At 58.1% G+C, this 115,343-nt stretch carries 88 protein-coding genes and 4 tRNA genes (1 of these 92 running past the window's edge); 56 read left to right on the forward strand and 36 right to left on the reverse strand.

Going from position 1 to position 115,343, the window contains the following annotated elements; genetic code table 11:
* Positions 1-163 precede the first annotated feature (163 nt).
* On the reverse strand, positions 164-796 hold the full coding sequence (locus tag IEV54_RS15250) for a TetR/AcrR family transcriptional regulator (RefSeq protein WP_150279008.1): 633 nt from the start codon (positions 794-796) through the stop codon (positions 164-166).
* A gap of 105 nt (positions 797-901) precedes the next feature.
* Here IEV54_RS15250 and IEV54_RS15255 point away from each other — a divergent pair, with 105 nt between their 5' ends.
* From IEV54_RS15255 to IEV54_RS15275, 5 genes are all read left to right on the forward strand, one after another.
* Positions 902-2,002, forward strand: a complete 1,101-nt coding sequence (locus IEV54_RS15255; protein WP_150279009.1) for an efflux RND transporter periplasmic adaptor subunit — start codon at positions 902-904, stop codon at positions 2,000-2,002.
* Positions 1,999-5,028, forward strand: a complete 3,030-nt coding sequence (locus tag IEV54_RS15260; RefSeq protein WP_150279010.1) for an efflux RND transporter permease subunit — start codon at positions 1,999-2,001, stop codon at positions 5,026-5,028. Before IEV54_RS15255 ends, IEV54_RS15260 begins: the two co-directional genes overlap by 4 nt.
* Positions 5,029-5,091: 63 nt before the next feature.
* Positions 5,092-5,168: transfer RNA gene (locus IEV54_RS15265), tRNA-Asp, on the forward strand.
* Between the two features lie 103 nt (positions 5,169-5,271).
* On the forward strand, positions 5,272-6,030 hold the full coding sequence (locus IEV54_RS15270; protein ID WP_150279011.1) for a hypothetical protein: 759 nt from the start codon (positions 5,272-5,274) through the stop codon (positions 6,028-6,030).
* On the forward strand, positions 6,030-7,163 hold the full coding sequence (locus tag IEV54_RS15275) for a hypothetical protein (protein ID WP_150279012.1): 1,134 nt from the start codon (positions 6,030-6,032) through the stop codon (positions 7,161-7,163). The genes IEV54_RS15270 and IEV54_RS15275 overlap by 1 nt, the downstream gene beginning before the upstream one ends.
* Positions 7,164-7,547: 384 nt before the next feature.
* On the opposite strand, the gene IEV54_RS15280 is transcribed toward IEV54_RS15275, so the two are convergent.
* Complete coding sequence (locus tag IEV54_RS15280; protein ID WP_150279013.1) at positions 7,548-8,570, reverse strand: AraC family transcriptional regulator; 1,023 nt, start codon at positions 8,568-8,570, stop codon at positions 7,548-7,550.
* A 181-nt stretch (positions 8,571-8,751) separates the two neighbouring features.
* Here IEV54_RS15280 and IEV54_RS15285 point away from each other — a divergent pair, with 181 nt between their 5' ends.
* From IEV54_RS15285 to IEV54_RS15335, 11 genes are all read left to right on the forward strand, one after another.
* Positions 8,752-10,785, forward strand: a complete 2,034-nt coding sequence (locus IEV54_RS15285) for an NADPH-dependent 2,4-dienoyl-CoA reductase (RefSeq protein WP_150279014.1) — start codon at positions 8,752-8,754, stop codon at positions 10,783-10,785.
* 169 nt (positions 10,786-10,954) lie between these two features.
* Complete coding sequence (locus IEV54_RS15290) at positions 10,955-11,803, forward strand: hypothetical protein (protein WP_150279015.1); 849 nt, start codon at positions 10,955-10,957, stop codon at positions 11,801-11,803.
* 89 nt (positions 11,804-11,892) lie between these two features.
* Positions 11,893-12,777, forward strand: coding sequence for an NAD(+) kinase (locus tag IEV54_RS15295; RefSeq protein WP_150279016.1), 885 nt, complete (start codon positions 11,893-11,895; stop codon positions 12,775-12,777).
* A complete protein-coding gene (locus IEV54_RS15300) occupies positions 12,774-13,748 on the forward strand; it encodes a metallophosphoesterase (protein WP_150279017.1) in 975 nt (324 codons plus the stop codon). Before IEV54_RS15295 ends, IEV54_RS15300 begins: the two co-directional genes overlap by 4 nt.
* 40 nt (positions 13,749-13,788) lie before the next feature.
* Positions 13,789-14,637, forward strand: coding sequence for a rhomboid family intramembrane serine protease (locus tag IEV54_RS15305; protein WP_150279018.1), 849 nt, complete (start codon positions 13,789-13,791; stop codon positions 14,635-14,637).
* 16 nt (positions 14,638-14,653) lie between these two features.
* Positions 14,654-14,920, forward strand: coding sequence for a YeaC family protein (locus IEV54_RS15310; protein ID WP_150279019.1), 267 nt, complete (start codon positions 14,654-14,656; stop codon positions 14,918-14,920).
* A gap of 53 nt (positions 14,921-14,973) precedes the next feature.
* On the forward strand, positions 14,974-15,750 hold the full coding sequence (locus IEV54_RS15315) for a DUF2797 domain-containing protein (RefSeq protein ID WP_373286454.1): 777 nt from the start codon (positions 14,974-14,976) through the stop codon (positions 15,748-15,750).
* 10 nt (positions 15,751-15,760) lie between these two features.
* Positions 15,761-18,409, forward strand: a complete 2,649-nt coding sequence (gene pepN, locus IEV54_RS15320) for an aminopeptidase N (RefSeq protein ID WP_150279020.1) — start codon at positions 15,761-15,763, stop codon at positions 18,407-18,409.
* 434 nt (positions 18,410-18,843) lie between these two features.
* Positions 18,844-21,222, forward strand: coding sequence for an efflux RND transporter permease subunit (locus IEV54_RS15325; protein WP_150279021.1), 2,379 nt, complete (start codon positions 18,844-18,846; stop codon positions 21,220-21,222).
* 218 nt (positions 21,223-21,440) lie between these two features.
* Positions 21,441-22,601 (forward strand): WD40/YVTN/BNR-like repeat-containing protein, encoded by a 1,161-nt coding sequence (locus IEV54_RS15330; protein WP_150279022.1) that lies wholly within the window; start codon positions 21,441-21,443, stop codon positions 22,599-22,601.
* A 44-nt stretch (positions 22,602-22,645) separates the two neighbouring features.
* Positions 22,646-25,000 carry an efflux RND transporter permease subunit gene (locus IEV54_RS15335; protein ID WP_150279023.1) on the forward strand — a complete coding sequence of 785 codons (2,355 nt, stop codon included), beginning with the start codon at positions 22,646-22,648 and terminating at the stop codon, positions 24,998-25,000.
* A gap of 216 nt (positions 25,001-25,216) precedes the next feature.
* Here the strand turns inward: IEV54_RS15335 and IEV54_RS15340 are convergent, their stop codons facing one another.
* From IEV54_RS15340 to IEV54_RS15365, 6 genes are read right to left on the reverse strand one after another with little or no spacing between them, the layout of a single operon-like run.
* The gene (locus IEV54_RS15340; RefSeq protein ID WP_150279024.1) at positions 25,217-26,884 is read right to left on the reverse strand and encodes a BatD family protein; all 1,668 of its coding nucleotides are present in this window, start codon (positions 26,882-26,884) and stop codon (positions 25,217-25,219) included.
* Positions 26,881-28,773, reverse strand: coding sequence for a VWA domain-containing protein (locus IEV54_RS15345; protein ID WP_150279025.1), 1,893 nt, complete (start codon positions 28,771-28,773; stop codon positions 26,881-26,883). Before IEV54_RS15345 ends, IEV54_RS15340 begins: the two co-directional genes overlap by 4 nt.
* On the reverse strand, positions 28,763-29,743 hold the full coding sequence (locus IEV54_RS15350; protein WP_150279026.1) for a vWA domain-containing protein: 981 nt from the start codon (positions 29,741-29,743) through the stop codon (positions 28,763-28,765). Before IEV54_RS15350 ends, IEV54_RS15345 begins: the two co-directional genes overlap by 11 nt.
* Positions 29,736-30,197, reverse strand: coding sequence for a DUF4381 domain-containing protein (locus IEV54_RS15355; protein ID WP_150279027.1), 462 nt, complete (start codon positions 30,195-30,197; stop codon positions 29,736-29,738). Before IEV54_RS15355 ends, IEV54_RS15350 begins: the two co-directional genes overlap by 8 nt.
* Positions 30,194-31,162: a DUF58 domain-containing protein gene (locus tag IEV54_RS15360; protein ID WP_188434478.1), complete on the reverse strand. Its 969-nt coding sequence runs from the start codon at positions 31,160-31,162 to the stop codon at positions 30,194-30,196. The genes IEV54_RS15355 and IEV54_RS15360 overlap by 4 nt, the downstream gene beginning before the upstream one ends.
* 2 nt (positions 31,163-31,164) lie before the next feature.
* Entirely contained in the window at positions 31,165-32,124 is a 960-nt protein-coding gene (locus IEV54_RS15365; protein WP_150279135.1) for an AAA family ATPase, read from the reverse strand.
* 209 nt (positions 32,125-32,333) lie between these two features.
* Between IEV54_RS15365 and IEV54_RS15370 the strand changes: the two genes are divergently transcribed.
* From IEV54_RS15370 to IEV54_RS15380, 3 genes are all read left to right on the forward strand, one after another.
* Positions 32,334-37,187, forward strand: coding sequence for an NAD-glutamate dehydrogenase (locus tag IEV54_RS15370; protein WP_150279029.1), 4,854 nt, complete (start codon positions 32,334-32,336; stop codon positions 37,185-37,187).
* Positions 37,188-37,238: 51 nt separating this feature from the next.
* The gene (locus IEV54_RS15375) at positions 37,239-37,451 is read left to right on the forward strand and encodes a DUF2835 domain-containing protein (RefSeq protein ID WP_150279136.1); all 213 of its coding nucleotides are present in this window, start codon (positions 37,239-37,241) and stop codon (positions 37,449-37,451) included.
* Positions 37,452-37,562: 111 nt separating this feature from the next.
* Positions 37,563-38,585, forward strand: coding sequence for a quinone-dependent dihydroorotate dehydrogenase (locus IEV54_RS15380; RefSeq protein WP_150279030.1), 1,023 nt, complete (start codon positions 37,563-37,565; stop codon positions 38,583-38,585).
* 120 nt (positions 38,586-38,705) lie between these two features.
* Here IEV54_RS15380 and rmf read toward each other — a convergent pair whose 3' ends face one another.
* Positions 38,706-38,921, reverse strand: coding sequence for a ribosome modulation factor (rmf, locus tag IEV54_RS15385; RefSeq protein WP_150279031.1), 216 nt, complete (start codon positions 38,919-38,921; stop codon positions 38,706-38,708).
* Between the two features lie 266 nt (positions 38,922-39,187).
* On the opposite strand from rmf, the gene rlmKL reads away from it, so the two are divergent.
* The gene (gene rlmKL, locus IEV54_RS15390; protein WP_150279032.1) at positions 39,188-41,416 is read left to right on the forward strand and encodes a bifunctional 23S rRNA (guanine(2069)-N(7))-methyltransferase RlmK/23S rRNA (guanine(2445)-N(2))-methyltransferase RlmL; all 2,229 of its coding nucleotides are present in this window, start codon (positions 39,188-39,190) and stop codon (positions 41,414-41,416) included.
* A 6-nt stretch (positions 41,417-41,422) separates the two neighbouring features.
* On the opposite strand, the gene dacB is transcribed toward rlmKL, so the two are convergent.
* The 3 genes from dacB to IEV54_RS15405 form a co-directional block, all read right to left on the reverse strand.
* Positions 41,423-42,883 (reverse strand): D-alanyl-D-alanine carboxypeptidase/D-alanyl-D-alanine endopeptidase, encoded by a 1,461-nt coding sequence (dacB, locus tag IEV54_RS15395; RefSeq protein WP_150279033.1) that lies wholly within the window; start codon positions 42,881-42,883, stop codon positions 41,423-41,425.
* A 146-nt stretch (positions 42,884-43,029) separates the two neighbouring features.
* Positions 43,030-43,848, reverse strand: a complete 819-nt coding sequence (locus IEV54_RS15400; protein WP_150279137.1) for a TatD family hydrolase — start codon at positions 43,846-43,848, stop codon at positions 43,030-43,032.
* An 8-nt stretch (positions 43,849-43,856) separates the two neighbouring features.
* Entirely contained in the window at positions 43,857-45,566 is a 1,710-nt protein-coding gene (locus IEV54_RS15405) for a DEAD/DEAH box helicase (RefSeq protein ID WP_188434479.1), read from the reverse strand.
* Positions 45,567-45,708: 142 nt separating this feature from the next.
* Here IEV54_RS15405 and IEV54_RS15410 point away from each other — a divergent pair, with 142 nt between their 5' ends.
* On the forward strand, positions 45,709-46,641 hold the full coding sequence (locus IEV54_RS15410; RefSeq protein ID WP_150279035.1) for a glutathione S-transferase family protein: 933 nt from the start codon (positions 45,709-45,711) through the stop codon (positions 46,639-46,641).
* 27 nt (positions 46,642-46,668) lie between these two features.
* On the opposite strand, the gene IEV54_RS15415 is transcribed toward IEV54_RS15410, so the two are convergent.
* From IEV54_RS15415 to nirB, 6 genes are all read right to left on the reverse strand, one after another.
* Positions 46,669-47,043: a YajD family HNH nuclease gene (locus IEV54_RS15415; protein ID WP_150279036.1), complete on the reverse strand. Its 375-nt coding sequence runs from the start codon at positions 47,041-47,043 to the stop codon at positions 46,669-46,671.
* A gap of 58 nt (positions 47,044-47,101) precedes the next feature.
* Positions 47,102-48,283, reverse strand: a complete 1,182-nt coding sequence (locus IEV54_RS15420; RefSeq protein WP_150279037.1) for a GGDEF domain-containing protein — start codon at positions 48,281-48,283, stop codon at positions 47,102-47,104.
* 163 nt (positions 48,284-48,446) lie between these two features.
* Positions 48,447-50,180: a bifunctional protein-serine/threonine kinase/phosphatase gene (locus IEV54_RS15425; RefSeq protein ID WP_150279038.1), complete on the reverse strand. Its 1,734-nt coding sequence runs from the start codon at positions 50,178-50,180 to the stop codon at positions 48,447-48,449.
* 60 nt (positions 50,181-50,240) lie between these two features.
* Positions 50,241-51,053 (reverse strand): formate/nitrite transporter family protein, encoded by an 813-nt coding sequence (locus tag IEV54_RS15430; RefSeq protein WP_150279039.1) that lies wholly within the window; start codon positions 51,051-51,053, stop codon positions 50,241-50,243.
* A 38-nt stretch (positions 51,054-51,091) separates the two neighbouring features.
* A complete protein-coding gene (gene nirD, locus IEV54_RS15435) occupies positions 51,092-51,466 on the reverse strand; it encodes a nitrite reductase small subunit NirD (RefSeq protein WP_150279040.1) in 375 nt (124 codons plus the stop codon).
* Positions 51,466-54,024, reverse strand: coding sequence for a nitrite reductase large subunit NirB (gene nirB / locus IEV54_RS15440; RefSeq protein WP_150279041.1), 2,559 nt, complete (start codon positions 54,022-54,024; stop codon positions 51,466-51,468). The genes nirD and nirB overlap by 1 nt, the downstream gene beginning before the upstream one ends.
* Positions 54,025-54,501: 477 nt before the next feature.
* On the opposite strand from nirB, the gene greB reads away from it, so the two are divergent.
* The gene (greB, locus tag IEV54_RS15445; RefSeq protein ID WP_150279042.1) at positions 54,502-54,975 is read left to right on the forward strand and encodes a transcription elongation factor GreB; all 474 of its coding nucleotides are present in this window, start codon (positions 54,502-54,504) and stop codon (positions 54,973-54,975) included.
* Here the strand turns inward: greB and IEV54_RS15450 are convergent.
* Positions 54,972-57,473 (reverse strand): ABC transporter permease, encoded by a 2,502-nt coding sequence (locus IEV54_RS15450; RefSeq protein WP_150279043.1) that lies wholly within the window; start codon positions 57,471-57,473, stop codon positions 54,972-54,974. The genes greB and IEV54_RS15450 overlap by 4 nt on opposite strands.
* Positions 57,470-58,150, reverse strand: a complete 681-nt coding sequence (locus tag IEV54_RS15455) for an ABC transporter ATP-binding protein (RefSeq protein WP_150279044.1) — start codon at positions 58,148-58,150, stop codon at positions 57,470-57,472. The genes IEV54_RS15450 and IEV54_RS15455 overlap by 4 nt, the downstream gene beginning before the upstream one ends.
* A 24-nt stretch (positions 58,151-58,174) precedes the next feature.
* Here IEV54_RS15455 and IEV54_RS15460 point away from each other — a divergent pair, with 24 nt between their 5' ends.
* The 3 genes from IEV54_RS15460 to IEV54_RS15470 are packed head-to-tail and all read left to right on the forward strand — an operon-like array spanning position 58,175 to position 60,184.
* Positions 58,175-58,789, forward strand: coding sequence for an arylesterase (locus tag IEV54_RS15460; RefSeq protein ID WP_150279138.1), 615 nt, complete (start codon positions 58,175-58,177; stop codon positions 58,787-58,789).
* 56 nt (positions 58,790-58,845) lie between these two features.
* Positions 58,846-59,202: a hypothetical protein gene (locus IEV54_RS15465; protein WP_150279045.1), complete on the forward strand. Its 357-nt coding sequence runs from the start codon at positions 58,846-58,848 to the stop codon at positions 59,200-59,202.
* Between the two features lies 1 nt (position 59,203).
* Positions 59,204-60,184, forward strand: a complete 981-nt coding sequence (locus IEV54_RS15470) for a L,D-transpeptidase family protein (RefSeq protein ID WP_150279046.1) — start codon at positions 59,204-59,206, stop codon at positions 60,182-60,184.
* Positions 60,185-60,295: 111 nt separating this feature from the next.
* Here IEV54_RS15470 and IEV54_RS15475 read toward each other — a convergent pair whose 3' ends face one another.
* On the reverse strand, positions 60,296-60,556 hold the full coding sequence (locus IEV54_RS15475; protein WP_150279047.1) for an Lpp/OprI family alanine-zipper lipoprotein: 261 nt from the start codon (positions 60,554-60,556) through the stop codon (positions 60,296-60,298).
* A gap of 216 nt (positions 60,557-60,772) precedes the next feature.
* Here IEV54_RS15475 and IEV54_RS15480 point away from each other — a divergent pair, with 216 nt between their 5' ends.
* From IEV54_RS15480 to mog, 4 genes are all read left to right on the forward strand, one after another.
* Entirely contained in the window at positions 60,773-62,173 is a 1,401-nt protein-coding gene (locus IEV54_RS15480; RefSeq protein ID WP_150279048.1) for a GntP family permease, read from the forward strand.
* Positions 62,174-62,258: 85 nt separating this feature from the next.
* A complete protein-coding gene (locus tag IEV54_RS15485) occupies positions 62,259-62,537 on the forward strand; it encodes a GNAT family N-acetyltransferase (protein WP_150279049.1) in 279 nt (92 codons plus the stop codon).
* A 152-nt stretch (positions 62,538-62,689) separates the two neighbouring features.
* Complete coding sequence (locus IEV54_RS15490) at positions 62,690-63,094, forward strand: ribonucleotide reductase subunit alpha (protein WP_150279050.1); 405 nt, start codon at positions 62,690-62,692, stop codon at positions 63,092-63,094.
* 9 nt (positions 63,095-63,103) lie between these two features.
* Complete coding sequence (gene mog / locus IEV54_RS15495; RefSeq protein WP_150279051.1) at positions 63,104-63,634, forward strand: molybdopterin adenylyltransferase; 531 nt, start codon at positions 63,104-63,106, stop codon at positions 63,632-63,634.
* A 64-nt stretch (positions 63,635-63,698) separates the two neighbouring features.
* Here the strand turns inward: mog and IEV54_RS15500 are convergent, their stop codons facing one another.
* Complete coding sequence (locus IEV54_RS15500) at positions 63,699-64,781, reverse strand: 3-deoxy-7-phosphoheptulonate synthase (RefSeq protein ID WP_150279052.1); 1,083 nt, start codon at positions 64,779-64,781, stop codon at positions 63,699-63,701.
* Between the two features lie 257 nt (positions 64,782-65,038).
* Here IEV54_RS15500 and IEV54_RS15505 point away from each other — a divergent pair, with 257 nt between their 5' ends.
* From IEV54_RS15505 to cysB, 3 genes are all read left to right on the forward strand, one after another.
* A complete protein-coding gene (locus IEV54_RS15505; RefSeq protein ID WP_150279053.1) occupies positions 65,039-65,995 on the forward strand; it encodes a putative 2-dehydropantoate 2-reductase in 957 nt (318 codons plus the stop codon).
* Between the two features lie 9 nt (positions 65,996-66,004).
* Positions 66,005-66,922, forward strand: a complete 918-nt coding sequence (locus tag IEV54_RS15510) for a 5'-nucleotidase (protein ID WP_150279054.1) — start codon at positions 66,005-66,007, stop codon at positions 66,920-66,922.
* 136 nt (positions 66,923-67,058) lie between these two features.
* Entirely contained in the window at positions 67,059-68,033 is a 975-nt protein-coding gene (gene cysB / locus IEV54_RS15515) for an HTH-type transcriptional regulator CysB (protein WP_150279055.1), read from the forward strand.
* Between the two features lie 164 nt (positions 68,034-68,197).
* Here the strand turns inward: cysB and IEV54_RS15520 are convergent, their stop codons facing one another.
* Positions 68,198-68,929, reverse strand: a complete 732-nt coding sequence (locus IEV54_RS15520) for a phosphoadenylyl-sulfate reductase (protein WP_150279056.1) — start codon at positions 68,927-68,929, stop codon at positions 68,198-68,200.
* A gap of 224 nt (positions 68,930-69,153) precedes the next feature.
* Between IEV54_RS15520 and thrH the strand changes: the two genes are divergently transcribed.
* The gene (gene thrH, locus IEV54_RS15525; RefSeq protein ID WP_150279057.1) at positions 69,154-69,771 is read left to right on the forward strand and encodes a bifunctional phosphoserine phosphatase/homoserine phosphotransferase ThrH; all 618 of its coding nucleotides are present in this window, start codon (positions 69,154-69,156) and stop codon (positions 69,769-69,771) included.
* 628 nt (positions 69,772-70,399) lie between these two features.
* Here thrH and pabB read toward each other — a convergent pair.
* From pabB to rloB, 3 genes are read right to left on the reverse strand one after another with little or no spacing between them, the layout of a single operon-like run.
* The gene (pabB, locus tag IEV54_RS15530; RefSeq protein ID WP_150279058.1) at positions 70,400-71,746 is read right to left on the reverse strand and encodes an aminodeoxychorismate synthase component I; all 1,347 of its coding nucleotides are present in this window, start codon (positions 71,744-71,746) and stop codon (positions 70,400-70,402) included.
* On the reverse strand, positions 71,743-72,756 hold the full coding sequence (locus tag IEV54_RS15535; RefSeq protein ID WP_150279059.1) for an alpha-L-glutamate ligase-like protein: 1,014 nt from the start codon (positions 72,754-72,756) through the stop codon (positions 71,743-71,745). The genes pabB and IEV54_RS15535 overlap by 4 nt, the downstream gene beginning before the upstream one ends.
* Positions 72,757-72,765: 9 nt before the next feature.
* The gene (gene rloB / locus IEV54_RS15540; RefSeq protein WP_150279060.1) at positions 72,766-74,295 is read right to left on the reverse strand and encodes an osmotic stress tolerance membrane protein RloB; all 1,530 of its coding nucleotides are present in this window, start codon (positions 74,293-74,295) and stop codon (positions 72,766-72,768) included.
* A gap of 253 nt (positions 74,296-74,548) precedes the next feature.
* Between rloB and IEV54_RS15545 the strand changes: the two genes are divergently transcribed.
* From IEV54_RS15545 to IEV54_RS15570, 6 genes are all read left to right on the forward strand, one after another.
* Positions 74,549-75,256 carry a GntR family transcriptional regulator gene (locus tag IEV54_RS15545; protein ID WP_150279061.1) on the forward strand — a complete coding sequence of 236 codons (708 nt, stop codon included), beginning with the start codon at positions 74,549-74,551 and terminating at the stop codon, positions 75,254-75,256.
* On the forward strand, positions 75,256-76,140 hold the full coding sequence (prpB, locus tag IEV54_RS15550) for a methylisocitrate lyase (protein ID WP_150279062.1): 885 nt from the start codon (positions 75,256-75,258) through the stop codon (positions 76,138-76,140). Before IEV54_RS15545 ends, prpB begins: the two co-directional genes overlap by 1 nt.
* Positions 76,141-76,187: 47 nt before the next feature.
* On the forward strand, positions 76,188-77,315 hold the full coding sequence (gene prpC, locus IEV54_RS15555; RefSeq protein WP_150279063.1) for a bifunctional 2-methylcitrate synthase/citrate synthase: 1,128 nt from the start codon (positions 76,188-76,190) through the stop codon (positions 77,313-77,315).
* Between the two features lie 251 nt (positions 77,316-77,566).
* Positions 77,567-80,158 carry a Fe/S-dependent 2-methylisocitrate dehydratase AcnD gene (gene acnD / locus IEV54_RS15560; RefSeq protein ID WP_150279064.1) on the forward strand — a complete coding sequence of 864 codons (2,592 nt, stop codon included), beginning with the start codon at positions 77,567-77,569 and terminating at the stop codon, positions 80,156-80,158.
* Between the two features lie 295 nt (positions 80,159-80,453).
* Positions 80,454-81,641, forward strand: a complete 1,188-nt coding sequence (gene prpF / locus IEV54_RS15565; RefSeq protein ID WP_150279065.1) for a 2-methylaconitate cis-trans isomerase PrpF — start codon at positions 80,454-80,456, stop codon at positions 81,639-81,641.
* 161 nt (positions 81,642-81,802) lie between these two features.
* The gene (locus IEV54_RS15570) at positions 81,803-82,588 is read left to right on the forward strand and encodes an SDR family oxidoreductase (RefSeq protein WP_150279066.1); all 786 of its coding nucleotides are present in this window, start codon (positions 81,803-81,805) and stop codon (positions 82,586-82,588) included.
* A 57-nt stretch (positions 82,589-82,645) separates the two neighbouring features.
* Here IEV54_RS15570 and folD read toward each other — a convergent pair whose 3' ends face one another.
* Positions 82,646-83,500 (reverse strand): bifunctional methylenetetrahydrofolate dehydrogenase/methenyltetrahydrofolate cyclohydrolase FolD, encoded by an 855-nt coding sequence (gene folD, locus IEV54_RS15575; protein WP_150279067.1) that lies wholly within the window; start codon positions 83,498-83,500, stop codon positions 82,646-82,648.
* A 294-nt stretch (positions 83,501-83,794) separates the two neighbouring features.
* Between folD and IEV54_RS15580 the strand changes: the two genes are divergently transcribed.
* The 12 genes from IEV54_RS15580 (at position 83,795) to IEV54_RS15635 (ending at position 98,588) form a co-directional block, all read left to right on the forward strand.
* Positions 83,795-83,871, forward strand: a tRNA-Arg gene (locus IEV54_RS15580).
* A 44-nt stretch (positions 83,872-83,915) separates the two neighbouring features.
* Positions 83,916-83,991 (forward strand) — tRNA-His (locus IEV54_RS15585).
* Positions 83,992-84,042: 51 nt separating this feature from the next.
* A tRNA-Leu gene (locus IEV54_RS15590) sits at positions 84,043-84,127 on the forward strand.
* Between the two features lie 210 nt (positions 84,128-84,337).
* Positions 84,338-84,811, forward strand: coding sequence for a prepilin-type N-terminal cleavage/methylation domain-containing protein (locus IEV54_RS15595; RefSeq protein ID WP_150279068.1), 474 nt, complete (start codon positions 84,338-84,340; stop codon positions 84,809-84,811).
* Between the two features lie 9 nt (positions 84,812-84,820).
* Positions 84,821-87,649: a putative bifunctional diguanylate cyclase/phosphodiesterase gene (locus IEV54_RS15600; protein WP_150279069.1), complete on the forward strand. Its 2,829-nt coding sequence runs from the start codon at positions 84,821-84,823 to the stop codon at positions 87,647-87,649.
* Positions 87,650-87,778: 129 nt separating this feature from the next.
* Complete coding sequence (tig, locus tag IEV54_RS15605; RefSeq protein WP_150279070.1) at positions 87,779-89,125, forward strand: trigger factor; 1,347 nt, start codon at positions 87,779-87,781, stop codon at positions 89,123-89,125.
* 90 nt (positions 89,126-89,215) lie between these two features.
* Complete coding sequence (gene clpP / locus IEV54_RS15610) at positions 89,216-89,857, forward strand: ATP-dependent Clp endopeptidase proteolytic subunit ClpP (protein ID WP_150279071.1); 642 nt, start codon at positions 89,216-89,218, stop codon at positions 89,855-89,857.
* A gap of 165 nt (positions 89,858-90,022) precedes the next feature.
* On the forward strand, positions 90,023-91,306 hold the full coding sequence (gene clpX, locus IEV54_RS15615; RefSeq protein WP_150279072.1) for an ATP-dependent Clp protease ATP-binding subunit ClpX: 1,284 nt from the start codon (positions 90,023-90,025) through the stop codon (positions 91,304-91,306).
* 197 nt (positions 91,307-91,503) lie between these two features.
* Positions 91,504-93,903 (forward strand): endopeptidase La, encoded by a 2,400-nt coding sequence (gene lon, locus IEV54_RS15620; RefSeq protein WP_150279073.1) that lies wholly within the window; start codon positions 91,504-91,506, stop codon positions 93,901-93,903.
* A 191-nt stretch (positions 93,904-94,094) separates the two neighbouring features.
* On the forward strand, positions 94,095-94,391 hold the full coding sequence (locus tag IEV54_RS15625) for an HU family DNA-binding protein (protein ID WP_263363789.1): 297 nt from the start codon (positions 94,095-94,097) through the stop codon (positions 94,389-94,391).
* Positions 94,392-94,640: 249 nt separating this feature from the next.
* Entirely contained in the window at positions 94,641-96,530 is a 1,890-nt protein-coding gene (locus IEV54_RS15630) for a SurA N-terminal domain-containing protein (protein ID WP_150279075.1), read from the forward strand.
* Between the two features lie 186 nt (positions 96,531-96,716).
* The gene (locus tag IEV54_RS15635) at positions 96,717-98,588 is read left to right on the forward strand and encodes a methyl-accepting chemotaxis protein (RefSeq protein ID WP_150279076.1); all 1,872 of its coding nucleotides are present in this window, start codon (positions 96,717-96,719) and stop codon (positions 98,586-98,588) included.
* Positions 98,589-98,745: 157 nt separating this feature from the next.
* On the opposite strand, the gene fabI is transcribed toward IEV54_RS15635, so the two are convergent.
* The 8 genes from fabI to gloB form a co-directional block, all read right to left on the reverse strand.
* On the reverse strand, positions 98,746-99,540 hold the full coding sequence (gene fabI / locus IEV54_RS15640) for an enoyl-ACP reductase FabI (RefSeq protein ID WP_150279077.1): 795 nt from the start codon (positions 99,538-99,540) through the stop codon (positions 98,746-98,748).
* 17 nt (positions 99,541-99,557) lie between these two features.
* Positions 99,558-101,195 carry an ABC transporter ATP-binding protein gene (locus IEV54_RS15645; protein ID WP_150279078.1) on the reverse strand — a complete coding sequence of 546 codons (1,638 nt, stop codon included), beginning with the start codon at positions 101,193-101,195 and terminating at the stop codon, positions 99,558-99,560.
* 1 nt (position 101,196) lies between these two features.
* Positions 101,197-102,231, reverse strand: coding sequence for an ABC transporter permease (locus IEV54_RS15650; protein ID WP_150279079.1), 1,035 nt, complete (start codon positions 102,229-102,231; stop codon positions 101,197-101,199).
* Positions 102,232-102,233: 2 nt separating this feature from the next.
* Entirely contained in the window at positions 102,234-103,307 is a 1,074-nt protein-coding gene (locus tag IEV54_RS15655; protein WP_150279080.1) for a microcin C ABC transporter permease YejB, read from the reverse strand.
* 2 nt (positions 103,308-103,309) lie between these two features.
* Entirely contained in the window at positions 103,310-105,151 is a 1,842-nt protein-coding gene (locus IEV54_RS15660) for an extracellular solute-binding protein (protein WP_150279081.1), read from the reverse strand.
* Positions 105,152-105,183: 32 nt separating this feature from the next.
* Complete coding sequence (locus tag IEV54_RS15665) at positions 105,184-107,016, reverse strand: extracellular solute-binding protein (RefSeq protein WP_150279082.1); 1,833 nt, start codon at positions 107,014-107,016, stop codon at positions 105,184-105,186.
* Between the two features lie 67 nt (positions 107,017-107,083).
* A complete protein-coding gene (locus IEV54_RS15670; protein WP_150279083.1) occupies positions 107,084-108,670 on the reverse strand; it encodes a lytic transglycosylase in 1,587 nt (528 codons plus the stop codon).
* A 73-nt stretch (positions 108,671-108,743) separates the two neighbouring features.
* The gene (gloB, locus tag IEV54_RS15675; protein ID WP_150279084.1) at positions 108,744-109,523 is read right to left on the reverse strand and encodes a hydroxyacylglutathione hydrolase; all 780 of its coding nucleotides are present in this window, start codon (positions 109,521-109,523) and stop codon (positions 108,744-108,746) included.
* Between the two features lie 104 nt (positions 109,524-109,627).
* Between gloB and IEV54_RS15680 the strand changes: the two genes are divergently transcribed.
* The 3 genes from IEV54_RS15680 to dnaQ are packed head-to-tail and all read left to right on the forward strand — an operon-like array spanning position 109,628 to position 111,577.
* Positions 109,628-110,401 (forward strand): class I SAM-dependent methyltransferase, encoded by a 774-nt coding sequence (locus tag IEV54_RS15680; RefSeq protein ID WP_150279085.1) that lies wholly within the window; start codon positions 109,628-109,630, stop codon positions 110,399-110,401.
* Complete coding sequence (gene rnhA / locus IEV54_RS15685; protein WP_150279086.1) at positions 110,398-110,859, forward strand: ribonuclease HI; 462 nt, start codon at positions 110,398-110,400, stop codon at positions 110,857-110,859. Before IEV54_RS15680 ends, rnhA begins: the two co-directional genes overlap by 4 nt.
* Entirely contained in the window at positions 110,852-111,577 is a 726-nt protein-coding gene (dnaQ, locus tag IEV54_RS15690; protein WP_150279087.1) for a DNA polymerase III subunit epsilon, read from the forward strand. Before rnhA ends, dnaQ begins: the two co-directional genes overlap by 8 nt.
* 15 nt (positions 111,578-111,592) lie before the next feature.
* Here the strand turns inward: dnaQ and nhaB are convergent, their stop codons facing one another.
* Positions 111,593-113,098: a sodium/proton antiporter NhaB gene (gene nhaB, locus IEV54_RS15695; protein ID WP_150279088.1), complete on the reverse strand. Its 1,506-nt coding sequence runs from the start codon at positions 113,096-113,098 to the stop codon at positions 111,593-111,595.
* Between the two features lie 308 nt (positions 113,099-113,406).
* Between nhaB and IEV54_RS15700 the strand changes: the two genes are divergently transcribed.
* Positions 113,407-114,219 (forward strand): crotonase/enoyl-CoA hydratase family protein, encoded by an 813-nt coding sequence (locus IEV54_RS15700; RefSeq protein WP_150279089.1) that lies wholly within the window; start codon positions 113,407-113,409, stop codon positions 114,217-114,219.
* Between the two features lie 42 nt (positions 114,220-114,261).
* Positions 114,262-115,343: the 5' portion of a FimL-related protein gene (locus IEV54_RS15705; RefSeq protein ID WP_150279090.1), read on the forward strand. It continues 589 nt past the right edge of the window; only the first 1,082 of its 1,671 coding nucleotides appear in the window; it begins with the start codon at positions 114,262-114,264; the stop codon falls past the right edge of the window.

Raw genomic sequence — 115,343 nt, forward strand, 5'->3', positions numbered from 1 at the left:
TCTGGCTGGCACTTTGTCGAGGTGGAACTCGAGGTTCCCAGGGGTGCGCATCCGGGAGTTGCCGAGTTCCATCTCGGCTGTGAGTGTTTCTGGCTGGCACTTTGTCGAGGTGGAACTCGACATTCCCGGCTTCGGGCTCCGCGCTTCCTTTTTCCCGTTTTCCTCAGGCTCGCATGGAGTGCGTCAGCATCCGCAGGGCGTAATCAACCAGCGTTTCCAGATCGGGGCGGTTGGGATCGACGTCGGCTGATTTGCTGCATTGCATGATTACGCCGTGCATCGCGCCGCGCAGAAAGTAGGCTGTCATCAACGGATCTGCGACGCGCTCGCGGCTCAGGGTGCCGTCAGCTACGCCCTTGATTAATGCGTTGACCATCATGCTCATCGCTTCTGCACCGCATTCCTGCAGGGCTTTACTTTGTTCGTCTTCGTCGGCCAAATGCTCGAAGGTGCTGGCCTGCGTGAGTACGTCAAAGTAGTTGGGTTCCTCGACACTGAAGCGGTAGTAGGCGCGGCCAATATTGCCAATCTGCTCGGCGCCCTGGTCGGTTTGCTCTATGGCGGCAGCGAACCGGTCGCGTAGCGTTGTGCCGGCACGCAGCATCAATCCACGCATGATTGCCGTCTTGTCCTTGAAGTACACGTACAACAGGGCACGGCTGAGCTGCGCCGTTCGGGCAATCTCATCCATCGAGCTTTTTTCAAAACCCCTGGCGAAGAATATGTGTTCGGCAGCATCCAGAATGCTGTCGCGGCGGTCCTGCTTTTCTCGCTCTCGGCGCTGGTCGAGACTCATGTTTGTCCATTTCTATTGGTTGGTAAACGATTGTGTGGGTGCGTTGACAATCTGTCAATAAATGACATTATGTTCTTAATGTCCCCGTAGACCCTGGAGCCAACCGTGCCCAACCATTATGAACTACCTCGCCTCCTTTCGCTGGCACTGGCTGGCTTGCTGATGACCACGCTGGCTGGATGCGGCGATGATGGCAATGCCAGCGGGGCTGAAAGTCGTGATCGACCTGTCGTGGTTCGGGCCGCACCGGTGCAGGTGGCAACGGAGGCTGAGCCCTTGCGTTTTGCTGGCGTGGTCCGTGCCAGACAACGGGCCCAGTTGACCTTTCAGGTGGGCGGAGTGTTGCGCAGTCGTTCAGTGGAAATTGGTCAGGCAGTGGAGCAGGGGCAAGTTCTGGCCACGCTTTACAACCCTGAACTGGAACCCGCGCGCAATGCGTCGAGGGCGCGGCTTGCTGAGCTTCGAGCACAGGCCGCCCAGGCTGAGCGCGAGGCGCAGAGAAGTGATCAGCTGTTTGAGCGGGGGGTCATTTCAGCCCAGCAGCGCGAGCAGCAACAGGCACGGCTGGATGCTTTGCAGGCCGGTGTCGCCAGTGCCCGTGCGTCCTTGAGCCAGACCGAACAGCTACAGGGTGAAAGCCAGTTACGGGCCCCCTTTGCTGGTCGCATTGAGGCATTACTGGTCGAGCCGGGTGAGTTCATCGCACCAGGTCAGCCGGTCATGGGGCTTGCCGCATCCAATGGACTGGAAGTGGAAGTACTGATTCCAGGTCATATGCTCGAGGGTCTCGCCGTTGGCCAGCAACTGCCGGTCTGGCAGAGCCTGGCAGATGGGCAGTTGCTGGGGAGGGTTGTCGAGATAGGCCAGGGATCGTCCCAGGGCAGTGCGCTGTATCCGTTGGTTGTTGCGTTGGAGCATCAGGCTGCGCGGACCGGTGATGCGGTTGAGGTGGGTATTGGTATGCCCTCCGATGACTCGCTGAAGATCCCGCTGGCTGCAGTGATGCGTTTGTCCAATGGTGGCAACGATGGTCTGGCCGTGTTTCGGGTGACTGATGGGCGGGTGGAGCGGGTGCCGGTACAAGCGGGGGCCTTGCGTGGCGAGCAGGTAACGCTGGTCGGTGATTCCCTGCAGGCCGGTGACCTGGTGGTATACGCCGGCCTGACCCGTTTGTCCGATGGCGATTCCGTGGAGTTGCTGCCATGAATCCGGCGACGTGGGTGCGTCCCCGGCTGATCGGCCTGGTGGTGGTTATGCTCTGCCTGCTCGGAGTGGCCTCCTATCTGAATATGGCGCGCCAGGAAGATCCTAGTTTCCCCTACCGGGCCGGCCTGATTACGATCATCTATCCGGGGGCCATGGCCGAGGCTATCGAGCGCCTGGTGCTCGAACCCTTGTCCGACGAGCTGACCCAGGTTGACGAAATCGACTACTTCACGGCAACCGCGCGCACCGGCGTGGCACTGGTGAATATCAGTTTTGACGATTCGATCTACGACACTGATGCCGGGTGGGACCGCGTGAGGCAGGCGATCAGCCGTGCCGAGCTGGAGTTTCCCGAGGGTATAGCGCGCGTGGAGCTGGATGATCGACTGATCGACATTCCTGCGGTGGTACTTTCGGTACGCGGCAGTGCGTCGCTGGTCGAATTGACTGAAGTCGCCGAAGGGCTCAAGCGCAACCTGACCGATCTGGAAGGGCTTGCGCGTATAGAGCTCGAGGGGGATGTGGACGAGCAGATCACCATTGCCCTGCGTGACGCGCAAATGGCGCGCCTGGGCATTTCCGCCGGTTATCTTGCGACTATTCTGGCGGAGCGTAATCAGGTTATTCCCGGTGGTTTTGTGGTCGCTGACGGTAAGCGTCTGGGGTTACTGCCCAATAGCGAGTTTGCCAGCATCGATGCGCTGCGGGGCACGCAGATACCTTTGCCCCAAGGCGGCAACGTACCCCTGGAAAATCTGGCAGAGATCTGGCGCGGCCCGGTTGAACCGGCGCAGCCTAAGGCCTGGTTCAATGGCGAGCAAACGGTTCTGGTGAATCTGACCGCGGTGCGTGGCCAGGAAGATGCGATTCGTTTTGGTCAGCGTGTGCGGGAACGTCTGACCCTTTTACGGCCTGATCTGGCGCCGTTTCAGGTAGATGAGATGTTCTTCCAGCCAGATCAGGTTGAAGAGCGCCTGGATGGGCTGGAGCTGAGTTTGTTGGGCAGTGTGCTGATCATCATGCTGGTGGTTTTCATCGGCATGGGTTGGCGGATGGGTCTGCTGGTCGCGACCATGCTGCCGATGGTGGCGCTGATCAGTCTGGGTATATACAACCTGGGCGGAGGCATCCTGCACCAGATTGCCGTTATCGGGATGGTCATTTCCCTGGGGATTCTGATTGATAACGCCATTGTCATGGTGGAGAACATCCAGGATAGATTGAATCGCGGCGAAACCCGCGAGCAGGCGGTTTATGGCGGTATTCGGGAGCTGGCCGGCCCCCTGGGCGCCTCTACCGCGACCACGCTGGCAGCCTTCACTCCCTTGCTGCTGGCCAAGGGCGGAGCGGCAGATTTTACCCGAGGTATTCCGGTGATGATCATGCTTACGCTGTCGGTCAGTTATCTGCTGGCGATTGGTGTTGCGCCGCTGCTAGCGGGTCGTTTTCTGAAACCCGCGCCCAAACATAGCAGCCAATGGATGGCCACACTGAGCCGTGGGCTGGGTCGAGCCAGCACGGGAGCGCCCTGGTGGGTAATAGGGCTGGGTGCACTGACAGTGGTGGGCAGCCTTACGCTGGCACCGATGGTGAAGATGCAGTTCTTTCCCAATGCCGACCGGCCCCTGGTGGTGGTCGAGCTTTACATGCCCGAGGGTACTGACCAGCAGCAGACCGAAGCGGTCAGCGCCACGCTCGAACGCGCCCTGCGCGAACATCAGGATGTGCAGCAGATACACCGTTTTGTCGGCTCGGCTGGACCCAGCTTCTACTACAATCTGCGGCGTTCGCCCCAGGCTTCCAACCGCGCGCGCCTGGTCGTCGACGCAACCAGCCTGGCCGCGACCAGCGCTATTATCCACTGGGTCCGCGACCATGTGGAGCAGCATTACCCGCAGCTGGAAATTGTTGCCAGTACCCTGGGACAGGGTCCACCGCGGGTCGCCCCGGTCGAGATGCGGCTTTATCACCATGACGACGCTGTGCGTATTGCCGCGACCGAACAGATATTCGCAGTCACCCGGTCCATTCCGGGCGCGGTGGACGTGCGCCATGATATCGATCTGGGGGTGCCCGCATTGCGCATCGAGATCAACGACGCCCTGGCCCAGCGTTACGGCCTGAACCGGGCCCGGATTGCCCGCGCGCTGAATACCACCACCCTGGGTCTGACAGTGGAACAATACCGCCAGGAGCGTGATCCTATTGCCCTGGTGCTACGCTCACCCGAGGGCACCGCGCAGACTTTGGAGCGCCTCAAGTCGGTCACCATCTTCAATGATGCGGGTCAGGGAATTCCGCTTACTGCGCTGGCGCGAATCGAGCCGCAATGGCAGCCGGGCGGGGTTTATCAACGCAATGGAGTGCGAGTCCAGACCGTGACGGCTGGGCTGGAGGATGGCTACAGCTTCAGTCAGATCCTTGAGCAATTAAACAGCCAATTGGTGCAGACTCCCTTGCCTGAGGGTGTGCGTATGGAGCTGGGCGGTGACAAGGAAGGCTCTGGTGACGCCAACAACGCGATCTTTACCAGCGCGCCGATTGGCATTTTGCTGCTGCTGTTTTTCCTGTTGCTGCAGTTCAACTCATTCCGTCGTGTGGGCATCATCCTGCTGACGGTGCCCCTGGCCAGTGTGGGTGTATTCCCAGGTCTGGTGCTGTCCGGCACTCCCTTTGGCTTCCAGTCCTTGCTGGGCATTATTGCGCTGGTGGGGATTGTGGTGAACAACGCCATCGTGCTGCTCGATGTGGTTGACCAGCGTCTGGCCGATGGAGCGGATATCGTTGAAGCTGTGGCTGAAGCAGTCGAGCGGCGTACCCGGCCGATTCTGCTGACCACGGCCACGACCATTGCCGGTCTGCTGCCATTGGCTTTCTCGCAGTCAACCCTGTGGCCGCCGATGGCCTGGGCGATCATCTCCGGCCTGCTGGCTTCTACTGTCCTGACATTGCTGGTGGTGCCCGCCGTCTGCAGGCTGACACTCGGCCGGCGCAATGAACCGGCGAAAGCCGCTGTAAGTGCTTGACTCGCCTGACCAAATGTTTACAATGCGCGCCTGCTCAGTCGGACATGGTCCCTGTGCAGATGCGCAGTGGTAGTTCAGTTGGTTAGAATACCGGCCTGTCACGCCGGGGGTCGCGGGTTCGAGTCCCGTCCACTGCGCCATATCCCTCGAGAAGCCCCCGTGCAGAAATGCCGGGGGCTTTTTCGTTTGTGCAGCACATAGGCGTAGACTGGTACAAATCCCTGTATCGGAGCCTATCTGCCTGTGATCGCCTTGCTCGTGCCTGCTATTGCCCTGTTGGGCTGGAGCCTGGTTGTCGATCCTGTCCAGGGCTGGCTGTTTCTGCCACTTTGGGCGGCCATCAGCTGGCTGATTCTGACTGGCAGTCTGGAATCGGCGCGTTTACGCAGACGCGTATGGCTTGATCAATATCTGCTGGCTGATTCGGGCTGGCACCGGTTACTGCGTGGTGGTGTGCTGATGACCGCCTGGCATCTGCTGATTGCCTCCCTGCTGGCGTTGTTCATGCTGGCCAGGCTACTGCATGCCACTGGCTGGTTATGGCTGATTCTGCTGGCGCAGGTGCCGGTGCTCTGGTTTCTGGGTAGCTGGCTGGACCTACGCTTGCGCGCCCATCTCAAGCCGCATGTACGGGCGGCGATCATCCGACGCCTGTCGGTGCCGCTGGCGATGCTGCCGCTGCTGGTTTGCTATCTACTGGTTTCCCTGTATACGTCCCAGCCCGATATGACCGGCATGGGCTGGGGCGCGGCGGTGGGCCTGCATCTGCCAGAGGCGCAGAGCAGCATGGCCTTGCTCGCCGTTTTCGAGCGTGTCTATCTCCTGCTGGACCTGACCCTGCAGTGGGCGCTGCAGAACACCCTGGGCAACATTGATGACAGCGGTCTGCTGGCACTGCTTGCCTGGAGTCTGTTGTTGCTGGGAGGCGCTGCATTCGCCTGGGCCTGGGTGCGCATGCTGGTCGGCGTGAGCGCGCTGGTCTCGCAGTGGAGTAACAGCTGATGAAAATGACTTTCGCGCGCCGGATTCGACTACTGCTGGTGGTGATACTGGCCGTGCTGGTGCTGTTTGTCTCGATGAACGCAGGGTTGCGCCTGCTCACCGAGCGACTGGCCGATAATCGTCTGTTTTCCGTCCTGGTCAACGATCAGCGGCTGCTCCTTGATGGCGCAACGTTGCGCCAGTTCAACACCGATCTGCTACGTCTGACCGAGCAGCAGCGGGACCAGACAGAACAGCAGATGCAGCAGTGGGCTGATCAATGGCTGGACCAGAGCTTTGCTCTGGCCTTGGCTGCATTGCCCGATTATATGGACTGGTATTACTCCATGCCCGGATCCTATGCCCGTCTGTACCACGCTGTGGATGGGGATCTGGATGTTTTCATGCAGCAGCGGATGACTGATTTTCTGATCGAGGATAGTGGTCTGCAGCAGCGCCTGGCGGGTTTTGATACAGCCATGCTGGCGCGTTGGCAGACGCTGGCGGACACTCAGCAACGGGTGGTGCAGAGACAGCTGACCGGTCTGTACGCACATCGTCAGCAAAGCCCTGAAGCCGTCAGTGCAGAGCCAGTCACGACGCTGAATATCGATCAGGCGCTGGGACTGGGATGGTCTGCCAGTGCCGAGGACCTGCAGCGTTGGCAGGCGGGATCGCGCGCGTCGCTGGTTGTGGGAGCCGGCACGCTGGGTTTGCTGTTACGTCGTTCCCTGATGCCCAGATTGATGAGCCTGGGTGCGGTGCAGGGCAGCAGAAGGGCGTTGGCAGGATTCGTTGCACGGTTGGCGCCCAGGCTGGCGATCGCGATCAGTACTGGTGGTACGGCTGCTGCGGTTACAGCACCCAGCGGGCCTGGTGCACTGGTGGCCGGTAGCGTCGCCTTCCTGACTGCCGCAGGAACACTGGTGGTAACCGATTTTACGCTGTTGAAGGCCGAGGAAGCGTTACTGCGCGAGCGCAAGGAAATGGAAATGCGTGGCGAGCTGCTCGCCACCCGCGAAGCCTTGCGTGTTCAGCTGCATCAGCAACTGCAAGGTACCTTCAACCAGGCCCAGGAGGCCTTTCAGCAAAGCCTGACCCAGGTTTACGACCGGCCCGATATGGACAGACGCTTTCATATCCTGGGGCCATAGCGGCTCGGCGACTTCTTTTTGCGGTAATCCTGTGCGTGGACGACAGCTGGTGCAGGTGTTATTTCCTGCGTTACCTGAACTTTTCCCTATTGACTTCATCTGACTGTAACGCAAGGCAATTATGGTCAATTCAGGCCTGAGTTGCCTGGTGTGTAACCGTTGTCAAAAGAGGAATCAACAATGAACGATTATGTAGAAGAATTGATGGAAAAACGTGCCCAGGAATGGGATCAGGAAGCGGACGACGCCGAAGAGATGTAAGTGCTTCGGCTGGCCTTCCCCAGGTCAGCTATCCGGGTGCTCTGCCATCCTTGCACCGGTTACCCCCTTACCGGCAGTATTTTATTTCTCGACCTTCGACCTTCGACCTTCGACCTTCGACCCTCAGCCTTCAACCTTCACCTGACGCTGCTCTCGCCGAAAGTGTCCAGGGGCTTGTGCTGTCCAGCGTTTGAATGCCCTCTGAAAAGCCGCCGGGGATGAGAATCCAAGCAGGAAAGCAATTTCCCCCAGGGCCAGCTCCGTATCGCGCACGTAGGTCAGGGCAAGATCGCGTCTCGTGTCGTCGATGATATCCTGAAAACGCGTTTGTTCCTGTTGCTGCAGCTTGCGCCGCAGGGTCCAGGACGCCATGCCCAGTTCGCGAGCTACTTCGCTGAGCCCCGGCAGTTGACGATGCAACCGGGGAGAGACGATTTCCTCGACCCGTTCACGTAGCCGGCGGTGGCGGCCCAGCTCGTATAACTGTGCGTCACAAAGTGATTGCAGATGGTTGAAGGTGGCTGGCGCAGCCTGGTCCAGGGCCAGTTCCAGACTCGCGGGCTGCCATATCAGTTGATTGTGTTCCTGGCCAAACAGCACCGGGCATTTGAATAGCTGCTCGTAGCATTCGGCGTAGGCGGGTGCGGGAAACTCGATATGCACAGCTTCCAGTCGCGCTGCGCCGCCGGTCAGTTGCTGACCCAGCCGCGCGCGGGACGCCAGGGCGGAGTCGACCACAAACAGATTGAAGGCGTTGTAGGGGCTGATGGAGTAAAAGCGCAGGGCGGGTGCGTCAAAACTGGAGTGGCCTCGATAATTCTGGCTCGAGAGGCGTTCGTAGCGGACCAGAGTAGCAAAGGCCTGCTGCAGGTTCATTGCGCATTGGGCGGTCAACCCGGCCAGGCCCAGGTGGCTGGCCTGGCTGTGCTCACCCATGAGCAACCCGATGTCTGCGCGGCCACTCAGGCCGATGGCGGCATTCCCCAGGCGCATGAAGCGGGCAATACTGATACGTGCCTGGGGCGTCGCGAGCATCTCGCGGGTGATACGAAAGCGCTGCAGAAGGGGCTCGACGTCATGCCCCAGACTGCGTAATGCGGCCCTGAGGCTATAGACGTAGCCAACAGATAGATCCCCAAGCTTCAAGGCCGGCTCCTTTCTGGATAAATAAAGGCTGTGCGGCCCATGCGCAAATGTAATCCAAAGTCATACAAATGTCATTCAGGGTGATTGAGCGCCGCCGCCTCGGGGCCTATTGTCTTTGCACTGATAAAGACCGGGCATGTATCCGGTCGCTTCCTGATGATGATATGACCGGAGCAACACCATGACCGAGCACGCACTCTACCCGCATCTGCTGGCGCCCCTTGATCTGGGATTCACCACTCTGCGTAACCGTACCCTGATGGGTTCGATGCACACGGGCCTGGAGGAAAGACCCCATGGCTTCGAGCGCATGGCAGCCTATTTTGCCGAGCGCGCCCGTGGCGGTGTTGGTTTGATCGTGACCGGCGGTATCGGACCGAACGAGGAGGGCAGTGTTGCCCACGGCGCGGCCAAGATGACCACCCCCGAAGAGGCCGAACACCACAAGGTGGTGACCAAGGCGGTACATGAAGCAGGCGGCAAGATCTGCATGCAGATCCTCCACGCTGGTCGTTATGCCTATAGCCCCAAACAGGTGTCGGCGAGCGCGGTCAAGGCGCCGATCAACCCCTTTACCCCCAAGGAGCTGGACGAGGAGGGTATCGAGAAGCAGATTCAGGATTTTGTCACCTGCTCGCAACTGGCTCAGAGCGCCGGTTATGACGGCGTCGAGATCATGGGTTCGGAGGGGTATTTCATCAACCAGTTCCTGGTCAAACATGTGAACCAGCGCACCGACCGTTGGGGTGGCAGCTACGAGAACCGCATGCGTCTGCCGGTGGAAATCGTGCGTCGGGTCCGCGAAGGCGTCGGCGCCAATTTCATCATCATCTACCGGCTGTCGATGCTGGATCTGATCGAGGGTGGCAGCACCTGGGATGAGGTGGTGATGCTGGCCAAGGCGATCGAGCAGGCTGGTGCAACCATCATCAACACCGGGATTGGTTGGCATGAGGCGCGTATTCCAACCATTGCCACCAAGGTGCCCCGCGCAGCGTTCACCAAGGTGACCGCCAAGCTCAAGGGTGAAGTGAATATCCCCCTGGTCACCACCAACCGGATCAATACCCCGGAGGTGGCAGAGCAGGTACTGGCCGAGGGCGACGCGGATATGGTGTCCATGGCCCGTCCGTTCCTGGCTGATCCGGAGTTCGTCAACAAGGCTGCGGCGGGTCTGGCGGAAGAGATCAACACCTGTATCGGTTGCAACCAGGCCTGCCTGGACCACACCTTTGGCGGCAAACTGACCAGTTGTCTGGTCAATCCGCGCGCCTGTCACGAGACAGAGCTGAATTATCTGCCGGTCACCCAGGTGAAGAAGATTGCCGTAGTCGGCGCCGGCCCTGGCGGGCTGTCGGCCGCCACTGTGGCTGCCCAGCGGGGTCATGAGGTCACACTCTTTGATTCCGGTGATGAAATAGGTGGCCAGTTCAACATTGCCAAGCGGATTCCGGGCAAGGAAGAGTTCTACGAGACGCTGCGCTACTACGATCGCATGATTGCCAAGCACGGCGTGCGCCTGGTGCTGGGTAAGCGGGCCAGCGTCGAGGATCTGGCTGATTTCGACGAGGTGATTCTGGCTACGGGTGTGGTGCCACGGACTCCGGATATTCCCGGGATCGGTCATCCCAAGGTGTTGGGTTATCTGGACACCATCCTGCAGCGTCGCGACGTCGGCAAGCGTGTGGCGGTGATCGGTGCGGGTGGTATCGGCTTTGATGTATCCGAGTTCATTACCCAGCAGGGCGAGAGTGCTGCGCTGGATACCGAGCTGTTCTGGGACGAGTGGGGTATCGATCCGGCTATCGAGGCGCGGGGCGGTATCGCCGGCGTCGAGGCGCATCCGCACCCACCCGCCCGTGAGGTGTTCCTGCTGCAACGCAAGACCAGCAAGGTGGGTGATGGCCTGGGCAAGACTACGGGCTGGATTCACCGCGCGGGTCTCAAGAGTCGTCAGGTGAAGATGCTCAACGCTGTGCAGTATCTGAAGATTGATGACGAGGGGCTGCATGTCAGCATTGCCGAGGGCGAGCCCCAGGTGCTGGCGGTGGATAATATTGTTATCTGTGCAGGTCAGGATCCGCTGCGTGAATTGCAGGCAGGCCTGGAAGCGGCGGGCAAGCCGGTGCACCTGGTGGGTGGCGCAGACGTGGCTGCCGAGCTGGATGCCAAGCGTGCCATTGATCAGGGCTCTCGCCTGGCTGCGGCACTCTGACTATCGCCGGGCGCGGCTCCTGCCGCGCCTCTGGCTGTCGCCTACTGCCAAATTCGTCACAATCCTCGGTTACATTTCCCCTCAAGATCTTCGACCAAGTGCAATCGCCGCAAAAAAAGCGCAAAGTCCTGTTAACCAGGTGAGTTGAAGGGGCGGCACGGGGGTATCCATGAACATTACGCACAAACCATTGCTGACTGAGGCGGTCCTGTTTTTTGCGGAGCGGGGTATTGCCAAGCAGATGCTTTATGCCGAATTCGAGGCCTTGCTTGATGGCATGGTGGCGACCCCGGAATTTGCCGATGAAACTGTCGAGGCCGTTTTTGTTCAGATAAATAACCGTCTGCACGTTCGTGCGGCGGTTTTCTTCACTCTCGATTTCGATCTTGATGGTCATATCAGCCCGCTCTGGAATATGCCACTGCGTGCACTGGCAGAGAAAGCCGGCCGTGGGCCGGACATGGGTGGCGGCCCTATCCGTCTTGCCTGCCTGGGGTTTTGCAGCGACAACAGATTCAAGCCGAATCTGTGGAAGCCTGCACAACGGGAGGGCAAGGCCGATCTGCTGATGATCAAGGAAGCTGTCACGCGCAATACCCTCGGTATTCTGGGCGATGACCGCGAGGCACTGGCGGTTATCCAGACGGAGCATCTGCAGATGGCCGCGGAGGATGCCTGGTACGGTGGCGGGAACGTGGTCAGCCCACAGGCAAGGGTTGGCAGCCAGTTGCCAGAGCAGGATAAAAAGAGCAGCGCGCAAGCTGCGGCTGCCGCCACTGAGCAGCAGGCAGCACACAAGGAACAGATCAGTGATCTGAAGCGCCAGCTTGATGAGCTGCGTCAGCTCCGTGAAGTGGAATTGGCTGCCGAGCGCCAGCGTCACAAGGACCATCTGGCCATCGTTCAGGGTGAACTACACGACATCAAGAACGAACTGGCGTTGCAACAGAAAATCAATATTACCCTCAAGCGTGATCTGTCCAGACTGCAGAATCGCTCGGCGAGCGACGCCGACTGACACCTCTCATTACCACAGCGCATTTGCCAGCACCCTGCTGGCTGCGGATAATCACTGATTGACCGGCTATGGCATAACAGTGAGGTGGTATGGATCAGTTCCGCAACATCGGTTTGATCGGGCGGCTGGGTAGCGGCAGGGTGGTGGACACCCTGAAGCGCCTGAAACGCTTCCTGATCGACAGTGGCCACACGGTTATTCTCGAGGATGCCGTAGCCGATCTGTTGCCGGGGCACCATCTGCAGGTTTGCTCACGAAAGATGATGGGCGAAATTTGCGACCTGGTTATTGTTGTCGGTGGCGACGGCAGCCTGTTGGGCGCGGCGCGCGCACTGTGCCGCTACAACGTGCCGGTGCTGGGCGTAAACCGCGGCGGCCTGGGATTTCTCACCGATATTTCTCCCGACGAGCTGGAAGCGCAGGTCGGTGAAGTGCTGGCTGGCCGCTACATGGTCGAGAGTCGGTTTCTGCTGGATGCCTTCGTGCGCCGCGATGACGAGCAACTGGGCACCAGTGAAGCCCTCAATGACGTGGTTCTGCATCCGGGCAAGTCGGCACGCATGATCGAGTTCGAGCTGTACGTCGATGGCCAGTTCGTTTACAGCCAGAAGTCTGATGGACTGATAGTGGCCACGCCCACCGGCTCCACCGCCTACGCACTGTCAGCGGGTGGCCCGATCATGCATCCCAAACTTGATGCGGTCGTTCTGGTGCCCATGTTCCCCCACACCCTGTCCAGTCGCCCGATAGTTGTTGATGCCGGTAGCGAATTGAAAATTGTCATCTCCAAGCAAAGCGGTATTTACCCGCAGATCAGCTGTGATGGCCAGGTACATATCGCCTGTGCACCGGGGGATTCGATCACCATTCGCAAAAAGCCGCAAAAGCTGCGGTTGATTCATCCCCTGGATCACAATTTTTATGCCATCTGCCGGAGCAAGCTCGGCTGGAGTAGCAGGTTGACTGATCAATGACACATCCGACTGCGCATACTGGCCGCGGATTCGATGTTATTGGCGACATCCACGGCTGCGCGCATACCCTGGAGACGCTGCTGGAGAATATGGGCTATGCCCCGCATCAGGGCGTCTGGCAACATCCGCACCGTCAGGCGCTGTTTCTGGGTGACATCATCGATCGCGGGCCGCGTATCCGTGAGGCGCTGCGCCTGGTGCACGACATGGTCGAGGCCGGTAGCGCCCAGTGCATCATGGGGAATCATGAGATCAATGCGCTGGCCTGGGAGACACCCGCACCTGCGGGCAGCGGCAGGCAGTTCATTCGGGAACATACCGAGCGCAACCGCAGGCAATTGGCGGCAACCCTGGAGCAGATGGCCCCGTGGCCTGATGAATGGGCGTATTACCTGGAGTGGTTCTACCGGTTGCCGTTGTTTCTTGACCTGGGTGAAATCAGGCTGGTGCATGCCTGCTGGGACGAGAGCCTGATCAGACCCTTTGCCGCGCAATACCCTGATGGACGAATCGACCGGGAGTTTCTGGAGTCGGCAGCTGAGCATGGCGGATTCGCTTCCCAGGTGCTCGAGCGGCTGCTGCGCGGTAGTGAGATGCGTCTGCCCCATGGGGGTAAAATGGTCAGCAAGGATGGGCTGGTCAGGCACAGCTTTCGTACCAAGTTCTGGGAAGAGGAGCCGCAGACCTATGGCGATCTGGTATTTCAGCCAGATGCACTACCCGAGGACGTAGCGACCCGGCCGCTGACCGATAGTCAGAAAGCCGAGCTGCTGATCTATGGCAGTGAGCAACCAATTCTCTTTGTGGGACATTACTGGCAGCAGGGCGATCCGCACCCGCTGAGACCCAATCTGGCATGCCTGGACTACAGCGCGGTGAAGTATGGCAAGCTGGTCGCCTATCGCTGGGATGGTGAGCACCGTCTGCAGCGGGACCATTTCGTGTGGGTAGACGTGCCCAGGCTGGCATGACCAGAACCTGGCGGCAGCCGTAAAAATTGAAGAGGTAAATATGTTCCGCGCCCTGCAGTGTCCGTTGGAGGAAGACCTCTCCAGCTTTACCCGTTATTTGCGCAGCCAGGGAGTGGTCCATCGCGTTACCGAGGAGGGCAATCAGCAGGTTGTCTGGACCCGGGACGAAGCCGGTGCACATTTTGCCCGAGAGTGCTATGCCGAAGGCGTTCCGCAGACGCCTGATATCCGACCTGCAGTGCGAAACCGGGGCCCCTCCGGGAGTGCAGGCTGGATGCAAACGGCCAGGGGAATACCTCTGACGCTTGGCGTGCTGCTGGTTACTGGCGTGGTGGCTCTGCTCACCGGCCTGGGCAGCCAGGTTGACGGTGTGGTGATGTTTACCTTTGTGCCACCAGAGAACAGTGAGTATATGGCCAGTCAGATTGACCTGGGCCAATGGTGGCGGCTGATCACGCCGATATTTCTGCATTTTGGCCTGATGCATCTGGCTTTCAATGCGCTCTGGTACTGGGAGCTGGGTCGTCGGATAGAGCTGCGCTCCGGCTCGCTCTGGCTATTGGGGCTGACGTTGCTGTTCGGTCTGGTGTCCAACAGCGTGCAATGGCTGTTCAGCGGGCAGCCGTTCTTTGGCGGGCTGTCTGGTGTGTTATACGGGCTACTGGGTTATTGCTGGATTTACCAGTTAATGGCGCCGAACGTGCATTTTGCGCTGCCCAAGGGTGTGGTGGTGCTGATGCTGGTGTGGTTGGTGCTGTGCCTCTCGGGCCTGGTGACACTGCTTGGTTTTGGTGCCATAGCCAATGCGGCTCACGTGAGTGGTTTGCTGGTTGGCTGTGCTGCAGGCCTGGTTGCAGGCGGGTCCCAGCGGTTCGGTTTGTCGAGATAATTTTCTGGAGAATGAAATGACTACCTTTGTCGAGATGTTGCGCAATATCACCCCCGAGGTATATGCCAGCCTGAAGCAGGCGGTGGAGATCGGCAAATGGCCGGACGGTCGCCGCCTGACCCAGGAGCAGAAAGAGCTCTGCATGCAGGCAATGATTGGCTGGGAGCTGGAAAATCTGCCTGAAGAAGAGCGCACCGGGTTCATGGGTGAGCAGAGCTGTAAATCCGAGAAAAAAACCGTGCCCAATATTTTGTTCTCGACCAAATCGGATACCTTGCATTGATACAGCCAGTCAGCGGTGAGGGCAGCGTCAGCAAGCTGCAGGCAGATCTTGATGTGCCCGTGCGCTACAGCCTGTCGATTGGCGAGCAGCTATTGCCGCTCAATGACTGGTTGGGGAGTACCCTGCGTATAGAGGCACTGGGGACTATCCATTGCAGCCATTGTGGGCGGCGCACCAAAAAAAGCTACAGTCAGGGTTTCTGTTATCCCTGCATGACCAAGCTGGCTCGCTGTGATACCTGCATCATGAGTCCGGAAAAGTGCCACTATGATCAGGGTACTTGCCGCGAGCCGGCCTGGGGCGAGCAATTCTGCATGACCGACCATATTGTCTATCTGGCCAATTCGTCAGGACTGAAGGTGGGTATTACCCGTGCCACCCAGATCCCGACCCGCTGGATTGACCAGGGTGCGAGCCAGGCACTGCCGATTCTGCGCGTGGCTACTCGTCAGCAGTCAGGTCTGGTCGAGGACCTGCTGCGTCAGCAGGTCGCCGACAAGACAAACTGGCGTGCGCTGCTGCGCGGTGAACCGGAGCCGGTTGACATGCAGGCAGCCCGCGAACGAATCATGGAGGGCGCGCAGGAGGGCCTTCTTGCGTTGCAGGCCCGCTTTGGCCTGCAGGCCATCCAGTCCCTTGACGCCGAGGTGGTGAATATTCGCTACCCGGTGCTCGAATACAGCCCGAAACCCCAGTCAGCCAATCTGGACAAGGAGCCGGTGCTCGAGGGCACCTTGCTGGGAATCAAGGGTCAGTATCTGATTCTGGATACCGGCGTAATCAATATTCGTAAATATACGTCCTACACACTGTCTGTCAGTGTGTACTGAGGAGTGCAGCATGCGTACCGAACAGCCCAAGACCATTTATCTCAAGGACTACCAGGCGCCTGAATACTGGATAGACGAAACGCATCTGACGTTCGAGCTGTTCGAGGACCATGCGCTGGTTCACAGCCGCCTGAATATGCGCCGCAATGAACAGGGCGCAGGTCAGTCGCTGCCCCCGCTGGTGCTGGATGGCCAACTGCTGGAGCTGGTCAGCGTGGCGCTGGATGAGCAGCTGTTGCAGGCCGGCGACTACCAGCTGGATGAAGATACCCTGACATTGCAACCCGCGGCGGCGGCGTTTGTGGTGGCCGTTACCACCCGAATCGAGCCCCAGCACAATACCGCGCTGGAAGGGCTTTACCAGTCCGGCAAGATGTTCTGCACCCAGTGCGAGGCCGAGGGCTTTCGCAAGATCACCTATTACCTGGATCGTCCCGATGTGATGAGCCGGTTTACCACCACGGTGATTGCCTCAAGGGATTATCCGATTCTGCTGTCCAACGGTAATCCGGTTGCCAATGGTGAAGAGAAGGGCGGCCGTCACTGGGTGACCTGGGAGGACCCTTTCCCCAAGCCGGCTTACCTGTTTGCCCTGGTGGCGGGCGATCTGTGTCTGATCCAGGACAGCTTCACCACCATGAGTGGTCGCGAGATTGACTTGCGTATCTACGTGGAGCCGGAGAACAGGGAGCAGTGCGGCCACGCGATGGATAGTCTCAAGCGCTCCATGCGCTGGGATGAGGAAGTCTACGGCCGTGAGTACGATCTGGATATCTTCATGATTGTGGCGGTCAACGACTTCAATATGGGTGCAATGGAAAACAAGGGGCTGAACATTTTCAACTCCAGCTGCGTACTGGCGCATCCCGATACGGCAACCGATCTGGCCTTCCAGCGGGTCGAGGCGGTGGTGGCGCACGAGTATTTCCACAATTGGTCGGGCAATCGGGTTACTTGTCGAGACTGGTTCCAACTGTCGCTCAAGGAAGGCTTTACGGTATTCCGTGATTCGCAGTTTTCCGCCGATATGAATTCACCCACTGTCAGCCGTATCGAGCATGTCGGCTTTCTACGCGCCAACCAGTTTGCCGAAGATGCCGGCCCCATGGCTCACCCGGTTCGACCTGATTCGTTCATCGAGATTTCCAACTTCTATACCCTGACAGTGTACGAAAAGGGTGCTGAGGTCGTACGCATGTTGCATACCCTGCTCGGGGAGCAGGGCTTTCGCCAGGGCTCGGATCTGTATTTTGAGCGCCACGATGGTCAGGCCGTGACCTGTGATGACTTCATCAAGGCCATGGAAGACGCCAATGGCGCAGACCTGGGGCAGTTCAAGCGCTGGTACAGCCAGGCCGGGACGCCTCGGCTGGCCGTGGAGAGTCGTTACGACGCGGCTAAAGGTACCTTCAGTCTGTTATTCCGCCAGAGCTGCCCGCCAACGCCGGGGCAAAGCGAGAAACTGCCGCAGGTGATTCCGGTGCGCATGGCTTTACTCGACCGTGAGGGTAAGGAATTGCCCCTGCAGTTTGAGGGGGAGGCTGCGCCCGTGGGCACTGAGCGTGTGCTGGCCGTGGCAGGCGCCGAGCAGGTATTCACCTTCACCGGGTTGACGGAAGAGCCATTGCCATCCCTGCTGCGCGGGTTCTCTGCGCCAGTGAAGATGAGCTATCCCTACAGCCGTGATGATCGGGTCTTTCTGGCCAAGAATGACCCCGATGGTTTCAATCGCTGGGAAGCAGGGCAGGCACTGGCGCTGGAAATGCTCCAGGGTATGATCGGTATTCATCAGGCGGGTCGTCCGCTGCTGCTCGATCAGCGTTTGCGTGATGTGTTTTACGCACTGCTGACGGACAGGGAGCTGGATCCGGCCATGGTCGCCGAGATGCTCAGGTTGCCGTCTGAGGCTTATATGGTCGAAGTGTCCGAGGTGGCTGATGTGGACGCAATCCACCAGGTGCGCGAATGGGTGCGCGGTGAGCTGGCCAATACCCTGGCCGACGTCATGTGGCCCCTGTACCGCGACCTTGACGATGGCGCAGCCTACAGCCCGGATGCGGGGTCAATGGCGCGCCGCAGCCTGAAGAATACGCTCTTGTCCTACCTGATGCTCACTGGTTCCCAGGACGCGGTTGATGCCTGTGTACGTCAGTATGTGGAGGCCAATAACATGACCGACCGCCAGGCGGCGCTGGTCTGTCTGGTCAATTCCGACTTCGAGAAGCAGAAGCAGGCGGCGCTGGCCGACTTTGCCGAACGCTGGAAGGATTATCCGCTGGTCATGGATCAGTGGTTCAGTGTGCAGGCTGCCTGTGCCTTGCCCGGTGGTCTGGTTCGCGTTGAAAAGCTCCTCGAGCACCCTGCGTTCAGCATGCGTAATCCCAACAAGATCCGTGCTGTGATCGGTGCCTTCGCCAATCAGAACCTGGTCAACTTCCACGCTGCCGATGGCGCCGGCTATCGTTTCCTGGCCGAGCGGATATTGCAGCTCGACCCGCTAAACCCCCAGGTGGCAGCGCGACTGCTAACACCGCTGACGCGCTGGCGCAAGTATGATGCCGCCCGCCAGGAGCTGATGAAGGCAGAATTGGCACGCATCATGGCCGCCAGTAGTCTCTCGCCGGATGTATATGAAGTGGTCAGCAAGTCGCTTGCCTGACATTCCCGGGTAGGCAATCCCCCGTACCAGAGCACCCGGGAGGGTGTTCTGATGCGTTTGGGCCGCTCTATAACGGGCTTTCTGGCCGGTTTTTCCGTGGTTCACAAAAGATAACTTGCAAGGATTAGTGAAGTCAGTGAAAGCGCTGTAATATCATGTCGTCCGTCGTGTGACCGTGACATCAAATAAAAATAAAGGGGTAGATGTATGGGGGCGTCCGTCGTGAACCTTCGCGCGTTTGATCCAGTTTCAATCCAGTCAGAAGCAGATCGCCTGTCGATTCTGTTCACTTCGTTGTATGCCTCCGGAAAATGCAATCCGTCCGGATTTGTCCATGTTTGATCTTGTGATGCTGCCCCTTACAGGCGGGCAGGGAAAACTGCTGCCTGAACTAACAATAAATGCCAGATGGCTTGTCTGCCGGGAGAATCGGGATGTCGAATAACGTTCACGAAGCCGAAACCTTTATGGAACGGCTGGTGTTCAACAACCGCCTTATGGTTGTTGCGATCTTTACCATAATCACCATTATCCTTGGCTATCAGGCCTTGCAGATCCGTCCTGATACCAGCTTCGCCAAGATGATTCCTCTTCAGCATCCCTACATTGTCAACATGGTCGAGCACCAGGACGACCTGTCGAACCTGGGCAACTCCATCCGTATCGCGGTCGCAATCGAAGATGGCGATATCTTCAGCACCGAGTACATGGAAACCCTCAAGCGCATCAACGACGAGGTGTTCTTCCTGCCCGGCGTCGATCGTTCCGGTTTGCGCTCGCTTTGGACGCCCAACGTGCGCTGGACCGAGGTCACCGAATACGGCTTTGACGGTGGCCCGGTTGCGAGCCATCCGGCCTACCTGGATGAGCAATCACTGGATGATCTGCGAGTCAATGTACTCAAGTCCGGTGAAATTGGTCGCTTGGTAGCCAACAACTTCAAGTCCACCATTATCGAGGTGCCGCTCCAGGAGTTCTATCCGAACCCGGATAACCAGTCCGAGCTGCTGCGTATGGATTACGGTCTGTTCTCCCAGCAACTGGAGGAAAAAATCCGCACCCAGTTCGAGGAAGAAAACCCGAATATCAGCATCCACATGGTCGGTTTTGCCAAGAAGGTCGGTGACCTGATCGAGGGTCTTGGCGCGGTGGTGATGTTCTTCGGTATCGCACTGCTGATTACCTTCGTACTGCTGTACTGGTTTACCTGGTGCATCCGCAGCACCATCTCGGTTCTGGCCACCACGCTGATCGCCGTAATCTGGCAGTTGGGTCTGATCTACTCGCTGGGCTTTGGACTGGATCCGTACTCGATGCTGGTGCCGTTCCTGATCTTCGCTATCGGTATTTCCCACGGCGTACAGAAAATCAACGGTATTGCGTTGCAGTCAGGCGAGGCAGATAACGCCCTGATCGCGGCCCGTCGTACTTTCCGTCAGCTGTTTCTGCCCGGCATGATCGCAATTCTTGCCGACGCGGTTGGCTTTATTACTCTGCTGGTTATCGATATCGGCGTAATCCACGAGCTGGCTATCGGTGCCTCCGTGGGTGTAGGTGTGATTGTGTTTACCAACCTGATCATGCTGCCGGTCACCATTTCCTATCTGGGCATCAGCAAGAAGGCCATCGAACGCAGTAAGCGTGACGCGGTTCGTGAACATCCCTTCTGGCGCGCCATGTCCTATACCGCGCACCCGAAAGTGGCGCCGTTTCTGGTCATCATCGCCCTGGTGGGTGGTACTGGCGCCTTCTTCTACCAGAAAGCCAACCTTCAGGTAGGTGACCTGGACCCGGGTGCACCAGAACTGCGTCCTGATTCGCGCTACAACCTGGATAACGATTTCATCATCTCCAACTACTCGACAAGTTCCGACGTACTGGTAGTGATGGTCGAAACCCCGCCGGAAATGTGCTCTGCCTACGAGACTATGGAAGCGATCGATCAGCTCGAATGGCACATGGCAAACTTGCCAGGCGTGCAGTCGGCAGTGTCCCTGGTGACTGTGGCCAAGCAGGTACTGATGGGTAACAACGAGGGCAACCTCAAGTGGCAGACGCTGTCGCGCAATCAGGACAACCTGAACAACGCAATCAGCCGCGCACCCGAAGGCATGTTCAACAATACCTGTTCGTTGGCGCCGGTCATGGTGTTCCTTAACGACCACAAGGCTGAAACTCTGAAGACGGCCACCCGGGGAGTTGAAGAGTTTGCTGCCGAGTACAACACCGAGAACATGAAGTTCCTGCTGGCTGCCGGTAATGCGGGCATCGAGGCGGCTACCAACGACGAGATTGCCAGCTCTGAATTGCTGATCCTGTTGCTGGTTTACGTGTGGGTAGGGGTGATGTGCTATTTCACTTTCCGCTCGTTGGCAGCCACGATCTGTGTGGTATTGCCGCTGGTACTGACCTCAGTGCTGGGTAACGCGCTGATGGCCTACCTGGGTATAGGCATGAAGGTGGCAACCCTGCCGGTAATTGCCCTGGGTGTGGGCGTAGGTGTGGATTACGGGATCTATGTTTACAGCCGTCTGGAGACCTTCCTGCGTGCCGGGATGCCGTTGCAGGAGGCTTACTACGAGACCCTGCGCTCAACCGGTAAGGCGGTTCTGTTCACCGGTCTGTGTCTGGCGATCGGCGTGGCCACCTGGGTATTCTCGGCCATCAAGTTCCAGGCTGACATGGGTCTGATGCTGACCTTCATGTTCCTGGTTAACATGATCGGTGCGTTGTTGCTGCTGCCAGCACTGGCCCGTTTCCTGATCAATCCGGCCAAGATTGCTGCTTCAACTCCGCCCAAGATTCAGCACTAAGATGTTGTGGCTCTCGGTCATTGGCCGGGAGCCACATAGGTTGATCAACTCTGATGGTGTGCGCCAGTGGTCACCGATCAGGGTCATGATTGACACGCGATAACCCGAGGCCGGTTGGCAGGTGCTGTCCCAGGCCGTTACTATCAATAGACCGCTCAAGGGCGGTTGCCCTGCCTGTCTAGAACGACAGGTACCTATAAGAACAAGGGGAATGGTGTATGCGTGAGCCCATCCAACGGCACAGTCTGGAAGCAGGCGAGGCCTGCAATGTGTCCGGCAAGAGCCGCAAGCTCTCTTTATCCACTCAGGCTTTTTCTGCTCTGGGTCTTTCCGTGGCATTGGCCTTCGCGCCCGTCGCGATCGCCCAGGCCCAGGACAGTATCGCCGGTGAAGCCAAGCCCGCCGTCATGTCCGACATGGCCAGCGAAGTACTGCTGCTCGATGTTGAGCAGGTAGGTGATCGCCTGGTCGCCGTCGGCAGCCGTGGTCATATCGTCTATTCCGATGACAACGGCGAGAACTGGACCCAGGCCGAATCGCCCACGCGTCAGATGCTGACTGCGGTCGATTTTGTCGATGGTCAGAAAGGTTGGGCTGTAGGCCATGACTCGCTGATTCTGCACACCAGCAACGCCGGTGAAAGCTGGGAGATCCAGTACCGTGATCCGACCCTGGATGAAGCCCGTGACGAACAGGCAGGCGGCCTGCTTGAACGCCCGCTGATGGACGTCTGGTTCCGCGATGCCAACACGGGTTTTGCTGCGGGCGCTTACGGCCTGTTTCTGCGCACCGATGATGGCGGCGAGAACTGGGAAGAACTGCCCGATCTGATCGATAACGAGTTCGGTTTCCACTACAACGCCATGACTGCGGTAAAAGATACCGGCCTGTTCCTGGTAGGGGAAATGGGCACCATGTATCGCTCCACTGATTTTGGCGACACCTGGGAAACCATCCAGGATCTGCCCTATGACGGATCGCTGTTTGGTACCGCCGGCACCGGTCGCGCCAATGAGGTGCTGATCTGGGGCTTGCGCGGCAACATGTATCGCTCAAGTGACTTTGGCGACACCTGGCAGCAGATCCGCCTGGAAACGCCCGACGGCGACGAGCTACAGGCAACCCTGTCCAGCGGCCAACTATCTGACGATGGCAAGTTGGTTGTAGTAGGCGTGGGTGGTGTTGTTGTTATCAGTGAAGACAACGGACGCACCTTCGACGTCGATGTGCGCGCTGATCGCGTGGCACTGGCATCTGCGGCGATTCTGCCTAACGGTGATTTGTTGTTGCTGGGCCAGCGTGGTGCGGTGAAAACAGGCCCTGGTGGTATGAGCGGTGTCGATAAAGATGCCCCCGCAGCGCAGATAGGTACTCCCTGATCGGCTCCAACCGATCCAATCAATAAGAGCCAGGAGAAAACTGGATGTCCAGCAATCACCAGGAAACCGCTCCCTTCGTGGAGCGGTTGATCTTCAAAAACCGGCTGGTAGTACTATTGATCTTTGCCATCGTCACTGTGCTGCTGGGGTATCAGGCAGCGCAGGTCAGGCCGGAGACCAGCTTCGAGAAGATGATCCCTCTCGAACACCCCTACATCGTCAATATGATCGAGCACCAGAACGATCTGGCGAACCTCGGTAACTCCATCCGTATTGCCGTTGCCATCGAAGATGGCGATATCTTTACCACCGAGTACATGGAAACCCTCAAGCGTATCAACGATGAGGTGTTCTTCCTGCCCGGCGTGGACCGGTCCAATCTGCGTTCGCTTTGGACGCCCAACGTGCGCTGGACCGAGGTGACCGAATACGGTTTCGACGGCGGCCCGGTAGCCAATCGGCCAGCTTATCTGACTGAACAGGATCTCGACGAGTTGCGCGAGAACGTGCTCAAGTCGGGCGAAATCGGGCGTCTGGTGGCGAACAACTTCAAATCGACCATCATCGAGGTGCCGCTCCAGGAGTTTTATCCGAACCCGGATAACCAGAGTGAGCTGGTACGACTGGATTACGGTCAGTTTTCACGCCAGCTGGAAGAAAAGGTTCGCTCGGAGTTTCAGGCAGAAAACCCCAATATCAGTATCCACATTGTTGGTTTTGCCAAGAAAGTGGGTGATCTGATCGAGGGCATCATCAAGGTGGTGATGTTCTTCGCCGCTGCGTTGCTGATCACCTTTGTTCTGCTGCTGATCTTTACCCGCTGCCTGAAGAGCTCGATTACCACGCTGGTATGTTCGGTCATTGCGGTGATCTGGCAGCTCGGCCTGCTCCGGTCGCTGGGCTTCGGACTGGATCCCTATTCGATTCTGGTTCCGTTTCTGGTCTTTGCCATTGGTATTTCCCACGGCGTGCAGATCATCAATGGCATGGCTATCGAGTACAGCAACGCAGATGACGCCCCAACGGCTGCACGGCGTGCGTTCCGCGCACTCTATGTGCCGGGTATCGTGGCGCTGATTTCCGATGCGGTAGGCTTTGTTACGCTGCTGTTGATCGAGATCGAGGTTATTCGCGAGCTGGGTATTGCCGCCTCGGTGGGTGTTGGCGTGATCATTCTGACCAACCTGATCCTGTTGCCTGTATTGATGTCGTATATCGGTATCAGCAAGCGGGCAGTGGAGCGTAACCGCGATATGGCATCGCGCCCGCAGAAGCTCTGGTTGGCGGTCGCCAAGTTCTCGCACCCCAAGGTCGCACCGATATCTATCGGCCTGGCCGTTCTGGCGTTTGCTTTCGGTATCTATCACGGTCAGAACGTGAAGATCGGTGACCTGGATCCGGGTGCCCCCGAGCTGCGTCCGGATTCACGTTATAACCTGGATAACGCCTTCATCATCGATAATTATTCGACCAGTTCGGATGTGCTGGTGGTGATGGTGAGCACGCCAGATGAAATGTGCTCAGCCTACGAAACCATGGAGGCGATCAACCAGCTGGAATGGCGTATGTCCAATCTGGATGGTGTGCAGTCTGCAGTATCCATGGTCACCGTAGCCAAGCAGGTGATCATGGGTAATAACGAGGGCAACCTCAAGTGGCAGACGCTTTCGCGTAACCAGGACAACCTGAACAACGCGATCAGTCGCGCGCCCAGTGGGCTGTTCAACTCGTCCTGTTCCCTGGCACCGGTCATGTTGTATCTCGAGGATCACAAGGCTGAGACGCTGTCCCGCGCGACCTCTGCCGTCGAGGAGTTTGCGGCCGAGTACAATACCGACACGCTGGAGTTCAAGCTGGCGGCAGGTAATGCCGGGATCGAGGCTGCGACCAACGTCGTTATCGAGAAGTCCCAGCTGAAGATGCTGCTGACAGTCTATGCAGTGGTGATCTTCATGTGCCTGATTACCTTCAGGTCCATTCGTGCGGTGCTCTGCATCATCATTCCGTTGGCTCTGACATCAGTGCTGGCCAATGCGTTGATGGCGTTTCTGGGTATTGGCGTGAAGGTGGCTACCTTGCCGGTAATCGCGCTCGGTGTGGGTATTGGTGTGGATTACGGTATCTATATCTACAGCCGTTTGGAGACCTACCTGCGCCAGGGCCTGCCGCTGGAGGAGGCCTATTACGAGACGCTGAAGACCACGGGTAAGGCGGTGACCTTCACCGGTATTACCCTGGCGATTGGTGTCGCGACATGGATCTTCTCGGCCATCAAGTTCCAGGCCGACATGGGTATCCTGCTGACCTTCATGTTCCTCTGGAACATGTTCGGTGCCCTATGGCTTCTGCCAGCACTGGCCCGATTCCTGATCAGACCCGAGAAGCTGCGGGACCGCTAGCCGCAACAAAAAACGCCCCGAAAGGGGCGTTTTTTTTGCGGCAAGCCGCAAGCCGCAAGCCGCAAGCTACAAGCGGCAAGCTGCAAGCCTCAAACCTCAAACCCAAACTCTTTTGCTTTCAGCTTTCAGCTTTCAGCCCCCAACCTATTGCTCACTCTGCTTGCCGCTTGCCGCTTGCCGCTTGTAGCTTGTAGCTTGAAGCTGGCGGCTTGCCGCTTACACCTTCGGATAAAGACTCTCGAGTGCGGGTTCGAGTGCTTCGCTTTGGCGTTTGCGGCTTTGCACTACCATGCGTACGGCGCGCCACAGGGGTTTGCCTCGCCAGTGATGTTCTGCCTGGCCGAACAGGCAGGCGTTGAGTTCGTCCAGTGCTTCTGCGAGTTCGGGGTGCAGGTGCGTGAGGCCTATCAGCCCTTCGCTGTCCTGTTGCCTTGCCCAGGACTCCAATGCCTTGCGGGCCTCAGCCGGTTGGTTGGTCCGGCAGGCGCTTTGCAGGTCGGTCAGTGGATTGCCCTGGATTTCTTCATCGAATATTTCTTCATCCTGGAATGGGTTGTTCAGCCTCTGCAATGCATTGCGGGTCCGCCAGAGCAGTCCGAGCGATAGCAGCAGTGCCAGTCCCAACAGGGCTGTGGCCAGTTGCCAGGGCCACAGGCGTGGTGAGGCCAGGAGCTCTTCGCTGGCTTCGATGGCCACAGGTTCGGAAGCTGCGATGAAGCTCTGGCTACTCATCACGTTGAGAGCGATGGGGTCGAGTTGTGTTTCTTGCAGCGAGTCCGATTCAGTGTCCCACCAGTAAAGACGCAGAGCGGGAATCTGGAATGCCCCGGCCTGTTGCACGAGCAGGGCTGCGCTGTCCAGCCGCAGGCCGCGTATGCCGTCGTCCACTACCGCGTTCTCGAGCTCTGGTTGATCGGTGTATTCGCGCAAACCGGTAATGGTCGTGCCGGCAAGGCTGCTGAGTTCGGGAAGTTGGCTGGCATTGAGACCTTCGGCAGTCACTGTCAGGGTGCGCGTAAGGGACTCGCCGGCGAGCAGATCCAGCCCTGGGTCTGGTTGCCAGCTCTGGGCCAGGCTTATGTTGGTTGCCGGCAACCAGGGCGCGCCCGGCGGGTAGTCTGCGGGGATGGGCCGCACCTGCAGATTGATCCCCGGAGAGCGCACCTGAACCAGCCGGCCCCGTGACAGGGCACTGTCGGCAGAGCGTGAGGGCATGGTGGTCGCGGTAAACAGCTGGGAGGGTACCTCCAGCTCGCCGCTGCGTTGCGGGAAGATCGCGTAGCGAACTTCGATCACCCCGTGGCGAATACCATTGATGAGTCTTTCGTAGTTGCGCGGCGGCCCGAGGCTTTCAACCCGGGCATCGGGAAAGTCCAGGCCGGTCAGGGTGGAGTCATCGTACAGCGAGACCGAGTGATAGACCCGTAGAGTGAGCAGAACCTGGGCCTGCACGTAGGGTGTTTCGGTATCCACCTCGGCATCTATGAAGACCGGTGCCATCTGCGCCGTATTGTCCCGCGCGGCTTCACTGGCGGTCAGTACCTGAAGGCTGATGGGTTCGCTGCTGAGGTTGTCGATGCTCAGTGGCGGAATGATTACATAACCGGTGCGCCGCGGGAGCAGGGTGATCACCCAGCGGGTAACCGGCTGGGTTTTGCCATCGAGCTGACTGACCAGGCTGAGCTGCCGGCTGTTCTGTATTTCAAAGTGCTCTTCCAACGGGGCCAGTTCGGGCCGGTTGAACCGATTGGCCGCTTCGGTTTCCAGGGTCAGTTCAAGGGTTTCACCTTCAATCAACCGGGTTCTGTCGACGCTGGCCTCAAGGGCGGCGCCGGCCGGGGCTGAGAAAATCAGGATGCAGAGCCATAGCAGTAGTCTGATCATCGTGAGCGTTCTTCCAGTTGCTGAAGTCGTTGATAGAGAAACTTGCGGCGCAGCAAATCGGTGGGATTATCCGGCACTTCGCGCAGCCATTGCTGTAATGCCGCCTGTTGTTCGGGCTCAAGAACGTCCTCTGGAGCGCTCGGTAGCGGTGCTAGTTGACGTGACGACATGGCTTGCTGCTCACTCTCACGTTGTGTGGCGTCAATTGCTGACGACGTCTGGCCGCCGTCGATGGCGCCTACCTGCGTATCCGGGCTCTCACCTATCAGGGTTTCTGACTCCCCTGCGGACTCGCCGGCAGCGGCTATCGGGTCGACGGATGACGAGGAGAGCGAAGACGTAGGTCCTGAAGAAGGCTCGGGCAGTTGGTTCGGATTTTCCTGACGCGTACTGGTGTCGGGGCTGGGCGCTGTGCTGCCATCCTGTGGCTCCTGGTCGGTCGTGGTTTCGCCCGTTTGCGTTTCATTGCCCTCGGCCCCAGCGTTCGCCTCCCGCTGCTCGGCTTCCCGCGCCTGTTCCTCGATCAGTGCCTCTATGCGGCTGCGGTTGTGCCGGGCAGCCGCGTGGTCGGGGGCGCGGGTCAGTGTCTGTTCATAGGCTTCCAGCGCATCTTTCAGCTTGCCACTCATGGCCAGCGCGGTACCGTGGTCGAAGTGGTGCTGAGGATTATCCGGGTCCTGCTGTATCAGCTGTGCATAGGCCTCGGCTGCGCCATTGTAATCACCCGCCTGGTAGCGTGCCCAGGCTGCCCAGTGGCGATCCTCAAAACGGTCTGCGGCTGCGGCGGACTGGTCACTTGCGAGCAAGTCGGCGGCTTGTTGATCCGGGCGTTGCCAGAGATCTTGCCAGGTGGGGCTGGCCTCGGCAGTCGTCGGCAACAGCAGGGCGCAAACAATCAGCCCGAGCCAGCCCCGTCGCGCGCCCAGAGCTGCCAAGGGCAGCAACAACAATAGCAGCCAGTGCCCCTGGTCGCTGCGCCCGGGCGATCTGTCCGGATCGTTGAGGCTGGTCAATGCCAAAGGCTGCAGCAGGCTGACCAGATCGGTATCGTCCCGGGTTATGTCGTGGTAGCTGGCTCCGGTGCCCCGGGCAATGCTGGCAAGAACCTGATTATCCAGGCGTGGCAGCAGGATGCGGCCTTGCTCATCACGCATGAACCCGCCCTCTGGCAAAGCCACGGGTGCTCCTTCGGCAGTACCTGTTCCCAGAATCGACAGTTGGCGACCCAGCCTGCGGGCAGCTTCGCCCAGGGCTTTGAGTTGGGGGCCTTCCACGCTCCCGGTGATGAGCAATATCTGCGTGCTGTCGGGGGGCAGTGGGGTAATCATCTGTTCGGCCAGCTCCAGGGCACTGCCCAGATTAGAGCCGCTGACCGGCATGATGTCCGGGCTCAGTCCGTTGAGCAGGTTGATCAGGGTCGACTGATCTGAGCTCAGCGGCGTAACCCGGTGCGCGCTGCCGGCGTAGGCTATCAGGGCCACCTGGCTGTCACTGCGCATCTGTAAAAGATCACGTATCTTCAGTCGAGCTCTTTCCAGGCGGGAAGGGGAGAGGTCATTGGCTAGCATGTTATGAGACAGGTCCAGCACCACCACCAGTGCTGACTGGTTGAGGCGCACCACGGGTGATTCGCCTTCCCACACTGGCCCGCTCAGGGCGACGATGGCCAGGGCCCAGGCCGAGGCCAGCAGAACAAAGCGTCCCGAGTGATCCTTGCCAGGCTCGCGTTGCAGCAGCGCTTCACGCATGGCTGCGGGCAAAAGACCATGCCAGGGCGAATAATGGTTGATGCGGCGGTAAAGCAGCCAGCAGAGCCCGAAGCAGGGGATTAACAGCAACAGCCACAGCGGGCGGGCCAGTGTGAGACCGGCAAACAACTCAGTTTGCATGGCGCCTCCGGTAGACTGCGTTGCCTGCAAGAACCAGTGTCAGCAGCATCGCCAGCCCCAATGGCCAGGGGTACAGCGGACGTGCATGGCGTCGTGGACCGCTGTCACGCAATGCGGGCTCAAGCATCTCGATACGGCGATAGATGGCGTCGATATCCTCAGCATTGCGGGCCCGAAAATATTCCCCCCCGGTGGCCAGCGCCACATCGACCAGAGTCCCTTCGTCAAGATCGACCGAAGGGTCACGGGCCCCGGCCTGCGTGGGCTGGGACCTGTCCGCACCCACGCCGATGGTAAAGATACGGATGCCTTCACTTGCCGCAAAGCGCGCGGCACGCAGTGGATTGACCTGGCCAGCGGTATTTGCGCCATCGGTGATCAGCACCAGTACACGACTTTCGGCCGGCTCGGCGGCAAGCCTCTTGATGGCCAGGCCAATGGCATCACCGATGGCGGTCTCGCGGCCGGCGAGGCCCACGAAGGCCTCATCCATCCATTGATTCAAACTGCTCAGGTCGTGGGTCAGCGGAGCCTGAACATAGGCGCTGGAGCCAAACAATATAAGGCCCAGGCGATCACCCTGACGCTCTTCGATGAAGTTGGAGACCAGCCGCTGAACCACGGTCATGCGTGGAACCGGTTCGCCATCAAGCTGCATATCCTGATATTCCATGCTGCCGGAAAGATCCACAGCAAGCATCATGTCACGCCCGCTGATGCTTATAGGTAATGGCTCGCCCAGCCACTGGGGGCGACTGGCCGCGATCAGCAGCAGCAACCATACGACAATAAACGGCCAGCGTCGGTGAGCAGAATGGGTGGGGGCGGTATTGCTGCGAAGTTGCTCCAGCCTGGGGAGAAACCCGACCTGAAGTGCCGTACTGGGCACCGCGGCGGGCGGCAGCAACCAGCGCAGAAGCCAGGGCAGGGGCAGCAGGAGGAAGGCCGCCGGCCAATGCAGCTCAAACATGGTTGTGCCTCATCCAGCGGCGTAGCTCGCGGACCAGGGCACGTCGCTGCTCACGGGTTAGGTTCGGTGCCTGGCGGTAGAGGTCCGCTGCCAGGGGGGCCAGGTAGCTGCGCTGGGGCCGCGGATAACTGCTGCACAGATAATCAAGCCATTGCTTGCCGAACAGACGAGTTGGCGTTACCTCACCGCGGCGAATCAAAAGGCGTTTCAACAGGCTGTTGATTTCACTGAGCCACTGTTGATCGGGCAGGTCTGCGGGTATGTCCTTGAGCGCCTGGTTGGTCTTGCGGCGATGGGCGACAAGCCGCTTCCAGCGGAGTATCAGCCAGGGCAACGCAAAGGCGGTTACCAGTGCCAGAACAAGCAGTATCCACCAGCCGGGCGCTGGCGGCCACCAGGGCACGGGTGGAGGAGCAACCGGATGGATGAGCGACTGATAGAGTGCCTCGGTCACCTTCTAACCCGCCTTTTCTGAGCACTGAACATGGTGCCGATCTGCGTCTGGGCATTGCTGCCGGTGTGCAGGCTGAACAAGGAGCACCCCAGGCGGCGGGCCAGATTCTCCCAGGCCAACTGCTGGGCCACAAATTGCGCTGCATAGGCCCCGCGGACCGATGCATCCCGGGAGTTGATGCTCACACGGTCGCCGTTCTGGACGAAATCCAGCTGGTCGGCGGAGGGCAGCTCGGCGTCAAGGGAGTCGTAGAGGGGCAGCAGAACCAGATCGTTGTGCAGGGCCAGGGGGGCGAGCAGCGACTGATTGACTCTGTCCACCGCGCTGTGGTCGCAAATGATGTAAAGAATGCTTCCCGGGCGAACGACTTCGCGGGTGTGGCGCAGGGCCTGGTTGAGTAGCTCCCGGGGGGTCTCGCCGGTTGAATCTGCAGGGGGCGCCAGACTGTGATTGGCGTCGATCAGAAGCTTGAACAGGCGCAGCAGCGATTGCCTGTTGCGTTGTGGTCTGACCTCGTGACAGGTTTTGCCGAACACCACGCCGCCAACCCGATCATTGTGTGCCAGGGCAGTCCAGGCGATCAGGCTGCAGGCCTGGGCGGCAAGCACTGATTTAAAGCACAGCTGGCTACCCAGGAACAGCCGGTCACTCTGTTCGCAAACAATGAAAACCGGTCGCTCGCGCTCTTCGTTGAAGACCTTGGTATGGACCTTGCCAGTGCGTGCAGTCACGCGCCAGTCAATGCTGCGGATGTCATCTCCGGGTTGATAGGCGCGAACCTGGTCAAAATCGACGCCCCGGCCACGCAGGCGCGAATATTGCCGGCCCAGTTGCCGGCTGGCTTGCAGTGGACCCCGGAAAAGGGGCATGCGCTGGCACTGGTGACGGCTTTCGAGCAGGGTGTCGAGGCTGATGAACAGGCGCTCGTCCTGCGGCCCGTCCCGACGCGTGTGGGGGGTGTTCACGTTCATACCACGGCGACGGATTCGACCAGCAGATTGATCGCCCGGTCTGCATCGATTCCGGCGGCTTCGGCCTCGAAGCTCAGAATCAGGCGATGACGCAATACATCGTGCACTATGGCCTGAACGTCTTCAGGGCTGACGAAGTCGCGCCCGGCCAGCCAGGCATGGGCCCGCGCACAACGGTCAAGGGCAATAGTCCCGCGCGGGCTTGCACCCAGTTCAATCCATTCAGCCAATTGAGCGCTATATAGCTCTGGACGCCGGGTGGCCATGATCAGTTGGATCAGATACTCCTCTACGGCGTCGGCCATGAACAGGCCCAGCACCTCCTGACGGGCGGCAAGAATGCTTGCCTGGCTGATCCGTTGCTCTATCCGGCTACTGACGCCCTGGGCTTCACCGCGGGCAAGATGCAGGATCTGGCGCTCCAGTGCCGCGTCTGGAAAACCGATACGTACGTGCATCAGGAAGCGGTCCAGCTGGGCTTCCGGGAGTGGATAGGTACCTTCCTGTTCAATCGGATTCTGGGTGGCCATGACCATGAACAGCTCGGGCAGAGGATAGGTTTCCCTGCCGATACTGACCTGGCGCTCGGCCATGGCCTCGAGCAACGCAGACTGCACCTTGGCTGGTGCACGGTTGATCTCGTCAGCGAGAACCAGGTGGTGGAAGATGGGGCCCTGCTGAAAGCTGAAACTGGCCGTTTCAGGGCGATATATCTCCGTGCCGGTGATATCGGCCGGGAGCAGATCGGGGGTGAACTGGATACGGTGAAAGTCCGCCTCGATCGCTTCAGATAGCGCCTTGATGGCTTTGGTCTTGGCCAGGCCGGGGGCGCCCTCCACGAGTACGTGGCCGCCGGCCAGCAGACAAATTAGCATGCGATCAACCAGCTGTTCCTGGCCAAAAATCTGCTGCCCCATCCAGGAACGCAGGCTCATCAGTGATTGGTGGTGCGTCATGAGCGTATTTTCCTTGCTGACTATCGTGTCCATATCCGGTCCATCCTTGTCCATTGCGCTCTGTCCATCTAATTGTCACGCCGGCGACACACTATGGTCTAGACTGATGTTATTCGATACCGCGGGCCCAACAGAATACCGCTTCTGACGCCCGTTACCCACTGCAAGACTCTGCGAGCTTGTGCCTCGCAGATTTATCTGGAGGCAGCATGGCGTTCATCATGGCCAGCAGTAGAAAAGAATTCCTTACTATTTTGCAGGATCGTATCGAGAATCTCGTCCAGCCGGACGAAAAAGAATCCATTATTCGCTTCAGCGAGCAGTTTTTCGGGATCGTGCCGCTCGATGAGCTGCTCGCCCGACATGACACTGACCTGCTGGGTTGTACCCTGTCATTCTGGCGCTTTCTGCAACACTACACAGGTTCAATCGAGAAGCTCAGGGTATTCAATCCTGACACTCAGCAGCATGGCTGGCAATCCACCCATTCGGTGGTGGAAATTCTCCACGTCGATTCGCCTTTCCTGGTCGACTCCGTGCGTATGGAACTGAATCGTCAGGGTTATGCCATCCATACCCTGCAAAACAGCGTAATGGCCGTCAAGCGTAACGCCAAGGGCGAACTCGAAACGGTGATGCCGCCTCATAGCAAGGAGGCGGATGTACAGCACGAGTCGGTGATGTACATAGAAATTGACCGTTGCGGCAGTGCCGCCGAACTCAAGCGCCTGTCTAAATCCCTTGAGGAGGTGCTCAGCCATGTCAGGGCTGCTGTTGCAGACTTTGGCACCATGCGCAATCAGGCCGAGGCGGTCATCAAGTTACTCAAAGGCAAGCAATTCGGGTACTTTCCGGTCGAAGAGCGCAAGGAATGCGAAGCGTTCCTGGGTTGGTTGCTTGAGGATCATTTCACTTTCCTGGGCTACGAGCGTTTCAATATCAAGGAAGGGCTCAAGGAGCAGCGACTGGGCATCCAGCCCGAACACAGTCTGGGTGTGCTGGCGCTCAATGCCCGGGACGAGTCCCTGGCCGGCCTGCCTGACAAGGTGATCGATTACCTGCGCGCGCCTGTTTTGCTGTCCTTTGCCAAGGCGTCTGTTTCAAGCAAGGTCCATCGGCCAGCCTATCCCGATTACGTGTCGATTCGCGAAGTGGACAAACAGGGTGAAGTGATTACCGAACATCGATTCATGGGGCTTTACACCTCCCGGGTCTATGCCGGTACTGTCGAGCGCATACCTCACCTGCGCCAAAAAGTGGCGGCGGTGCGCGAAGCTTCGGGTTTCACTGCCCACAGTCACCTGGGCAAGGAGCTGGATCAGGCTCTGCAGGTACTGCCCCGTGATGATCTTTTCCAGATGTCCGAAGCGGAGTTGCGAGATACCGCCCTGAGCATTGTGCAGATTCAGGAGCGTAACCAGATTCGCGTGTTTCTGCGCAGCGGTAACTACGGTCGTTTCTACTACTGCCTGGTATATGTACCGCGCGAAATATATTCCACCGAGATCCGCCTGAAAATCGAAGCGGTGTTGATGGAGCGCTTGCAGGCCAGCGAATGTGAATTCTGGACCTACTTTTCCGAGTCGGTACTGGCCCGTACCCAGTTCATTCTCAGCGTTGATCCCAGGCAGGACCTGACCATCGATCCGGCAAAGATCGAGCAGGACATTATCCGGGTCTGCCGCGACTGGCATGATGATTTCAGCGATCGTCTGAACGAAAGTCTTGGCGAGGCCACGGCCACGGCTGTGCTGGAAGATTTTGCCGGCGGCTTTCCGGCCGGCTACGCGGAGCGTTTTACGGCGGCCAGTGGTGTGGTGGATATGCAGCACATCCTGTCACTGACCGCCGAGCGGCCCTTGGCAATGAGTTTCTATCAGCCGTTGTCGCAGAAGCCGGGCGTCTTGCACTGCAAGATTTATCACCTTGGCGAGCCCTTGCCCCTGTCGGATGTCATGCCGATCCTGGAAAATCTGGGACTGCGGGTCATGGGCGAGTTCCCATTCCTGTTCAAACGCCGAGATGGGCAGGAGTTCTGGATTCACGATTTCGAATTTACCTTTGCGCTTGACCGTGAACTGGATATTCAAGAGGTAAACGAGCTTTTCCGTGATGCTTTCGAACAGACCTGGCGCGGCCTGGCCGAGAACGATGGCTTCAATCGACTGGTCTTGCTGGCACGCATGCCATGGCGTGACGTGGCCTTGTTACGCGCTTATGCGCGCTATCTCAAACAGATACGGCTGGGCTTCGAGCTGCCCTATATAGCCAGCACCCTGGTGGGGCATGCGGACATTGCCCGTGAGTTGGTCCGTTTGTTCAAGACCCGATTCTATCTTGCCCGCAAGTTGTCCCCCGACGACCTGGAAGATATGCAGCAGCGACTCGAACAGGCCATTCTCGGCGCGCTTGACCAGGTGGCGGTACTCAATGAGGATCGTATCCTGCGGCGCTATCTGGAGCTGATTAAAGCGACCCTGCGCACCAATTTCTATCAGACCGACAGCCAGGGTAATGCCAAGGAGTATTTCAGTCTCAAGCTTGATCCGCGGGCGATTGCCGAGCTGCCGTTGCCCAAGCCGATGTACGAAGTGTTTGTCTATTCGCCACGCTTTGAGGGTGTGCATTTGCGTGGCGGCAAGGTCGCCCGGGGTGGCCTGCGCTGGTCCGATCGTGAAGAGGATTACCGCACCGAAGTGCTGGGCCTGGTGAAAGCGCAGCAGGTCAAGAACGCGGTCATAGTACCGGTGGGCGCCAAGGGTGGATTTGTCCCCAGGCGGCTGCCCCTGGGAGGCACTCGCGATGAAGTGCAGCAGGAGGCAATAGCCTGCTACAAGCTGTTCATACGCGGTTTGCTGGATCTGACCGATAACCTGGTGGAAGGTACGCTAGTACCGCCAGATCAGGTAGTTCGTCACGATGAAGACGATCCCTACCTGGTGGTTGCCGCCGACAAGGGAACAGCAACCTTCTCCGATATTGCCAATGGTATTGCCGCTGATTACGGGTTCTGGCTGGGTGATGCCTTTGCCTCGGGTGGCTCGGCCGGGTACGACCACAAGAAGATGGGCATCACTGCCAAGGGTGCCTGGGTTTCCGTGCAGAGACATTTCCGGGAACTGGGTATCAATATCCAGACCGAGCCGGTCACAGTGCTGGGTATTGGCGACATGGCCGGCGATGTATTCGGCAATGGCATGCTGTTATCACGCAGCCTCAAGGTGGTCGCAGCCTTCAACCATATGCACATCTTTATTGATCCGGACCCGGATCCCGAGGTCAGTTTCGAAGAGCGTCAGCGGCTGTTCGACCTGCCTCGTTCAAGCTGGACCGATTACAACAGCAAGCTGATCTCCACCGGTGGGGGCATTTTCGAGCGTAGCCTCAAACAGATCACGCTGACCCCACAGATGCGCGAACTCTTCGACATCAAGGCCGAGAAGCTGACTCCCAACGAACTTATTCACAATCTGCTCAAGGCGCCGGTGGACCTGATCTGGAATGGAGGTATCGGTACCTATGTGAAGAGCTCGGCTGAAACTCACATTGATGTGGGCGACAAGGCCAACGATATATTGCGTGTTGACGGGCGAGATCTGCGCTGCCGGGTGATAGGCGAGGGCGGCAACCTGGGCATGACTCAGTTGGGCCGGGTCGAATACTGCCTGCACGGCGGATCGCTGAATACCGACTTTATCGATAACGCTGGGGGCGTCGACTGCTCCGACCATGAGGTGAATATCAAGATCCTGCTCAACGAAGTGGTTGAGGCGGGAGATATGACCGGCAAACAGCGGGACAAGCTGCTTGCCAGCATGACTGAAGATGTTGGGTCGCTGGTGCTGGCCAACAACTACAAGCAGACACAGGCGATCAGTCTGGCTCAGCGCCAGGCAGTGAAGACAATGACCGAGTATCGGCGCTACATCACCCAGATGGAGAGCAGCGGCAAGCTCAGCCGATCCCTGGAATTCATTCCGGAGGACGATCAACTGGCCGAGCGCACCGCCCGTGGTCTGGGACTGACCCGGCCCGAGTTGTCGATCCTGATTTCCTATTCCAAGGCCGACCTCAAGGAAAGTCTGGTGGATTCCGATGTGCCTGAGGACAGTTATCTGGCACGCGAGCTGGGAACTGCATTTCCTGCCGTGCTGGGGAAGAAATACCCCGCTGCATTGAACAACCACCGACTGCGCCGAGAAATCATCTCCACCCAACTGGCCAATGACCTGGTCAACCATATGGGTATCACCTTCCTGCGCCGCCTGCAGCAGTCGACCGGCTCGCCACCCAGCGAGCTGGCCCGTGGCTACGTGGTCGCGCGGGATGTGTTCAAGCTGAAGGCGCACTTTGCATCCATCGAGGCTCTGGATTATCAGGTGCCCGCCGAAGTACAGCTGGAACTGATGGACGACCTGATGCGCCTGGGCCGCAGGGCCACACGCTGGTTTGTTCGCAACCGGCGCCGGGATCTGGATCCTGAGCGCGAGATTGCCCACTTTGCCCCCAGGGTCGAAGCCCTCGCCGAGCAGTTCGACAGCTTGCTGGAAGGGCCTGTGCGAGGTCAGTGGGAAGCACGCTTTGAAGCCTACTCCAAGGCGGGCGTGCCGGAGCCAATTGCGCGGCTGGTGGCGGGAACCACCAATTTCTTCACGCTGCTGGGGATCATCGAAGCGGCCGATACTACCGGCCAGCCCGAGCAACGCGTTGCCCAGGTATTCTTTGCGCTGGGTAGCGAGCTCCGCTTGCCCTGGTTCAGCCAGCAGATCAATGGTCTGTCAGTGGATAACCACTGGCAGGCGCTGGCCCGAGAGAGTTATCGTGACGACCTTGACGCCCAGGCGCGTTCGATGACTGTTTCAGTACTGCACGACTGCGATGAGAGCCTGAGCCCGGACGTGCTGGTCAAGGAGTGGGTGGCGCGCAACCCCTTGATGGTCAAGCGCTGGCGGGTGATGCTCGCGGATCTCAAGAATGCCGGTGGAGGGGATTATCCAATGATAGCGGTGGCCATGCGGGAATTGCTGGATCTGGTACAGGCCTCGCGGCGCAGCGTAAACTGAGCACTCAGCGAGGTGATTTTAGAGGGTACCTGATTGACCGCAGAGCAGCAGCTGGTTGTGGATTTAGCGCTCCCCGCCGAGCGCTATCTGGCCTGGTATCGTGGCCATGCCGGTCGCGTACTGATGTACAGCCGGGATGGCCGCAGGGTGAGCTTGCCTGCTCACCATCTACGTCCATTTCTTACCCATGAAGGCGTGTATGGCAGCTTTGTCATGCGCTTCACCGGGGATGGCAAGCTGATCTCGCTGCAACGTATGGTCTGATAAACACAGGGCCAGACAAACCAATGGTTCAATAGATAGTCCGGCACCCCGCAACGCGGTGCCGAACAGGTATACTGTGTGGTTGAAAAGTCATCCATAAGGCTCCGATCCATGTATTCCATGCTGCGCTCATTGCTTTTCCGTTTGCCTGCTGAAACGTCACATGACCTGACGCTGGACTTGCTTGGCGCAGCCGGCCGGCTGCGCCTGGCGGATAAACTGGCCAGACCGCGAATATCTCAGCCGGTGCAGGTCATGGGCCTGACCTTTGATAATCCGGTAGGGCTGGCTGCGGGTCTGGACAAGAACGCATTGGCTGTGGACGGTCTGGCAGCCCTGGGTTTCGGCTTTCTTGAAGTGGGCACGGTGACCCCTCGACCGCAGCCGGGTAACCCGAAGCCAAGGATGTTTCGCCTGCCGGAACAGGACGCGATAATCAACCGCATGGGCTTCAACAATCTGGGCGTTGATGCCCTGTTGCAGCGACTCGATTCGGTACGCTATCAGGGCGTGCTTGGTGTGAACATCGGCAAGAATGCCGTTACCCCTGTGGAGCGGGCCGTAGACGACTATCTGCACTGCCTGCGCAAGGTCTACAGCCGAGCGAGTTATGTCACGGTCAATCTGTCATCGCCCAATACCCCAGGCTTGCGTACTTTGCAGTATGGCGACACCCTCAAGCGACTGCTTGAAAGTATCAAGGCGTGCCAGACCGAACTCGCCGGGGAACATGGGCAGTACGTGCCTATCGCCATCAAGATTGCGCCTGACGTGCTGCCGGAAGACCTGGCGCTGATTGCGCAAGTGCTGGTCGAGGAGGGTATGGACGGTGTTATAGCCACCAATACTACCCTTGAGCGCACCGCGGTGGTGGGTCTGGAGCATGCCGAGGAAACCGGCGGCCTGTCCGGAGGCCCTCTCACCGATGTATCGACCGAGGTCATCCGACTTCTTGCCGGGGAGTTGAAGGGACGCATGCCGATTATTGGCGTTGGCGGCATCATGACCGGGGCTGATGCGGCAGAAAAAATGCAAGCGGGCGCCAGTTTGGTGCAGCTCTACAGCGGCTTTATTTACCGTGGTCCGGAACTGGTTGGCGAATGTATTGATGCGATTGCTGCCTTACAGCGTTAGCAGGTTTACCGGAGAGGGTTACTTTCCCGGGATCCGGCCTTCGCATTGCGAAGGCCGGTGGGGCCCCGAAAGGCCCGGCGCTTTAGGGAAGCGCCATGGGAAAACAGATACTCTGGGAATTTAACCTACCGCGTGCATTTCGTTGAGGCGATGCACGCCGGAAATGCCGGTGAAGCCGGCCCAGTGATCGGCTCGGCCTTCACGCCACCCATTGATCCAGTTCTGACGGGTGGTGGGACTGATGAACGGACAGGAGTCCTGGGACTTGCCGTGAACACCGTTCTGATAACCGCGTAGAAATGCTCGTTCCATCGGATCACGCTTGAGTCTTCTCATACAGTAGAGCCCTCATCTTGTAGAACAAACCGGCCTGCAATTCGCAGCGACGGCGGTGACATGGCAGGGAAGTCCCGGCCATGACGGGGGAAGCAGATCATCCGATCCGGCTTCCCGAGAGGTTTGCCCGTTCTCGAGTCCTGTCCTGTTGTACCCTATCGGTAAGGGACGCCCAAAGACCGATTTGTCATAGACGGGTAATCCTTTAGCGGCCTGCGCACTAACACCGCTAATGTAAAAATCACAAAGTAGTGGAAATCAAACAGATGCACGAAAGCCTTGAATTTTTTGTTACATGCCCGAAAGGCCTTGAAGGGCTGCTGCTCGACGAGTTGATTGTTCTGGGTGCCGAAAATGCCCGGGAAACGGTCGCTGGTGTAAGTATCAGCGGGGATCTGGAGCTGGGCTATCGCATCTGTTTGTGGTCAAGACTGGCCAACCGCGTGCTGCTGGTGCTCAACCGGTTCAGTGTGAGTGATGCCCAGGCTTTGTATGACGGCGTTGCTGCGGTGGACTGGGCGGCGCATATGCCCGTTGAAGCCACCCTGAGCGTGGATTTTGTCGGCATATTGCCCGGCGTTGATAACACCCATTTTGGCGCGCTGAAGGTCAAGGACGCGATCGTCGATCGGCTGCGTCAGCCTGACGGGACCCGGCCAGGCGTGGATCGGCAGAACCCTGATCTGCGCATCAACGTGCACTGCCGTAGTGGTGAAGCCCAACTGGCTATCGATTTGTCCGGTCACAGCCTGCATCAACGCGGCTACCGTCTGCAGCAGGGTGCTGCACCGCTCAAGGAGAACCTGGCAGCGGCAATATTGATACGCGCGGGCTGGCCGCAGCTCGCGGCATCGGGCGGTGCTTTGGCGGACCCCATGTGTGGTTCGGGCACCTTCCTGGTAGAGGCGGCGATGATGGCTGCCGACATGGCGCCCAACCTGCAGCGAGAACAATTCGGCTTTAGTCGCTGGTTGCAGCACCAACCGTCAATCTGGGAGAGGCTGATTGCCCAGGCGCGTCAGCGGGCAGAGGCAGGCCTGGCAGGCGAGCCGTTGTGGATTCGCGGTTACGAAGCGGACCCGCGTTTGCTGCAGCCGGTCCGCAACAATATCCAGCGCGCAGGCCTGACCAGCTGGGTCAAGGTTTACCAGGGTGAGCTGGCCACGTTCGAGCCCCATCCTGATCGGGGGCAGACGGGTTTGATTGTCTGTAACCCTCCTTACGGTGAGCGTCTGGGAGAAGAGGCCAGTCTGGTCTATCTGTACCAGAAGCTCGGTGAGGTGTTGCGTGAGCGCTGTACGGGCTGGCAGGCCGCCATCTTCACCGGCAACCCGGATCTGGGCAAGCGCATGGGTATTCGCAGCCACAAGCAATATTCGCTGTTCAACGGGGCACTGCCGTGCAAATTGCTGATGATGGACCTGCAGCCCGAGCGCTACGTTACGGGCGCCAGCGCAGCGAAGCGGCCGGATACGGGCATTGAACAGACCGCCCCCGCGCAGTCTCCGCAGTCCACCAACCCCGCGGTGGTCGATCAGCCAAGCGCGGCACGTCTGAGCGAGTCGGCACAGATGTTCGCCAACCGCCTGAAAAAGAATCTGAAGAATCTGGGTAAGTGGGCGCGCCAGCAGGACATTACCTGCTATCGGGTCTACGATGCCGACATGCCTGAGTTTGCCGTAGCCATTGATCTATATGATGACTGGGCCCACGTGCAGGAATATCAGGCGCCCGAGACTATCAGCGAAGAGAAAGCGCGCAGCCGCCTGCAGGATGTACTGGTCGCCCTGCCGGACGTGCTGGGTATCCCCGCCAGCCACGTGGTGCTCAAGCAGCGCCTGCGTCAGAGTGGCAGCAAGCAGTATCAGCGCATGGATCGCAAGGGCGAGTTTCTTACGGTGCGCGAGGGGCAGGTCAAGCTGCTGGTCAATCTGACCGATTATCTGGACACAGGCGTTTTCCTCGACCATCGGCCCTTGCGCCTGAAGATCGCAGCCGAAGCGCGGGGCAAACGGTTTCTGAATCTGTTCTGCTATACCGCCAGTGCCACTGTGCATGCAGCTGTGGGTGGTGCCCGCAGCACGACCAGTGTGGATCTGTCAAAAACCTATCTGGATTGGGCGCGGCGGAATCTGTCACTGAACGGGTTATCAGATCTGCACCAGCTGGTGCATGCCGATGTGATGCAGTGGCTGGAAGATGACCGGGGTGAATACGACCTGATTTTCATCGATCCGCCGACTTTCTCGAACTCCAAGCGGCTGGAAGATGTGTTTGATGTGCAGCGTGATCATGTGCGTCTGATCGAAATGGCCATGCTTCGGTTGGCACCGGGCGGCACCGTGTATTTCTCCAACAACTTCAGGCGGTTCCGGCTGGATCGCGAGCTTGAGGAGAAATATCAGGTCAGTGATATATCCGCGCAAACGCTGGACAAGGACTTCCAGCGCAATACGCGGATTCACCGTACGTGGTGCATAGCGCGACGCGCCTGACGCCGCCTACTGGTTGGTGGCGATATTGGTCGGTGCGCGGCGGTACACATCGGTCAGAACCCGGTCCAGCGCCTCGCGGCTGGCGCCGGCAGCGGGGTGGTTGACGATGGCGGCCACCGCCCAGCTCTGGCCATTGGCGTCACGGGTGATGCCGGCAATGGCGCGGACGCTGCGCAGGGAGCCGGTCTTTATGTGGGCCTGGCCAGCTACAGAGGTGTTACGCAGGCGTCGACGCATGGTGCCATCCATTGCTGCCAGCGGCAGCGAGGCGATGAACTCGGCAGAGTAGGGGCTCTTCCAGGCTTGTTGCAGCAACATCGCCATATCCCTCGCCGTCATCCGCTCTATTCTTGACAGACCAGAGCCATTCTCCATGACCAGTGCTGTGGGCTGAATACCCTTGCCGCCCAACCATTGGTTGATGCTGCGTACCGCCGAGCGCTGGTCGTCCAGGTCCCCTGGTTTGCGCGTTTCACGGCCAATGGTCAGGAACAGCTGCCGGGCCATGGTGTTGTTGCTGAATTTGTTGATGTCGCGGATCACGGTCACCAGGTCGGGTGAGTCGCTGTAGGCCAGTTGGCGTGCATTGCTCGAAGCCTGGCCGACAAGCGTAGTACCGCGTATGGCGCCACCCATATCGCGCCACAGGCTGCGGAGCATGCTGCCGGTATAGGTCGGAGCGTTCAGCGCGGACATGTAACGTTGTACCGAACAGCCTTCGTGCAGCGCACCGGCCAGAGTAATTGTCGCATTGCTGCCATTATCCACGATCCCGTAGGTCACGTTGGGCCAGGGGCATGAATTGACTGGCGCCAGCAACCGCAACTGATTGTTGATGGTTACTTCAGGCAGGGCGGGCTCCATATGGATGCGTACGCCATTGCTCTCACCATAACTACTCAATACCAGCAATTTCAGGTTGGTCAGCAGGGGATCGGGTTCAACCAGGAAAGGCTTGCTCGGGTCGTTGCCATCATCCGGAAAAGGCACCGCATCGGCTGGTAGCCGGATATCGGCAGGCTGCAGTATGAGATTGCCGGCGACCTCGCGAACACCCGCTGCGCGCAGATCCCGCAGCAGGGTCCACATACGTTCGATAGTCATTTTCGGATCGCCGCTGGAGCGGAAGATCAGGTCGCCCTCGAGCACGCCGTTGTTGATGGGGCCGGTTCCAAGCAGCTCACTGCGCCAGCTGTAAGTGGGGCCGAGTAACTCGAGTGCAGCATAGGTAGTGACCAGCTTCATGGTCGAGGCCGGATTGACGATCTTGTCGGCGTTGACGAATTGCGCCATGCCCTGACCTTCCAGGGGAATGGCTGCCACTGACATGGCTTCGACAGGCAGTTTCGCAGCCTGCAGTGATTGTTTGACGGTCGCCGGTAATATACCGGAATCAGCTGCCCAGACTGTCGTGCTCAAGGCTAGCATGGCCGTAGTGGAAACAAGCTGGCGAAGAATAATTCGCATGATCTGCTGGGTACTCCGGGGTGTGCAGGCAATCTCTGTATTTGAGCGCTGCGTCTGGCTTTGTTATGTCTACAGCCATCATGGCGTAATAGCGCGTCGGCGCCAAGGGCCTGGCCTGAATATCAGCATACAGCCGATGGAATACATCAAGTAGCGGGGGCAGAGCGATTCGCTGGGGTGGGTAAGCCGAAGAACTGTCTGGCAGTAGCGGTGGTATGGACCGAGAGTTGTTCAACTGACTCGCTGCGGCAAGCCGCCAGGGTGTGGGCGACTTCGGTAATGAAAGCCGGTTCGTTTCGACCTTTTTTCGGCTTGGGTCGCAGGGTGCGCGGTACCAGCCAGGGCGCATCTGTCTCAATCATCAACCTGCCTGCAGGGATGTCACTCACCAGGGAATGCAGGTGACTGCCGCGCCTTTCGTCGCAGATCCAGCCGGTTATTCCGATGTGCAAATCCAGATCAAGGTAGGGGTAGAGCGCTTCCCGGTCTGCGGTAAAGCAGTGCACCACGGCAGCGGGCAGCCTGTCGCGATAATCCCTGAGGAGGTCGATGAGCACCTTGCTGGCGTCGCGTTCGTGCAGAAACACCGGCAGCTGCAGCTCCGCGGCGATCTCCAGCTGGGCTTCCAGGGCCTGGATTTGCATGGGGCGGGGAGAAAAATCCCGGTTGTAGTCGAGCCCACATTCGCCAATCGCCCGCACGCAATCTGCCGTGGCAAGCACACGCACTTCGTCAGCCAATTGGGTATTCCATTGGCTGGCCTGATGCGGGTGCACGCCGGCGGTGCAGAACAAGCGTTGGGGATCTTTATTGCAGAGGGTCTGTACCTGGTGACTGACTGCCAGTGAGGTGGCGGTCAGAACCATCTGGCTGACACCGGCCTGCCAGGCCCGCTCGAGCACCGCCTCACGATCAGTGTCGAAGGCGGAGTCGGTCAGGTTGACGCCGATGTCAATCCAGTCCAGCACAACGATTATTTCGTCGGGCGGGGTTTTGCACTGCGTGGCTTGGCAGCGAAATCCTTGCGTGGACGCGGGCGCGTCGGCGGCTCGGACTCACCAGGCGGCAGGGGCCAGGCACGGATTTGCAGGGCAATACCGTTGATCTCGACTGAAGCCAGTTTCGCCAGGGTGGCTTCACTGAGTTCCGGCAGGTACACGCCGCTATGCTCGTTGAACAGCTTGATATGTCCAATCTGCTGGCGTTGCAGTCCGCCGTGACGGCACAAGGCATCAACCAGAGGTTTGGGCATCAGGCCGTTGGAGCGACCACCCTTGACCTTGTAACGAACCAGGCCGCTATCACGTTCGGCATAGCCATCGTGTTGGCTGGCAGGTGCCGCAGTGGGCAGATCCTTGACCGGCTCGACCAGTGTCTTGGCGCTCGGCATGATGGCCAGCAGGGTCGCTGCCAGTTCTTCCGGTTCCAGGTTGGTCAGTGTCAGCAGATCGGCTACCAGTTTCTCGTGCAGTGCACCGGTCTGCTCGCGGGCGGTGTTGATGCGCGCGGCGAGTTTGGTCAGGCGACCGCTGCGAACGGCGTCCGCACTGGGCAGTGCCTGGCTCTGGATTTTCTGGCCGGTGGCCTTTTCCAGCAGGTGCAGCAAGCGGCGCTCACGTGGCGTAGCAAACAGGATAGCGGTGCCCGAGCGACCGGCACGGCCGGTGCGGCCGATACGGTGTACATAGGATTCGCTATCGTGTGGTACGTCGTAGTTGAGTACGTGGGAGATACGCTCCACGTCCAGACCACGAGCGGCCACGTCGGTGGCTACCACGATGTCCAGCAGGCCGCGCTTGAGTCGGTCGACAACCTGCTCACGCAGTTGCTGGCTCAAGTCACCATTCAGTGCGGCGGCGGCAAAGCCCCTGGCTTCCAGGCGCTCGGCAATTTCCATGCTGGCCGTCTTGGTGCGCACGAAAACGATCATCGCTTCGACCGGCTCGACTTCGAGCAGGCGCGTCATCGCATCGAGCTTATGGTGGTTGGACACTTCCCAGACGATCTGGGTGATAGTGTCCAGGCTGCTGCTCACACCACTGTGCAGACGAATTTCCTTGGGGTCACGCATGTGCTTACGGGCAACAGTACGCACACCAGCTGGCATGGTTGCAGAAAAGAGTGCCTTCTGGGTCTTCTCCGGCACCTTCTCGAACACGGCGTCGAGGTCGTCGGCAAAGCCCATCTTGAGCATTTCGTCCGCTTCGTCGAGCACCAGAAAGCGCATGTTCTCGAACTTGATGCTGCCGCGACGCATGTGGTCGGTCAGCCGGCCCGGTGTAGCCACGACAACGTGGGCACCGCGCTCAAGCGCCTTGAACTGGGGCGCAAAGGCGGAGCCGCCGTACAGTGCAAGCACGGAAAAGCCGCGCATGTTCTGCGCATAGCGCTGGAATGCTTCAGCAACCTGCAGGGCCAACTCACGCGTAGGCGTCAGGATCAGGGCCTGGGTGGCGCGCACGCTGACGTCGATGCCGGCGAGAACCGGTAGCGCGAAAGCGGCGGTCTTGCCAGTACCGGTCTGGGCCAGACCGAGCAGGTCTTCGCCTGCCAGCAGGGTAGGAATTGCCTCGGCCTGAATGGCGGAGGGTGTTTCGTATCCGAGGCTGGTAATCGCCTCGAGAAGGGGTGCAGGCAGGCCTAAGTCGGCGAACTGAGGTGCCGCCGGAGCGGTATCGGACATACTTGAAGTGAACCTTGGGGAATAAATAGATCGAATAGTATACGCGCTTCTCCGGATAATTGCCGCAAGGTTTTTCGGCAACTGGTCAGAAGGTGCTGGTGCTGCCAAGCTTGGTACATCAATTGTTGAGGGAGTCAGGAATATGGGCAGGCTGGTAAAGGGCGTGTGGCACGACGAGTGGTATGACACGGACAGTACGGGCGGCAAGTTTGTTCGCGAGGATGCAGGGTTTCGTGAGGGCATCGAGCCAGGAGGGCGCTTTGCTCCGGAGACCGGGCGTTACCATCTGTATGTTGCCCTGGCCTGCCCCTGGGCACACCGGACCCTGATCATGCGCAAGCTCAAGGGTTTGGAGGAACATATCCCGGTCAGCGTGGTGCACCCGCACATGTTGGAGAATGGCTGGACCTACGATCCGCCAGAACCCCTTTACGGTTTCAAATTCCATCATCAGCTGTATACCAAGGCGAAAGCGGATTATTCCGGCAGGGTAACTGTGCCTGTGCTGTGGGATACACGGGAGGAAACCATCGTGAATAACGAATCGGCGGATATCATCCGGATTTTCAACAGTGCTTTTGACGATCTGACCGGCAATACCGACGATTACTACCCGGAGAACCTGCGTGGGGAAATTGACAGCGTCAACGGGCGGGTTTACGACCAGATCAACAACGGTGTCTACAAAACCGGTTTTGCCACCAGTCAGAGCGTTTACGCAGATGAATGCGTGACACTCTTTGGCGCGCTGGACTGGGTCGAAACTGTGCTGGGCAATCATCGCTACATGGCCGGTGACCGGATCACCGAAGCCGACTGGAGGCTGTTTACCACGCTGGTGCGTTTCGATCCGGTGTATCACGGGCACTTCAAGTGCAATATCCGGCGGATAGAGGATTATCCGAATATTACCGGCTACCTGCGCGAGCTGTATCAGCAGCCGGGGATCGCTGAAACGGTGGATCTGGAGGAGATCAAACAGCACTACTATTACAGCCACGATACTATCAATCCAACGCGTATCGTTCCCCTGGGTGAGGGTCTGGATCTGACGTTGGCCCACGGGCGGCACTGAATCCTGCGAGTGTAGTCGGGCCAGGGCTCAGGATTTGTTCTTGAGCAGATCTGCCAGACCGGCAAAGGCCTTGTGGCTTGACTGGGGGCCTTGCTGGCTGGCGGTCGAGCCTTCGCTGAAATACTGCTGATCGGTGTAGCGGGCATGCTCGTTGTCGTGGCAGTAAAGACACAAGAGTTCCCAGTTCGAGCCATCCTGAGGATTATTGTCGTGATTGTGGTCACGGTGGTGCACCGTCAGTTCGCTAACCCGTTTGCCACTGAATTCGCGGGCACAGCGACCGCATACCCAGGGGTACATCTTCAAGGCCTTTTCACGGTAGCCGCTCTCGCGACTCTGTTTGGCGTCGGCCAGAATCTTGTCCAGACGGGCAGTGGCCGGGGATGTTTTGCTGGTGTTCATGGCGGGTATCTCACTGGTGTCAGGCCCTCAGTCTAACGCAGTTCATACTGAACTGTATTCAGTCCTCAAGCCCGTGCGGGCAGGCCAGATCCGCCGGGTTTATTGCACTGCAGCATACCACCTGGTTTCTGCCATTTTCCTTGGCGGCATAGAGCGCACGGTCGGCCCGTGCCAGGGTCTCGCCGGTGTCTTCCTGGGGGAATGCCTCGGCCACGCCCACCGAAACAGTGACGCTGAAGTCGGCGGGTAGGCCCTTGAAGCGCAATCCCTCAATCGTCTTGCAGAGCCTCTCGGACTTGATTCGCGCGCCATGCAGTGCGGTTTGCGGAAGCACCAGCAGAAACTCCTCGCCGCCATAACGACCGAAGCTGTCTATGGCCCGCAGCTCGCCGACTACGGTTTTGGCCAGTTCACGGAGGATTTCGTCCCCGGCCTGGTGGCCATAGGTGTCGTTGACTTCCTTGAAGTGGTCCACATCCATGATGCCCAGGCTGAAGGCGCCGGGAGTGCGGCGGAATCGATTGGATTCCTCCGAAAGCGCCTGGACGATTCGCCGGCGGTTGTAGACGCCGGTCAACTCGTCAATGTTGACCAGCTCCTGGATGCGCTCCATGGCGTCCTGCAGCTCCTGGTTGCGCTGCCTGACCTTGTCGCGCAGGCTGCTGATGAAACCACCAATCAGTGCCACCTCTGCCAGTACCATGATGAAGACGAACAGCTGTACCAGCTCCAGACTGGCTTCCAACACCTGCGGGCGCCACTGCCAGAGGGCCAGATGCAACAGGCAATACTGGATAAGGAAGATGATACTGACCTGGATGAAATTGCGGACTTTCAACGCGAGAATCCCGTACAGCAGCGGGACTACCGTGATCAGTAGAAATATTGCACGGGCCTGGCCGGCCTCCAGAAAGAACATCAGCCAAAGAGCCGGCCATTGGCTGAGCGTGATTTGCAGCATGGTCATGCTTGGGTCGCGCAGCTTCAGGTTGAGGTTCAGATGAATGCAGGCCCAGATCAGGCCGTTGACTACCAGGCTGAACAATAGGAAGTGGACGGCGATCGGGAGCGGGACCAGGCCCTGAAAGGCAAACAGCAGAACAACTAGAAAGGTTGCCAGGTAAGTAATGAAGGACATGCCCAGGCGGCGTTTGCGCAACGCCTGCGCAACAAGGTTGTTGGTGCCTGCTGCTTTTTCATGGGCGTGGTTACGGCCCCTGTCGAGCGGTGCAGTGTCCATTGATGTTTCCCATTCTTATTGTTTGTTGCCAGGGCGATTGCGGATGTGTCTCGCCAGCAAGTCAGTTGATGCTAGCCCTTTTTAGTGCAAATGATAACCACGAGCTTTGTACCCTGTGAGGCGGTTCCGTTTCGGTGCTGGATTCTGGCTGCGCCGACCCTTGCTAGCGGGGCCAGAAGATGAGCATCAGCGCCAGGATGAAAGCCAGAATGGCTGAAGTGAATTGCCAGAATTGCTGCGGGTTGCGCTCCATGAGGGGAGCACGGGTCCGATCGAGAAAGCGCTGCGTCGGGTTGCGCAGGTCGTAGATGAACTCCGACAGCTCCTGATAGCGTTTGTGAGGCTGAGGGTGCAGCGCCTTTTTCAGGACATCATCGATCCATGCCGGGATGTCCCGGCCCTCGTCCAGGACCGATCTGTAGGTCAGGCGGCTTTGGGCTACCCGCGTGCGGGCCCTTGCGACCTCGACCCCATAGGGTAGGCGCCCGCTGAGCAGCTGGTAGGTGATCACGGCGAGGGAAAACAGGTCGGAGCACGGCGAACCATGATCACCGACAAAATACTCGGGCGCGGTGTATTGCAGCGTGCCCAGAACGCTCTGATCGACGGCGGGCGGGGTCATCTCCATGATGCCGGCGACCTGTGTTGCGCCCAGATCAATGATCTTCACGGTGCCGTTACCATCGATCATCACATTCGCCGGCCGCAGGTCCTGATGGAGCATTTCCAGGCGGTGGAAGGCGCGCAGTCCCTGGGCGACCTGCTCGACGATGGTCCGCACGGTTTCCAGCTCGGGGCGCGGATTATCGATCATCCACTGGGCCAGGGTCTGGCCTGCAACATACTCGTTGATGGTGTAAAGACAGCTTCGCCTGTGGCTGGACGTCGCTGCCTTGACCACATGGGCGTTGTCGATACGCCTGGCTATCCATTCCTCCATCAGGAAGCGCTCAAGGTATGCCGGGTCGTGGCGCATATCCATCGATGGTGTCTTGAGCGCCACGTAACCGCCTGTTTCGTTGTCCTGCGCCAGGTACACATGGCTGCGATTACTCTCGTGCAACGGCCGTATCACGGTGAATTGATCTATAACCATGCGCGCCTCCAGGTGAGGCGCAAAGGGTAGCCCGGTCAGTTGCCCGAGCAGCTCGGTGGCGTCCTGCTGTGCCGGCAGGCTGTCGACACGCACTATCTGTACGGTCAGGTTGTCATCGCTACCCTGATCATAGGCCCTGATCAGGATCTGTTTTGCTGCGGCGTCCAGGTCGTGTGTATTGCTGGCTATCAGGTTGACCATGCTGGCTGGCGACAGATGCTCATGGATCCCGTCGGTGGTGAGTACAAAGACGTCGCCCTGTTCCAGCGCAAGGGTCCGGTAGTCGATTTCCACATGGGCTTCGATCCCCAGTGCGCGGCTCAGGTGGCTCTGATCGCGGGTTATCCAGAGGCGATGATCACTGGTCAGCTGTTCGATGCTAGTGCCGCGCAGGTGGTGAATGCGGGCGTCACCGATATGAAAGAGGTGGGCGGTAGTTGACTTGAGAATCAGCGCGCTCAGCGTACAGATGTAGCCCTTCTCGCGGTCGTAACGGTACTGGCTCTGGCGAGTCTGGGCATGCAGCCAGGAGTTGGTGGCCATCAGAACCCGCTGGGCGGATTTCTTGACTGACCAGGCTTCGGACGTACAGTAATAATCCTCGAGAAAACCGGTCACTGCGGTCTGGCTGGCAATCTGGCTGACCTGACTGCTGCTGATGCCGTCGGCCAGCACAATGGCAATACCCTTGGTGACCAACTGCAGTTCATCGGGTATACGCATACCATGGAAGTCCTGATTGACTTCCTTGCGGCCCTTCGCCGAGCAGTGTCCTGTGGATACGGTCAGTTGGTTGGGCATGGTGTCCTGACTTGAGTGCTGGGCCCCGGCCAGTTCCGGGCCGGGGTGGGCTGGTTTGATTCAGGCGGGAACGCGTTTGACGCCGGTGCGTATATGGGTGGCATAGAGCGTCAGGCCGGTCAGCGACAAGCCGCCGATCAGATTACCGATTACCACGGGTAACTCGTTCCAGATCAGATAATCCATGATCGAGAAGTTACCGCCGAGCATCAGGCCGGAGGGGAACAGGAACATGTTGACCACCGAATGCTCGAAGCCCATACCGAAGAACAACATGATCGGCATCCACATGGCGATGACCTTGCCACTGACGGTGGTCGAGATCATGGCGCCGACCACGCCCAGCGAGACCATCCAGTTACAGAGCACGCCGCGAATGAAGATGGTCGCCATGCCGCCTGCGCCGTATTCCTTGTAGCCAACAGTGCGTCCTTCGCCGATATCTCCGATGATCTGACCAACCGCATCCGGCGCCTTGGTAAAGCCGTAGGTGAAAACAATCGCCATCAGAAACGCAACAGTCAGCGCACCGGCAAAGTTACCGGTAAAGACCAGGCCCCAGTTTTTCAGGATTCCGCCGACGGTCACCCCGGGGCGCTTGTCGAACAGGGCCAGGGGTGTGAGAACAAAGACCCCGGTCAGCAGGTCGAAGCCCATCAGGTACAGAATGCAGAAGCCCACTGGAAACAGAATCGCGCCGATTATCGGATAGCCTGTCTGCACCGTGACTGTGACAGCAAATACCGCGGCAATGGCAAGAATGGCACCGGCCATGAACGCGCGGATAAGCGCATCACGCGGCGCCATGAATACTTTCGACTCACCGGCGTCGATCATCTTGGTGACGAATTCGGAGGGAATGAGATAGGACATGAAGTTTCTCTTTGCAGGGAAGGAAGGAGCCGCGCCGATTAGGACGCGGTTTGTATTTCGACGGCATCACCCTTCAGGCGGGCGGGCCATACACGTAGCTGCTGTTCGGGGTATTCCAGGCAGGCACCGTCCGCCAGGCGATAATGCTGTTTGTACAGGGGCGAGGCGATCACCAGCCCGCCCTTGAGATGGCCGATGATGCCGCGGCCAATGACGTTCGCGCCGGATTTGGGGTCGCGGTTTTCCACGGCAAATACCTGTTCGCCCTCATCGGTTTGCGGCAGGTGGAAAAGCGCGACCTGAGCGCCATCGAGCCAGACGACGACCCCCGAGTTGGCAACAAGATCCTTGCGGCTGCAGACCGCTTGCCAGTCTCCCGTCAGGCGGTGAGCTACGGTATTGGAATGGGTCATCAGAGGATCTCCTCGGTAACGGGAATCAAGTGAAGCTCGGAGGCCCGGGCCGGTCGGATCTGGCCGCGTTCCTTGACGAAATGAATATCCGGATCGCCGCGCTCATCGTTGACGAAAGTGCGAAAACGCTTGAGCTTTTCCGGATCCTTGAGGGCGTTGGCCCATTCGCATTCATAGCGGTCGACGACCAGCTGCATTTGCGCTTCAAGCTCGGCTGCTAGTCCCAGGCTGTCATCAATGATCACCTCCTTGAGGTAATCAAGGCCGCCTTCCAGGCTTTCACGCCACACGGATGTGCGCTGCAGACGGTCGGCGGTGCGCACGTAGAACATCAGATAGCGGTCGATGTAGCGGATCAGGGTGGCGTCATCCAGGTCCGTGGCAAAGAGTTCGGCGTGCCGCGGCCGCATGCCACCATTGCCTGATACATAGAGGTTCCAGCCGTTTTCGGTGGCGATCACACCGATGTCCTTGCTCTGCGCCTCGGCGCATTCGCGGGTACAACCCGATACACCGAACTTGATCTTGTGCGGCGAGCGCAGGCCCTTGTAGCGATCCTCGAGTCTGATTGCCATGCCGACACTGTCCTGTACCCCGTAGCGGCACCAGGTGCTGCCCACGCAGGATTTGACCGTGCGCAGGGACTTGCCATACGCATGCCCGGTCTCGAAACCGGCATCGATCAGCTCCGCCCAGATATCCGGCAGCTCATGCAGTTGTGCACCAAACAGGTCGATACGCTGACCGCCGGTGATCTTGGTGTAGAGATCGTATTTCTTGGCGACCGCGCCTATGGCAATCAGTTTGTCGGGAGTGATTTCACCGCCGGCGATACGTGGTACCACGGAGTAGGTGCCGTTCTTCTGCATGTTGGCCATGAAGGTGTCGTTGGTGTCCTGCAGTGGCACCAGCAGCGGATCGGTGATTGGCGCATTCCAGCAGGAGGCGAGGATCGAGCCCACCGCCGGTTTGCAGATATCGCAACCGGTGTGTCCACGACCGTGGCTGGAAAGTAATGCTTCGAAGCTGGTGATGCCCTCGACCCGGACAATGGCGTACAACTCCTGACGGGTATGCGCGAAGTGTTCGCACAGGCTCTTGTCTACTTCGACGCCGCGGGCGCTGAGTTCATGCTCGAACACCTGCTTGAGCAAGGCGGTGCAGCCACCACACCCGGTGGCTGCCCTGGTGGTGTTTTTCAGCTCGCCAAGATCGGTACAACCGGCATCAACCGAGCAGCAGATGGCCCCCTTGCTGACGTTGTGACAGGAGCAGATGGTGGCCGTGTCGGGCAACGCATCGGCACCCAGGGTGGGCGCTCCGTTTGACGTGGGCAGGATCAGGCCCGACGGATCCGCAGGCAGATCGATCCTATTCTGACAATATTGTAAGAGCGTGTCGTAGTAGCTGTTATCGCCCACCAGCACGGCGCCAAGCACCTTCTTGCCATCGGCGGAAACTACCAGGCGACTGTAGCTGGAGTTGGTTTCGTCGATAAAGCGGTAGCTCTTGGCGCCTTCGGTGGCGGCGTGGGCGTCGCCGATCGAACCGACATCCACCCCCAGCAACTTGAGCTTGGTGGACATGTCTGCACCGGCAAAGGATTCATGGGGCTGGCCGGTCAGTTGCAACGCCAGGTTGCGCGCCATGCTGTAACCCGGGGCGACCAGGCCGAAGCACATACCATTCCAGGCAGCGCACTCGCCGATAGCGAAGATCGCCGGGTCGCTGGTGCGGTAGTCGTCGTCGATGGCGATGCCACCGCGAGGGCCGAGCTCAAGATCTGCACTACGCCCCAGGGCGTCCTGTGGGCGAATGCCGGCCGAGAAAACGATCAGATCGGTCTCCAGAAACTCACCGCCTTTGAAGTTCATGCGGTAGCGGTATTCCTCGCCAGCGATTATCTCCTCGGTGGCGCAGCCCAGGTGTACACCCACACCCAGGGACTCGATTCGGGCACGCAATGCGGCACCGCCCTCGTCATCCAGCTGGACCGGCATCAGGCGCGGCGCAAACTCCACCACGTGGGCTTCCAGGCCCAGGGATTTGAGCGCGTTGGCGGCTTCCAGACCCAGCAGACCGCCGCCGACCACAACGCCTCGGCGCGCACCGCTGGCCGCCGCCTGAATACCGTCCAGGTCTTCCAGGGTGCGGTAGACCAGGCGCGAATCGCCCTCGGCTCCGGTGATGGGCGGCACGAAAGGATAGGAGCCTGTTGCCAGGATCAGCTGGTCGTAAGCCTGTCGGCCGTTGCGGGTAATGACTTCCTTGCGCGAACGGTCGATATCCAGCACCTGTACGCCGAGATGCAGCTGGACTCCATGGGTGGCATACAGTTCGGCATCGCAGAGGGCCAGGGATTCGGCATCGCGCCCGCCGAAATATTCTGACAGATGTACGCGGTCATAGGCACGCTGATGCTCCTCACCGTATACATGCAGCTCGTATTGGGTGAGGGCGCCGCGCTCTATCAGCTGTTCAACACAATGGTGTCCGACCATGCCGTTGCCGATAATCACGAGTGTCTCTTTGTTGCCTGACCTGGTGTTGGAGCTCATAGCCTTTCCTCCGTTCCAGCCGCTGCCGATGGCAGTGACCCAAAACAAAAAAAGGCGCCTGAAGCTGGTGTCAGCTTCAGGCGCCTTTGCCTGATATTCATGGGTTGTTTACAGTGGGTGAGTGCCTGGCCACGCTGCCTGGTTCACCGGCCCGGGAAAAGTCGTCATTGACCGCCGGGGTTGTCCGGACACCTTGATGGCCGGAGATATTTTGTAACCAGCAACTTGCGTGCCAGGAGATTGCTTCGGGACCGGCTCCGGCCGGAGTCCTGTTAGCGAGCTGCTGCCCAGGCCGCATGTGCCGGGACTGTGCGAGCTCCTCCTGGCTGAGGTAATGCCAAAGCTTCAACGCAGACTGTTGGATTCGGCAGGTCGAGTTGGCCTGGTGGCTGGTCCATACGGGTGCGCAGAGCACAATAAATCCCTTTTTTGGTGCGGCTGCTGGCCGGTGCCCACCCTCATGACAGAGACACGATAGTGACGACACGACTGATAACGCTTGAAGGCTATGCACGCCTGAAGGAAGAGCTGGATTACCTGTGGCGGGAAAAGCGACCCGATACCACGCGCAAGGTGACCTGGGCCGCATCGCTTGGCGACCGCAGTGAAAATGCCGATTATCAGTACAACAAGAAGCTGCTGCGCGAGATCGACCGGCGGGTGCGCTATCTGCGCAAGCGCATCGAGGATCTTAAGGTGGTAGAGCACCGGCAGGAGCAGGAGGGCAGGGTGTTCTTTGGTGCCTGGGTCGAGGTGGAGAGCGACGAGGGTGTCCAGCGCCGCTTCCGGATCGTAGGTTACGATGAGATTTTTGGCCGCAGGGACTATATCTCGATCGACTCACCCATGGCGCGTGCCTTACTGGGCAAGTCGGTCGGGGATGAGGCCGTGGTGGTCACCCCCGAGGGTGAGATGGGCTGGGTGATCAATGCGATCGATTACAGCGCCTAGCTGCCGCGGTTGATCAGTCGCATCGGACTTTCCCGCACCACTGCACGGGTACCCAAGGCGCCTGCGACACCGATCAGAACGGCGCCGGTAACAGGCACCAGTACCCATAGCAGATAGTGTGGCGACCAGTCCAGATTCAACGCGAAGCGATACAGCAGCCAGGTAATCAGCTCCGCCGCGACAATCGCCATGATGCCGGCCAGGGAACCCAGTAGCGCGAATTCCAGGCGGTTGGCCTGCCGCAACAGCGCCTTGCGTGCCCCCAGTGTGCGCAGCAAAGCCCCTTCATAAAGGCGATTGTCCAGGGTCGACTGCAAGGCGGCGAACAGCACGGTAAAGCCCGCCAGCAACACGAATACCATGACGTATTCCACAGCCAGTGTGACCTGCGCGAGGATGTCGCGAATCTGCTTGAGCAACGCTTCGACTTCGAGCAGGGTCATGGCTGGAAAGGCCCGTGCCAGATCGCGCAGCTCGGCCCGCTTCTCCGTGGGCAGGCTGAAACTGGTGAGCAGGGTCGCAGGCATGTTCTCCAGGCTGCCGGGCGAGAAGATGATGTAGAAGTTGGGCGTGAAATTATCCCAATTCACTTCCCGGATATTCAGCACGCGGGCGTCCAGCACCTGCCCTGCAATCACGAAACTCAATACATCACCCACTTCCACGCCCAGGCTGTCGGCCAGACCGGATTCGATGGATATCAGGGATTCATCATCTGGCAGGGTATCGGGCCACCATTCTCCGGCAAGCAGTGTGTTGTCGGTGGCCATAGTGGCGGACCAGGTGAGACTCAGATCGCGGCTGACAGCTCGCTCGCCCTGGCTCTCCTTGGTGACCAGTTCGCGCACCGGCCGACTGTTGATCTCGGTAAGACGCCCCGGGGTTACCGGGTACAGCGGAGCGCTCACCGCACCGATACGCTCCAGCGCCGCGGTGAACTCGGCCTGCTCTGCCGGCATGATATTCAGTGCAAAGTGGTTGGGGGTGTCCTCGGGTAGCTGCTGTTGCCAGGTATCCAGCAACTCGGTGCGCAGAATCAGTACGACCACCATGGACATCAGGATGAGACCGAAGGCGAGTATCTGGCCGGCGGCGGCGATCGGCTGCTTGAGAAGCTGGCCACTGCCCAGGCGCCAGGCGAGCCCGGCATTGCGCAGCCGGTTGCCCGAAAGGCGCAACAATGCCCAGGCTACCAGACCCAGCAGCAGGGCGGCGATGGCGCCACCGAAGACCACGGCGAGGGTGATGCGCAGATTGCCGGTGAATTGCCACATCAGCAGACTGAGCCCGCCCAGTGCCAGACCGTAAATCAGCCAGCCACTGCTGGGCAGTGGCGCCAGGTCGCGACGTAGCACCCGCAGTGGTGCCACCTTGCCCAGCCGTATCAACGGGGGCAGAGCAAAGCCGGCCAGTGCAATCAGACCGGTAGCGCCGCCAACCAGCAGGGGTTTCAGGCCCACGCCCGGCAGATCCGGCGGTAATAGGTCTCGCAACAACAGCACCAGTCCCCATTGCATGACCCAGCCCAGAGCCAGACCTATTACCGTGGCAACCAGGCCCAGGCAGGCCAGCTGGATGAGAAAAATCGACATCACCCGGCGTCTGCTGGCGCCAAGACAGCGCAGCAGCGCACTGGTGTCGAAATGCCGAGTAGCAAAGCGGCTGGCAGACAGGGCTACAGCGACACCCGCCAGTACTACGGCAGCAATACTTGCCAGCCCCAGAAACTGGGCGGCCCGGTCCAGGGCGCTGCCGATCTGCTGGTTGTCATCTGCCACAGTAGTCAGCTGCTGGTTGTCCTCCAGCTGTGGTCTCAACCAGTTCGCGTAGCCTTGCAGCGCGCCCTCGGCACCGCTCAACAGCAGGCGATAGCGTACCCGGCTACCCGGCTGCACCACCGCGGTTTCCTCAAGATCAGCCAGATTCATCAGTACACGGGGCGTCAGACTATAAAAATCGCCGGCCCTGTCAGGCTCGTATGTCAGCATGGCGCTGACGGACATGCTGGCCATACCCACATCCAGGGTATCCCCGGTCTCGAGGGCGAGCTGGGCGGCCAGCCGGGGCTCGATCCAGACTTCGCCGGGAGGCGGAATCGCATTGACGACGCGCTCGGTACCGAACATCTGATCGGCCACCCGCACCTGACCCTTGAGTGGATAGCCCGGGCCTACGGCCTTGACGCTGGAGAGTTGAATCTCCACATCACCACTCATCATGCTGTTGAATTCGACCACATCCACATGGGACAAGCCGTCTTCCATAGCACGCTGCAGAAACGCTTCGGGTAGTGGAGCGCGGGAGGAAATGACCATGTCGGCGCCAAGAAACTCGGCTGCTCTGCTGACCATGCCCCGTTGTAGCCGGTCGGTGAAGAAGCTGATCGCAGTGCTGACCAGAACCGCGATAATCAAGGCCATAACCAGTACACGCAGTTCGCCGGCGCGCCATTCGCGGGCCAACAGACGGGTGGCCAGGGACCAGGTGCCGTTGTTCATTGCGTGGGCTCCAGCAAACGACCCGCTTCCAGTTGCAAGGCGCTCTGACAGCGCTCGGCCAGGCGCTGGTCATGGGTGACCATGACCAGCGTGGTGTGCTGCTCGCGGTTCAGGTCGAACAGCAGGTCGGTTATGTGTTGCCCGGTAACAGCATCCAGGTTGCCGGTGGGCTCGTCGGCGAACAGAATATCCGGCTCGCTGGCAAAGGCCCTGGCAATGGCCACCCGTTGCTGTTCACCACCGGAGAGCTGGCGCGGATAGTGCGTCAGGCGCGCGCCCAGCCCAACCCTTTGGAGCAGGTCTGCAGCGCGTTGACGGGCATCATGGCGACCGTGGAGTTCCAGGGGCAACATGACGTTTTCCAGGGCAGTCAGGCTGTCGAGCAACTGGAATGACTGAAACACAAAGCCGACGTGCTCAGCGCGTAGTTCTGCCCGCTGGTCTTCATCCAGATCACTCAGGTTTCTGCCAGCCAGATGCACCTCGCCGCTGCTGGGCAGATCCAGTCCGGCAAGCAGGCTCAATAAGGTGGACTTGCCAGAACCTGAAGCGCCCACGATGGCGACGCTGCTGGCCTTGGCAATAGCCAGACTGACATCGTCCAGGATGGTCAATGTCGCTTCCTGGCTGCGAACGACTTTGCTAAGGTGGCGGGCAACGATCACGCTGTCTGACATGGAATCTGCCTTTTGATTAGGTTCATTAGAAAATATCTGGCAATCGGGCTCTTGAGCGCTCTGGCCTGGCCAGCGAGCGCCCAGGGGATATTGGTTGTCGGCGATAGTATCAGCGCCGCTTTCGGTCTGGAAATCAGCGATGGCTGGGTATCTCTGCTGGAGCAGCGTATGGAGGCCAGTGGCGAGTCTCTTCCGGTGATCAATGCGTCAGTGAGCGGCGACACCACGGCTGGGGGGCTGGCCCGCCTGCCACGCTTGCTGGAGCGCCATGAGCCTGACCTGGTAGTGATAGAATTGGGCGGTAATGACGGGCTTCGCGGAATGCGCCCGGCCAATATGCAACAGAATCTTTCACTGATGGTCGAGCAGGCTCGGGCGGCCGGCGCGGACGTTCTTCTTCTGGGAATGCAGTTGCCGCCGAATTACGGATTGCGCTTTACCGAGGCATTTGCGCAGGTCTTCGTTGCGGTGAGCGAGGAACATGACGTGCCACTGGTTCCGTTTCTTCTTGCGGGAATTGCTGGCGAACCTGACAGGACCCTGATGCAGGCCGACGGGATACACCCCACGGCCAAGGCGCAGGAACGGATACTGGATAATGCCTGGCCGCCCATAGAGGCCTGGCTTGATGCGCGTTGATCAGGCTGTCGCCAAATGGCGGCAGCGGAGCCATTTGGTACTGCAGGAGACAGGGTGTGACAGCAAGCTGGATGGCCAGAAGATGGTGTGTCGTGGAGCGCGAAGAGCAGCATGATCTGTTCATAACAGATCCCTGGCATACCCATCTGGTGGATATCAATCTTCGCCTGGATGTACCGGTAGAGCGTACTCTGTGTGGTGATCTGTTACCTGCGCGGCCGGTTTTTTCCGAGTTGCTGCGTTCAATCCTGCCGCAACTGTGCCCCGAGTGTCTGTCCCATGCACGCTCGCAGCGTATTGCTGGACGGGGCACCGGGCGATCTGCCAGGACCGGGCGCGCAGGTGCTGTCGCGCTGGTCGAAGCTGCTGACGAAGTTCGTCAAATAGGTCTGGATGTTGTCCAGGGAGACTGACATGCGTAGCGTTGTGTATTCCCGTGCAAGACAGTTGGGTTGCGGCGTACTGGCTTCATTCGCCTTTGCTGCCTTGCCCCTGGCAGCCTTTGAATACCCTTTGCAGGGGGACGATCAGGAGCTGGTTGGCGAGGTGTACAGCGTTACCGCCAGCTATGAGGACACCTTCGCGAAACTGGGCGGCGAGCACGGTTTTGGCTATCTGGAGATGATCGCGGCAAATCCTTCTATTGATCCCTGGGTGCCTGGTGAGGGCGCCGAAATACGCATGCCCGGCTTGCACGTGGTACCCAGCGTCCCGCGCACCGGTATCGTGATCAACCTGCCTGAGTACCGGTTGTACTACTTCCCCCCCGAGGGCGGGAAGGTCCTGACCTACCCGGTGGGTATCGGCAGGGAAGGCTGGTCTTCGCCCATCGGCGAGACGCGAGTCCTGCGCAAGGAGGCGAATCCGTCCTGGTATCCTCCACAGTCGATTCGAGAGGAACACGCCGCTGAGGGTGACATCCTGCCAGCGGTTGTGCCGCCAGGCCCGGATAATCCAATGGGACCGTTCAAGATGAATCTGGCCATGAGCGGATACGTGATCCATGGCACCAATAAAAAATTCGGCATTGGTATGCGGGTCAGCCACGGTTGTTTTCGCATGCGCAATGAAGATATCACCCAGCTTTTCCCGCAGATTCCGCTGAATACGCCGGTGCGTATAGTCAATCAGCCATTCAAGCTGGGGCTCGACGGCAGGGGTGATCTGTACCTGGAGGTGCACACGCCACTGGACGAACACGGGCTGCCTTCAACGCTGGATCGCCAAGCAGCGATTCAGGCATTGCTCGCGCAACGAACTGATGTATCCGGCGGAGTGCGTCTGGACTGGCAGGCGATCAGGGATGCGGTGTTCGCCGAGGAGGGTATTCCGGTCCGGATCGGTACGGCCATGGGCTACCAGCCCGAGGTCGAACAGGTTCAGAATTACTGGTAATTCCATGCATGCAGTCAGCGTTGCCTGTTCGACCGGCTGCTGCTGGCTAGGAAGGAGGTTGTATCATTCCGACGCCTGTGCGCCGGAATGATACAGGCGGCCGGTACCGACTTACTTCCGGCTGGCGCGTTCTAGCATACGGCGGGCGCGTTCGTTGGCTTCTTCGGCCTTGCGATCGGCGCGTTGTGCGGCGGCCATTGCTTCTTCGGCCATACGATAGGCCTCGTCTGCACGAGCCTGGGCGCGGGCAACCGATGTTTCAGCCGCTGACAGGCGGGATTCCATCTGTTGATGCTGGTGCTCGTTGGTGCTGCAACCCACGGCCAGCAATGCGGCTAACGAAATAGCTGAAACCTTCAGTACGTTCTGCATAAGTATCCCCTTGTTGATCGAAACGGGTATGAAAAAATTCTGCCAACTGGCGAATTTAAGTTTAGCAGTAACTACGAAAAACGTAACTGCAGCTCCATAAACCATCGGGTAGGCGTGTTATTCAGCGCATGGAAGGGGGGGTGCGCAGAGTTGTAATGTCCAGTGGCTAAGGTATCGTGTCGCGAGCCAATCAATAATTACAAAGGAACGCTTCCTATGCTGGGAAATCTGGGACTGCTGGCCGGCCTTGCGCTACTGATCTACATGGCCATGCGCGGAATCAATATCTTTATCGCGTCGCTGGTTTGCGCACTAGTGGTGGCAGTGACCAACGGTTTGCTGATACCCCGCACCTTGCTCGAATATTATCCTTCCGGTTCATTGGGTGCCTTCAGTTTTGCCGGGCGCTTCTTCCTGCTGTTTCTTTGCGGCGCAATCTTCGGTAAGGCCATGGCGACCAGCCAGGCGGCCAAGAGTATCTCCCTGGCCATTACCCGCAGTCTTGGCGTCAAGCATACATTGCTGGTAGGCATGATCGTCTGTGCACTTCTGACCTACGGTGGTGTTGTGGTGTTCGTCGTGGTATTCACCATGTACCCACTGGGTATTACATTGATGCGTGAAGCCAACCTGCCGAAACGTCTCTGGGCCGCTGCAACGTCCGTTGGCGCAGGCACTTTTACCATGACCGCATTGCCAGGCACTCCCTCCATTCACAACGTCATCTCCGCCAGTTCTCTGGGCACTGACCTCTTCGCTGGTGGCTGGATTGGCCTGTTTGCCGCGCTCATCATGGGCGGTCTGGGTATGTGGTACGTGGAGCGTGGCTGGCGCCTGGCCCGCGCCAATGGCGAGGGGTTTGTGGAAAATGCCCAGGATCGCCGGATGGAGCAGCTGGCCGGGGATCTGGACAACGTTCCTTCATGGAAGCTATCGCTGGTGCCGATGGTTGTCGTACTCGGCACCATCATGCTGCCGCGTCTGATTATTTCCCTGGGCGACTGGTCGCAAAGTGACAGTGCGCTGGCATCATTGCTGGTCTTCAGTCAGGCGCAGCCGATCATCTGGCCGAGCATGGCCCTGATTCTCGGATCGCTGACCTGCGTAGTGCTCTTTCCCTCCATGCGCCGCAAGATCGTCGAGGTATTTGGCCAGGGCGCAGAGGACTCGATCATGCCGCTGATCAACACGGCTGCGGTTATCGGCTTTGGTGGCGTGGTTACCCAGACAGCCGGCTTCAGCCAGTTCGCCCAGTGGATTCTCAACGCTGACCTGCCGCCGCTGTTGTCCGTATTTGCTTCGGCGAGCGTGGTCTCGGCCATTGTGGGTTCCTCCTCGGGCGGTCTGCAGATTTTCATGCAAACGCTGGCGCCGCAGTATCTGGAAATGGGCATCGAGCCGGAGATTCTTCACCGTATAGCAGCTATTGCATCGGGCGGTCTGGACTCGCTGCCCCATTGTGGCGCCGTTATTGCGACCTTCATGATTATGGGGTTGACCCACCGTGAGGCGTACAAGGATATGTTCATGGTCACAGTGGCGATACCAGTGATAGCCTGTCTGGCATCAATTGCACTGCTGATGGCACTCGGGGTGGGAGTGACTCCACCCGCGTAAGACACATTGCCCCCGGTGTGAATTTTTTTTCGCCGCCGGGGGTCAATAGGGTTTGCAGTAATTGCTACTGCCGGGGAGAACATTTATGGACCAGGAAATAACGATTCAGCACGATCTGGCCGACAAGCAGTTCTATGTAACCATCGATGGTAGCCGAGCCTACCTGGCCTACATGGATCTCGGCAGGAAAACGCTGGATATCTATCGTACCTTCGTGCCCAACGCCCTGCGCGGTAAAGGTCTGGCCGCCAAGCTCACCGAGCGTGCCCTGCAATTCGCCAGCGAGGAGGGTTACCAGGTGATTCCCTCATGCTCCTATGTGGAGCGCTATATGCAGCGCCAGGAAAAGTTGCGCTCCCGCTAGCAGTCTCGCTCGCGCCGGTGTCTTGAGTGGCGCGCTGGTGTTTTGATTGGGGAGTACCTCCACAGAGGCAGTAAGCCTTACCCCAATGCCCCGATTCAAAACCGGCGGCAGTTGCTACTGTGTAGTGATAGTTGATACAGGACGCAACCAGCATGAACATAGAAACCTATTCCGATCTAATTAGTGCTGCGGCAAAGCAGGCAGAGCCGCAACGGCTACTTTTCGTATTCGCCGCGGCCGAATTGCCTGAAGGTGCCACTGCAGAGCAGATTGAACAGTTCCAGCGCGGCGAAGGTGGGGTGCTGACGCCTGTGCTGTGTGTCGACAAGCTTCCCGACGAGGCAGAGGATTTCGAGGCGATAGTGGCAGAGTCCGACCGGACCGGCATGCACTGGGATGTGGCCTTTGTTTCGGCCATGAGCGGTCGCGGCGGTATGCCCTCCAACAGCGACGAGGCAGAGCAGCCCTTGAAGATGATGATGGAACAGATACAGGCCGGCATGATCTCCCAGTTTCTGGCCCTGAGCCGTAGTGGCGACATCATTCAGTTGTATTGAGGGCAGAGTATGAGCATTCCCATCAGGATAGGGATTCTGACCGTCAGTGACCGCGCCAGTGCCGGCATTTATGACGACATTTCCGGCAAAGCCATTATTGAGACTCTGAACGAGTATCTGATAAGTACCTGGGATCCCGTCTATCGCCTGGTTCCTGATGAACCGCGGCAAATCGAGCGAGCCCTGGAGCAACTGGTAGATGCTGAAGAGTGCTGCCTGGTCATTACTACCGGTGGCACAGGTCCTGCCGCGCGTGATGTTACGCCAGAAGCCACCGAAGTTGTCTGCGACCGCATGATGCCCGGGTTTGGCGAGCTGATGCGCGCCGAGTCTCTCAAGTATGTGCCCACGGCAATTTTATCCAGACAGACAGCAGGATTGCGCGGCAGCAGCCTGATAATCAACCTGCCGGGCAAGCCACGGGCCATTCGCCAGTGTCTGGATGCCGTTTTCCCGGCGGTACCTTACTGCATAGACTTGATGGAAGGGCCCTACCTTGAATGCAATGAATCAGTAATCAAGGTCTTTCGTCCGGCGTAGTTGCCAGCTATCAGCATGGCTGCAAGCTCCTGAGCGAGCAGCCATGGGGTCTGGCACTGGCAGATTAGCGGGCGCTGCGCTGACGGGTCGGCAAAATATCCTTCAGTTTTGCATGCATGCTACGCACGCTCGCCACTGTGGTATCCCAATCGATGCAGGCGTCGGTAACAGAAACACCATACGCCAGATCTTTCAGATCCTTGGGTATGGACTGGTTACCCCAGCCAATGTGACTCTCTACCATCAGACCAATAATGGAGGTATTGCCTTCAATGATCTGATTGGCCACGTTATCCATTACCAGTGGTTGCAGACCGGGGTCCTTGTTGGAGTTGGCGTGACTGCAGTCAACCATGATGTTGGGTACGATTCCCGCCTTCTCCAGTTCTTTTTCGCAGAGCGAGACGCTCACCGAATCGTAGTTTGGCTTGCCGTTGCCGCCGCGCAGAACTACGTGCCCGTACTGGTTGCCCTTGGTAGTCACGATGGACACCTGGCCATCCTGATTGATGCCTAGGAAACGGTGCGGGCTGGAAACCGATTGCAGCGCATTGATGGCTACCGTAAGGCTGCCATCGGTGCCGTTCTTGAAGCCCACTGCCGATGAAAGACCCGAGGACATTTCGCGGTGCGTCTGGGACTCGGTGGTGCGCGCACCGATAGCCGACCAGGAAATCAGATCCTGCAGGTACTGTGGGGATATCGGATCCAGGGCTTCGGTTGCGGTGGGCAGGCCCATGGACGTGAGATCGCTCAACAGCTGACGACCGATATGCAAACCGTCTTCTATCTTGAACGAGTCGTCGAGGTAGGGATCGTTGATCAGGCCTTTCCAGCCGACAGTGGTACGCGGCTTTTCAAAATACACACGCATTACCAGGTACAGGGTGTCGCCGACTTCCTCTGCCAGTTGCTTGAGGCGAGCGGCATAGTCCTTGGCGGCTTCCAGATCGTGGATCGAGCAGGGGCCGATCACGATGAAAATGCGATGATCCTTGCCGTCAAGGATGTCGCGGATTACCTGGCGGCTGTGGGTTACGGTCGCCTCGGAGGCGGCTGCCATGGGAATCTTTGCCTTGAGCTGGGCAGGGGTGATCAGCACCTCATTGGAGGCAACGTTCAGGTCATCAATTGGTAGGTCGGCCATATTTCTTCCAGCAGTCGTGTAGGCTGCCGATCGGGCCGCCTTTATAAGTTGCTCGACAGCTTAATCAACCAGAGCTTATCAGGCTACCCCATGGCGCTATTTTAGGCCGATTGAGCAAAGCTATCGGCGGGGTCCGCTTGACCTGTCCGGGATCTGGCAGTGGTTGTGTGTCTTTGTCGCTCAGCTGACTGTCTTCCGGGTCGTGAGGCCTTTAATATGACTGACTGAAAATCACAAATCCAACAAGAGAGGTCGTCATGCAAAACGCACAACCACGCATCGGGGTTATCGGGACAGGAGCTATTGGTGGCTTCTATGGTTTGATGCTGGCCAGGGCGGGTCATGATGTCCATTTTCTCCTGCGCAGTGAGTATCAGGCTGTAAAGGAGCGCGGGATTACCGTGGACAGCATGGTCCATGGCAGCATGACCCTGAACCCTGTCCAGGCCTACCAGGACGTGGCTGACATGCCGCCCTGCGACTGGTTGCTGGTGGGTACAAAGGCAACCGGAAATGCGGATCTGGCTCCTATCATTGCGGCCGCTGCGGCTGATGGCGCCAAGGTCATTCTGTTTCAGAACGGTCTGAACAATGAAGAGCACCTGCGGCCATTGCTGCCCGAGCATATCCATCTGATAGGCGGGCTTTGTTATGTATGCCTGTTCCGCGAGGGCCCGGGTCTCGTCAAGCATCAGGCCAACGGTCTGATCGATCTGGGCTATCACTCGGGCTTGGCGAACAAGGAGGAGGCCGCTGCCATCATCACGCAGGCGGCGCAGATGTTCAGGGATTCGGGTATTGAAGCACGCGAGATGGCCAATATTGACCTCGCGCGCTGGCTGAAACTGGTCTGGAACGCTTCATTCAATGGTGTTTCGGTGCTGCTGGATGCGGGGACCGACGCGCTGTTGAAGAACCCCGCCAGTCGTCAGCTGATAGGCGATCTGATGGAAGAGGTGGTAGGCGCGGCCGAAGCCTGTGGACACGCAGTGCCAGAAGATTATGCAGCCAAGTTGCTCAAGGCGACCAGGCATATGCCCGATTACTATCCGAGTATGTATCACGACTGGTTGCACAAGCGTCCGATGGAGCTGGACAGTCTCTACGGTGAAGCCTTGCGCCTCGGTGCAGAGGCGGGTTTCAGCATGCCCAGAACCGGGGCCTTGTTGAACATGCTGCAGTTCGTGCAGGATAACTACACACAAACCGAATAGGGGCAGGACATGCCGGTCAAACTGGGCGAAAAGCTGGTGATAGCCATTTCCTCACGGGCTCTGTTTGACCTCGATGATAGCCACCAGGTGTATGAACAGGAGGGGCTTGAAGCCTACCGGCAATACCAGATCGAACGCGAAGACATTCCTCTGGAACAGGGGGAAGCCTTCGTACTGGTACAAAAGCTTCTGCATATCAATAACCTGCTTGAGGGTGAGAGCCGTGTGGAAGTGGTTCTGCTGTCTCGCAATAGCGCTGACACCGGGCTGCGAGTGTTCAACTCGATCCAGCATTACGGGCTGAGCATCACCCGAGCCGCCTTTGCCGGAGGGCGTAGTCCCTTTGCCTATATCCCGGCTTTCGGCAGTCAGCTGTTCCTGTCCACCCACGCCGAGGATGTGCGCAGCACTCTGGAAGCGGGGTTTGCGGCGGCTACCATTCTGCCCTCCAAGCACCGTCGTGAGGAGCGCGACGAGCTGCGCATCGCCTTTGACGGGGATGCGGTGTTGTTTTCGGATGAGTCGGAGCAGATCTTTCAGCGGGACGGTTTGGAGGCCTTCCAGGCAAGCGAACAGGCGGCCGCACGGCAGGCACTGGGAGGTGGGCCGTTCAAGGGGTTTCTTGCGGCGCTCAGCCGTATTCAGAGCGAGTTTACCAACAGCGACTGCCCGATTCGCACGGCGCTGTTCACTGCCCGCAGTGCGCCGGCTCACGAGCGCGTGATACGGACTCTACGTGAATGGGATGTGCGGTTGGACGAGTCATTGTTTCTGGGTGGCCTGGACAAATCCGAGTTCCTGCGGGCATTCGGAGCAGACCTGTTTTTCGACGACCAGGAGGGCCATTGCCTGAGTGCCGTGGGCGTGGTGCCAACGGGGCATGTGCCCCACGGCGTCAGTAATAGAACGCCGAAGGCGAGTGCCTAGTTCCTGCTGTCATTTTTTTGCAAACCATGCCGCCTTTTTCATATCGAATGGTCTAAGCTCAGGGAATAACACGCTACTATTGTTATATAGAGCAGGCGTTATCCAGAGCAGGTGGATCCGATAGGGGAAGGCAACAATGAAGCTGCAGCAACTTCGCTACATATGGGAAGTAGCCCATCACGACCTCAACGTATCCGCCACAGCGCAAAGTCTCTATACCTCACAGCCGGGCATCAGCAAGCAGATCAGGCTTCTGGAGGACGAGCTGGGAGTAGAGGTGTTCTCCCGTAGCGGTAAACACCTGACGCGCATCACCCCGGCCGGCGAACGCATAATCCAGACAGCGGGCGAAATTCTGCGCAAGGTCGACAGCATCAAACAGATTGCCCAGGAGTTCAGCAACGAGCGACGTGGTAATCTGACCATTGCCACTACCCATACCCAGGCGCGCTATGCGTTGCCCCCCATCATCAGCCGTTTCATCAAGAGCTATCCGGACGTCTCCCTGCACATGCATCAGGGCACGCCGATCCAGATTTGCGAGATGACGGTAAACGGCACAGCTGACTTTGCCATCGCCACCGAGGCGCTGGAATTGTTCTCGGACATGGTGATGATGCCGTGCTACCGCTGGAACCGCTGCGTCATAGTGCCCAAGGGTCACCCGCTCACCAAGGTTGGCCCGCTGACGCTAGAAGCGCTGGCCGAGTTTCCCCTGGTGACCTATGTGTTCGGCTTTACCGGGCGCTCCAAACTGGACGAGGCGTTCAGCAACCGTGGCTTGAGTCCGAAGGTGGTCTTCACCGCAGCTGACGCGGACGTACTCAAGACCTATGTGCGTCTCGGACTGGGCGTGGGAATCGTCGCGAAAATGGCGGTGGACCCGCAGGTGGATGATGACCTGGTCATGCTCGACGCCAGCCATTTATTTGAAGCCAGCGTAACCAAGATCGGCTTCCGCCGCGGTACTTTCCTGCGCGGCTTCATGTACGCCTTCGTCGAGGCTTTTGCCCCGCATCTCACCCGTGAATGCGTGGATCAGGCGCTGCTATGTCACAGCAAGCAGGAGCTGGACGATCTGTTTGCGGATGTGGAGCTGCCCGAGCACTAGAGCTACAAGCTACAAGCTACAAGCTACAAGCGAAAAGCGAAAAGCGAAAAGCGAAAAGCGAAAAGCAGCTCGGGGGTTTTGCGATCTCGCGGTTAACTTGAAGGCCTGCTAGCGGCCATCCAGTATCAAGAATCCTCGGGCAGCTTGCCGCTTGAAGCTTGCCGCTATGTTTTAGCTATCAGATTCCCCCCATGCAACCCACATTCCTTCTGGGTGGCTTCTTCCCACCACCAGCGGCCTTCGCGTTCGTGCTGGTTGGGTAGTACCGGGCGGGTGCAGGGTTCGCAGCCAATGCTGACAAAGCCCCGTTCATGCAGGCTGTTGTAGGGAATTTCCAACATGCGAATGTAGTTCCACACGTCTTCGCTGGTGTAATTGGCCAAGGGGTTGAACTTGATAAGAGAGCGTTCAGGCGTGCTGAATGCGCTATCGACCTCGATCACCGGCACATTGGTGCGCGTGGGGCTCTGGTCCTTGCGCTGGCCGGTGATCCAGGCATCGACGCCAGACAGCTTACGGCGCAGTGGTGCAATCTTGCGAATACCGCAGCACTCGCCATGGCCGTTTTCGTAAAAATCGAACAGACCTTTTTCCGCCACATAGGCTTCCAGTGCCTGGTGATCCGGGGAAAGCACCTCGATACGGATGTCGTAGTGTTTACGTACCTGTTCCAGAAAACGGTAAGTCTCCGGGTGCAGGCGCCCGGTATCCAGCGTGAACACGCGAATATCCGGATTGATCTTCCAGGCCATATCCAGCACTACAATGTCATCTGCGCCGCTGAAGGACAGCCAGAGATCATCGAAATGCTCTAGCGCCAACTGGAGTATCTGCTGGGGTGACTTGCCTGCATATTCTGCAGCAAATTGTTCAACATTGAAGTGTTCTTGGGACATCGTGCTCTCCGGGGCAGGGCGCCAGTCTTTGCCGGCGGCCGTTGTGGCGGGAAGTCTAACAAAGCAGTCTTAGTCCATCCTCTTTTATTTAGTTATAGTTTTATGCCTTATAGCTATGAAAACAGGGGCTTCTGCTTGCTCACCATTGCGTGCCGGTGGGACAAAAGGTAGATTGTGGCGCCAACTTGACTGCTCATTTTCTTCTTGCCGACACGGAGTAACCTGTGGAAATTGCCTGCCTAGACCTTGAAGGTGTACTGGTTCCGGAAATCTGGATTGCCTTTGCTGAAAAAACCGGTATTGCCGAGCTGCGTGCAACCACCCGGGATATCCCCGATTACGATGTGTTGATGAAGCAACGCCTGCGTATTCTGGATGAGCATGGCCTCAAACTGGGCGACATTCAGGAAGTGATCGGAACTCTGAAGCCACTGGACGGTGCGCCGGAGTTTGTGGACTGGCTGCGTGAGCGTTTCCAGGTGGTGATTCTGTCTGACACCTTCTACGAATTTTCTCAGCCCTTGATGCGCCAGCTGGGTTTCCCAACATTGCTGTGTCACCGCCTTATTACCGACGAGAATGACCGTGTTGTGGACTACCAGTTGCGCCAGAAGGACCCCAAGCGTCAGTCCGTGCTCGCGTTCAAGAGCCTCTATTATCGGGTAATTGCTGCGGGTGATTCCTATAACGACACCACCATGCTCTCTGAAGCCCACGCTGGCATCCTCTTCCACGCGCCAGATAACGTCATCGCCGAGTTCCCGCAGTTCCCTGCGGTGCATACCTTCGAAGAACTTAAGAAAGAGTTCATCAAGGCGTCGAATCGGCCTCTGAGTCTCTGAACGGCTGGTTTGCTCTGGTTTAACCCGAAAGTCAAAATGGATTCCCGCCTTCGCGGGAATGACTGGGAGGAGGCGGGAATGACAGGGAGGAGGCGGGAATGACAGGGAGGAGGCGGGAATGACGGGGAGGAGGCTGGAGGGACGAAGTAAGGGTCAGGAGCTACAGTGGAAGCGACTGAGCGACTGAGCGACTGAGTATTTCAGGCAACCAGCTCGATGCGGTCCGCCGGCCGCCGTCATCCTCGCGAACGCGGGGATCCATTGTCTGGTTCGGATGCGCTGAGAAATCGCGTTCCAGGCTCGATGTTATTTGAGAGTCCGAATGGATTCCCGCCTTCGCGGGAATGACCGGATGTGAGCTGCGGGAGTTACGGGTGGTTAGGGCGCGCAGATCTGGTTTTTGACTTTGGACAGCAGACCCCCGCATCACTCCGTTGCCGGTTGAGCGCACAGCCTGGCGGGGTGGAGAAAGTGTCTGAAACAGGGACGTTTCTGACAAGCCTCCATGGATGGATTTACGGCGTCTTTCGTAATTCCGCCAGGCTGGGAGCTCGCAGACTCTGAATTTTTGGCATGCATGCCCAAATGTCCAAGCCAATTTTCGCTAAGCGGGGCTGAGATAGCCGCTCTATTCCAACGCCTCCATCAACACCCTGACCTTGGTCAGGGTTTCCTGGTATTCGGCTTCGCCCTCAGAATCGTCGACAATTCCTCCGCCGCCCCAGCAATAGAGGGTGTCGTCCTGGTGTACAAGGCTGCGGATGGCGATGTTCAGGTCCATCTGGCCTTCGCATCCGATATAGCCGATGCTGCCGCAGTAAAGGCTGCGTCTGACCGGCTCCAGCTCCTCTATAATCTGCATGGCACGGATCTTGGGCGCTCCAGTGATCGAGCCGCCGGGGAAGGATGCGGCAACCAGATCAAAGGCATCGTGCTTCGCTTCCAGTTGGCCGGTGACGCTGCTGACCAGATGATGGACGTTCGGATAGGTTTCCAGTTTGAACAATTCCGGTACCCGCACGCTGCCCAGCGCGCAGGAGCGGCTCAGGTCATTGCGTAGCAAATCGACAATCATCAGATTCTCGGCACGGTCCTTCAGGCATGCCTGCAGTTCCCGAGCGAGTTCCGCATCCTCTTCTGCGTTGGCGCCTCTGGCTCGCGTGCCCTTGATTGGCCGGGTTTCCACTGCGCCGTTGCGGGCGCTCAGAAAGCGCTCTGGTGACAGGCACAGAAGGTTGTGGTCAGCACTTTCAATGTAAGCGGCGAAGGGCACCGGGCACGCAGCACGCAGTTGTCGATAGGCCTGCAGGGCGTCGCCACTGCAACGGGCACTAAAGCGCTGAGCCAGGTTGATCTGGTAGCAGTCGCCGGAATGGATGTAATCCTTGATGCGTCTGAATGAGCGTTGGTAGGCATCGCTACTTTGCTCAGGCTGGAAAGGGGCCCGGAGTTTAAACGGGCCGGGTTCCTCTGGTTCGCTGTCGAGCAGATACTGAACTCGCTTACGCTCGGCATAAGTGATGTCGGGGTGACAGACCAGCCAGCAACGTCGGGTCGAGTGGTCACTTATCACACTCCAGGCATAGATCCCCATTTCCAGCAATGGCAGGCTGATATCGGCGGTTGACCCGGTGGGCAATACTTCAAGCAGCCGACCGAAGTCGTAGCTTATAAACCCCAGCGCGCCGGCTCCGAAGGGCAGGGAAATATCGTCCGGCCAGGCTGCTGGCGGAAGCTCTGAGAGTGCCCCGCGCAAACGGGAAAGAACTGACTTTCCTGACTCCCCGGGCGAGGGGGAGATGATCCGCCGGGGGCCGGCGGCGAGAATACTGAACCGTGCGAAGCGCTCTATCCCGGCCGCCGAATCCAGTAGCACGGGTTGACCCAACACCCGAACCGCATTCAACCGGGGTATTGGGTCGCCCTGGTACGGCAATTCCGTCAGCAGATAGCAACCCTGTTCCTGAGCTGTCATGCCGGAGCGCCAGTCCCCTTGTCGGAAAGATCCGCAATAGAGGCGGGTGGGCCAAAATGCCGCTGCGCATAGGCCACTCGATCGGCAACCGTTTCAGTGCGGCCAGTTTTCTTCAGCGCAGCCAGATGCCTCTCGACCATGTGGCAGCGGTGGGTAAGCCCTGCATCGTTGGCGATCTGGATATTCAGGCCGGGTCGCGCATTGAGCTCGAGGATCAGCGGGCCTTTCTCTTCATCCAGGACCAGGTCAACACCAATGTAGCCCAGCCCGGACAGCTCGTAACAGGAGGCGGCCAGATTCATGAATCCGTCCCAGTCAGGTAGCTGCACACCATTCACTGGATTGGTGGTATCCGGATGCTTGCTGATCTTGTTGTTAAGCCAGGTGCCCTTTAGAGTCAGGCCGGTAGCCAGATCCACGCCGACGCCGATGGCCCCCTGGTGCAGGTTGGCCTTGCCGCCCGACTGCCGAGTAGGCAGGCGCAGCATGCCCATCACCGGATAGCCCATCAACAGGATAATGCGAATGTCCGGCACGCCTTCGTAGCTGATGCCTTTGAACAGCGGATCTGGCGTGACGCGGTACTCGATCAGTACGCGATCGCGGTGCCCCCCCAGGGAATACAAGCCAGACAGGATGCTGGAAATGTGGTGCCCGATATCGTCGCGGCTGATGATCTTGCCGGAAACGGTCTTGTACATGCCCTCGAAGCGGTCGGCGATAACGATGATGCCATCACCGCCAGCCCCCTGGGCCGGCTTGATGACAAAATCCCGCCGGTCCTTGACGATCTCGTCAAACCGGTCAATATCCTTCTCGGTTTCGATAACGCCATACATCTCAGGCACGTTGATGCCCACAGCGATGGCCCGCTCCTTGGTCAGAATCTTGTCGTCCACTACCGGATACAAATGGCGCTTGTTGTACTTGAGCACGTAGTCAGCATTGCGCCGGTTGATGCCCATCACGCCATTGGCCTGCAACGTTTTCCAGGTTTTCCAGAAGAACATGGTTTTTCCTCAGCCCTGTTTGGTCAGCGCTTTGAAGCGCATCAGTTCGGTCAGGCGGTAACCGCGGTAACGGCCCATGGCGAGCATGAACGCGACCAGAATCAACAGCGTGGCCGGGAAGGTGAAGAAGAAATACGCCAGTTCCGGAATGGTCATCAACAGGTGCGCCAGGGTGGCCGCCACGAGGGTGCCAAGCGCGACCTTGAAGGAATGGCCGCCGCCACGTTCTTCCCAGTTGATAGAGAGACGCTCGATCGTCATGGTCAGAATGACCATGGGGAACAGCGATACCGACAGAGCCCTTTCAATGCCCAGCTTGTGGCTGAACAGGCTGATGATGGCGATGATGATCACAACAAAGGTCAACACAATCGACAGCCGGGGCAGCATCTGCAACTTCAGGTGCTCAAGATAGGAGCGCAGCGACAGACCCAGCGCAGTAATCAGGGTAAAGAGCACGATGCCCCAGCCGACCTGGGTTTCACGGAATGCGAGTGAGATCAGCACTGGGGTGAAGGTACCCAGGGTCTGGATGCCGATGATATTGCGCAGCAACAGAATGACCAGCACGCCGATTGGAATCATGATCATCACGCGGTACACCTGCTGGGCATGCAAGGGCAGGCCATACAGCGAATATTCCAGAAGTTGTGATGCACCGCTGTCGCTGGTCATTTCCGCCAGACGCAGTGCGTTCATTTCGCTGTTGGTCACGGTCAGGGTCAACTGACCCCGACGGCCCCCATCAATGTCGAATAGCGGTTCGGTACCCGTCCACCAGACCAGACGATTTTCCGGGATACCCTGCTGGGCGGTTTCAGGATGGAAGTAGAGCCAGCTTTCACCGTTGTGGCTTCGCAGCCAGAGCTCAGGTTGCTGGTTCGGCAGGTTTTCGAGTCGAATGGTATGCACCAGCTCCAGCGGGATGCGTGCCTGGGCCAACAGGACATCGATCACGCGGGCCTTGGCTATCGGCGAGGTGTCACCGCCCAGCAGCAGCTTGACGTTGTCGTCAGTAATGTCGTTGACGCGGCTGATCGCTTCACTGATGAAGGTCTCGATGTCAGCGGAATGCTGTCTGATCGGGCTGATCAGCGCGTTGACGGCCACCTGCTCGGCTCCTTCGAGCACAATCGGATCACGCAGTGGCGGCATCGCGGCAGCTGGAGGCTCGCTACTGTAGCGCTGGGTCAGGACCAGGCGATAGTAAAGCGCCTGGGTGCCGGTAGCTCGACGTGCCGACCAGGTAACCCGCCGGTTGTTGTTCTGCTGGTTGATGCTGACGCCATAGTTGTTGGAAATAAAGCTCTCGTTGAGGCTGACGTAATCCTGAGCCAGGGGAGGGATAAACATCTGCGCCTTGACCGGAACACCCTTGGTTGCCTCGAATTCGAGTTTTGCATCCAGACTCCAAATGGCGTCTGTTTCATCTTCGGTGAGCGGGATTTCCATAACGTAGATCTGATAGCCGGTAATGGCGATACCCAGGCAGACCAGTATGGCGATCAGAATTTTTAAGTGCGTATTGATCGATTGCATAGTGTTCTCGGCAGCAAGATTGGAGCGCGGCGCGCTTATTCCTGGCAGGACGCAACCGACGAGTGGCATCTTAGCATGCCCTCCGGCCGGCTCGTAATGGGCATTGTAACCTGTGGCAGATGTGGCGGATGGGCGCTCTGTCAGGTATCGACCAAGGTCGATGCTGAGGATTGTTGACAATCGGTTAATTTGAAGCGCAAAATTCGGCAAATTGCAGTGTCGAATACATTGTATTGTCTACAAGGTTGGTGTGATGACGGATGTTGAAACGGACTCGCCGGCGCTGACGCTATCCGATGGTGCTTTTCAGCGCATTCAGACAGCGATTGTGAAGGGTGAGATACCGCCCGGAACACGAATCAGCGAGCAATATCTATCCACGACCTTTGGTATCGGTCGGGGCCCGCTGCGCGAGGCAATTCGTCGTCTCGAGGGTCGACGCCTGGTTGTCCGGATCCCCCATGCCGGTGTTCGCGTGGTGTCCCTGAGTTATGAAGAACTCATCGAGCTATACCATGTGCGCGAAGCGCTGGAAGGCATGGCCTGCAGGTTGGCTGCAGAGCATATGACCGACGACGAGATCGCCACGCTGCGTGACGTGCTTGCCACCCATGAAAAGCACAGCGGTTTGCAGGCCAACAAGTCCTACTACCAACAGGAAGGGGACCTGGATCTGCATTACGTGATTATACGTGGCAGCAAGAATAAGGCCCTCAGTGACATGCTTCTTGGCGATCTGTATCACCTGGTACGCATGTATCGCTACCGCTATTCATCCACGCCCAAACGCCCGCAGCAGGCGTTCGCCGAACATCACCGAATTATTGAAGCCATCGCTGATCGTGATGGTGAACTCGCGGAAATGCTGATGCGCCGTCATATCAGCGCCTCACGCCGCAATATCGAGCGCCGCATGCACGAGCAGGGCAGCGCCGTCACTTCCCCAGGAGAATCTGTCTGATGTCCAAATCCCCAGGTCAACGTTTCCGTGATGCGGTTGCCGAAGAACATCCCTTGCAGGTAGTTGGTGCGATCAACGCCAACCATGCCCTGCTGGCCAAACGTGCCGGTTTCAAGGCCATTTACCTGTCCGGCGGTGGTGTCGCTGCCGGTTCCCTGGGCTTGCCCGATCTGGGCATTACCGGCCTGGATGATGTGCTGACCGACGTGCGTCGTATTACCGATGTCTGCGACCTGCCCCTGCTCGTGGATGTGGATACCGGTTTTGGCTCCAGCGCCTTCAACGTAGCGCGCACGGTCAAGTCGATGATCAAGTTTGGTGCTGCCGCCATTCATATCGAAGATCAGGTGGGGGCCAAGCGCTGCGGTCATCGTCCGAACAAGGAAATCGTCACCCAGCAGGAAATGGTTGATCGCATCAAGGCTGCCGTGGATGCGCGTACCGATGACAGCTTCGTAATCATGGCGCGTACTGATGCGCTTGCCGTCGAAGGCCTGGAGTCGGCACTGGACCGCGCAGCAGCCTGCGTTGAAGCGGGTGCGGATATGGTGTTCCCCGAAGCCATTACCGAGCTCGATATGTACAAGCTGTTCGCCTCCAAGGTAAATGCACCGATCCTGGCCAATATCACCGAGTTTGGCGCCACGCCGTTGTTTACTACCGACGAGCTGGCCGGTGCCGACGTCTCCCTGGTCCTGTATCCGCTGTCTGCCTTCCGCGCGATGAACAAGGCCGCGGAAAATGTCTACAACGCTATCCGTAACGACGGTACCCAGCAGAATGTCATCGATACCATGCAAACTCGTATGGAGCTGTACGAGCGCATCAACTACCACGATTTCGAGCAGAAGCTCGACGCACTCTTCGCACAGAAAAAATCCTGAACTGTTCTGCACAGCAGACCGGGCAAAAGACAAGAAGGAGAATGAATATGGCTGAAGCAAAGAAACTGAGTGGCGCGGGCCTGCGTGGCCAGGTAGCGGGCAAGACTGCATTGTCTACAGTAGGGCAGACCGGTTCGGGCCTGACCTATCGCGGTTATGACGTAAAGGACCTGGCGGCCAACTGTCAGTTCGAGGAAGTGGCGCACCTGATTCTCAAGGGTGAACTGCCGACCCAATCCGAACTCGACGCCTACAAGAGCAAGCTGAAGAGCTTGCGCGGCTTGCCCCAGGCGCTGAAGGAAGTGCTTGAGCGCATCCCGAAAGACGCCCATCCGATGGATGTGATGCGCACTGGCTGCTCGATGCTCGGCAATCTGGAAACGGAAGCTGACTTCAGCCAACAGCAGGACGCAACCGACCGCCTTCTTGCAGTGTTCCCTTCGATCATCTGCTACTGGTACCGCTTTACCCACGATGGTGTACGTATCGACGAGAATACCGACGACGATTCGGTTGGCGCACACTTCCTGCACATGCTGCGCGGCGAGAAGCCCAACGCACTGCATGAACAGACCATGAACGTGTCGCTGATCCTGTACGCAGAGCACGAATTCAACGCCTCTACCTTTACTGCCCGCGTTTGTGCCTCGACCCTGTCCGACATGCACAGCTGTGTCACCGGCGCCATCGGCTCCCTGCGTGGTCCGCTGCATGGCGGCGCCAACGAGGCGGCGATGGACATGATCGAGAACTTCACCAGCGCGGAACATGCCGAGAAAGAGATGATGGGCATGCTCGAGCGCAAGGAGAAGATCATGGGCTTTGGCCACGCGATCTACGCCACCAGCGACCCGCGCAACGAGATCATCAAGCAATGGTCCGAAAAGTTGTCGAAGGATGTGGGCGATACCGTGCTTTATCCTGTGTCGGTACGCTGTGAAGAAGTCATGTGGCGCGAGAAGAAGCTGTTCTGCAACGCCGATTTCTTCCACGCTTCTGCCTACCATTTCATGGGCATACCGACCAAGCTGTTCACACCAATCTTCGTGATGAGCCGCCTGACCGGCTGGGCCGCCCACGTGATGGAGCAGCGCGCGGATAACCGCATTATTCGTCCGAGTGCCGAGTATGTGGGTGTTGAGCCGCGTACGGTCGAGCCGATCGAGAAGCGCTGAAGAAGAATGCAATGAGGAAACGCTGACTGAGCACTGATGCCGGCTAGCGGGGTTGAGGATCGACTGGGCTGGACCGTCGATGCCCAGGGACGGGCATCGTCGAGCGTACAAGGATGTATTTACAGCGTGTCCAGCCCGGTCGATCCTCAACCCCGCCAACGCTCAACTCTCAAAGTCAGGGTTTCCGGTGTTCTGGAGTAACGGCAAAACAGCTGGCTCCAGCTACTGATTACCTGACGAGTCCTGATGCCATGAATACCCAATACCGCAAGTCTCTACCCGGCACCGACCTTGATTACTTCGATACCCGCGAAGCGGTCGATGCCATCCAGTCCGGCGCCTATGCCAAGCTTCCCTATACCTCGCGCATCCACGCTGAAAACCTGGTGCGCCGCTGTGAGCCGGATATGCTCACCGAATCGCTCAAACAATTTATCGAGCGCCGCAGTGATCTGGATTTTCCCTGGTTTCCGGCCCGTGTGGTGTGTCACGACATTCTGGGCCAGACCGCACTGGTCGACCTGGCCGGACTGCGTGATGCGATCGCCGAAAAGGGTGGTGACCCGGCCAAGGTCAATCCAGTGGTGCCGACCCAGTTGATTGTCGACCATTCCCTGGCCGTCGAGCACGCGGGCTTTGAGGAAGATGCCTTCGAGAAGAATCGCGCCATCGAAGACCGCCGCAATGATGATCGTTTCCACTTTATCAACTGGACCAAGACCGCCTTCAAGAACGTCGATGTGATCCCGCCGGGTAACGGCATCATGCACCAGATCAACCTGGAGAAAATGTCTCCGGTGATCCAGATCGCGGACGGTGTGGCTTTCCCCGATACCTGTGTAGGTACCGACAGTCACACGCCGATGGTCGATGCACTGGGCGTGATCTCGGTGGGTGTTGGCGGTCTTGAAGCTGAAAGCGTCATGCTCGGTCGGGCCTCCTGGATGCGCCTGCCCGACATCATCGGTGTAGAACTGACTGGAAAGCTCAAGCCCGGCATCACCAGTACCGACCTGGTATTGGCTCTGACCGCCTTCCTGCGCAAGGAGCGGGTGGTGGGTGCTTATCTTGAGTTCTATGGCGAAGGCGCAAGCCGGCTGACCATTGGCGATCGCGCGACTATCTCGAACATGACGCCCGAGTACGGCGCCACCGCTGCGATGTTCTATATTGACGAACAGACCATCGACTATCTCAAGCTGACCGGCCGTGAAGATGACCAGGTCAAGCTGGTCGAGCAGTACGCGAAGGAAACCGGCTTGTGGGCAGACAGCCTGAAGGATGCCGAATATGAGCGCGTGCTCAAGTTTGACCTGTCTAGCGTCGCCCGCACCATGGCGGGCCCGTCCAATCCCCACGCATTGCTTCCCACTTCCGAGCTGGCCTCGCGGGGTATCAGCGGTACGATCGAGAACGAAGAGGGCAAGATGCCCGATGGCGCAGTGATTATCGCGGCCATCACCAGCTGTACCAACACCAGCAATCCGCGCAACATGATTGCCGCTGGCCTGATCGCGCGTAACGCCAACAAGCTGGGCCTGCTGCGCAAGCCCTGGGTGAAAACCTCCCTGGCTCCTGGGTCGAAGACGGTCAAGATGTACCTGGAAGAAGCCAATTTGCTTGGCGAGCTGGAGCAACTGGGCTTTGGTGTGGTGGCTTTTGCCTGTACTACCTGTAACGGCATGAGCGGCGCGCTGGATCCGGTTATCCAGAAAGAAGTGATCGAGCGCGATCTGTACGCTACCGCCGTGCTCTCGGGTAACCGCAATTTCGATGGCCGTATCCATCCCTTTGCCAAGCAGGCGTTCCTGGCTTCTCCGCCATTGGTGGTCGCCTATGCGATTGCCGGCACCATTCGTTTCGACATTGAAAAGGATGTGTTGGGGACCGATCAGAACGGTAACCAGGTCACCCTGAAAGACATCTGGCCGAGCGATGAAGAGATTGATGCCATCGTCAAACAGAGCGTCAAGCCTCAGCAGTACCGCGATGTCTACATCCCCATGTTCGATATCACTCGCGAGGCGCAGAACGTCAACCCGTTGTATGACTGGCGTCCCATGAGCACCTACATTCGCCGCCCTCCCTACTGGGAAGGTGCTTTGGCCGGTGAACGCTCGTTGACCGGTATGCGTCCGCTGGCGGTGCTGGGCGACAACATCACCACTGATCACCTTTCTCCATCGAACGCGATCATGCTCGACAGCGCCGCGGGTGCCTATCTGCACAAGATGGGTGTGCCGGAGGTCGACTTCAATTCCTACGCGACCCACCGCGGCGATCACCTGACTGCCCAGCGGGCTACCTTCGCCAACCCCAAACTGTTGAATGAAATGGTGGTGGAAGACGGCAAGGTCAAACAGGGCTCATTAGCGCGTATCGAGCCGGAAGGCAAGGTGACCCGCATGTGGGAGGCGATTGAAACCTACATGGAGCGCAAGCAGCCGCTGATCATTATTGCCGGTGCTGACTACGGTCAGGGTTCGTCTCGCGACTGGGCGGCCAAGGGTGTGCGTCTGGCGGGCGTGGAGGCGATTGCAGCCGAGGGCTTCGAGCGCATCCACCGTACCAACCTGCTGGGTATGGGCGTGCTGCCGCTGGAGTTCGAGGCGGGCACGACACGCAAGACCCTGGCGATCGATGGCACCGAGACCTTTGACGTGACCGGCGAGATCAAGCCGCGTAGCGCCATGACGCTGGTGATCAATCGCAAGAATGGTGAGCGGGTAGAGGTGCCTGTCACCTGCCGCCTGGATACCCAGGAAGAGGTGTCGATTTTTGATGCTGGTGGTGTACTGCAGCGCTTCGCCCAGGATTTCCTGGAGGCGGAAGGGGCAGTTTGACCACTAATACCTGCTGAGAAGCGTTGATTGCTGCACATGGCACGACGCGGAGTTGCCATCACGGTGGCCCGGACCGTCGATGCCCAGGGACGGGCATCGTCGAGCGTACAGGGGTGAGACAAGCGTTTGCGAAGCACTGCTTCGCGCGCCGTCGAACGACAGTCGATCTGTGATCGACTGGCCGGCCCCGAAGGGTTTTTACAGCGTGTCCGGGCTGCCGTGATGGCAACGGAGCCACCACAGATCCATTTCAATCAATGCTTCTCATACACTTGAGTTGTCGAGGGTTAACAGTATGGCTCACAAGCCCCAGATCAAAATCCCCGCCACCTATATGCGTGGCGGTACCAGTAAAGGTGTTTTCTTCCGTTTGCAGAATTTGCCGGAAGCGGCCCAGGTGCCTGGCAAGGCCCGGGACAACCTGCTGTTAAGGGTGATCGGCAGCCCCGATCCCTATGGCAAACAGACCGATGGCATGGGCGGGGCGACGTCCAGCACCAGCAAGACGGTGATCCTCGCGCCACCGACCCAGCCGAATCATGACGTTGATTACCTGTTCGGACAGGTGTCTATCGACAAGGCATTCGTCGACTGGAGCGGCAATTGCGGCAACCTGTCCGCTGCTGTGGGTGCGTTCGCGATCAGCTCCGGCATGGTGGATGCCTCACGGGTGCCGCAAAACGGCACTGCCGTTGTGCGCATCTGGCAGGCGAATATTGGCAAGACCATTATTGCCCACATACCCATAACCGATGGTGAAGTGCAGGAGACGGGTGACTTCGAGCTGGACGGAGTGACCTTTCCTGCGGCCGAAGTGCAGATCGAGTTCATGGATCCTGCCGCTGACGAGGATGGCGGCGGTGGATCGATGTTCCCCACCGGTAACCTGGTGGACGACCTCGAGGTGCCGGGTGTTGGCACGCTGAAGGCGACCATGATCGATGCCGGTATCCCGACTATCTTCATCAATGCCTCTGACGTTGGTTACAAGGGTACGGAATTGCAGGAGGCGCTCAATGGCAACATTGATGAGCTGCTGAAGTTCGAAACCATACGAGCCTATGGCGCGGTCAAAATGGGTTTGATCAAGCATATCGACGAAGCCGCCGAGCGCCAGCACACCCCCAAGGTTGCCTTTGTAGCAACGCCTGCGGAGTATATCGCTTCCAGTGGCAAGCAGGTCGCGGCCGGTGAGGTGGATCTGCTGGTACGCGCCTTATCCATGGGCAAGATGCACCATGCAATGATGGGCACTGCAGCGGTGGCGATTGGCACCGCTGCGGCAATTCCCGGCACATTGGTCAACCTGGCTGCAGGAGGCGGCGATCGCACCTCGGTTGTTTTCGGTCATCCCTCGGGTACCCTGCGTGTCGGTGCCGAGGCGACGCAGATCAATGGCGAGTGGGTGGTCAAGAAGGCGATCATGAGCCGTAGTGCAAGGGTGTTGATGGAAGGGTGGGTGAGGGTGCCCCCGTGCTTCTGACGAAGCAGCCGCAAGCGGCAAGCGGCAAGCTAAACCCTGCTCGAGGTTTTGATCTTGATCTTGATCTTGGTTTGGTTTTTTGGTTTTTTGGTTTTGCTTGAAGCTTGAAGCTTGAAGCTTGAAGCTTGCGGCTTGAGGCTTGCAGCTCCCGGAGGGGCTTTATGAATCTCGATCTATCAGGAAAACGCGCCCTGGTCTGTGGCGCCAGTCAGGGCTTGGGTGAGGCCTGTGCGCGGCAGTTGGCTGAGCAGGGGGCAGAAGTCGTAGTGCTGGCCCGGACGGCTGAGAAGCTTGATCGGGTCTGCCAGAGTCTGGCGGTGGGGCATGGGCAGACGCACAGCTATATTGCCGTTGATGCGGCCGACGCTGTTGCCTTGTCAGTGGCAGTGCGTGCCGAACTGGAAAAAGGGCCGCTGCATATCTGGGTTAACAACACGGGTGGGCCGGCACCCGGGCCTGCGAATACGGCCAAGCCTGATGCATACGCTGCGGCGTTCTCACAACATCTGGTAAGCGCGCAGACTCTGTTGCAACTGCTGCTGCCGTCTATGCGCAGCGAAGGATACGGGCGCATTCTCAATGTGCTTTCAACGTCGGTAAAAAACCCTATCCCCAATCTGGGGGTGTCCAACAGTATTCGCGCGGCGATGGCGAACTGGGCCAAGACCCTGGCTGGAGAGCTCGGTGGCGACGGGATTACGGTTAACAATGTATTGCCCGGACTGACCCAGACCGCACGGCTGGACAGTCTGATCGGTCATGTGGCGCAGGCGAGTGGGCGTACCGTTGAGCAAGTATCCGAGGGGATGCGTTCGGGGATTCCGGTGAAACGCTTTGGTGAACCTGAAGAGTTTGCCAATGCGGTCGGTTTTCTGGCCTCACCGGCGGCTGCGTTTATCAATGGCATCAACATGCCTGTTGACGGGGGCAGTACTGCCAGCTTGTGAGCCTGAAGAGCATCAGGCTGACCGGCGCACGGGAGTGTGCCGGTCAGATTTGCTGGCTCAGGGGTGCAGATGCTCTGCCGCGTGCAAGGTATTTTCCAGCAGGCATGCGCGGGTCATTGGGCCAACGCCGCCAGGCACGGGCGTAATCCAGCTGGCACGCTCTGCGGCGGTTTCAAATTCCACGTCACCGGTCAGGCGGCCATCGTCTGTACGGTTGATGCCCACGTCGATCACAATCGCGCCCGGCTTTACCCATTCGCCTTTAACGATCCCTGGCTTGCCCACAGCCACGATCAGCAGATCGGCACGCCCGACATGGTCGGCAAGATCTTTGGTAAACCGATGGGTGACGGTCGTTGTGCAACCTGCCAGCAGTAGTTCCAGTGCCATGGGTCGGCCCACTATGTTGGAGGCGCCAACGACGACTGCATTGAGGCCATACAAATCCACCCCAGTGCTCTGCAGAAGCCGAATCACGCCAAAGGGCGTGCAGGGACGCAGCATTGGCATGCGTTGGGCCAGGCGTCCGATATTGAATGGATGAAAACCGTCTACGTCCTTGTCCGGACGAATTCGCTCCAACAGTTGTGAAGCGTCGAGGTGGACGGGCAAGGGTAGTTGCACCAGAATTCCATCGACCTCGGGATCCTGGTTCAGACTATCCACCAGCGCCAACAGATCCGTCTGTGAGGTTTCGGCCGGCAAGTCGTGGGAGCGGGATACGAAGCCCACCTCTTCACAGTCCTTTCGCTTGTGGCTGACATAGACCTGGGAGGCTGGATCCTGGCCCACCAGAATGACTGCAAGGCCGGGTGCGCGCAGCCCCCGTTCACGGCGTTCGGTAACCTTGGCGGCGATGTCCTGACGAATATTGGCGGCAATTTGCTTGCCGTCGATGAGTTTGGCGTTCATTGAGTTCCCGGCACGAACAATAGAAGGTAGCAATTGTCGCACGGTAGGGCGACGGGCAAAAGGCTGATACAGGGTATCGCTGGTTAAACTGCTGTAGCTTCTTTAACTTACTCAAATAATTAAAAAAACTGGAACACAAGCGTTGACGTGGGAAAGGTGGCTGAGTATTATTCGCCCCGCTTCACAAACACCGCATGACCGGTTTGGAAGGCGATCTGGCTCCACCGCTTTTACAGTCCAGAGCTGTCATGGCGGGCATTTCAGGATACCCTCGGGTGTCTGGCAGTGCGCAAGGCGCCCGTAGCTCAGTTGGATAGAGCATCCGCCTTCTAAGCGGATGGTCGCAGGTTCGAGTCCTGCCGGGTGCACCATCGCAATGCGGCCTGTATGGTGAAGCGAGTAGCAGGTAGTAATGGTGGGCGTAGCTCAGTTGGTAGAGCACAGGATTGTGACTCCTGGTGTCGTGGGTTCGAAACCCATCGTCCACCCCATTTTTAAGCGCCAGGCTTCAGCCTGGCGTTGTTGTTTGAAACCCCTGTTCAGCGGGCGTGGTGGAATTGGTAGACACACCAGATTTAGGTTCTGGCGCCGCAAGGTGTGGGAGTTCGAGTCTCCCCGCCCGCACCATCTTTGATTTATTCTCATCCTTTTCGGCTCGGCGGCGCATTCGTGCGGTTGGCGCTGTGGCTGCTATTCTACAATAGTTCGATGCGTGAAGCTGTCGTCCGTCGCATTTGTGAGCACTCCGTCCGATTGCGTACGAAGTGGTTAGCTATTGGTGAAGGCTAATGGCAAAATGCTATTACATTCTGCTGTGCCTATTGGCGGTACCTCTACGTGGTTCATTTGACAAAGCTGTTCAAGCGAAAGAAAGGTTTCACCCTGGCTGAACTGTTGCTGGCAGTTGCGGTCGTAGGGATATTGGTTGCCATTGCCTTTCCTAGTTACAGCAAGTACGTCGAGCGTATGAAGATAACCACCGCAGTGAATGACATCATCGATATTGGGGTAAGGATCGAGCGCTTTCGTACGGCCAATAATGGTGGTCTGCCTGATAGTCTTGCGCAGTTGCAGGGCGTGCCCGCGATGGATCCTTGGGACAATCCTTATCAATACTTGAGTTTTGAAGGTTTGCAAGGCAAGGGCAAGATGCGCAAGGACAAGAACCTGGTGCCGGTTAATACTGATTTTGACCTTTACAGTATGGGTGAGGATGGTCGTTCTGTAGCGCCTTTTACCGCCAAACAGTCCAGGGATGATGTAGTGCGAGCGAACGACGGAGGCTTTGTCGGTCTCGCGGCTGATTATTGATGGGCGCCCATGGCCATTGATCTGCGTACGTTCAGTAGCCCTATAGCCCGTAGGCTATTTTTCTTCTTTTTTCTGGCTGTTACCCTTCCTGTTCTTGTTCTCGTCTCGATCACGTTTTTCCAGTTGTCCGACTATATGGCAAATCAGCACCGCAAGGAGCTGCAGAACGACGCCAAATATATAGGTATGAACCTGTTTGAGCGGCTCCAGCGCGTAGGGATCGAATTACCGCGTGTTGCAGCTACCCGTACTCCGCAATCTCTTCGGGTCGACCCGGTACACACTGCGGGAGATGACGTTTTACTGCGTCTTGTCAGGGGTGTTGGTGCCGGTGATCCCGTCTGGTTGCATCCGGGTAATGCAGATCAGGCGCTCCATGAAAAGCTCTATGAACAATTGGCCGCTCCTGATTCTGAGGGGAGAGATCGGCCAATGCGTATACATCAGCTCGGGACTAACCCCACCGTTCTTTTTGCCAGCCTGAAAGTGGCACCAGACAGCTACCTGGCTGCCCGGGTACACCCGGAGTTTTTCTGGGACCCGGAGCAATTACCCCACGACAAGCTTTCATGCGTTCTCGCGGGTAAGGATGTCGTGGTGTTCTGTAGCGTCGACCCGCCTGCCCGATTTGTTGAGGCTTTTGCTTCCGCGCGTGCTGACTCGTCCCTGGGTTCTTTTGAGTGGGAGGAGGGCGGCGCTACGATGCGAGCGGTGTACTGGGAGGTTTTTCTGCACGGTATCGGCATGAACAGAAACTGGACAGTGGTGCTCAGCCAGCCCGAGCAGCAGCTTTTTGCTACCACCAGGCAATTCCAGGCCACGTTGATATTGATCGTTCTGGCATCGATTCTCATGGCGCTCATGTTCAGCATCGGTCATTTACGCAGGGTGCTCAGGCCTCTTCAGTCGCTTCGCATGGCAACCCGGCAGGTGGCCGACGGTGATCTGCGTAAGCAGGTGGTCATAACCAGTGGTGATGAGTTTCAGGAGCTTGCGCAGGCTTTTAACAGCATGACTGAGAGGTTGGCCGGGCAGTTCGACCAGCGTGAGGCGCTGATGGAAATTGACCGGGTTATTCTTTCTACCAAGGATTCACGCAACGTTGTCAATGAAGTGCTTGTGCAGGCACAGGCATTTCCGGAATGCGATTCGCTGCTGGTTGCCATGCAGGATGAGCAGGTTGTCAGGCTCAAGGCAGCCGGTGACGGTTCACATAGTGCGGAAGATCACCAGATTCTCGCTCACAAGCAGTATGCGCAAACCCTCTCGCAGCTTGGCAATGGCGAGGAGCCTTTGGTGCTTGACGATCTGCCGGCATGGCTGCCTGTGCTGCCCGGCACAGAAGCGTGCTCTGCCTGGCTGCTGTTTCCCTTGCGCGTATCAGGCGAGTTGAGCGGTTTTGTGTTGCTGGGCACGCGCAATCCGGCCAATGCCACCAACGCCAATTCCGGATGGGCGGTGCAGGTGGTTAGTCGTTTGTCTATTGCACTGACGCGCGCGCGCTGGCAAACCGATCTCTACCGTCAGGCTCATTTTGACGACCTTACCGGCCTGCCCAATCGTGCTGCGCTGAAGGTAACCTTGAGCCGGGCGCTGGAACGTTCGACCCGAAACGAGACGCGCGTGGCGCTGTTGTTCATCGATCTGGATCGGTTCAAGCTCATTAACGATTCGATAGGACATGCGGCGGGTGACATCTACTTGCAGGCTGTAGCGGAGCGTATACGTAGCTGCGTGCGTAGCGAAGATGCCGTGTCTCGCCTGGGCGGGGATGAATTTACCGTATTGATTACCGACGTTCTCCCAGAGGCTGATATCGCCACTGAAGTCATGACGCTGGTGGGTCGCCTGCTCCAGAATATACCCAAACCGGTGCGTGTCGGTTTGCATGAACTTCGTTGCACCATGAGTATCGGTGTGTCGATTTTTCCGGATGACGGGCAGTCAATTGATGACTTGATGAAGCAGGCAGATACCGCGATGTATCAGGCAAAGCGAAGCGGCGGCAATAGCTTCCGATTCTATGCGCAGGAAATGCAAGCGGCCTCCCAGCAAAGGATGGAGCTGGAAAGTGATATGCGTCAGGCACTGGAGAGCGATCAGTTTCAGCTCTATTTCCAGCCCCAGGTGCGCATGGACTCCAGCCATGTGCAAAGCGCCGAAGTGCTCCTGCGATGGAATCACCCGGAACGCGGTCTGGTTCCGCCAGGTGTGTTTATTCCGATCGCAGAGGAGTCTTTGCTGATAGCTGACATCGACGCCTGGGTGTTAAGAGCAGTCTGCAAGCAGATCAGGCAATGGCTCAATGCCGGAATAGAGCCGGTACGTCTGGCGATCAATATTTCTGCGGCGCAATTCCAGAATCCGCGTTTCGTGTCCCTGGTCAAGCTTTCCCTGTCACAGTTTGAGCTTTCCGCCGATCATATCGAGCTGGAAATTACCGAGGGCGCGCTGATTGATAATCTGGAGCATGCTAGGCAGGTGTTGAACGAGCTGGGCGAGTTTGGTGTGCGTCTGGCCATCGATGATTTCGGCACCGGTTATTGCTCACTGGCATACCTGAAAACCATGCCTATCGACAAGTTGAAAATAGATCAGAGCTTTATTCGGGACATCACCCTTTCGGCACGTGATGCGGCAATCGTGGAGGTGATTCTGCAGTTGTCGAAGCAGTTGGGGCTGCGCTGTATCGCCGAAGGGGTCGAGACTCAGGAGGAGCTCGATTGGCTGGTCGAGAAGGGCTGTGAGGTTTTCCAGGGCTATTTTTTCCATCGTCCCATGCCCCTGGCGGATTTTGCCAAGCTGCTTTCCAGTCAAGTCAGTATCAACAGGGTGTGATCAGGAGGGAGCGGGAAGCCGCCATTGTGACCCCTGTGGTGCCTGATGATGACTTCCTGAGCGTTAGCGATTAGACTTACCGGCTTTTACGAAATCACTAATCAATCAGTTCGTTCACGAGGACTCTCCATGCAAGTTTCGGTTGAAACCACCTCCGGCCTTGAGCGCCGCATGACTGTCGGCATTCCGGCTGACCGCATCGAATCCGAGGTCAACAAGCGTCTGCAACAGACAGCCAGCCGCGCCAAAGTCGATGGGTTTCGTCCTGGCAAGGTGCCGATGAGCGTCATTCGCAAGCGTTTTGGCAGCTCCGCCCGTCAGGAAGTCATGGGTGAAGTCATCCAGTCTTCTTTCTACGAAGCCATCATGCAGGAAAAGCTCAACCCTGCTGGCGCGCCTAGTGTCGAGCCCAAAGAGCTGGACGAAGGCAAGGATTTTGAATACATCGCTACTTTTGAAGTCTACCCGGAGATCACCTTGGGTGATTTCGGCGACATCAAGGTTGAGCGCATTGAATCAGACGTGCGTGACGAAGATCTCGAGAACATGCTCGAGATACTACGCAAGCAGAACACCCAGTTTGAAACCGTCGAGCGCGTTGCGGAAAACGGCGACCAGCTCAAGGTCGACTTTGTCGGCCGCGTTGACGGCGAGCCCTTCCAGGGCGGCACTGCCAATAACACCGAGATCGTGCTGGGCTCAGGCCGCATGATCCCCGGTTTTGAGGATGGTCTGGTAGGTGCCAAGGCCGGTGATACTGTGACCCTCAAGGTGACCTTCCCCGAGGAGTACCAGAATCTCGAGCTGGCCGGTAAGCCTGCCGAGTTCGACGTAGTGGTTCACGCCGTAGCAGCTCCGGCTCTGCCGGAACTCAATGACGAGTTTTTCGCCAAGTTTGGCGTCGAAGAAGGTGGTATCGAGGCCTTCCGCGCCGAAGTACGCAAGAATATGGAGCGTGAGCTGCGCCAGGCAATCAAGACCAAGGTCAAGACCCAGGTCATGGATGGTCTGCTCGCCACCAATAGCATCGACGTGCCTAAAGCACTTGTCAGCAGCGAGATCGACCGTCTGCGTCAGCAGGCAGTGCAGCAGTTTGGTGGTGCCAACATCAAGCCGGAGCAACTGCCCGCCGAGCTCTTCGAAGAGCAGGCCAAGCGTCGTGTTTCTCTGGGTCTGGTGGTTGCCGAAGTGGTCAAGCAGAACGACATCAAGCCGGATAACGATCGCGTTCGCGCCATGGTTGAAGAGCTGGCATCTGCCTACCAGGAACCCGAACAGGTGGTGAACTGGTACTACCAGAACGAGCAACAATTAGCAGAGATTCAGTCGGTTGTGCTCGAAGAGCAAGTGGTGGATACTGTTTTGCAGAAGGCTCAGGTGACCAGTAAGCAGGTTCCCTACGAAGATGCCGTGAAGCCAGCCCAGTCAGCCAAGGACCTTGAAGCTGACGAGGCCGAAGCCGGCGCAGACGAGTAAAATCGTCAACAACTCAAGCAATGCGTGAGCCAGCCTTAGGGCTGGCTTTCGTTTTTTCGCGACAGGTCCAAACTGGAGTACTTTCAATCCATGACGCATAACAGCTTCAATCAGTTCCCACCGGATATTCAGGCAGCGGGCGGTCTGGTGCCCATGGTTGTCGAGCAGTCAGCTCGGGGCGAGCGCTCCTACGACATCTATTCTCGTCTGCTAAAGGAGCGTGTGATCTTCCTTGTAGGGCAGGTAGAGGACTACATGGCCAATCTGGTCGTGGCCCAGTTGCTGTTCCTGGAATCGGAAAATCCGGACAAGGACATCCATCTGTATATCAACTCGCCCGGCGGTTCAGTCACGGCGGGTATGGCAATCTACGACACCATGCAGTTCATCAAGCCCAACGTAAGCACCCTGTGCATCGGCCAGGCGGCCAGCATGGGCTCCTTCCTGTTGGCCGGGGGAGAGCCGGGCAAGCGCTTTGCGTTGCCCAATTCCCGAATGATGATTCACCAGCCACTGGGTGGCTTTCAGGGTCAGGCGTCGGATTTCGAGATCCACGCCAAGGAGATCCTCAATATCCGCGAAAAGCTGAACCGTATCCTGGCCCATCATACCGGCCAGAGCATGGAAGTAATTGAACGCGATACCGACCGTGACCGCTTCATGAGTGCCGAAGAATCCGCTACCTATGGGTTGATCGACAAGGTTATGGATCGTCGCGAAATGACTGAGTAATACGAGTCTGAAAGGCAACCCACATGCTTTCGGGGGAAAGTCTTGTGGTTTGCCTGGCTTGGCTCCCAGAGTGGGTGCCGGTCCGTATTGACAGTGTTGCACTTGCAAAGTGGGGTTAATGCCCCCATCTTTGTGGACAAGAGTGAACGTAAGCAGGGGTTTTAGATGACCGATATGACTGGGAAGGGTGACGACAACGGCAAGCTGCTGTATTGCTCCTTCTGCGGCAAAAGCCAGCATGAAGTGCGCAAGCTGATTGCCGGCCCCTCCGTATTCATCTGTGATGAGTGCGTGGATTTATGCAACGACATAATCCGTGAGGAAGTACAGGAAAGCCAGGCTGAAAGCAGTGGTGCCAAGCTGCCTTCGCCCAAGGAGATCTGTGGCATCCTCGATCAGTACGTGATCGGCCAGGAACGGGCCAAGAAAGTATTGTCTGTAGCGGTGTACAACCACTACAAGCGCCTTAATCAGCGCGAAGGCAAGGACGACGTCGAGCTGGGCAAGAGCAACATCCTGATGATCGGGCCGACCGGCTCGGGCAAGACACTGCTGGCCGAGACGTTGGCGCGGCTGTTGAACGTGCCCTTCACTATTGCCGATGCGACCACTCTGACCGAAGCCGGTTATGTGGGTGAGGACGTCGAGAACATCATTCAGAAGCTGTTGCAGAAGTGCGATTACGATGTAGAGAAGGCCCAGATGGGTATTGTCTATATCGACGAGATCGACAAGATTTCACGTAAATCCGATAACCCGTCCATCACCCGTGATGTTTCCGGTGAAGGCGTTCAACAAGCGTTGCTCAAGCTCATTGAGGGCACCGTCGCTTCCGTACCGCCCCAGGGTGGTCGCAAGCACCCTCAGCAGGAGTTCCTGCAGGTCGACACACGCAACATTCTGTTTATCTGTGGCGGTGCTTTCTCGGGCCTGGAAAAGGTCATACGCGACCGTTCCGAAAAGAGCGGTATCGGTTTCAGTGCCAAGGTGCGCAGCCAGGACGTGGGCAAGAAGGTCGGTCAGACCCTCAAGGGCGTTGAGCCCGAGGATCTGGTCCGCTTTGGTCTGATTCCGGAATTCGTTGGCCGTCTGCCTGTTATTGCGACCCTGGATGAGCTTGACGAAGCTGCCTTGATCCAGATTCTTACTGAACCGAAAAATGCGCTGACCAAACAGTACGCGCGTCTGTTCGAGATGGAAGGTGTGGACCTGGAGTTTCGTACCGATGCTCTCAAGGCGATCGCCAACAAGGCTCTGGAACGTAAAACCGGTGCCCGTGGCCTGCGTTCGATTCTGGAAAATGTGCTGCTCGATACCATGTATGACATTCCCTCGGCAGAGCATGTCAGCAAGGTGGTAATCGATGAAAACGTGATTGGTGGTGATGCCAAGCCGCTGCTGATCTACGATTCAAGCGAGAAGCCACCCAAGGCCATGCCGGACGAATAATGTCCGCTGGCTGACGACGCCCGGTTCCCGAGAGGGGGCCGGGCGTTTTTTTTGCAGACCGGTGGGCAGTGCTCTCTTGTATCGCAGTATGTTCAGCGGCTTGTTTTTTCCGTGCGCTGCCCCCATCTTTAAATTCATGGACATTTTTATTACGGGTGCGGTCGATTATTGCGCCCCCCAGCAAGCGAGTTTCAGCCATGACGACACCTAGCGAATTTCCGCTCCTGCCGCTACGCGATGTAGTGGTTTACCCCCACATGGTCATCCCGCTGTTTGTGGGCCGCGACAAATCCATCGAGGCGCTGGAAGCGGCGATGGCCGGCGACAAGCAGGTTCTGCTGGTAGCCCAGCGTGACCCCAGCGAGGATGATCCGGGCCAGGATGGTATCTACAGCCTGGGCACCGTAGCGACGATCCTGCAACTGCTCAAGCTCCCCGACGGCACCGTCAAGGTGCTGGTCGAGGGCGAGCAGCGTGCACGCATCGAACAGGTAGATGAGCTGGGCACCTATCAGGTCGCCCGCGCAACACCCCTTGATGAAAGCGAGCTGGATGCCCGCGAGGCTGAAGTGCTGATTCGCAGTCTGATGAGTCAGTTCGAGCAGTTTGTGCAGTTGGGCAAAAAGGTGCCGGCTGAAGTGCTGTCATCGCTGTCCAGTATCGAAGAGGCCGGACGGCTGGTTGACACCATGGCCGCCCACCTGACTCTCAAGCTGGATCAGAAGCAGGAGATATTGGAGATCCTGCCTCTGCGAGAGCGCGTAGAGCATGTTCTAGGCGTGCTAGACAGTGAGATCGATCTGCTTCAGGTAGAAAAACGCATCCGCGGTCGCGTCAAGAAGCAGATGGAACGTAGCCAGCGCGAGTACTATCTGAACGAGCAAATGAAGGCCATTCAGAAAGAGATGGGCAGCGGCGAGGATGGCAACAACGAATTCGACGAATTGAAGGCCAAGGTCGACGCTGCCGGCATGAGCAAAGAAGCTCTCGCCAAGGCGACCACCGAGTTGAACAAGTTGAAGATGATGTCGCCCATGTCTGCTGAGGCGACAGTTGTGCGTTCCTACATCGAATGGCTGGCCAATGTGCCCTGGAAAAAGGCCAGCAAGGTACGCAATGACCCCGAACGTGCCGAAGCAGTCCTGGATGCCGACCACTACGGTCTTGAGGAGGTCAAGGAGCGTATTCTCGAGTATCTGGCGGTGCAGAAGCGCGTACGTAAACTGAAGGGCCCTGTGCTCTGCCTGGTAGGCCCTCCGGGTGTGGGCAAGACCTCGTTGGGTGAATCCCTGGCCCGGGCGACCAATCGCAAGTTTGTCCGCATGGCCCTGGGGGGCGTGCGAGATGAAGCCGAGATTCGCGGTCACCGGCGTACCTATATCGGCTCGCTGCCGGGTAAGGTCATTCAGAAAATGTCCAAGGCCGGAGTCAAGAACCCGCTGTTTCTGCTCGACGAAATCGACAAGATGGGCGCCGATATGCGCGGTGATCCCTCATCGGCTTTGCTCGAGGTGCTTGATCCCGAGCAGAATCACAACTTCAACGATCATTACCTCGAAGTTGATTACGATCTGTCCGACGTGATGTTCATCTGTACCGCCAACTCGATGAATATTCCCGCGCCGTTGCTTGACCGTATGGAGGTCATCCGCATTCCCGGTTACACCGAGGATGAAAAGATCAACATCGCCGAGCGTTATCTGGTTGCCAAGCAGATCAAGAACAACGGGTTGAAGAAAGACGAGCTGACATTCACCCGCGAGTCCCTGCGCGACATTATTCGTTATTACACCCGCGAAGCCGGTGTGCGTGGACTGGAACGACAGATCGCCAAACTGTGCCGCAAGGTGGTCAGAACACAGGTTGGCAGCAAGGCCAAGGACAAGGTGGTGGTCGATGGCGATCTGTTGGAAGAATTGCTCGGGGTACGCAAGTTCAAGTACGGACTGGCCGAGGAGGCCGATCAGATTGGTCAGGTGACCGGCCTTGCGTGGACCCAGGTTGGTGGCGAGCTGCTCAGCCTGGAAGCCGCTGTGGTGCCCGGTAAGGGCCGCCAGATCAAGACTGGCTCTCTGGGTGATGTCATGCAGGAATCCATCAGTGCGGCCCTGACAGTGGTTCGTAGCCGTGCGAGTAGCCTGGGTCTGGGTGCAGACTTCCACGAGAAGCACGATATCCATATCCACGTTCCGGAAGGGGCTACGCCGAAGGACGGCCCCAGTGCCGGCGTTGGTATGTGCACGGCGCTGGTGTCAGCCCTGACCCGTATTCCGGTCCGGGCAGACGTAGCCATGACCGGAGAAATCACCCTGCGCGGACAGGTTCTGCAGATTGGTGGTCTCAAGGAAAAGCTGCTTGCGGCGCATCGCGGTGGAATCAAGACAGTCATCATTCCCTACGATAATATTCGGGATCTCAAGGAGATCCCCGACAACATCAAGGAGGATATTGAGATAAAGCCGGTGAAATGGATTGACGAAGTATTGCAGATTGCGCTGCAATACGTGCCGGAGCCCTTGCAAGAAGGGGTTGAAGAGATGGTTGCAAAGGATGACAATCAGACTACCGATACGAAAAAGCGTATCAGTACCCACTGAGGTAGCAGCGGTCCGCTTCCGAACAGTCATCCAACAGGGTAATCTGTTCGCGAGCGGACCGGGGGTACCACAGGCATTCCTTGACACGGTTTTTGACCGCTTGCTATAAAGCGTGCTTCGACCTTCGCAGGTATGCTGACTGGCCACAGCTTTGCTAAGACCACAAGCTTACAAAACGACTAACAACTCATTTGAAATTAATAAGGGGACTTAGAGTGAACAAGTCTGAATTGATTGATGCCATTGCCGCTTCCGCCGATATTCCTAAAGCTGCAGCTGGCCGTGCTCTTGACGCCGTCATCGAGTCCATCACCGACGCCCTGAAGGCTGGTGATTCGGTAGTGCTGGTTGGTTTTGGTACTTTCGCTGTCAAGGATCGCGCTGCTCGCACCGGCCGCAACCCACAGACTGGCAAGCCGATTGAAATCAGCGCCGCCAAGATTCCGGGTTTCAAAGCGGGTAAGGCACTGAAGGACGCTGTGAACTGAGCGCGTCCAGTTACTGATTGTCTGTGTCGGGGCGCAAGCCCTGGTATCTACTTCGAACCATAGCCAGGCGCAGCTACAATCGCTGTTGAGGCAAGCTTCCACTCATGTGGTTCGGTCAGTTTCCAAGAAGGCGCATCATCCTTGATGCGCCTTTTTTGTTTACCAAAGAATAACAGGCCGGCGATCAATGATCGGCGGTACAGGCAGCGCCATAGGGTGGCTGTAGATGACTAGGGTTTCGGGGGCAAGATGCTGCAAAAAATGAGGGACAATGCGCAAAGCTGGGTCGCCAAGGTGATCGTAGGCGTCATTGTGCTGATTTTCGCTTTGACCGGCTGGGAATCCATTAGCCGTTTCGGTAGCAACGATCAGAATGCTGCCGCGGTCAACGGGACAGAAATCACCAAGTTCGAGCTGGAGCAAGCCGTCGCACTGCAGCGTCGCCAGCTGGTGCAGCAACTGCAGCAGCTTAACGACAACTTCGACCCCAATATGATTGACGATGGGTTACTGCGTCAGTCGGTGCTTGATGGTCTGATCGAGCGAGCGGTGCTGGTCGAGGGGGCTCGGGATTTTGATCTGCGCATTTCAGAGCCCATGATCGATCAGTTGATCCTCTCCACCCCGGATTTTCAGGTAGAGGGTGAGTTTGATGCCAACCGGTTCGATATTGTCATCCGCAATATGGGGTTGGGTTCACGTCTGGCGTTTCGCGACCTGGTTCGCCAGGAGTTGTTGCTTGCTCAGTTACGCAATGCATTTGAAGCCACAGCTTTTGCTACCCGGACCGAGCGGCTGCAACTCGCTCGCCTGGAAGAGCAGACCCGCGATTTCGCCGTAATTGAATTGCCCATCCTGCGTGATGAAATCGATGTGGCCGAAGAGGAAATCGAAACCTATTACACCGCCAATGCAGATCAGTTCATGACCGAAGAACAGGTTGTGCTGGAGGTGCTGGAGCTGTCGCGAAACGACTTCTTCGAGCAGGTAGAAGTCGACGAACAGGCTTTGCAGGCCCTGTATGAGCGTGAGATCGGCAACTTGACAGAGCAGCGTCGCGCTTCGCATATCCTCATAGAGGTGACAGACGAGGTCAGCGAAGAACAGGCCCTCGAACAGGCGCAAGCTGCTCGGGAGCGACTGGATGCCGGTGAAAAATTTGCCCAACTGGTCGAGGAAGTATCCGACGATATCGGTACCGCTGCTAGCGGTGGAGACCTGGGCTACACCGTGCGGGGTAGCTTTGATCCGGAGTTTGATGATGCGCTCTTTGCACTGGAAGAGGGCGAGGTGTCTGACCCGGTTCGCACCAGTTTTGGTTACCACCTGATCAAGCTTACAGGTATGGCTGCGCCGGAAATGCCCAGCCTGGATTCCATGCGCGAAGGGCTGGTGGCGGAGTTGAAAGCCGAGCAGGTAGAGCGTCGCTACGTCGAGGCTTCCCGTGAGCTGGCCAATCTGTCTTATGAGTCTCCAGACCTTGCCGAACCGGCGCGTGCCCTGGGACTTGAAGTTGAAACTATCGGCCCGGTCGGCCGCGAAGGTGGTGAAGGTCTGGCAGCCAACCCGCGGGTCATGACTGCTGCTTTTGAGGAGGAGGTCCTGCAGGACGGCCTGAACAGCCAGCTACTGGAACTCGATGCCGATACTTCCGTAGTGATCAGGGTGAAAGAACACATGCGAGCCAAGCAGCGGCCACTCGAAGAGGTATCTGCCGATATAGCCGATACCCTGAGTTTCCAGAAAGCCGTAGAGCAAACCCGTGGACAGGCTGAAGAGCTGGTAACGGCCTTGGAGTCCAATAGCACAGAGCCTCAGCAAGTGGCCGAGCAGCTCGCTGCTTCCTGGGAAAGCCATGAAGCCATCAACAGGTCCAACAACGAGTTGCCGCAGATGCTGTTGCGTAATGTCTTCGCCATGCCGCGTCCGTCTGAGGGTGACTCTGTATATGGTCACGCCCGTCAGGCTGACGGCAGTCAGTGGATTGTTGAGCTGCGCGGCGTAGCTACGCCGGAGTCACTAGAGGCTTCGGCTGAAAGCGACCTTTACAAGCGGTACATTGCTGGGCAGACCGGGCAACAGGATTTCACTGCGCTGCAGGAAAGCCTTCAAGAGCGGGCTGACGTAGAGCGTTTCTGAGAATCAAGGCGGTCAATAGCGGCCGCCTACCCGTAAAAGCCTGGCCAAAAAAAGCCACTCCTGTCATGGGAGTGGCTTTTTTTTGTTGATTTGACTTGCGCAGAATCCTGCGCTAGCAAATAAAGCTAAAGTTTCAGTACAGAGCTGCGTTAACTTAAGAAGCCCCTCCTAAAGAGCATCGCTGCCATGTCCATGCATTTGCGCTTCAGTCATAAAATATTGACGGCTGCCTGCCTTGTGGTGGTGTCCGTCTTTCTGGCCTTTGCAGTCTACAACGATTACATCCAGCGCAAGACATTGCAGGAAAGTCTGCAAACCTACCTTACCGACGCCGGCAGCCTAACCGCCGAAAATATCAGTAACTGGTTGTCCGGCCGGATTTTACTTATGGAAAGTCTCGCGACCAACCTGGCTGCAGATGACGGCAGTCGTCGGGTTGAATTGCTTGAACAGCGCACTCTGAAGCAAACCTTCGACTTCAGTTATCTGGGTGAGACTGACGGCAGCTTTACCATGCGACCTGAGTCGGAAATGCCCGCTGACTACGATCCCAGAACCCGGCCCTGGTACAGTGAAGCTAAAAAGCTGGGTGCTACCACTCTTACCGAACCTTATCTGGATGCAGCCACCGGTGATTTGATTATCACCGTAGCCACGCCTTCGGGTAGCGGCGTAGTGGGAGGAGACCTGAATCTGCAGAAAGTGTCGGGCATTATCAATGCCCTGGACTTCAACGGCATGGGTCACGCTTTCCTGGTGAGTAGCAATGGCACTGTGTTGGTCCACCCGGATACCAATTTGCAAATGCAGCGGCTCAGTGACATCTATACCGGGAGCAGTCCTGTTCTCGATAACCGCTTGGCGGAAGTGGATCTTCAAGGGCATCCACGGTTGGTGACCTTTCTGCCTGTAGTGGGTCTACCGGGTGTCGATTGGTATGTGGGGCTTTCAGTAGACAAGAATGCGGCATTCGCCAGCCTGACCCGGTTTCGCGTCTCTGCACTGATTGCGTCGCTGGTCGCGATTGTGAGTATTGTTCTGCTCCTGGGGTTGTTGATGCGGTATTTGCTGCGACCATTGAAGACGCTGAGCGCGGCATTGGGGGATATTGCCCAGGGTGAAGGTGATCTGACACAGCGACTCCCTGTCACCAGTCAGGACGAATTCGGTACCCTGGCTGCTGCATTCAACCAGTTCATCGAGCGTATTCATGCGTCGATCAAGCAGGTTTCCTCCACCAGTGGCGAGCTCAACAGCGTGGCACTACGAGTGCTTGATGCCTCGAACTCAAATCTGGCCAGTTCCGATGAGCAATCGAGTCGGACCAACAGCGTGGCCGCGGCCATTAATGAATTGGGCGCTGCTGCCCAGGAAATCGCCCGCAATGCCGCTGATGCCTCCAGTCAGGCCAGCAAGGCGCGCGGTGGTGCGGAGCAGGGCAGTGCGGTTGTTGCCGAAACAGTTCAGGCAATGCGCGACCTGTCAGGCAAGATCGACAACGCCAGTGTCAGCATCCAGGCCCTGAATACCAGAACAGCGGATATTGGCAAGATTCTGGATGTCATCCAGAGCATTTCGGAGCAAACCAATCTACTTGCGCTGAATGCGGCCATTGAAGCGGCGCGTGCGGGTGAGGCCGGTCGTGGATTTGCTGTTGTGGCTGATGAAGTGCGTAATCTGGCGCACCGCACGCAGAGCTCAGCCCGAGAGATCCACGAAATGATCGTTGATTTGCGTGGCGATGCGGCGAGCGCGGTGCAGGCCATGGACGAAAGCAAGCGTTTCAGTGAGCACACGGTGACGGTGGCAAGTCAGGCGGGTCAACGGTTGGCCGACATCAGTAGTGGCATTGGTGAGATTGACAATATGAACCAGTCAGTAGCTACTGCTACCGAAGAGCAGACTTCGGTCATAGAAAGCCTGAACGTGGATATTACTGATATCAACACACTGAATCAGGAAGGGGTGGAGAACCTGCAGGCCACTCTGCGCGCCTGTCGCTCTCTGGAGCAACAGGTTGAGCATCTGCAGCAGTTGGTCGGCAGTTTCCGGATCTGAGCAATGTTCCCGTTACTGACGGCATCAGGGCGCAGACCTGAAACAAAAAAGGCCTGAGTTCGGTAACTTGCCGAGCTCAGGCCCTGGAGTCAGGCAAACCGCTATTCTGATGGCTGCTGCAAAAGGGGCCGTCCTCTAGACGACCATCGCAAACGGCTCAGTCTTCCAGATTACCCATGGCGGTGATGTTGAAGCCGCCATCCACGTACATGATTTCACCGGACACGCCGGATGCCAGATCCGAGCACAGGAAAGCGCCGGCGTTACCGACTTCATCTATGGTTACGTTGCGGCGCATCGGGGTCTGCTTTTCGTTGTGCGAAAGCATCTTGCGGAAGCTCTTGATACCGGATGCAGCCAGGGTGCGGATCGGTCCAGCGGAGATCGCATTGACGCGTGTTCCTTCCGGGCCCAGGCTGGTGGCCAGATAACGCACGCCGGCTTCGAGGCTAGCCTTGGCCATGCCCATCACGTTGTAGTTCGGCATGGTGCGCTCAGCGCCCAGATAGGACAGGGTCAGCAGGCTGCCATTGCGGCCCTTCATCAGTTCACGACCGGCCTTGGCCAGGGCAACGAAGCTGTAGGCGCTGATATCGTGGGCAATACGGAAACCCTCGCGTGTAGTCACAGCGGTAAAGTCGCCGTCGAGCTGGTCACCAGGGGCGAAGCCGACCGAATGCACTATGCAATCCAGGCCATCCCATTTTTTTGCCAGTTGGGCAAATGCCTCTTCGATCTGGGCATCATCCGCCACATCGCAGGGGAAGCACAGCTCGGGCCCTGAGCCCCATTCCGCCGCAAACTTCTCGACGCGATCCTTGAGCTTGTCATTCTGGTAGGTGAACGCCAGCTCTGCGCCTTCGCGGTGCATTGCCGAAGCGATACCCGAGGCAATGGACAATTTGCTGGCTACGCCAACGATGAGTACGCGCTTACCGCTTAAAAATCCCATGCTTGTTTCCTGTTTTTCTACTTGGCCTGTGTGTCTTTGGCCGTGTTGACGGATACCGGTCTGGCAAAGGCGGCCTCGAGCAGCTGATGCGTGTATTCATGCTGCGGTGAGGAAAATATCTCCCTGGCCGAACCCTGTTCGACGATTTCACCCTGACGTATCACCATCAGCTCGTGGCTGAGGGCTCTGACCACTGCCAGGTCATGGCTGATGAACAAGTAACTCAGATTGTGCCTGTGCTGCAGGTCGCGGAGCAACTCGACTACCTGGCCCTGTACGGTGCGATCAAGCGCCGAGGTGGGCTCATCCAGCAGAATCAGGGATGGTTTGAGTACCAGAGCCCTGGCTATAGCTACCCGCTGCCGCTGCCCACCGGAAAACTCGTGGGGGTAGCGGTGGCGGCTGGCAGGCTCCAGACCCACTTCCTGCAGGGCCTGAATAACCATTTTCTCACGCTCTTCAGCATTGCCAATGCCGTGGATCTCCAACCCTTCACTGATGATCTGGGCAATCGACATGCGAGGACTGAGGCTGCCGAAAGGATCCTGAAAAACCACCTGAAACTGCCGGCGCATCGGCCTTACCGCATTCTGGCTCAAGCCATCCAGACGTTTGCCGTTGCACTCGATCAGGCCCTGGCTTTCCACCAGCCGCAATAAAGCCAGCCCCAGGGTTGTCTTGCCTGAACCGCTTTCCCCCACAATCCCCAGCGTATGCCCCGTCTTGAGTGTAAATGAGGCATCAGTTACGGCTTTGACATGATCCACTGTGCGCCGTAGCACACCCTTGCGGATCGGGAACCAGACCCGAAGCTGCTCGGCTCGCAGTATCACCGGTGCATCGGGATTCACCGTTACCGGATCTCCCGTGGGGTCAGCTGCAATCAGCCGCTGGGTATATTCATGCTGCGGATCGGCAAATAGCCTGGCACATTCATTTTCTTCGACGACACAACCCTGGTACATGACACATACCCGATGGGCAATTCTGCGTACCAGGTTCAGGTCGTGGCTGATCAGCAGCAACGCCATACCCAGCTTCTGCTGCAATGATTTGAGCAGTTCGAGGATTTTCAGCTGTACGGTCACGTCGAGCGCTGTGGTTGGCTCGTCGGCGATCAGCAGCTCGGGCTCATTGGCCAGGGCCATCGCGATCATGACCCGCTGGCGTTGGCCACCGGAAAGCTCATGGGGATAGGAGCCCAGACGGCTGGCAGGATCGGGTATGCCAACCAGATCCAGCAATTCCAGGGTTCGCTCGCGGGCAGCAGCCTTGTTCAGGCCCTTGTGCAATACCAGTACTTCATTGATCTGTCGCTCTACCGTATGCAACGGGTTGAGCGAGCTCATCGGCTCCTGGAAGATCATCGAAATACGATTGCCACGTACTTGACGTAGTCGCTTTTCGCCAGCCTGCAGCAGGTCCTCGCCCTTGTACAGAATGCGGCCGCTGGGGTGACGTGCCTGGGGGTAGGGCAGCAGGCGCAATATGGAGTGCGCGGTGACCGATTTGCCGGAACCGCTTTCGCCGACCAGCGCCAGGGTTTCGCCCGGGCGTATATCGAAGCTGACATCACGCACGGCCATGACTTCTTCATGTTCGCTGGCAAAAGCCACGCTGAGGTTTTCGATCCGAATCAATGGCTGATCTGACATGTCATTTCCTGGGGTCGAAGGCATCGCGCAGGGCCTCGCCGATGAACACTAGCAAGCTGAGCATCAGAGACAGCACCACGAAGGCGGTAATGCCCAGCCAGGGTGCCTGCAGGTTGGCCTTGCCCTGGGCAATGAGCTCGCCCAGTGATGGAGAGCCAGCGGGCAGGCCGAAGCCGAGAAAGTCCAGCGACGTCAGGGTGATAACGCCGCCGGTGAGAATAAACGGAAAGAACGTCAGGGTTGCGACCATGGCATTGGGCAGAATATGCCGGAACATGATGATCCGGTTGCCTGCTCCCAGGGCCCGGGCAGCGCGCACGTACTCCAGATTGCGGCCGCGCAGGAATTCGGCGCGGACCACATCAACCAGTGCCATCCACGAGAACAGCAGCATGATGCCCAGCAGCCACCAGAAATTCGGCTGCACGAAGCTGGCCAGAATGATCAGCAGATAGAGGACTGGCAGCCCGGACCAGACTTCGATGAAACGCTGGCCGAACAGGTCGGTACGCCCGCCATAGAAACCCTGTACCGCACCAATAATTACCCCGATGATGGAGCTGAGAATGGTCAGCGTCAGCGCAAAGAGTACCGAAATCCGGAAGCCGTAGATCACTCTGGCGGCAACATCACGTGCCTGGTCATCGGTGCCCAGCCAGTTATCACCCGAGGGCGGGGCAGGCGCAGGCACCTGGAGGTCGTAATTGATGGTGTCATAGCTGAAGGGTATGGGTGGCCAGAGCATCCAGCCGTCCCCTTCCTCTTCGATCAGACTGCGAATATAAGGGCTGCGATAATCGGCAGTGATTGGAAATTCGCCGCCGAATTCGGTTTCGGCATAGCGTTTGATGACCGGGAAATACAACGCGTCCTGATAGCTGACTACCAACGGCTCGTCGTTGGCAACAAATTCGGCTCCCAGACTCAGCACAAAGAGCACCATGAAAATGTGCAGGGACCACCAGCCTCGGCGGTTGGCCTTGAACAGACCGAACCGGCGGCGATTGAGCGGGGAGAGCGTAAATCGGAAACTCATGCTCAACCCTCCCGGCTTTCGAAGTCGATGCGCGGATCGACCAGGGTGTAGGTGATATCCCCGATCAGTTTCACGATCAGACCCAGCAGAGTGAAGATATACAGCGTGCCGAACATCACCGGGTAGTCCCGGTTGATTGCGGCTTCAAAGCCTAGCAGGCCCAGGCCGTCCAGGGAAAAGATCACCTCGATCAACAGGGCGCCGGTGAAGAACACGCTGATCAGCGCTGAAGGAAAGCCGGCGATGATCAACAGCATGGCATTGCGGAATACATGCCCGTAAAGCACACGGCCGGCAGACAGCCCCTTGGCCTTGGCGGTCACCACGTACTGCTTGCCGATCTCATCCAGGAAGCAGTTCTTGGTCAGCATCGTCAGGGTCGCGAAGCTGCCAATCACCATGGCTGTGATTGGTAATACCAGGTGCCAGGCGTAATCCTTGATCTGCTCCCAGGTACCCAGCTCTTCGAAATTGTTGGATGTCAGGCCGCGCAAGGGGAACCAGTCGAAATAACTGCCGCCGGCAAATACCACAATCAGCATGATGGCCAGCAAGAAACCCGGAATCGCGTAGCCGACAATGATTAAAGAGCTGGTCCATATATCGAAGGTCGAGCCGTGGCGTACTGCCTTGCGTATACCCAGGGGGATCGAGATCAGGTAGGTAATCAGGGTGGTCCAGAGCCCGAGGGAGATGGATACGGGCATTTTCTCGATGATCAGGTCGATCACGCTGGCATCGCGGAAGAAGCTGTCACCAAAATCGAAGGTCATGTAACCCTTGATCATCAACCAGAAACGCTCATGGGCGGGCTTGTCGAAACCGTACATGCGTTCGATCTCGGCGATGATATCCGGGTCCAGTCCCTGTGCGCCGCGGTAGGTACTGCCGCTGGCTACCTCGCCCTGCATACTGCCGGAGATACGACTGGTGGCGCCCTCAAAACCCTCCAGATTGGCGATCATTTGTTCGACCGGTCCGCCGGGGGCAGCCTGGATGATCAGAAAGTTGATCAGCAGGATGCCGAACAGCGTCGGAATAATCAGCAACAGACGGCGAACAATATAAGCCAGCATGCTCAGTCTTCCTGGACGGTGACGGGGGCGGGCTTGCCTTTCAGGGCGGTTGCTTTATCGGCATCCACCCACCAGGTATAGAGTCCGAGATCGTAGCGGGGTGAGGTCTCGGGGTGAGCGAACTTGTCCCAATGGGCTACGCGATACACTGTGGTGTGGAAATTGGGCACCACATAATGTCCTGCAAGCAATACTCGATCCAGGGCGCGGGTGTGATTGATCAGCGATTCCCGGGAGTCCGCCCGTATGAGCCCTTCTACCAGGGCATCCACTGCGGGATCCTGCAACCCCATCAGATTGCGGCTACCCGGATTATCGGCACTGGATGAATGCCAGTAATCAAGCTGTTCATTGCCGGGAGAGTTGGATTGGCCGAAGCCGGTCACGACCATATCAAAGTCCCGCGAGCGTAGCCGGTTGATGTATTGCGAGACATCTACCCGGCGCAGGGTCAGTTCGATACCCAGGGACGCAAGATTGCGCTTGTAGGGTAGCAGTACTCGCTCGAAGTCGGCCTGGGCAATCAGGAACTCGAACTTCAGGTGCTCGCCAGCTTCATTGACCAGACGATCGTCGACTATTTTCCAGCCGGCCTCCTGCAGCAGGCTGTAGGCTTCACGCATCTGTTCCCGGATGATCCCGCTGCCGTCGGTTTTGGGTGGGCTGTACGCCTGCGCAAATACCGCTGCTGGTACATGCTCTCGCCAGGGTTCGAGCAGGGCTAGCTCCCCTGGCCCCGGCAGGCCGCTGGCCCCAAGTTCGGAGTTGTCGAAAAAGCTGTCAGTGCGGGTGTAGGCGTTATGGAACAGCGCCGAATTGGACCACTCGAAATCGAACAGCAGGCTGATCGCCTCGCGGACCCTGTGATCTTCAAACATGGGTCTGCGGACGTTGAATACAAAACCCTGCATCCCCTGAACGTTCAGATTGGGTATCTCTTCCTTGATGATTGCACCCTCGCGCAGGGCAGGGCTGTCGTAGCCGGTGGCCCAGTTCTTGGCACTGACCTCCTGGTTGAGGTCGAATTGGCCAGCCTTGAAGGCTTCCAGTGCAACACCGGTGTCGCGGTAGTAATCAACAATCACGCGATCAAAATTATAAAAACCCTTTTGCACAGGCAAGTCCGCTGCCCAGTAATCGCTCACCCGTTCATAGGTTATGTTGCGGCCACCGCTCACGTTGCTGATTCGATAGGGGCCACTGCCCAGGGGCGGTTCAAGCGTGGTCTTGGAAAAGTCTCGCTCGGCCCAGTAATGAGCGGGTAGTACTGGCAGCTGACCGAGTACCAGGGGTAACTCCCGGTTCTCGCCATCGTGAAAGTGAAAGGTGACGCTCAGGTCCGAGTCGGCCACCACTTCTTTAACGCCACCGTAATACGCTTTATAAAAGGGTGCGCCCTGTTCGATCAGGGTATTGAAGGTAAAGACGACATCTGCGGCAGTAACGGCCTTGCCATCGTGAAAGCGTGCCTCGGGGCGCAGGTGAAAGCGTACCCAGGTGTTGTCTTCTGCCCGTTCGATACGCTCTGCTATCAGACCGTATTCGGTAAAGGGCTCATCCAGGGCATGAAAAGTCAGGGTGTTGTAGATCAGAGATAACTGATCAGCGCTTGCCCCACGGCTGATGAAGCCATTCAGCGAATCAAAGCTGCCAAAGCCCGATAACCGCAGAGTACCCCCCTTGGGGGCGTCGGGGTTGACGTAGGCGAAGTGGCTGAAGTCTTCGGCATAGGCCGGGGGCTCAGCGTACAGAGTCAGAGCGTGATCGCCAGCAGTTGCTGCAATAGCCGCAGCTGCCTGAACGAGCAGGGTTAATCCACAAAACAGCTTGTTGGTTAAAGACATCAGGTGACCTTGTTGTTCTATTGCAAGTTGTCTTATTGCAAGTCCGGATCCATCCACCAGCTGCGTATGGCGAGCGAATAGGGTGGGGTCTCGGGCGATTTCAGCCAGGCACGATGTGCTATGCGGTGGTAGTCAATATACCAGTTCGGAATTATATAGTGTTCCCAAAGTAGCACACGATCCATAGCCTTGGCCGCGGCTATTTGCTGATCGCGGGTCTTGGCGCCCAGCAGATGCTCAAGCAGCTCGTCGATGGTCGGGTTGTTTATGCCTGCGTAATTGCGGCTGCCCTTGACGTCACGCTGGCTGGAATGGAAATAGCCATGCTGTTCGAGTCCCGGAGACAGCCCCTGGGGCAGGGTGGCGAGAATCATGTCGTAGTCGAATTGGTCCAGTCGTGCCTTGTACTGGGCGCGGTCAACGGTACGGATACGCATATCGATGCCCAGGCGTGCTAGGTTGGAGCGATAAGGCTGGAGGATCCGCTCAAGACTGGGGTTGACCAGAAGCACTTCAAAGACCAGCTGGTTGCCTTCATGGTTTTCCAGGCGCCCGTTACGCAGCGTCCAACCTGCTTCTTCGAGCAGTCTTACTGCCTTGCGCAGCGTCTTGCGGGGCACACCCTGTCCGCTAGTCCCCGGGAGGCGGAAGGGCTCGACGAAAAGCTCCGGGGGCAACTGATCCCGGTGCGGCTCCAGATATAGAAACTCCTGGCCCGCAGGTAGTCCGGTCGCGCTGAACGGGCTGTTGGGGTAGTAGCTCAATGAGCGCTGATAGGCATCATAGAACAGCACCCGGTTGGACCACTCAAAGTCGAACATCATGCCCAGGGCCTGGCGCACATTGCGCTCGTCAAAGGGTGTCCGGCGGCCATTGAAGAACAGTGCCTGGGTGGCGCTGGGTATGGCGTGCTGGATGGCGCGCTTGTGCACAGCGCCGTTGCGCACGGCAGGAAAATCATAGGCATTGGCCCAGTTACTGGCCTTGTGATCGAAATAGATGTCGAACTCGCCAGCCTTGAATGCTTCGAAGGCGACGTTGTTGTCCCGGTAGAACTCGACCTCCATACGGTCGAAGTTATATTTACCGCGATTGATTGGCAGATCCCGCCCCCAGTAGTCCTTGACCCGCTCAAACGCCATGCGCCGCCCGGGCTCGACTGAAGCCACCCGGTAAGGACCACTGTTCAGGCCTGGCTCGAAGGTGGTCTGGCCGAACTCGCGACCTTCCCAGTAATGCTTGGGCAGAACCGGCAGTTCGCCCAGACGCAAGATCAACAGGGGGCTGTCACTGCGACTGAATACGAAGCGAATACGTTTTTTGCCCAGAATATCCACGCGGGAGACGTCCTGAAGCATTGAGCGGTAATTGGGGTGGCCTTTCTCGCTGAGGGTGCGAAAGCTGAAGGCAACATCTTCGGCGGTCACAGGCTGACCATCATGAAAGCGCGCCTGCTCATGCAGATTGAATACAACCCAGCTGCGATTGTCGGCGAACTCAATACTTTCGGCGAGCAGGCCGTAGGCGGAATAGGGCTCGTCGCCGGAGGGGTCATAGAGCCCGGTGCCCACCATCAGCGGCTCGTTCAGCTCGGTGATCCCGTAATGCGGGAAGTTGCCGGTATTGACCGGGCTGGTGCCCTTCAAGGTGTAGGGATTGACCGTGTCAAAAGTGCCTGAGCCCATGACCCTCAGGGTGCCGCCCTTTGGCGCATCCGGATTGACGTAGTCCAGATGCTCAAAGTCCTCTGCGTAGTGAGGAAGACCGTAAAGGGAATAGCCATGCTGGCGATATACCCCTGCGCTGACGTCAACGACGGTGAGGAGCAGGGCCAGCAAGGTTGCTGAACGCAGAATCTGTTTCATGGTTACCCTTGCGCGCACCCACAGGTTGCACGCAGACACGGATGAAGTTGGCTGTCCGGAACCCGGTTCAGTAAAGGTTGAGAGTCAGCTCCTGACCTGGCTGCAGGTGCCTGCCCAGGTCATTGTGTTCACGGATACGGTCTATGGCGATATTGAACTGCCGGGCAATGCTGAACAGGGAATCACCTGGCTTGACCTTGTAGACAATGGGTTTGCGCGTGCTCTGCTCTGCCTGTGAGGATCTTGCCTGCCCGGGAATTTTAAGGGTCTGGCCTACCTGTAGAGCCGGTGTATCAAGGAGGTTCTGCTGCTTCAGGGAGGCCACACTGATACCGTGCTTGCGGGCAATTTCCCAAAGATTGTCGCCAGGCCTGACCCGATAACTGGTGGCCGTGGCGCTGGGTGCCGAACGCGACGCGCTAACTGCCTGGTCTGAGACTACCTGGGCAGACAGGCTGTTGGCGGACAGAGGCAGCATCAGGACCTGACCTACGCGCAACAGATTGCTGTCGAGTTGATTGACTTCGCGCAGCGCAGAGACCTTGACGTTGTGACGGCTGGCGATCTGCGAGAGATTGTCGCCAGCACGGACATTGTAGCGTTGGTATTTCACGTGTTCGTCTTCGGGCAGCTCGGCGAGCGCAGTACTGAACTGCTCCAGCCGGTCAATGGGTACCAGCAGTTGATAGGCTCCCGGCGCAGTGACCCGCTGCTTGAAGGCAGGATTCAACTTGATGAAATCTTCAGTGGGTATGTCTGCCAATTCTGCAGCCTTGTGCAGATCCAGTTGGCGTTCGATGGTAACTGCTGCGAAATAGGGGGAGTCTGCCAGCTCTGGCAGCACGGTGCCGTGCAGCTCGGGTCGTTCGATGATCTGTGACAGGGCCAGCAGCTTGGGCACGTAGTTCATGGTTTCATGGGGCAGATCCAGGCTCCAGTAGTCGGCAGGCAGGCCCTTGGCGCGATTAGCCGCGACCGCACGACCCACACAGCCTTCGCCACAGTTATAAGCGGCTATCGCGAGCAGCCAGTCACCATCGAACATCTCGTTGAGTTTGCTGAGATAGTCCAGCGCTGCCTGGGTGGAGGCGGTGATGTCACGTCGACCGTCGTACCAGGAGTCCTGACGCAGGTCGAACACCTTGCCCGTCGATGGGATGAACTGCCAGATACCCGCTGCCTGGGAGCGTGAAAGCGCCATTGGGTTGTAGCCGCTCTCGACAAAGGGCAGCAGTGCCAGTTCAAGCGGCATGCCACGCTCATCAAGTTGCTCCACGACATAGTGCAGATAGCGTTCGGAGCGTTTGCTGGTCATTTCGAAATAACGCGACTCGCTGGAGTACGCCAGGCGTTGGCGGTCTATGCGGGGATTGTCGATTGCAGTCGGGTCCAGCATGAAGCCCTGGCGAATCCGGCCCCACAGAGTGCGAGCGGTGATGGTTTCGATTTCCGACCGGGGACCCTTGGCGTTCTTCAGCAGTATGATGCCGCGGTTGCGTTCGTAGGTGGTCTGAGTCGGGATGCTCTCGGCCCCGGAGTCACTCCTGTGGGCCTGCTGAGACGGCGAGGTCTGGCAGCCTGCGAGGAACGCCAGCCCTGCAATCAGCAGCAGGGCTCTGGATGAAAAACGCGGGGTCGAAACAAAAAAAGGCATTGGCAGTTCCGGAAAAAATTGACCGAGTGTAGAAACTCAGTCCCGGAGGGTCAAGGAAACAATGGACGCCTACTCAGAATCGATCCTTCCATGCCCGTATGGCTGCAAAGGTGTCGACGCCGGCAGAAACTGCACGGCCCAGTTGCTCTCCTGCTGCGTGGATGACAGCGGGCTGGCTGGAGCGCATGAAGGGATTGGTGCGTTTCTCCAGTGCCACTGTAGTTGGCAGGGTAATTCTACCCGCCAGTCGCAGGTCATTGACTACTTCAAGGCGGACTCGTATGTCATCGTTGGCTGGCTCTACCGTGTGAGCGAAGCGCAGATTTGCCTGGGTATATTCATGGGCGCAGTAGATGCTGGTGTTGTCGGGCAGTGCGCTGAGGCGCCCGAGTGAGTCGTGCATCTGCTCCGGGGTACCCTCGAAGAGCCGGCCGCAGCCCCCGGCGAAGAGCGTATCGCCACTGAGCAGCCATGGCCCGTCGGGATCATCGCAGTAGAAGGCGATATGACCCAGGGTATGGCCCGGTACAGCGTAGACCTGTAGTGTCTTGCCAAGTATCTTGATCTGATCTCCATCCTTGAGCTGGCGATCCAGGCCGGTAATGGTTTCTGCTGCGGGGCCCCAGATACGGCAATCTGTCGCCGCCTTGAGGGTCGCCAGGCCGCCCGTGTGGTCACGGTGATGGTGCGTCACCAGTACATGTCGCAGCTGATATTCCGGGTGCCGGCCCAGCCAGGTGATGACCGGAACCGCGTCGCCTGGATCGACCACTGCCGCTTCCTGACGTACGGGATCAAGGATCAACCAGATATAATTGTCCTGAAAAGCGGGTAATGCCAGAAATTCGAGCATGTCGCTAATGCCTTCAAGAGAGTGAAGCCTTATCTTATAGGACTGCGGGCACATGTATAAAGGAGCGGTTGAAAAACCATCACCTGACCAATCACTGGTGGACCATGCGAACTGACCTCGAAGCTGGATCGATTAGCCAGGCCGACCTCATGCGGTTGCTGCGCGAGGCGCGCCAGTGGCTGGAAACCCCCGGTGGCCAGATGCTTCTGGATCAGCAGCGCCTTGTAGCCCAGGAGTGTCTCGAGCGTTGCTTCGGCCAGCATATGGTGCAGTACGGTCTGGCCCCTGAAATGATGGACGGACAACAGTCGACACTGCGCAACCGCTGGCACTTCGACCTGATCGGCGAACCGCCCTCGATACCGCTGGAAGAGAGTCAGTGGCCTTTTGCGCCGCAATCGCTGGACGTCGTTCTGCTGCACCATGGGCTGGATTTCTGCCTGACGCCAAGCACCCTGTTGCGCGAGGCCGGACAAGCGGTGCGCGCGGGTGGGCATATACTGGTATTCGGCTTTAATCCCTGGAGCAGTTGGGGCTGGAATCATTTTGCTGGTCGAAGCTGGCTGAGCGAAGCCGGATTTGTAAGCCCGGCGCGGCTGTCCGACTGGCTGGAAGTCCTCGGTTTTGCGGTAGAGAAACGCATCGATGGATGCTATCTTCCGCCGCTCAAATCGCAACGCGTGCTGAACCGCCTGCGCCCGATAGAGCATTGGGCCGCTCGGCACAAATTGCCCTGTGGCGGTTTCTACTGCCTGATTGCCCGGCGTCAGATGCTCGGCGCCATGCCGCGCAAACAGACCGCCAGAGCTTTCCCAGCATTGAGCTTGCCGCCGCTGGTTGCGGGCACCAGACGGACGCAAAAACGGAACACGAAATGACCCACACGATTGAAATATTTACCGACGGAGCCTGCAAGGGTAATCCAGGGCCAGGTGGCTGGGGCGTGTTGTTACGCCTTGGCGAGCATGAAAAGGCGCTGCACGGTGGGGAGCTGATGACCACCAATAATCGCATGGAGCTGATGGCTGCCATCATGGGACTGCGCGCCCTGAAGAAAGCTGCCAGCGTTACCCTGACTACCGATTCGGAATATGTGATGAAGGGCATTCGCGAGTGGATGCCCAACTGGAAAAAGCGCGGCTGGAAAACCGCCAGCAAGCAACCGGTTAAAAATGCGGATTTATGGATGCTACTCGACGAGCTGGTAAATCAGCACCAGGTTGAGTGGCGTTGGGTCAAGGGGCACAGCGGTCATCGCGAGAACGAGATCGCCGACGAGCTGGCCAATCTGGGTGTGCAGGAAGTGTTGGGAAACAGGGGCAAGAATCATGCGTGAAGTTGTACTGGATACTGAAACGACTGGTATCGACCCGCGCAGCGGTCACCGGATCATCGAAATCGGCTGTGTCGAGCTGGTCGATCGGCGCCTGACTGGCCGTCATTTCCACGTGTATATCAATCCTGAGCGCGAGGTCGAGGAAGGCGCCTTGGCGGTGCACGGTATTACCGATGCATTTCTCGCCGACAAACCCCTGTTTGCTGACGTGGTCGAGGGCTTCATGCAGTTTGTGAAGGGCGCGCGCCTGATTATTCACAACGCACCCTTCGATATCGGGTTTCTTGATTCCGAATTGCAGCTGATGTCGTCACCCTACGGCAACATGGCCGATCATTGCGGGGTGCTTGACACCCTGATGATGGCGCGGGAAAAGCACCCGGGGCAGCGCAACAGTCTCGACGCCCTGTGCAAACGCTACATGGTCGACAACTCCCAGCGTGATTTGCACGGGGCATTGCTGGATGCGGAGATTCTGGCTGACGTCTATCTGATCATGACAGGTGGGCAGACGGCATTGTCGCTGGCCGGGCAGGGCAGTGATCAGGATCAGAGCAGCAACGGGGTTAGCGCAATTCGGCGTATCGATCCGAGCAAGCGCCCGGCCCTACGCGTGGTCAGCGCCAGTGAAGGTGAGTTGCAGGCCCATGTCGAGCGTCTTGGCGCCATCCAGAAGGCCGCCGGCTTTGCCCTGTGGAACGGACGCCCGGCCGACTGACCGGGCGCCAGGGCTTCAGATCCAGAGATTGACTGCCAGCAGGCCTACGCCGCCCATCACCAGGGTATAAGGCAGGGCCATATACACCATGCGTCCGTAGGATAGCCTCACCAGCGGAGCAACCGCCGAGGTGAGCAGAAACAGGAAGGCTGCCTGGCCGTTGGGGGTGGCAACGCTGGGCAGGTTGGTCCCGGTGTTGATCGCGATGGCCAGGCGCTCGAACTGCTCGCGACTGATAGCGCCACTGTCCAGGCTTTGCTTTATCTCGCTGATGTAGACGGTAGCAACGAATACGTTATCGCTGATCATCGACAGTAGTCCGTTGGCGATAAAGAACATGCTTGGCTGCGACTCGGGAGACATCGTCAGTACAGCGTGGATGATCGGGCTGAACAGATGCTGCTCGTGAATCACCGCCACGATCGCGAAAAAGACAACCAGCAGGGACGTGAAAGGCAGGGCCTCCTGAAACGCCTTGCCAATCTGATGCTCATCGATGATGCCGTTGAACGAGGCAATCAGAATAATCACCATCAGACCGATGAAACCGACTTCGGCTACATGCAGTGCCAGCCCGGCAACCAGTAGCACGGCGGCAATCGCTTGTACCGCCAATGCGACTTTTTGCGGAGTCTTGCGCTTGGCCTTTTCTTCGCGGGCAAATTCTTCCAGAACACGCCTTACCGGTCTGGGCAGGCGTGCCCCGTAGCCAAACCAGCCGGTTTTCTCCAGCAGCAGACAGGTCGTCAGGCCTGCAGCCAGAACGGGCATGCTGACCGGCGCCATGAGCAGGAAGAATTCCACAAAGTCCCAGTCAGCCACGCGGGCGATCAACAGGTTCTGCGGCTCCCCGACCATGGTGCATACGCCGCCCAGAGCCGTACCCACAGCCCCGTGCATCAACAGGCTGCGCAAAAAAGCGCGAAACTCCTCGAGATGTTCGCGGTGCAGAGGCTCGTCGTCCTCGTCGTCTCCGCTCTCGGTCGGGCTCTCAGGATTCGATCCTGCTGAAGCGACCTTGTGATAGACACCATAAAATCCTACCGCCACGCTGATGATCACGGCGGTGACAGTAAGCGCATCAAGGAATGCCGAAAGCACCGCCGCGACAAGACAGAAAGACAGCCCCATCAGCGACTTTGATCGTATTCCAAGAATCAGCCGAGTGAAGGTTACCAGCAACAGCTCTTTCATGAAGTAGATGCCGGCAACCATGAATATGAGCAGCAAAATGACCGGAAAGTTGGTCAGAACCTCTGCATACAGGGCGTCGGTACTGGTCATGCCGATGGCCAGGGCTTCCAGCGCCAGCAGGCCGCCTGGCAGCAACGGATAGCACTTGAGCGCCATGGCCAGCGTAAAGATGAATTCGAGCACCAGGATCCAGCCCGTTATGTAAGGGCCGGCCACCCATAGGAGCAGGGGGTTCAGAATCAGAAAAGCAACAATAGTGCGCTTGTACCATCCGGGGGCTTGCCCCAGAAAGTTGTTTGCCAGCGCAGGCAAGACGGAGGTGGTCATCGGGAAATCCTGTTTAAAGGGAGGGGAAGAATGCTCTGAATGGCGTCTCCTCCAGTCACATGAAGGGTATTCCCGAGACGTTATTCAGAGTGTTCCTCGATCCTGGCGGCCTGTAACCGTGCGCCTGGATGGATTTTCCGCACGCAATCATACAGCAGACGTCGTCATTGAGCAGTTAGTAACCTCTCGCGTCAGAATGATCGGCTATGCCGTTGATCCATATACTTGTTATATTCAGCCTTTTGTAACAGTCTTGAGTTATACGCCGTTGCCCCAGTGTGGCAATACCACTGCCGGAGTACATATATATGCCCGAGTACCAAACGTTACTGGTTGAACAGCATGCCAGCGTTGCGCACGTCCAGATCAATCGCCCGGAAAAGATCAATGCGATGAACGCGTTGTTCTGGGAAGAGATCATTGCAGCGTTTGATTGGATAGATCAGACAGATAGTGTACGGGTGGTGGTAGTTTCGGGCGCCGGCAAGCATTTTTCTGCAGGTATTGATCTGATGATGCTGGCTGGCGCATCGCACAAGATGACCACGGACATTGGCCGCAACGCTGAAATTATCCGCCGCAACGTCCTGCGCCTTCAGGCTTCCTTCAATGCGGTCGATCAGTGCCGAAAGCCGGTCATTGCCGCAATCCATGGCTATTGTATTGGCGGCGCGATCGATCTGATTTCTGCCTGCGACATGCGTTATTCCACTGCCGACGCGCATTTTTCAATCAAGGAAATCGACATGGGCATGGCTGCAGATGTAGGCACCTTGCAGAGATTGCCGCACCTCATAGGGGATGGCATGATGCGGGAGCTGGCCTATACCGGGCGCGCCTTTGACGGTAATGAGGCTGCGGCAATGGGCCTGGTCAACAGTATTCAGCCTGACCATGAAAAACTGATGAGCTCAGTCATGGCCATCGCCAACGAGATTGCCAGCAAATCGCCGCTGGCCATTCGGGGCACCAAGGAAATGATTCGCTATAGTCGTGATCACAGTGTCGAAGACGGCCTCAACTACATTGCCACCTGGAACGCAGCCATGCTTCAGTCAGAAGACATGAAGCTGGCAATGGCAGCCCACATGGCCAAGAAAACAGCTGAATTCGCTGATTGATAAGGCGTCTGGCTGACGGCAGGGAAGTTAGGAGAAAACGCGATGCTAACGGGTGCCACATCACTGGATCTTGTCAGGGAAGAACTTTTTGCCAGCATGGGCGAGGTCGAGGATCTGCTGCAGCAGTTTCTCGAGGATCGACATAACGGCAGTCTGCTGCAGCAGGCGATCGAAGGCCTGCACCAGTTGCGCGGCACTCTGCAGCTCATCGAACTTCGCGGTGCGGCGCTGCTGCTGACAGAGATGATCGCTCTTGCAACCGATATTCCCGAGCACGAGGGCGATGATCGCAACGAGCCTCTTTCTGCCCTGTGTGATGGTCTTTTCCTGCTGGAGCGCTATCTTCAGCAGTGCCGTCATCAGGGTTTCGAACGCCCTGAATTATTGTTGCCGGCCATCAATCAACTCCGCTCACACCGTTCTGGCGTTGCGCCTTATCCGGAAAGTCACTTCTACGCGCTTTCCGCTGCCGAGCTACCCCTTGATCTACGTGGCAGTGACTCGGCAGAGCCCCTGGACAAACGCACCTTCAATCGCCTGCGACAGATGTATCAACTGGGTCTGCTGGGCATTATCCGCGGAGAGGGGGTAGCTGGCTCGGCCCCGCTGATGCTGCGTGCCTTGCAGCGTTGGGAAAACCGCCTTGATCGCGAGGCCGCTACTCTGTGCTGGGCCGCTGCTGCCGCCCTGGAAGCGATTGAACAGACCCCTCTACAGCTGACTGCGTCGCGCAAGAAACTTTTTGCACGGATCGATCGTGTTATCCGGGAACGGAGCGCAGGCTCCTCCGCAGGGCTGGAATCTCATCCGCATCTGCTACGCGAGCTGCTCTACCTGGTCGCCATGGGTGATGCCAGCTGTGAGCGCTGCAACGAGGCCAGGCAAGCTCTGAACCTGCCAGACACCGGCTACACCGAAGTGGAGCTGGAGTCAGCCTTTCTGCGTTTGCGGGGGCCGGGTGTGGATGTGATGCGCTCGGTTGCCGATGCCCTGCGTGAGGAGATCACTGCGATCAAGGATCTGCTGGACCTTCTGGCACGCAATGCAGGCGACGCCGAGCAATCCCTGGACACCCTGGCTGCTGCGTTGCAACGCTTGTGGAAAACCCTAGCCATGCTTGACCT

The sequence above is a fragment of the Halopseudomonas salina genome, assembly GCF_014637955.1.
In the GTDB taxonomy this organism is placed as follows: domain Bacteria; phylum Pseudomonadota; class Gammaproteobacteria; order Pseudomonadales; family Pseudomonadaceae; genus Halopseudomonas; species Halopseudomonas salina.

Coding starts and splice junctions, on each gene's coding strand:
- lon (WP_150279073.1), top strand. CDS start 91,504: ATGACGACACCTAGCGAATTTCCGCTCCTGCCGCTACGCGATGTAGTG.
- IEV54_RS15700 (WP_150279089.1), top strand. CDS start 113,407: ATGCCCGAGTACCAAACGTTACTGGTTGAACAGCATGCCAGCGTTGCG.
- IEV54_RS15405 (WP_188434479.1), bottom strand. CDS start 45,566: ATGTCCGATACCGCTCCGGCGGCACCTCAGTTCGCCGACTTAGGCCTG.
- IEV54_RS15600 (WP_150279069.1), top strand. CDS start 84,821: ATGGCCATTGATCTGCGTACGTTCAGTAGCCCTATAGCCCGTAGGCTA.
- IEV54_RS15535 (WP_150279059.1), bottom strand. CDS start 72,756: ATGTTCTTCTGGAAAACCTGGAAAACGTTGCAGGCCAATGGCGTGATG.
- IEV54_RS15470 (WP_150279046.1), top strand. CDS start 59,204: ATGCGTAGCGTTGTGTATTCCCGTGCAAGACAGTTGGGTTGCGGCGTA.
- IEV54_RS15340 (WP_150279024.1), bottom strand. CDS start 26,884: ATGATCAGACTACTGCTATGGCTCTGCATCCTGATTTTCTCAGCCCCG.
- IEV54_RS15380 (WP_150279030.1), top strand. CDS start 37,563: ATGTATTCCATGCTGCGCTCATTGCTTTTCCGTTTGCCTGCTGAAACG.
- IEV54_RS15485 (WP_150279049.1), top strand. CDS start 62,259: ATGGACCAGGAAATAACGATTCAGCACGATCTGGCCGACAAGCAGTTC.
- IEV54_RS15510 (WP_150279054.1), top strand. CDS start 66,005: ATGCCGGTCAAACTGGGCGAAAAGCTGGTGATAGCCATTTCCTCACGG.
- IEV54_RS15480 (WP_150279048.1), top strand. CDS start 60,773: ATGCTGGGAAATCTGGGACTGCTGGCCGGCCTTGCGCTACTGATCTAC.
- cysB (WP_150279055.1), top strand. CDS start 67,059: ATGAAGCTGCAGCAACTTCGCTACATATGGGAAGTAGCCCATCACGAC.
- IEV54_RS15330 (WP_150279022.1), top strand. CDS start 21,441: ATGCGTGAGCCCATCCAACGGCACAGTCTGGAAGCAGGCGAGGCCTGC.
- gloB (WP_150279084.1), bottom strand. CDS start 109,523: ATGCTCGAATTTCTGGCATTACCCGCTTTTCAGGACAATTATATCTGG.
- rnhA (WP_150279086.1), top strand. CDS start 110,398: ATGACCCACACGATTGAAATATTTACCGACGGAGCCTGCAAGGGTAAT.
- IEV54_RS15655 (WP_150279080.1), bottom strand. CDS start 103,307: ATGCTGGCTTATATTGTTCGCCGTCTGTTGCTGATTATTCCGACGCTG.
- IEV54_RS15370 (WP_150279029.1), top strand. CDS start 32,334: ATGGCGTTCATCATGGCCAGCAGTAGAAAAGAATTCCTTACTATTTTG.
- IEV54_RS15350 (WP_150279026.1), bottom strand. CDS start 29,743: ATGTTTGAGCTGCATTGGCCGGCGGCCTTCCTCCTGCTGCCCCTGCCC.
- IEV54_RS15295 (WP_150279016.1), top strand. CDS start 11,893: ATGGATCAGTTCCGCAACATCGGTTTGATCGGGCGGCTGGGTAGCGGC.
- nirB (WP_150279041.1), bottom strand. CDS start 54,024: ATGAGCTCCAACACCAGGTCAGGCAACAAAGAGACACTCGTGATTATC.
- pepN (WP_150279020.1), top strand. CDS start 15,761: ATGCGTACCGAACAGCCCAAGACCATTTATCTCAAGGACTACCAGGCG.
- IEV54_RS15635 (WP_150279076.1), top strand. CDS start 96,717: ATGTCCATGCATTTGCGCTTCAGTCATAAAATATTGACGGCTGCCTGC.
- IEV54_RS15570 (WP_150279066.1), top strand. CDS start 81,803: ATGAATCTCGATCTATCAGGAAAACGCGCCCTGGTCTGTGGCGCCAGT.
- clpP (WP_150279071.1), top strand. CDS start 89,216: ATGACGCATAACAGCTTCAATCAGTTCCCACCGGATATTCAGGCAGCG.
- nirD (WP_150279040.1), bottom strand. CDS start 51,466: ATGACCCATTCCAATACCGTAGCTCACCGCCTGACGGGAGACTGGCAA.
- rmf (WP_150279031.1), bottom strand. CDS start 38,921: ATGAGAAGACTCAAGCGTGATCCGATGGAACGAGCATTTCTACGCGGT.
- IEV54_RS15285 (WP_150279014.1), top strand. CDS start 8,752: ATGACCGAGCACGCACTCTACCCGCATCTGCTGGCGCCCCTTGATCTG.
- IEV54_RS15260 (WP_150279010.1), top strand. CDS start 1,999: ATGAATCCGGCGACGTGGGTGCGTCCCCGGCTGATCGGCCTGGTGGTG.
- IEV54_RS15345 (WP_150279025.1), bottom strand. CDS start 28,773: ATGCAAACTGAGTTGTTTGCCGGTCTCACACTGGCCCGCCCGCTGTGG.
- IEV54_RS15420 (WP_150279037.1), bottom strand. CDS start 48,283: ATGGACACTGCACCGCTCGACAGGGGCCGTAACCACGCCCATGAAAAA.
- IEV54_RS15335 (WP_150279023.1), top strand. CDS start 22,646: ATGTCCAGCAATCACCAGGAAACCGCTCCCTTCGTGGAGCGGTTGATC.
- IEV54_RS15645 (WP_150279078.1), bottom strand. CDS start 101,195: ATGTCAGATCAGCCATTGATTCGGATCGAAAACCTCAGCGTGGCTTTT.
- rlmKL (WP_150279032.1), top strand. CDS start 39,188: ATGCACGAAAGCCTTGAATTTTTTGTTACATGCCCGAAAGGCCTTGAA.
- prpC (WP_150279063.1), top strand. CDS start 76,188: ATGGCTGAAGCAAAGAAACTGAGTGGCGCGGGCCTGCGTGGCCAGGTA.
- mog (WP_150279051.1), top strand. CDS start 63,104: ATGAGCATTCCCATCAGGATAGGGATTCTGACCGTCAGTGACCGCGCC.
- IEV54_RS15450 (WP_150279043.1), bottom strand. CDS start 57,473: ATGAACAACGGCACCTGGTCCCTGGCCACCCGTCTGTTGGCCCGCGAA.
- prpF (WP_150279065.1), top strand. CDS start 80,454: ATGGCTCACAAGCCCCAGATCAAAATCCCCGCCACCTATATGCGTGGC.
- tig (WP_150279070.1), top strand. CDS start 87,779: ATGCAAGTTTCGGTTGAAACCACCTCCGGCCTTGAGCGCCGCATGACT.
- IEV54_RS15545 (WP_150279061.1), top strand. CDS start 74,549: ATGACGGATGTTGAAACGGACTCGCCGGCGCTGACGCTATCCGATGGT.
- IEV54_RS15665 (WP_150279082.1), bottom strand. CDS start 107,016: ATGAAACAGATTCTGCGTTCAGCAACCTTGCTGGCCCTGCTCCTCACC.
- IEV54_RS15290 (WP_150279015.1), top strand. CDS start 10,955: ATGAACATTACGCACAAACCATTGCTGACTGAGGCGGTCCTGTTTTTT.
- IEV54_RS15475 (WP_150279047.1), bottom strand. CDS start 60,556: ATGCAGAACGTACTGAAGGTTTCAGCTATTTCGTTAGCCGCATTGCTG.
- IEV54_RS15670 (WP_150279083.1), bottom strand. CDS start 108,670: ATGCCTTTTTTTGTTTCGACCCCGCGTTTTTCATCCAGAGCCCTGCTG.
- prpB (WP_150279062.1), top strand. CDS start 75,256: ATGTCCAAATCCCCAGGTCAACGTTTCCGTGATGCGGTTGCCGAAGAA.
- IEV54_RS15630 (WP_150279075.1), top strand. CDS start 94,641: ATGCTGCAAAAAATGAGGGACAATGCGCAAAGCTGGGTCGCCAAGGTG.
- IEV54_RS15505 (WP_150279053.1), top strand. CDS start 65,039: ATGCAAAACGCACAACCACGCATCGGGGTTATCGGGACAGGAGCTATT.
- IEV54_RS15430 (WP_150279039.1), bottom strand. CDS start 51,053: ATGTCCTATCTCATTCCCTCCGAATTCGTCACCAAGATGATCGACGCC.
- IEV54_RS15300 (WP_150279017.1), top strand. CDS start 12,774: ATGACACATCCGACTGCGCATACTGGCCGCGGATTCGATGTTATTGGC.
- IEV54_RS15310 (WP_150279019.1), top strand. CDS start 14,654: ATGACTACCTTTGTCGAGATGTTGCGCAATATCACCCCCGAGGTATAT.
- IEV54_RS15500 (WP_150279052.1), bottom strand. CDS start 64,781: ATGGCCGACCTACCAATTGATGACCTGAACGTTGCCTCCAATGAGGTG.
- nhaB (WP_150279088.1), bottom strand. CDS start 113,098: ATGACCACCTCCGTCTTGCCTGCGCTGGCAAACAACTTTCTGGGGCAA.
- IEV54_RS15410 (WP_150279035.1), top strand. CDS start 45,709: ATGGGCAGGCTGGTAAAGGGCGTGTGGCACGACGAGTGGTATGACACG.
- IEV54_RS15660 (WP_150279081.1), bottom strand. CDS start 105,151: ATGTCTTTAACCAACAAGCTGTTTTGTGGATTAACCCTGCTCGTTCAG.
- IEV54_RS15455 (WP_150279044.1), bottom strand. CDS start 58,150: ATGTCAGACAGCGTGATCGTTGCCCGCCACCTTAGCAAAGTCGTTCGC.
- folD (WP_150279067.1), bottom strand. CDS start 83,500: ATGAACGCCAAACTCATCGACGGCAAGCAAATTGCCGCCAATATTCGT.
- rloB (WP_150279060.1), bottom strand. CDS start 74,295: ATGCAATCGATCAATACGCACTTAAAAATTCTGATCGCCATACTGGTC.
- IEV54_RS15490 (WP_150279050.1), top strand. CDS start 62,690: ATGAACATAGAAACCTATTCCGATCTAATTAGTGCTGCGGCAAAGCAG.
- IEV54_RS15305 (WP_150279018.1), top strand. CDS start 13,789: ATGTTCCGCGCCCTGCAGTGTCCGTTGGAGGAAGACCTCTCCAGCTTT.
- IEV54_RS15680 (WP_150279085.1), top strand. CDS start 109,628: ATGCGAACTGACCTCGAAGCTGGATCGATTAGCCAGGCCGACCTCATG.
- IEV54_RS15520 (WP_150279056.1), bottom strand. CDS start 68,929: ATGTCCCAAGAACACTTCAATGTTGAACAATTTGCTGCAGAATATGCA.
- pabB (WP_150279058.1), bottom strand. CDS start 71,746: ATGACAGCTCAGGAACAGGGTTGCTATCTGCTGACGGAATTGCCGTAC.
- IEV54_RS15365 (WP_150279135.1), bottom strand. CDS start 32,124: ATGACGCACCACCAATCACTGATGAGCCTGCGTTCCTGGATGGGGCAG.
- fabI (WP_150279077.1), bottom strand. CDS start 99,540: ATGGGATTTTTAAGCGGTAAGCGCGTACTCATCGTTGGCGTAGCCAGC.
- IEV54_RS15275 (WP_150279012.1), top strand. CDS start 6,030: ATGAAAATGACTTTCGCGCGCCGGATTCGACTACTGCTGGTGGTGATA.
- IEV54_RS15415 (WP_150279036.1), bottom strand. CDS start 47,043: ATGAACACCAGCAAAACATCCCCGGCCACTGCCCGTCTGGACAAGATT.
- dnaQ (WP_150279087.1), top strand. CDS start 110,852: ATGCGTGAAGTTGTACTGGATACTGAAACGACTGGTATCGACCCGCGC.
- IEV54_RS15250 (WP_150279008.1), bottom strand. CDS start 796: ATGAGTCTCGACCAGCGCCGAGAGCGAGAAAAGCAGGACCGCCGCGAC.
- clpX (WP_150279072.1), top strand. CDS start 90,023: ATGACCGATATGACTGGGAAGGGTGACGACAACGGCAAGCTGCTGTAT.
- acnD (WP_150279064.1), top strand. CDS start 77,567: ATGAATACCCAATACCGCAAGTCTCTACCCGGCACCGACCTTGATTAC.
- dacB (WP_150279033.1), bottom strand. CDS start 42,883: ATGCGAATTATTCTTCGCCAGCTTGTTTCCACTACGGCCATGCTAGCC.
- IEV54_RS15425 (WP_150279038.1), bottom strand. CDS start 50,180: ATGCCCAACCAACTGACCGTATCCACAGGACACTGCTCGGCGAAGGGC.
- IEV54_RS15325 (WP_150279021.1), top strand. CDS start 18,844: ATGTCGAATAACGTTCACGAAGCCGAAACCTTTATGGAACGGCTGGTG.
- IEV54_RS15650 (WP_150279079.1), bottom strand. CDS start 102,231: ATGAGTTTCCGATTTACGCTCTCCCCGCTCAATCGCCGCCGGTTCGGT.